The sequence below is a fragment of the Pseudomonas sp. LBUM1669 genome, assembly GCF_059695705.1.
Genome location: NZ_CP166784.1, coordinates 3744275 through 3857148, shown reverse-complemented (window position 1 = coordinate 3857148; position 112874 = coordinate 3744275). Strand labels below are relative to the sequence as shown.

The 112874-nt window shown below is 57.3% G+C and carries 110 protein-coding genes and 10 pseudogenes (2 of these 120 running past the window's edge); 60 read left to right on the top strand and 60 right to left on the bottom strand.

Features of this window, described 5'->3' with window-relative positions:
- The 3 genes from ACA051_RS17940 to ACA051_RS17930 all read left to right on the top strand — a co-directional run.
- Positions 1-824: the 3' portion of a fumarylacetoacetate hydrolase family protein gene (locus ACA051_RS17940; protein ID WP_497310622.1), read on the top strand. Its footprint begins 133 nt before the window's first position; 824 of the gene's 957 nt are visible here — the last part of the coding sequence; its start codon lies off the left edge, out of view; it ends in the stop codon at positions 822-824.
- Entirely contained in the window at positions 824-2725 is a 1902-nt protein-coding gene (locus ACA051_RS17935; RefSeq protein ID WP_497371198.1) for an acyl-CoA synthetase, read from the top strand. The genes ACA051_RS17940 and ACA051_RS17935 overlap by 1 nt, the downstream gene beginning before the upstream one ends.
- Before the next feature lie 162 nt (positions 2726-2887).
- The gene (locus ACA051_RS17930) at positions 2888-4207 is read left to right on the top strand and encodes an outer membrane protein transport protein (RefSeq protein WP_497303639.1); all 1320 of its coding nucleotides are present in this window, start codon (positions 2888-2890) and stop codon (positions 4205-4207) included.
- 10 nt (positions 4208-4217) lie between these two features.
- Here the strand turns inward: ACA051_RS17930 and ACA051_RS17925 are convergent, their stop codons facing one another.
- Positions 4218-5171 (bottom strand): DMT family transporter, encoded by a 954-nt coding sequence (locus tag ACA051_RS17925; protein WP_497303638.1) that lies wholly within the window; start codon positions 5169-5171, stop codon positions 4218-4220.
- A 74-nt stretch (positions 5172-5245) separates the two neighbouring features.
- Here ACA051_RS17925 and ACA051_RS17920 point away from each other — a divergent pair, with 74 nt between their 5' ends.
- Positions 5246-6100 carry a LysR family transcriptional regulator gene (locus tag ACA051_RS17920; protein WP_497303636.1) on the top strand — a complete coding sequence of 285 codons (855 nt, stop codon included), beginning with the start codon at positions 5246-5248 and terminating at the stop codon, positions 6098-6100.
- A gap of 204 nt (positions 6101-6304) precedes the next feature.
- Here the strand turns inward: ACA051_RS17920 and ACA051_RS17915 are convergent, their stop codons facing one another.
- From ACA051_RS17915 to ACA051_RS17895, 5 genes and pseudogenes are all read right to left on the bottom strand, one after another.
- A complete protein-coding gene (locus ACA051_RS17915; RefSeq protein ID WP_497303635.1) occupies positions 6305-6604 on the bottom strand; it encodes a hypothetical protein in 300 nt (99 codons plus the stop codon).
- Between the two features lie 115 nt (positions 6605-6719).
- Positions 6720-7337 carry an NADPH-dependent F420 reductase gene (locus ACA051_RS17910; RefSeq protein ID WP_497375591.1) on the bottom strand — a complete coding sequence of 206 codons (618 nt, stop codon included), beginning with the start codon at positions 7335-7337 and terminating at the stop codon, positions 6720-6722.
- 171 nt (positions 7338-7508) lie between these two features.
- Positions 7509-8066, bottom strand: a pseudogene (locus tag ACA051_RS17905) (hypothetical protein); the annotation flags it as partial.
- Positions 8067-8118: 52 nt separating this feature from the next.
- Entirely contained in the window at positions 8119-8613 is a 495-nt protein-coding gene (locus ACA051_RS17900; RefSeq protein WP_497371196.1) for a PaaI family thioesterase, read from the bottom strand.
- A gap of 80 nt (positions 8614-8693) precedes the next feature.
- On the bottom strand, positions 8694-9698 hold the full coding sequence (locus ACA051_RS17895) for a LacI family DNA-binding transcriptional regulator (protein WP_497375589.1): 1005 nt from the start codon (positions 9696-9698) through the stop codon (positions 8694-8696).
- Between the two features lie 227 nt (positions 9699-9925).
- Between ACA051_RS17895 and ACA051_RS17890 the strand changes: the two genes are divergently transcribed.
- From ACA051_RS17890 to ACA051_RS17880, 3 genes are read left to right on the top strand one after another with little or no spacing between them, the layout of a single operon-like run.
- A complete protein-coding gene (locus ACA051_RS17890; RefSeq protein WP_497310620.1) occupies positions 9926-11065 on the top strand; it encodes a Gfo/Idh/MocA family protein in 1140 nt (379 codons plus the stop codon).
- The gene (locus ACA051_RS17885; protein ID WP_497310619.1) at positions 11062-12159 is read left to right on the top strand and encodes a sugar phosphate isomerase/epimerase family protein; all 1098 of its coding nucleotides are present in this window, start codon (positions 11062-11064) and stop codon (positions 12157-12159) included. The genes ACA051_RS17890 and ACA051_RS17885 overlap by 4 nt, the downstream gene beginning before the upstream one ends.
- Positions 12160-12215: 56 nt before the next feature.
- Positions 12216-13448 carry a nucleoside permease gene (locus ACA051_RS17880; RefSeq protein WP_497371194.1) on the top strand — a complete coding sequence of 411 codons (1233 nt, stop codon included), beginning with the start codon at positions 12216-12218 and terminating at the stop codon, positions 13446-13448.
- On the opposite strand, the gene ACA051_RS17875 is transcribed toward ACA051_RS17880, so the two are convergent.
- The 5 genes and pseudogenes from ACA051_RS17875 to ACA051_RS17855 all read right to left on the bottom strand — a co-directional run bounded on the left by ACA051_RS17875 (position 13433) and on the right by ACA051_RS17855 (position 17794).
- Positions 13433-14125 (bottom strand): class I SAM-dependent methyltransferase, encoded by a 693-nt coding sequence (locus ACA051_RS17875; RefSeq protein ID WP_497371192.1) that lies wholly within the window; start codon positions 14123-14125, stop codon positions 13433-13435. The genes ACA051_RS17880 and ACA051_RS17875 overlap by 16 nt on opposite strands.
- Positions 14126-14237: 112 nt before the next feature.
- On the bottom strand, positions 14238-14768 hold the full coding sequence (locus ACA051_RS17870) for a glyoxalase superfamily protein (RefSeq protein WP_497303628.1): 531 nt from the start codon (positions 14766-14768) through the stop codon (positions 14238-14240).
- A gap of 301 nt (positions 14769-15069) precedes the next feature.
- Positions 15070-15942 (bottom strand): annotated as a pseudogene (locus ACA051_RS17865) (TonB-dependent siderophore receptor); the annotation flags it as partial.
- Between the two features lie 18 nt (positions 15943-15960).
- The gene (locus tag ACA051_RS17860) at positions 15961-17325 is read right to left on the bottom strand and encodes a TonB-dependent siderophore receptor (RefSeq protein ID WP_497371190.1); all 1365 of its coding nucleotides are present in this window, start codon (positions 17323-17325) and stop codon (positions 15961-15963) included.
- 270 nt (positions 17326-17595) lie between these two features.
- A pseudogene (locus ACA051_RS17855) lies at positions 17596-17794 on the bottom strand (hypothetical protein).
- A 210-nt stretch (positions 17795-18004) separates the two neighbouring features.
- Here ACA051_RS17855 and ACA051_RS17850 point away from each other — a divergent pair.
- Together ACA051_RS17850 and ACA051_RS17845 are read left to right on the top strand one after the other, a co-directional pair.
- Positions 18005-18682 (top strand): TetR/AcrR family transcriptional regulator, encoded by a 678-nt coding sequence (locus tag ACA051_RS17850; protein WP_497371188.1) that lies wholly within the window; start codon positions 18005-18007, stop codon positions 18680-18682.
- Positions 18683-18805: 123 nt separating this feature from the next.
- Positions 18806-19528, top strand: coding sequence for a DUF695 domain-containing protein (locus ACA051_RS17845; RefSeq protein ID WP_497371186.1), 723 nt, complete (start codon positions 18806-18808; stop codon positions 19526-19528).
- A gap of 59 nt (positions 19529-19587) precedes the next feature.
- Here the strand turns inward: ACA051_RS17845 and ACA051_RS17840 are convergent.
- Positions 19588-20256: pseudogene (locus ACA051_RS17840) on the bottom strand (alpha/beta fold hydrolase); the annotation flags it as partial.
- A gap of 56 nt (positions 20257-20312) precedes the next feature.
- On the opposite strand from ACA051_RS17840, the gene ACA051_RS17835 reads away from it, so the two are divergent.
- On the top strand, positions 20313-20516 hold the full coding sequence (locus ACA051_RS17835) for a hypothetical protein (RefSeq protein ID WP_497371184.1): 204 nt from the start codon (positions 20313-20315) through the stop codon (positions 20514-20516).
- Between the two features lie 50 nt (positions 20517-20566).
- On the opposite strand, the gene ACA051_RS17830 is transcribed toward ACA051_RS17835, so the two are convergent.
- The 7 genes from ACA051_RS17830 to ACA051_RS17800 form a co-directional block, all read right to left on the bottom strand.
- Entirely contained in the window at positions 20567-21022 is a 456-nt protein-coding gene (locus ACA051_RS17830) for a glycine zipper 2TM domain-containing protein (RefSeq protein ID WP_497371182.1), read from the bottom strand.
- A 181-nt stretch (positions 21023-21203) separates the two neighbouring features.
- Positions 21204-21527 carry a hypothetical protein gene (locus ACA051_RS17825; RefSeq protein WP_497371180.1) on the bottom strand — a complete coding sequence of 108 codons (324 nt, stop codon included), beginning with the start codon at positions 21525-21527 and terminating at the stop codon, positions 21204-21206.
- Between the two features lie 132 nt (positions 21528-21659).
- Positions 21660-22379, bottom strand: coding sequence for an RES family NAD+ phosphorylase (locus ACA051_RS17820; protein ID WP_497371178.1), 720 nt, complete (start codon positions 22377-22379; stop codon positions 21660-21662).
- Entirely contained in the window at positions 22373-22777 is a 405-nt protein-coding gene (locus ACA051_RS17815; RefSeq protein ID WP_497371176.1) for an antitoxin Xre-like helix-turn-helix domain-containing protein, read from the bottom strand. Before ACA051_RS17815 ends, ACA051_RS17820 begins: the two co-directional genes overlap by 7 nt.
- Positions 22778-22953: 176 nt before the next feature.
- Positions 22954-24249 (bottom strand): cardiolipin synthase, encoded by a 1296-nt coding sequence (gene cls / locus ACA051_RS17810; protein WP_497371174.1) that lies wholly within the window; start codon positions 24247-24249, stop codon positions 22954-22956.
- Positions 24250-24442: 193 nt separating this feature from the next.
- Positions 24443-25003: a lipid-binding SYLF domain-containing protein gene (locus tag ACA051_RS17805; RefSeq protein WP_497371172.1), complete on the bottom strand. Its 561-nt coding sequence runs from the start codon at positions 25001-25003 to the stop codon at positions 24443-24445.
- A gap of 232 nt (positions 25004-25235) precedes the next feature.
- Complete coding sequence (locus ACA051_RS17800; RefSeq protein ID WP_497371170.1) at positions 25236-25901, bottom strand: FMN-dependent NADH-azoreductase; 666 nt, start codon at positions 25899-25901, stop codon at positions 25236-25238.
- A 105-nt stretch (positions 25902-26006) separates the two neighbouring features.
- Between ACA051_RS17800 and ACA051_RS17795 the strand changes: the two genes are divergently transcribed.
- Positions 26007-26861, top strand: a complete 855-nt coding sequence (locus ACA051_RS17795) for a LysR substrate-binding domain-containing protein (protein ID WP_497303606.1) — start codon at positions 26007-26009, stop codon at positions 26859-26861.
- A 160-nt stretch (positions 26862-27021) separates the two neighbouring features.
- The gene (locus ACA051_RS17790) at positions 27022-27351 is read left to right on the top strand and encodes a DHCW motif cupin fold protein (protein WP_497303604.1); all 330 of its coding nucleotides are present in this window, start codon (positions 27022-27024) and stop codon (positions 27349-27351) included.
- Between the two features lie 171 nt (positions 27352-27522).
- Here ACA051_RS17790 and ACA051_RS17785 read toward each other — a convergent pair whose 3' ends face one another.
- Positions 27523-27885 (bottom strand): hypothetical protein, encoded by a 363-nt coding sequence (locus tag ACA051_RS17785; RefSeq protein ID WP_497371168.1) that lies wholly within the window; start codon positions 27883-27885, stop codon positions 27523-27525.
- A gap of 338 nt (positions 27886-28223) precedes the next feature.
- Positions 28224-28709, bottom strand: coding sequence for a DUF6130 family protein (locus ACA051_RS17780; RefSeq protein ID WP_497371166.1), 486 nt, complete (start codon positions 28707-28709; stop codon positions 28224-28226).
- Positions 28710-29041: 332 nt separating this feature from the next.
- Here ACA051_RS17780 and ACA051_RS17775 point away from each other — a divergent pair, with 332 nt between their 5' ends.
- On the top strand, positions 29042-29317 hold the full coding sequence (locus ACA051_RS17775; protein WP_497371164.1) for a hypothetical protein: 276 nt from the start codon (positions 29042-29044) through the stop codon (positions 29315-29317).
- Positions 29318-29379: 62 nt separating this feature from the next.
- Here the strand turns inward: ACA051_RS17775 and ACA051_RS17770 are convergent, their stop codons facing one another.
- The 4 genes from ACA051_RS17770 to ACA051_RS17755 form a co-directional block, all read right to left on the bottom strand.
- Positions 29380-29808 (bottom strand): hypothetical protein, encoded by a 429-nt coding sequence (locus tag ACA051_RS17770; RefSeq protein ID WP_497371162.1) that lies wholly within the window; start codon positions 29806-29808, stop codon positions 29380-29382.
- A 107-nt stretch (positions 29809-29915) separates the two neighbouring features.
- Positions 29916-30050, bottom strand: a complete 135-nt coding sequence (locus ACA051_RS17765; RefSeq protein WP_497303581.1) for a hypothetical protein — start codon at positions 30048-30050, stop codon at positions 29916-29918.
- A gap of 49 nt (positions 30051-30099) precedes the next feature.
- Positions 30100-30822, bottom strand: coding sequence for a nuclease-related domain-containing protein (locus ACA051_RS17760; RefSeq protein WP_497310616.1), 723 nt, complete (start codon positions 30820-30822; stop codon positions 30100-30102).
- A gap of 171 nt (positions 30823-30993) precedes the next feature.
- On the bottom strand, positions 30994-31266 hold the full coding sequence (locus tag ACA051_RS17755) for a hypothetical protein (protein WP_042932149.1): 273 nt from the start codon (positions 31264-31266) through the stop codon (positions 30994-30996).
- An 840-nt stretch (positions 31267-32106) separates the two neighbouring features.
- Between ACA051_RS17755 and ACA051_RS17750 the strand changes: the two genes are divergently transcribed.
- On the top strand, positions 32107-33537 hold the full coding sequence (locus tag ACA051_RS17750; RefSeq protein ID WP_497371115.1) for an IS1182 family transposase: 1431 nt from the start codon (positions 32107-32109) through the stop codon (positions 33535-33537).
- 1409 nt (positions 33538-34946) lie between these two features.
- Here the strand turns inward: ACA051_RS17750 and ACA051_RS17745 are convergent.
- Positions 34947-36569, bottom strand: coding sequence for a DUF1254 domain-containing protein (locus ACA051_RS17745; protein ID WP_497371160.1), 1623 nt, complete (start codon positions 36567-36569; stop codon positions 34947-34949).
- Between the two features lie 951 nt (positions 36570-37520).
- On the opposite strand from ACA051_RS17745, the gene ACA051_RS17740 reads away from it, so the two are divergent.
- A complete protein-coding gene (locus ACA051_RS17740) occupies positions 37521-38315 on the top strand; it encodes a nitrilase-related carbon-nitrogen hydrolase (RefSeq protein WP_497303575.1) in 795 nt (264 codons plus the stop codon).
- A gap of 334 nt (positions 38316-38649) precedes the next feature.
- Positions 38650-40008: an MATE family efflux transporter gene (locus tag ACA051_RS17735; RefSeq protein ID WP_497371158.1), complete on the top strand. Its 1359-nt coding sequence runs from the start codon at positions 38650-38652 to the stop codon at positions 40006-40008.
- A 70-nt stretch (positions 40009-40078) separates the two neighbouring features.
- Here the strand turns inward: ACA051_RS17735 and ACA051_RS17730 are convergent, their stop codons facing one another.
- Positions 40079-41005: a universal stress protein gene (locus ACA051_RS17730; RefSeq protein ID WP_497371156.1), complete on the bottom strand. Its 927-nt coding sequence runs from the start codon at positions 41003-41005 to the stop codon at positions 40079-40081.
- 275 nt (positions 41006-41280) lie between these two features.
- Between ACA051_RS17730 and ACA051_RS17725 the strand changes: the two genes are divergently transcribed.
- On the top strand, positions 41281-42546 hold the full coding sequence (locus tag ACA051_RS17725) for an MgtC/SapB family protein (protein WP_497371154.1): 1266 nt from the start codon (positions 41281-41283) through the stop codon (positions 42544-42546).
- 84 nt (positions 42547-42630) lie between these two features.
- On the top strand, positions 42631-43554 hold the full coding sequence (locus ACA051_RS17720) for a universal stress protein (protein ID WP_497371152.1): 924 nt from the start codon (positions 42631-42633) through the stop codon (positions 43552-43554).
- Between the two features lie 53 nt (positions 43555-43607).
- On the opposite strand, the gene ACA051_RS17715 is transcribed toward ACA051_RS17720, so the two are convergent.
- A complete protein-coding gene (locus ACA051_RS17715) occupies positions 43608-44171 on the bottom strand; it encodes a GNAT family N-acetyltransferase (RefSeq protein WP_497303565.1) in 564 nt (187 codons plus the stop codon).
- Positions 44172-44398: 227 nt separating this feature from the next.
- On the opposite strand from ACA051_RS17715, the pseudogene ACA051_RS17710 reads away from it, so the two are divergent.
- Positions 44399-45298, top strand: a pseudogene (locus ACA051_RS17710) (universal stress protein).
- Positions 45299-45358: 60 nt separating this feature from the next.
- On the opposite strand, the gene fnr reads toward ACA051_RS17710, so the two are convergent.
- Together fnr and ACA051_RS17700 are read right to left on the bottom strand one after the other, a co-directional pair.
- Positions 45359-46102 (bottom strand): fumarate/nitrate reduction transcriptional regulator Fnr, encoded by a 744-nt coding sequence (gene fnr, locus ACA051_RS17705; RefSeq protein WP_497303562.1) that lies wholly within the window; start codon positions 46100-46102, stop codon positions 45359-45361.
- Positions 46103-46167: 65 nt separating this feature from the next.
- Complete coding sequence (locus tag ACA051_RS17700) at positions 46168-46362, bottom strand: hypothetical protein (protein ID WP_497303560.1); 195 nt, start codon at positions 46360-46362, stop codon at positions 46168-46170.
- Positions 46363-46390: 28 nt separating this feature from the next.
- Here ACA051_RS17700 and ACA051_RS17695 point away from each other — a divergent pair.
- Together ACA051_RS17695 and ACA051_RS17690 are read left to right on the top strand one after the other, a co-directional pair.
- Positions 46391-46870, top strand: a pseudogene (locus ACA051_RS17695) (phosphoketolase family protein); the annotation flags it as partial.
- 52 nt (positions 46871-46922) lie between these two features.
- On the top strand, positions 46923-47810 hold the full coding sequence (locus ACA051_RS17690) for a universal stress protein (protein WP_497371149.1): 888 nt from the start codon (positions 46923-46925) through the stop codon (positions 47808-47810).
- 33 nt (positions 47811-47843) lie between these two features.
- Here the strand turns inward: ACA051_RS17690 and ACA051_RS17685 are convergent, their stop codons facing one another.
- On the bottom strand, positions 47844-48269 hold the full coding sequence (locus ACA051_RS17685; RefSeq protein WP_497303557.1) for a potassium channel family protein: 426 nt from the start codon (positions 48267-48269) through the stop codon (positions 47844-47846).
- Between the two features lie 377 nt (positions 48270-48646).
- Here ACA051_RS17685 and ACA051_RS17680 point away from each other — a divergent pair, with 377 nt between their 5' ends.
- From ACA051_RS17680 to ACA051_RS17665, 4 genes are all read left to right on the top strand, one after another.
- A complete protein-coding gene (locus ACA051_RS17680; protein WP_497303555.1) occupies positions 48647-49567 on the top strand; it encodes a universal stress protein in 921 nt (306 codons plus the stop codon).
- 856 nt (positions 49568-50423) lie between these two features.
- Entirely contained in the window at positions 50424-51071 is a 648-nt protein-coding gene (locus ACA051_RS17675) for a hypothetical protein (protein ID WP_497303553.1), read from the top strand.
- A 256-nt stretch (positions 51072-51327) separates the two neighbouring features.
- Positions 51328-52455, top strand: a complete 1128-nt coding sequence (locus ACA051_RS17670) for a saccharopine dehydrogenase NADP-binding domain-containing protein (RefSeq protein ID WP_497371147.1) — start codon at positions 51328-51330, stop codon at positions 52453-52455.
- A gap of 2 nt (positions 52456-52457) precedes the next feature.
- On the top strand, positions 52458-52949 hold the full coding sequence (locus tag ACA051_RS17665) for a DUF2269 family protein (RefSeq protein WP_497371145.1): 492 nt from the start codon (positions 52458-52460) through the stop codon (positions 52947-52949).
- A 41-nt stretch (positions 52950-52990) separates the two neighbouring features.
- Here the strand turns inward: ACA051_RS17665 and ACA051_RS17660 are convergent, their stop codons facing one another.
- Entirely contained in the window at positions 52991-53737 is a 747-nt protein-coding gene (locus tag ACA051_RS17660) for an SDR family oxidoreductase (protein ID WP_497303550.1), read from the bottom strand.
- Between the two features lie 179 nt (positions 53738-53916).
- Here ACA051_RS17660 and ACA051_RS17655 point away from each other — a divergent pair, with 179 nt between their 5' ends.
- The gene (locus ACA051_RS17655) at positions 53917-54486 is read left to right on the top strand and encodes a YceI family protein (RefSeq protein ID WP_497303548.1); all 570 of its coding nucleotides are present in this window, start codon (positions 53917-53919) and stop codon (positions 54484-54486) included.
- A gap of 56 nt (positions 54487-54542) precedes the next feature.
- Here the strand turns inward: ACA051_RS17655 and ACA051_RS17650 are convergent, their stop codons facing one another.
- Positions 54543-55001: a hypothetical protein gene (locus ACA051_RS17650; RefSeq protein ID WP_497371143.1), complete on the bottom strand. Its 459-nt coding sequence runs from the start codon at positions 54999-55001 to the stop codon at positions 54543-54545.
- 292 nt (positions 55002-55293) lie between these two features.
- Here ACA051_RS17650 and ACA051_RS17645 point away from each other — a divergent pair, with 292 nt between their 5' ends.
- Positions 55294-56421 (top strand): GGDEF domain-containing protein, encoded by a 1128-nt coding sequence (locus ACA051_RS17645; protein ID WP_497371141.1) that lies wholly within the window; start codon positions 55294-55296, stop codon positions 56419-56421.
- Positions 56422-56508: 87 nt separating this feature from the next.
- Here ACA051_RS17645 and ACA051_RS17640 read toward each other — a convergent pair whose 3' ends face one another.
- Both ACA051_RS17640 and ACA051_RS17635 read right to left on the bottom strand, forming a co-directional pair.
- Positions 56509-56994: a hypothetical protein gene (locus tag ACA051_RS17640; protein ID WP_497371139.1), complete on the bottom strand. Its 486-nt coding sequence runs from the start codon at positions 56992-56994 to the stop codon at positions 56509-56511.
- Between the two features lie 167 nt (positions 56995-57161).
- A complete protein-coding gene (locus tag ACA051_RS17635) occupies positions 57162-57602 on the bottom strand; it encodes a hotdog fold domain-containing protein (RefSeq protein ID WP_497371137.1) in 441 nt (146 codons plus the stop codon).
- Between the two features lie 163 nt (positions 57603-57765).
- Between ACA051_RS17635 and ACA051_RS17630 the strand changes: the two genes are divergently transcribed.
- The 3 genes from ACA051_RS17630 to mqo all read left to right on the top strand — a co-directional run bounded on the left by ACA051_RS17630 (position 57766) and on the right by mqo (position 61108).
- Positions 57766-58401, top strand: coding sequence for a TetR/AcrR family transcriptional regulator (locus tag ACA051_RS17630; protein ID WP_497303539.1), 636 nt, complete (start codon positions 57766-57768; stop codon positions 58399-58401).
- 24 nt (positions 58402-58425) lie between these two features.
- Positions 58426-59136: a GNAT family N-acetyltransferase gene (locus ACA051_RS17625; protein WP_497371135.1), complete on the top strand. Its 711-nt coding sequence runs from the start codon at positions 58426-58428 to the stop codon at positions 59134-59136.
- Positions 59137-59455: 319 nt separating this feature from the next.
- Positions 59456-61108: a malate dehydrogenase (quinone) gene (gene mqo / locus ACA051_RS17620; RefSeq protein WP_497371133.1), complete on the top strand. Its 1653-nt coding sequence runs from the start codon at positions 59456-59458 to the stop codon at positions 61106-61108.
- 168 nt (positions 61109-61276) lie between these two features.
- Here mqo and ACA051_RS17615 read toward each other — a convergent pair whose 3' ends face one another.
- The 4 genes and pseudogenes from ACA051_RS17615 to ACA051_RS17600 form a co-directional block, all read right to left on the bottom strand.
- On the bottom strand, positions 61277-61900 hold the full coding sequence (locus ACA051_RS17615) for a hypothetical protein (RefSeq protein ID WP_497371131.1): 624 nt from the start codon (positions 61898-61900) through the stop codon (positions 61277-61279).
- A gap of 9 nt (positions 61901-61909) precedes the next feature.
- The gene (locus ACA051_RS17610) at positions 61910-62278 is read right to left on the bottom strand and encodes a hypothetical protein (protein ID WP_497371129.1); all 369 of its coding nucleotides are present in this window, start codon (positions 62276-62278) and stop codon (positions 61910-61912) included.
- A gap of 151 nt (positions 62279-62429) precedes the next feature.
- Positions 62430-62804: a hypothetical protein gene (locus ACA051_RS17605; RefSeq protein ID WP_497371127.1), complete on the bottom strand. Its 375-nt coding sequence runs from the start codon at positions 62802-62804 to the stop codon at positions 62430-62432.
- Positions 62801-63312 (bottom strand): annotated as a pseudogene (locus ACA051_RS17600) (PAAR domain-containing protein). Before ACA051_RS17600 ends, ACA051_RS17605 begins: the two are co-directional and overlap by 4 nt.
- Before the next feature lie 67 nt (positions 63313-63379).
- Between ACA051_RS17600 and ACA051_RS17595 the strand changes: the two are divergent.
- From ACA051_RS17595 to ACA051_RS17550, 10 genes and pseudogenes are all read left to right on the top strand, one after another.
- A pseudogene (locus ACA051_RS17595) lies at positions 63380-64011 on the top strand (malate:quinone oxidoreductase); the annotation flags it as partial.
- Between the two features lie 365 nt (positions 64012-64376).
- A complete protein-coding gene (locus tag ACA051_RS17590; RefSeq protein WP_497371125.1) occupies positions 64377-64748 on the top strand; it encodes a VOC family protein in 372 nt (123 codons plus the stop codon).
- A gap of 140 nt (positions 64749-64888) precedes the next feature.
- The gene (locus ACA051_RS17585) at positions 64889-65395 is read left to right on the top strand and encodes a P-loop nucleotide/nucleoside kinase family protein (RefSeq protein WP_497371123.1); all 507 of its coding nucleotides are present in this window, start codon (positions 64889-64891) and stop codon (positions 65393-65395) included.
- Positions 65396-65736: 341 nt separating this feature from the next.
- Complete coding sequence (locus ACA051_RS17580; protein ID WP_497303525.1) at positions 65737-66183, top strand: GNAT family N-acetyltransferase; 447 nt, start codon at positions 65737-65739, stop codon at positions 66181-66183.
- 208 nt (positions 66184-66391) lie between these two features.
- Positions 66392-66874, top strand: coding sequence for a GNAT family N-acetyltransferase (locus ACA051_RS17575; protein ID WP_497303527.1), 483 nt, complete (start codon positions 66392-66394; stop codon positions 66872-66874).
- Positions 66875-67163: 289 nt separating this feature from the next.
- A complete protein-coding gene (locus ACA051_RS17570) occupies positions 67164-67601 on the top strand; it encodes a GNAT family N-acetyltransferase (RefSeq protein ID WP_497303529.1) in 438 nt (145 codons plus the stop codon).
- A 778-nt stretch (positions 67602-68379) separates the two neighbouring features.
- Positions 68380-69810, top strand: a complete 1431-nt coding sequence (locus ACA051_RS17565) for an IS1182 family transposase (protein ID WP_497371121.1) — start codon at positions 68380-68382, stop codon at positions 69808-69810.
- 356 nt (positions 69811-70166) lie between these two features.
- Positions 70167-70982 carry an alpha/beta fold hydrolase gene (locus ACA051_RS17560; RefSeq protein WP_497303519.1) on the top strand — a complete coding sequence of 272 codons (816 nt, stop codon included), beginning with the start codon at positions 70167-70169 and terminating at the stop codon, positions 70980-70982.
- Positions 70972-72147, top strand: coding sequence for a PAS domain-containing sensor histidine kinase (locus tag ACA051_RS17555; RefSeq protein WP_497303517.1), 1176 nt, complete (start codon positions 70972-70974; stop codon positions 72145-72147). Before ACA051_RS17560 ends, ACA051_RS17555 begins: the two co-directional genes overlap by 11 nt.
- Before the next feature lie 431 nt (positions 72148-72578).
- Positions 72579-73199, top strand: a complete 621-nt coding sequence (locus ACA051_RS17550; protein WP_497371119.1) for a tyrosine-type recombinase/integrase — start codon at positions 72579-72581, stop codon at positions 73197-73199.
- Between the two features lie 55 nt (positions 73200-73254).
- Here ACA051_RS17550 and ACA051_RS17545 read toward each other — a convergent pair whose 3' ends face one another.
- The 3 genes from ACA051_RS17545 to ACA051_RS17535 all read right to left on the bottom strand — a co-directional run bounded on the left by ACA051_RS17545 (position 73255) and on the right by ACA051_RS17535 (position 76307).
- On the bottom strand, positions 73255-73722 hold the full coding sequence (locus ACA051_RS17545) for a hypothetical protein (protein WP_497303515.1): 468 nt from the start codon (positions 73720-73722) through the stop codon (positions 73255-73257).
- Between the two features lie 131 nt (positions 73723-73853).
- Positions 73854-74642 (bottom strand): nucleotidyltransferase domain-containing protein, encoded by a 789-nt coding sequence (locus tag ACA051_RS17540; protein ID WP_497371117.1) that lies wholly within the window; start codon positions 74640-74642, stop codon positions 73854-73856.
- A 234-nt stretch (positions 74643-74876) separates the two neighbouring features.
- The gene (locus ACA051_RS17535) at positions 74877-76307 is read right to left on the bottom strand and encodes an IS1182 family transposase (RefSeq protein WP_497371115.1); all 1431 of its coding nucleotides are present in this window, start codon (positions 76305-76307) and stop codon (positions 74877-74879) included.
- A 681-nt stretch (positions 76308-76988) separates the two neighbouring features.
- On the opposite strand from ACA051_RS17535, the gene ACA051_RS17530 reads away from it, so the two are divergent.
- From ACA051_RS17530 to ACA051_RS17500, 7 genes and pseudogenes are all read left to right on the top strand, one after another.
- Positions 76989-77183: a hypothetical protein gene (locus ACA051_RS17530; protein WP_497303512.1), complete on the top strand. Its 195-nt coding sequence runs from the start codon at positions 76989-76991 to the stop codon at positions 77181-77183.
- Positions 77180-77506, top strand: a complete 327-nt coding sequence (locus ACA051_RS17525) for a low molecular weight protein tyrosine phosphatase family protein (protein WP_497303511.1) — start codon at positions 77180-77182, stop codon at positions 77504-77506. The genes ACA051_RS17530 and ACA051_RS17525 overlap by 4 nt, the downstream gene beginning before the upstream one ends.
- Before the next feature lie 17 nt (positions 77507-77523).
- Positions 77524-77934: pseudogene (locus tag ACA051_RS17520) on the top strand (malate:quinone oxidoreductase); the annotation flags it as partial.
- A gap of 357 nt (positions 77935-78291) precedes the next feature.
- The gene (locus tag ACA051_RS17515; RefSeq protein WP_497371113.1) at positions 78292-79224 is read left to right on the top strand and encodes a GGDEF domain-containing protein; all 933 of its coding nucleotides are present in this window, start codon (positions 78292-78294) and stop codon (positions 79222-79224) included.
- Between the two features lie 422 nt (positions 79225-79646).
- Positions 79647-80462 (top strand): diaminopimelate epimerase, encoded by an 816-nt coding sequence (gene dapF / locus ACA051_RS17510; RefSeq protein ID WP_497375587.1) that lies wholly within the window; start codon positions 79647-79649, stop codon positions 80460-80462.
- A gap of 55 nt (positions 80463-80517) precedes the next feature.
- Complete coding sequence (locus ACA051_RS17505) at positions 80518-80883, top strand: avidin-fold protein (RefSeq protein WP_497303507.1); 366 nt, start codon at positions 80518-80520, stop codon at positions 80881-80883.
- A 184-nt stretch (positions 80884-81067) separates the two neighbouring features.
- Positions 81068-81673: pseudogene (locus ACA051_RS17500) on the top strand (DJ-1/PfpI family protein).
- Positions 81674-81682: 9 nt separating this feature from the next.
- Here ACA051_RS17500 and ACA051_RS17495 read toward each other — a convergent pair.
- Entirely contained in the window at positions 81683-82264 is a 582-nt protein-coding gene (locus tag ACA051_RS17495) for a hypothetical protein (protein WP_497371111.1), read from the bottom strand.
- A gap of 141 nt (positions 82265-82405) precedes the next feature.
- Complete coding sequence (locus ACA051_RS17490) at positions 82406-83308, bottom strand: LysR substrate-binding domain-containing protein (protein ID WP_497375585.1); 903 nt, start codon at positions 83306-83308, stop codon at positions 82406-82408.
- A gap of 184 nt (positions 83309-83492) precedes the next feature.
- Here ACA051_RS17490 and ACA051_RS17485 point away from each other — a divergent pair, with 184 nt between their 5' ends.
- The 8 genes from ACA051_RS17485 to ACA051_RS17450 all read left to right on the top strand — a co-directional run bounded on the left by ACA051_RS17485 (position 83493) and on the right by ACA051_RS17450 (position 92385).
- On the top strand, positions 83493-84251 hold the full coding sequence (locus ACA051_RS17485; RefSeq protein ID WP_497371109.1) for an alpha/beta fold hydrolase: 759 nt from the start codon (positions 83493-83495) through the stop codon (positions 84249-84251).
- 26 nt (positions 84252-84277) lie between these two features.
- Positions 84278-85816 carry a GMC family oxidoreductase gene (locus ACA051_RS17480; protein WP_497371107.1) on the top strand — a complete coding sequence of 513 codons (1539 nt, stop codon included), beginning with the start codon at positions 84278-84280 and terminating at the stop codon, positions 85814-85816.
- Positions 85817-85889: 73 nt separating this feature from the next.
- Positions 85890-86858, top strand: a complete 969-nt coding sequence (locus ACA051_RS17475; RefSeq protein WP_497371105.1) for a LysR family transcriptional regulator — start codon at positions 85890-85892, stop codon at positions 86856-86858.
- 68 nt (positions 86859-86926) lie between these two features.
- A complete protein-coding gene (locus tag ACA051_RS17470; RefSeq protein ID WP_497371103.1) occupies positions 86927-88564 on the top strand; it encodes a GMC family oxidoreductase in 1638 nt (545 codons plus the stop codon).
- Positions 88565-88583: 19 nt separating this feature from the next.
- Complete coding sequence (locus ACA051_RS17465; protein WP_497371101.1) at positions 88584-90041, top strand: aldehyde dehydrogenase family protein; 1458 nt, start codon at positions 88584-88586, stop codon at positions 90039-90041.
- 113 nt (positions 90042-90154) lie between these two features.
- Complete coding sequence (locus ACA051_RS17460; protein WP_497371099.1) at positions 90155-91084, top strand: catalase family peroxidase; 930 nt, start codon at positions 90155-90157, stop codon at positions 91082-91084.
- Positions 91081-91629 carry a hypothetical protein gene (locus ACA051_RS17455; RefSeq protein ID WP_497371097.1) on the top strand — a complete coding sequence of 183 codons (549 nt, stop codon included), beginning with the start codon at positions 91081-91083 and terminating at the stop codon, positions 91627-91629. The genes ACA051_RS17460 and ACA051_RS17455 overlap by 4 nt, the downstream gene beginning before the upstream one ends.
- A 393-nt stretch (positions 91630-92022) precedes the next feature.
- Positions 92023-92385, top strand: a complete 363-nt coding sequence (locus tag ACA051_RS17450) for a DUF6124 family protein (RefSeq protein WP_497371095.1) — start codon at positions 92023-92025, stop codon at positions 92383-92385.
- A gap of 494 nt (positions 92386-92879) precedes the next feature.
- On the opposite strand, the gene ACA051_RS17445 is transcribed toward ACA051_RS17450, so the two are convergent.
- The 6 genes from ACA051_RS17445 to ACA051_RS17420 form a co-directional block, all read right to left on the bottom strand.
- Positions 92880-93896: an AbrB family transcriptional regulator gene (locus ACA051_RS17445; protein WP_497371093.1), complete on the bottom strand. Its 1017-nt coding sequence runs from the start codon at positions 93894-93896 to the stop codon at positions 92880-92882.
- A gap of 112 nt (positions 93897-94008) precedes the next feature.
- Positions 94009-94227 (bottom strand): PLD nuclease N-terminal domain-containing protein, encoded by a 219-nt coding sequence (locus ACA051_RS17440; RefSeq protein WP_497303485.1) that lies wholly within the window; start codon positions 94225-94227, stop codon positions 94009-94011.
- Between the two features lie 181 nt (positions 94228-94408).
- Positions 94409-95560, bottom strand: a complete 1152-nt coding sequence (gene argE / locus ACA051_RS17435) for an acetylornithine deacetylase (protein ID WP_497371091.1) — start codon at positions 95558-95560, stop codon at positions 94409-94411.
- Positions 95557-96234 carry a DUF1028 domain-containing protein gene (locus ACA051_RS17430; RefSeq protein WP_497371089.1) on the bottom strand — a complete coding sequence of 226 codons (678 nt, stop codon included), beginning with the start codon at positions 96232-96234 and terminating at the stop codon, positions 95557-95559. The genes argE and ACA051_RS17430 overlap by 4 nt, the downstream gene beginning before the upstream one ends.
- 166 nt (positions 96235-96400) lie before the next feature.
- A complete protein-coding gene (locus ACA051_RS17425; protein ID WP_017338215.1) occupies positions 96401-96817 on the bottom strand; it encodes a RidA family protein in 417 nt (138 codons plus the stop codon).
- Positions 96818-96840: 23 nt separating this feature from the next.
- Positions 96841-98151 carry a flavin-containing monooxygenase gene (locus ACA051_RS17420; protein WP_497371087.1) on the bottom strand — a complete coding sequence of 437 codons (1311 nt, stop codon included), beginning with the start codon at positions 98149-98151 and terminating at the stop codon, positions 96841-96843.
- 269 nt (positions 98152-98420) lie between these two features.
- On the opposite strand from ACA051_RS17420, the gene ACA051_RS17415 reads away from it, so the two are divergent.
- Entirely contained in the window at positions 98421-99404 is a 984-nt protein-coding gene (locus ACA051_RS17415) for a GlxA family transcriptional regulator (RefSeq protein WP_497310614.1), read from the top strand.
- Between the two features lie 116 nt (positions 99405-99520).
- On the opposite strand, the gene ACA051_RS17410 is transcribed toward ACA051_RS17415, so the two are convergent.
- Together ACA051_RS17410 and ACA051_RS17405 are read right to left on the bottom strand one after the other, a co-directional pair.
- Positions 99521-100009, bottom strand: a complete 489-nt coding sequence (locus tag ACA051_RS17410; protein ID WP_497371085.1) for a copper chaperone PCu(A)C — start codon at positions 100007-100009, stop codon at positions 99521-99523.
- Positions 100009-100614: an SCO family protein gene (locus ACA051_RS17405; protein WP_497303476.1), complete on the bottom strand. Its 606-nt coding sequence runs from the start codon at positions 100612-100614 to the stop codon at positions 100009-100011. The genes ACA051_RS17410 and ACA051_RS17405 overlap by 1 nt, the downstream gene beginning before the upstream one ends.
- Positions 100615-100942: 328 nt before the next feature.
- Between ACA051_RS17405 and ACA051_RS17400 the strand changes: the two genes are divergently transcribed.
- Positions 100943-101143 carry a YbdD/YjiX family protein gene (locus ACA051_RS17400; protein WP_497303474.1) on the top strand — a complete coding sequence of 67 codons (201 nt, stop codon included), beginning with the start codon at positions 100943-100945 and terminating at the stop codon, positions 101141-101143.
- 191 nt (positions 101144-101334) lie between these two features.
- Positions 101335-102141 (top strand): hypothetical protein, encoded by an 807-nt coding sequence (locus ACA051_RS17395; RefSeq protein ID WP_497371083.1) that lies wholly within the window; start codon positions 101335-101337, stop codon positions 102139-102141.
- Between the two features lie 40 nt (positions 102142-102181).
- On the opposite strand, the gene ACA051_RS17390 is transcribed toward ACA051_RS17395, so the two are convergent.
- The 4 genes from ACA051_RS17390 to ACA051_RS17375 form a co-directional block, all read right to left on the bottom strand.
- Entirely contained in the window at positions 102182-102925 is a 744-nt protein-coding gene (locus ACA051_RS17390; RefSeq protein ID WP_497303470.1) for a hypothetical protein, read from the bottom strand.
- A 253-nt stretch (positions 102926-103178) separates the two neighbouring features.
- Entirely contained in the window at positions 103179-103427 is a 249-nt protein-coding gene (locus ACA051_RS17385; protein ID WP_497303468.1) for a hypothetical protein, read from the bottom strand.
- 189 nt (positions 103428-103616) lie between these two features.
- Positions 103617-104042 carry a hypothetical protein gene (locus ACA051_RS17380; protein ID WP_497303467.1) on the bottom strand — a complete coding sequence of 142 codons (426 nt, stop codon included), beginning with the start codon at positions 104040-104042 and terminating at the stop codon, positions 103617-103619.
- 359 nt (positions 104043-104401) lie between these two features.
- Positions 104402-106078: an MFS transporter gene (locus ACA051_RS17375; RefSeq protein WP_497371081.1), complete on the bottom strand. Its 1677-nt coding sequence runs from the start codon at positions 106076-106078 to the stop codon at positions 104402-104404.
- 343 nt (positions 106079-106421) lie between these two features.
- Between ACA051_RS17375 and ACA051_RS17370 the strand changes: the two genes are divergently transcribed.
- Positions 106422-107090 (top strand): ATPase, encoded by a 669-nt coding sequence (locus tag ACA051_RS17370; RefSeq protein WP_497371079.1) that lies wholly within the window; start codon positions 106422-106424, stop codon positions 107088-107090.
- Between the two features lie 118 nt (positions 107091-107208).
- On the opposite strand, the gene ACA051_RS17365 is transcribed toward ACA051_RS17370, so the two are convergent.
- The gene (locus ACA051_RS17365; RefSeq protein WP_497375583.1) at positions 107209-108090 is read right to left on the bottom strand and encodes a serine hydrolase domain-containing protein; all 882 of its coding nucleotides are present in this window, start codon (positions 108088-108090) and stop codon (positions 107209-107211) included.
- Positions 108091-108205: 115 nt separating this feature from the next.
- On the opposite strand from ACA051_RS17365, the gene ACA051_RS17360 reads away from it, so the two are divergent.
- Complete coding sequence (locus ACA051_RS17360) at positions 108206-108994, top strand: DeoR/GlpR family DNA-binding transcription regulator (RefSeq protein WP_497303462.1); 789 nt, start codon at positions 108206-108208, stop codon at positions 108992-108994.
- 30 nt (positions 108995-109024) lie between these two features.
- Here ACA051_RS17360 and yghX read toward each other — a convergent pair whose 3' ends face one another.
- The 3 genes from yghX to ACA051_RS17345 all read right to left on the bottom strand — a co-directional run.
- A complete protein-coding gene (gene yghX, locus ACA051_RS17355) occupies positions 109025-109912 on the bottom strand; it encodes a YghX family hydrolase (RefSeq protein ID WP_497303461.1) in 888 nt (295 codons plus the stop codon).
- Between the two features lie 282 nt (positions 109913-110194).
- Positions 110195-111958, bottom strand: a complete 1764-nt coding sequence (locus tag ACA051_RS17350) for an L-lactate permease (protein WP_497371077.1) — start codon at positions 111956-111958, stop codon at positions 110195-110197.
- Positions 111959-112122: 164 nt separating this feature from the next.
- On the bottom strand, positions 112123-112874 hold the 3' portion of the coding sequence (locus ACA051_RS17345; RefSeq protein ID WP_497303457.1) for a LysR family transcriptional regulator. It continues 157 nt past the right edge of the window; 752 of the gene's 909 nt are visible here — the last part of the coding sequence; the start codon falls outside the window, past its right edge — the gene reads right to left on this strand; the stop codon is at positions 112123-112125.

Below are 112874 nucleotides of genomic sequence, written 5' to 3'. Positions count from 1 at the left end.
ATGACCTCGCTCAACTGAAAGGTTCGGAGTTGGAAGAGGGCGAAGTAAAACTACTGTCGCCGGTAACCCGTAACCAGCAGTTCGTCTGCCAGGGTGCCAATTACCGTCAGCACATGATCGAGTCAGGCATGGACCCGGATGCGAAGAAATTCAACATGATCTTCACCAAGGCGACGAGTTGCCTGGTGGCGGCTGACAGCGACCTGATCAAGCCGCGCCACGTGCGTTTTCTTGACTACGAGATTGAACTGGGCCTCGTGATGAAACGCTCGATCACCGGCGCTATTGCTGTCACCGACACCAATCTGCATCAGTTCATTGCAGGCGTCGTCATTGTCAACGACTACTCGGCGCGTGACATTCAGATTCCCCAGATGCAGTTCTACAAGGGCAAGAGCTACCGCACTTTCGGCCCGGTCGGCCCGTACCTGTGCCTTCTGGATGCCTCGAACATTCATTACCTGAAAGAACTGCAGCTGCGCCTGACGGTGAACGACCAGGTGCGACAGAACGACAATACGGCAAATCTGGTTTACGGCCCGGCTGAAACCCTGACCGAACTCTCCGCCTTGCAAGATCTCGCTGTTGGAGACTTGATCGCCACTGGTACGCCTGCCGGCTGCGCACTAACGATCCCTTCGCCCGGCAAAATGCGCATTGCAGCCCTGCTGCCCGAAGCCACCAAGTGGAAGCTTTTCCTCAAGGCACAAGAGGGCCGGACGCAGTACCTCAAGGCCGGTGACGTGGTCGAGGCGCGTATTCGCAGCGCCGATGGTGTGGTCGACCTCGGCGTACAACGCAACCGAGTCGTGGGGGAAGCCTGATGGTTGTGCAGACCCTGAATGACATCGAAAGTCTTGAACGAGTCCCCTTGTCGGAGCGTGGTCTGGCTTGCAGCACTTATGAAGCGCTGCGTCAGGCAGCCGAGCGCACCCCCCAGGCACCGGCGCTGAGCTTCTTCGCCGATGCCGCCGATTTCAAGGGTACCCACGAGTGGAACTACTCACAGCTTTTCGCGGATATCACCCGCGCGGCAAATGCCTTCCATGACCTGGGCATAACACCGGGTGAGGTGATTGCCTTTGTTTTGCCCAATCTGCCGGAAACCCATTTCACGGTATGGGGCGGGGAGGCGGCGGGGATCGTCATGGCGATCAACCCTCTGCTTGAGGCCAAGCAGATGGCTGGCTTGCTGAATGCCGCGAAGGCCACCGTGGTGGTGACACTCGCGCCGACTCCAGGCAGCGATCTGTGGCCCAAACTGGCTTCGCAGCTGGATCAGGTACCCGCGGTCAGGTCGGTCGTTTGGGTCAGTATGGAGCCCTATGTCGCCGAACCTGTGCGCGGGATCCTGAAAACAATGGCACTTAAGGAACGAGACCTACACAGCGGTATCGCGATCCATGATTGGCAATCGCTGATGAATACGCAGCCGCAAACCTGCCTGAAGAGCGGTCGGCGAATCCGTCAGGATGAGTGCTCCTCTTATATCTGTACTGGCGGCACCACCGGACTTCCCAAGATCGCCGCGCGAACCCATGGCTCTGAAGTATTCAATGCATGGGCCGTGGCCGCTCACTTGCAGCCACGCAGCGGTGGCCAGGTTATCTTTTGTGGCCTGCCGCTGTTTCATGTCAATGGCCAGCTTGTGACTGGACTGATGCCTTGGACTCAAGGCGACCATGTGATCCTCGGGACGCCTCAGGGGTATCGTGGCGAGGGGGTGATCCCGCGATTCTGGGAGATGGTCGAGCACTTCGGTATCAACCTCTTTTCCGGCGTGCCTACTGTCTATGCCGCACTTCTGCAAAATGAATGGCAGGGCCGCGATCTTTCGAGTCTTCGCTTTGCCATGTGTGGCGCCGCCCCCATGCCGGCTGAGCTTTTCCGAGAGTTCGAGAACCGTACCGGGGTGAAAATCCTTGAAGGTTACGGCCTGACTGAGGGCGCCTGCGTCTCGTCAATCAATCCGCCCCATGGCGAGCGCCATATCGGCTCCATCGGGATACGGATCGCCTACCAGAATATGCGCGCGGTCTTGCTCAACGATTCCGGAGAGTACCTGCGCGACGCCAACGTGGATGAGATCGGCCTCATCACGATCAGTGGTCCGAACCTCTTCGAGGGCTATCTGGAGGAGCGTCATAACCAGGGCCTCTGGATCGATATCGACGGTCAGCGCTGGCTGAATACGGGTGATTTGGGTCGCCAGGATGCGAAGGGTTACTTCTGGCTGACCGGACGCAAGAAGGAGTTGATCATCCGTGGCGGCCACAACATCGATCCCAAGCAAATTGAAGAGGCTCTGCAGGCGCATCCCGCTGTTGCCCTGGCCGCTGCCATCGGCAGCCCCGATGCCTACTCGGGCGAGGTGCCGGTCGCCTACGTTCAACTGCGCCCCGGGCAAGTGTGCAACGCCGAAGAACTTGAGGCATTCGCGCATCTGTACATCAGCGAGCGGGCAGCCGTGCCCAAACGCATCGAAATCCTTGACGCGTTGCCACTGACTGCCGTGGGCAAGATATTCAAGCCCGCTTTGCAACAGCGGGAGATCGCCAGAGTCGTCCAGCAGGAAGTGGAGCGCCTGGGGCTCTCGGATATTGCTGTTGAAGTCGTGCAGGATAACCGTCGTGGGCAGGTTGCCTGTGTCAGGGCCGGAACTGACCAGGAAGTCCTGGCTCCACTCTTGGGACGTTATAGCTTTCAAGTTGAGTGGGTTAATTGAGTTCCTGATTCGCAATCTGTAAGTCCGGCAGTCATGCCCTGGCGCTATTCAGCCAGGGTGTTTGACACAACATCGATCCACTCCAACTGGCACTGAAAAGTGCACGAAAAGGCGAAGCCTTGCCTGGTGCAATCAACAAAAACAATAAACATGAGGTGGAAAATGAAACTGAATAACCGTCTGATCCCGAGTGTTTCTACTCAGCGTAAGTGTGCAGTCTGGATTGAATTCAGCAGTGCCATCGCACTACTCAGCGCCTCTACCATTGCAAGCGCCAATGGCATTGCGTTAAACGAACAAAGTGCAAGCAGTGCGGGAACTGCTTATGCGGGAAGGTCGTCTTCTGCACTGGACGCCAGCACTATCTTTGGAAATCCCGCAGGCTTGACCAAATTGAAACGTACTGAGATTTCCGGCGGGGCCGCGGTCGTCTCGGTGAGCGACGACATCAGTGATGCGCAGAGCAGTGTCGCAGGCACGAATAAAGGGGACTCGGTACCTTTGGGAGTCGTGCCCTTCGCTTATATGTCGACGCCACTTGATGATCGTTTTTCGATTGGTCTTGGCCTCTATGCGCCGAGTGGTCTGATCAATGATTACGAGAGCTCTTTTCAGGGTCGCTACCATGGCTCCTATAGCACGACCAAGGAAGTAACCCTTCAGCCCACCATTGCCTGGCGGATCAATGATTACGTGTCCATTGGTGGCGGACCGACCATAAACCGTTTTAATGCAAAGCTTCAAAATTACCTGGCCACTGGCGCCCTGAACAACGGCGAGGACACACTGGTCACCATCAAAGGAGATGACACTGCACTTGGCTACAACGTAGGCATCTTGGTTGACTTTACTGAGGCTACCAGTTGGGGGATTAACTATCACTCGAAGGTGGACTACGAACTCGAAGGGCATACTGAGGTTTCCGGCTCCCCGAGCGTTATCCCGCTGGACGGAAATTATGACAACAAGATAGACCTCACGATGCCCGAATCCGTGGACACGTCTATCACCCATCATTTCAATGATCGCTGGACGGGATACCTGGGAACCACCTGGAAACGTTGGAGCCGGATCCAGAAAGTCGAGGCAGTCAACAGCGGTCTTTCCCCCGTGGGCCAGGCGGCTGGCATGAGCACGGTGATCGAAGAAATGAACTGGCGCGACACTTGGTCCACCGCAGTTGGCGCCTCCTATCAAGTGAACCAGCAATGGCTCCTGCGCGCGGGCTACGCCTATGATCCATCGCCTATCAGGAATGCCGATCGCAGCGTGCGCATTCCCGTTGGGAATCGCCAGGCCGTGACCTTGGGTGGTGCGTATTCGCCGAATTCCGATCTGACGATAGACTTTGCTTACGGTTACCTCTGGGATTCCAAAGTCTCAGTAAAGCAGTCGAACAACTCCGGTGTTCAACCGGAATACAGCGCCAATTACGACAATAGTGCGAATGGAGTTTCAGTGCAGGCCACCTTTCGGTACTAATCGGCCTGACTCAGAGCATATCCACTACGAATTGATTGGCTTGCCGGGCCTCCGACCGCACCACCATCCAGATTCCGACCCCGGACACCGCCATGCCTGACACCATTTGCCAAGACAACGGTTCGTTGAACATGGCCCAGGCCCAAAGCATCGTAACGGGCGGGCTCAGGTACAAGACGCTGGTGACTCGGGTGGCGCTCGCGCGGCGCAGGCATACCCAGTAAAGCCCATAGCCGCCTAGCGTAGACAATCCCACGGTCCACAGTATGCTCAGGGCAAACCCCGTACTGGGTATCGGCGCGAGGCTACCTTGCGTGCCCTCGATCAGGGCGAATGCAAAACTTGACACACAACATTGCAGCCACAGGTTGGGCAGCAGGTCCAGTGATTCAGCGGCGGGTAGGTGCTTCTGCCAGAGTGTCGCGACGGCGAGCGAAAGGGTGCCGAGCACCGGCAGGCCATACACCCAGAGTGGTGCATGGCCCCACGCCAGTGCGCCAAGCGTCACCACCACAACCCCGACCAGGCCGACGCCCAGTCCTGCCCAGACTTGCCAGTGCAGTTTTTGCCCAAGCACCCCAACGGCCAGGAGCGCGACAGCCATCGGCAGCAGGTTGGCGAACATCGCGGCAAGGCCCGCCGGTACGCCCAGGGCGATGCCTTGTATGACGCCGGCCAGATAGCCGGCCATGGCCAGAAGACCGATACCGGCATTTTTCAGTAACACGGCCGGTGAGGCTTGCCGCAATTGCCTGGCGACGAAAGGCAACAGGATCAGCGTGACCACGACGCAGCGCCAAAACACCACCAACAACGCGGGCGCGTAGTCGATCGAGAATCGCGCGCCGACAAACCCGGAACTCCAGGTCATAATCAATGCCGCCTCGAGCAGCGGCAGTGGCATCGTCCGGCGCCAGGCAGGGGTGGCTTGTTGGTGACAGGGCATCGGTGTGTGCTGGTTCATTGCCACAGGCTACGAAATCAGCCTAATCTAATAAATCAAAATAAAGTGCAGCAGTCATTCACGATGAGTAAACCATGACGGCGATACTCGATATCGAGCTGGTACGCACGTTTCATGCGGTGGCGCGGGTTGGGAAATTCAGCGCGGCGGCCGAGCAGCTCCATAAAAGCCCGGCGGCTGTGAGTGTGCACATCCAGCGGCTTGAGGCGGTAGCCGGGGGCCGTTTGCTGAATCGCGACAATCAGTCAGTGTCCCTGACCGCGCTGGGCAAGCGTTTGCTCTTGTCGACGACAGAACTGCTGAGCACCCATGACCGGGTGTTGGCCGACCTGCATGGCACCCATTTGGCGGGACGCATTACCCTTGGTGTCCCCGACGAATACGCCGCCCATGTGATCCGCGACATCCTGCCGACGTTCGCCGCAGCCTGGCCCAACGTGGTGCTGGAGTTGAAGACAGCGCCAAGCGACTCGCTGCGTGATCAAGTCCAACGTGGAAAGCTTCAGACCGCTGTGATTGCCCAACCCAAGGGGCAACTGACTGCGCAGGCGCAAATTCTTGTCGCTACCACCCCTGTCTGGGTGGGGCCGGCAAACAAAGCGCTGACCTCGACGGATCCGCTGCCACTGGCCGTGCATGCGGCACAATGTCCTTATCGGCAAGCCATGATGGCGTCACTCAAACAAAGCGGCCGCAGGCTGCGCGTGGTGTTGGAAAGTCCGTCCAACCAAGCCGTCAGCGCCTGCGTGGAGGCCGGTCTGGCGATCAGTCTGATAGACCGCGCCCGCGTGACAGAAAAAATGCAGATCCTCGACGGTTTGCCCGTCATCGCGGAGCATGCGGTCGTGTTTATCCGATCGCTGTCTTCAGAATCCGATGAAGCGGTGAATCTGCTCTCTCATGCCATGCAACAACACTTTCGGCTTTAGTCCGTGAGCAAGGGAAACTGTCTGGCCCAATCGCCTCTTGTTGAATGGCATTGCGGGCAAAGCTGCACTACCGTGTAGTTGTAAGCGCTCGTGCCGCAGTCCTGTTCTAGTTGAGAGGTAGGTTTTATGAACAACATCATCTACATCGTCGGGTTAGTGGTGGTCGTCGTGGTTGTCCTGTCGTTCCTCGGCTTTGCATAGGTTTCAATGCCTGCACTCCGCCAACACCACTTGGCAGGTGTTCGGCGTGCCACCGGATCGGCCGGCATAGCGGATGCAATTATCCAGGGATTTTTTGCGCGCCATGCTCAAGGTGGTGCCCCAGGCCAGACCACCCTCGCCGGCGGTGGGGAGCGCTTTGGCATAGCAGGCGGAGCCTACGCTTGAGGTTGCATAGCGAGCGGTGGAAGCTTTGTCAGAACATCCCGGGATCAGCGCCAGGCTGATGGCGAGCAGGGAGGGTATGACCCATGACGAGCATTGGCGCGCTGTTTCAACGGTCATCCCATTTCCCCTGTATCAAGAGGCTGCAGGCGTGATTGCGGTCGTGCTCTATTCAGATTAGACGGTGTTGGGCCTGGGCTTGTATCGGTTTCAAAATGCAGCGAGTTTCATAGCGTTAATTCCCCAGCTTTTGCTTGAGTTCGGCCTCACTCCACACGCCGCTGAGCGGGCCGCCCGGCAAACCTTCATTGGCACGCGACAGCGGGAACAGCACCGGTACAAATCCGGCGTCGCGGACCAGCCGCGCACCGACATCCCGGGCCTGGGCATCGTCGGCGAAAACAGGAATCGCCTTGTCTTTGCCCGACAGGTCTTTCATTGAGGCGAAGCCAATGGCGTTGAACGCCCGCGCCAGGTGCACTCCGGGCAGATATTGCCGGTCCGCCGAGGCGACACCCAGATCCAGCGCCTTGCGCCCGACGTCCCCGTCGCGGCCACTGAAGGGGTTGCTGGTGCTGAACAGTACTTTGCCGTCCAGCTTGCCCTTAAGCTGCTCGGACAGCACCGGCATTGCGCCGTAGGGAACACTCAATACGATCACATCGCCCCATGTAGCGGCATCGCCGACCGTGCCGGCCCGAGCGTTGGGGCCAGCCGTCTTGACCAGGTCCGCCAGCTCTTCGGGGTGGCGTGATGAAAACATCACCGAGTGCCCGGCCTTTACCCATAGCGTGCCAAGCGTACCGCCGACCTTGCCGGCGCCGATCACGCCGATATTGAGGGTGTCTGCCATCGCCTGGCTGGTGCACAGGACCAGGCCGGCGAGCATCAGAGAGAAGATTCTGGACATGCACTGGGCTCCTCGGTAGGAAAACGGGTTCGTTTTGCGTGGTTGACCTGAAACTCGCCACGTTCGCTGGCTGCCTGACCATCGATTGCTCGGAATAATCATGCGAAACGCCTCGTTGGTCAGTGAAACGGCTATATCAAGCGCGTTAATCGGCACGTAGATCAACGTTATTATCGAATACGCTTTTCGCGATTTGGCAATGAATGCGCAGACAGGAAGAATAATCATCAGGACATCCAGGGCTCCCCAAAGTGCTACCGGCGATACCTGAAAGAAAATGACATTCACGAAGAGCCCGAGGACAAGAAAAGTCGACAGGGATAGAAGTGCGTAGCGGCCATCCTGTTCGAAGTAAAGGCGAAGCCCGTTTTCCTCGTCCTCACTTCGACTGGGAAGCAATAACGCGGCAGATACGAAAAGCGATAGCGCCAACAGAACGAGCAGTAGAAATTCCGCAAACGAAAAGGTCACTTTTATCGAAGGCAGCGCGTTGACGGCCCACCAGAATTCCATCTGTGTCGTAAACAGCATGATGGCCCAGACCAGCGCGACCCAATCAGGTGCAGCGGCGCGGCGGATGCGGAACACCGTCAACACACCCAGAAGAAGGCGAGTGACGGAGAGCCCCAATATCATCGAGAGTACCGTGGCAACGATTGGGAAGTTGCTCATGACACCTCCTGGTAATTTACGGTACCAACAGACAGTCCTGGGAAGAGGGCAGCTACTGACTGTGCGCAACCGCCGCCAATTGTTCGGTATCCACGCGAACAAAAACGGAGTCTCCAACCGCCGTAAGCACGTCCCCGGCGTAGACCTCGCAGATGACGCGTGTTTTGCGCCCGACATCACCTTCCACTCGGGCACGCAGGGTCAGCGTTACGCCCATCGGGGTTGGTTTGATGAACTTGATGCCAAGGTTGCCGGTGACGCAATTGATGCGGGGGAGGCTGGCGACTTCGCGGTTTTCCGTCCGGTAGTGCCAGGCCATCGCCGTCCAGTTTGAATGACAGTCCACCAGCATCGCGATCAATCCGCCGTACACCAGATCCGGCCAGCCGCAATACATGGGATCAGGCATGTGTTCGGCCATGACATGCACGCCATCTTCATCCCAGAAACTCTTGATGTGAAGCCCGTGCGGATTGCTGCTGCCGCAGCCATAACAAACGCCTTCAGGCGCGGCGGTGTCTTGCAGGGAGGTGTCGAGACTGGACATAACGGGGGTTCCTCAAACAGATGGACCAAACCCCTTGGATTTTAACGCTGCAATCGGGGCGCGGTCACTTGGGTAATCCGTCAGTGCTCCCTGACAACCGCCGTGCTGTTACGCAAGGTCAACTTGAACGGCAACACCACATGCCGCTGTTCGATCGGTTTCTTCTCGATCAGCGCGATCAACATCTCGACGGCTTTCTGGCCAAAAGTTTCGGCCGGTTGCGAGATGGTTGTCAGGGGCGGATCGCAGTACGCCGCGAAGGGGATGTCGTCGAAGCCGACCAATGAAATGTCCTCCGGGACGCGCAAGCCCTGTTGCTTGATGCGTTTCAACGCACCGATAGCCATTTCATCGTTTTCGCAAAACAACGCGGTGGGACGGTCGGGCAGTTCCAGCATGGCGGCGGCGCCGTCATGACCGGCCTTCAGACTGAAATCGCCATGGCAGATCAGCGCGGCATCCGACGTGATACCGGCCTGTTGCAGGGCGTCCTGATAACCGGCCACGCGATCGCGGGTCAGCGGGCTGCTCTTCGGGCCTTTGATCAGGCCGATCCGGCGGTGGCCCAGGTCGATCAAGTGTCCGGTCATGGCCTTGGCGGCCGCGCGGTTGTCGAGACTGATGGTGGGATGACGGCCGCCCTGAATCACCTCGCAGGCATTGACGATCGGCGGTAATTCGGCGCTGGGGAAGGGCGCTTCGAAAGGGTCATAGGCGCGCAACTGGATCACGCCATCGGCCTGATGGGCATACACCAATTCGGCAAATTCCCGTTCGATTTCCTCGCGACCCTGGGTGTCGCACAGCAACAGCCGATACCCGGCGAGTTGGGCGGCTTGTTGCGCGCCGCTGATCACCTTGGCGAAAAAAGTGTTGGCGATGGTCGGTACCAGAATCACCAGGTTGCCGGTTCTGCGCGAGCGAAATTGCACTGCCATCTGGTTCGGTCGATAACCGGCTTTTTCCACGGCGGCGTTGACCTTGTCGCGCGTGTCGGGGAGCACGCGCTCAGGCGACTTCAGCGTTCGGGACACCGTGGCGACGGAGACGCCGGCCAGCCTGGCTACTTCGCGGATATTGGACAAGACCACCTCGTTATCGAACTGTGCAGCGGCGAGCTTAACGCAGGTCGGCCCACCCCTGAAATGTTCGTAGCGATTCATCCGGGGTTTGACACCTGGTCAAACAGGGCCTAAATTTCCGTCACGATGTAACCGGTTACATCGGCTTTCGGATGCATTCCTGAAAAGCCGCCGGAAGCCGCCTCAAACAGAGAAGCGTTGCGATGAGTGTTGCCGTGAAAAAAATAAGAATGGGCTTTGTCGGTGGTGGGGAGGGCGCTTTCATCGGTCAGGCCCACCGTCAGGCCGCCGGGCTCGATGGCCGTTTTGAATTGGTGTGTGGCGCGTTCAGTCGCGACGCCCGCAACAATCAGGACACCGGCGCAGCGCTGGGGTTGTGCGCTTCGCGTTGCTACAGCGACTGGCGGCAGATGCTGGAGGCCGAGCGCGCGCTGCCGGCCGATCAGCGCATGGAGATGCTGATCATTGTCACCCCCAATCACCTGCACGCCCCGATTGCCAGCCAGGCGCTGAGTGCGGGATTTCATGTGTTCAGTGAAAAACCGGCGGCGTTGAATCTGGCCGAGTTGCTGCCGCTCAAGGCTGTGCTTGAGCGCAGCGATCGCCTCTATGGTCTGGCTCACACATACCTGGGTTATCCGATGGTCTGGCAGGCGCGGCAGATGGTTCGCGATGGCGTAATCGGCACTGTGCGCAAGGTGATTGTCGAGTACCCCCAGGGTTGGCTGAGCGAGGATGTGGCGGGGCAGGGCAACAAGCAGGCCGGCTGGCGCGACCTCCCTGAACAGTCCGGGTTGGGCGGCTGCATCGGTGATATCGGCACCCATGCCTTTTCATTGGCCGAATTCGTGGCGGACCAACCCATCCAGCACCTGTGCGCGATGTTGAATACCCATATTGCCAGTCGGCAACTGGACGACGACGCCGCGATGCTGTTCAAGATGGCCGACGGCGCGAGCGGTGTGTTGATTGCCAGCCAGGTCTGCGCGGGTGAGGAGAACCCGTTGAAGATCCGCGTCTACGGCGAAAAGGGCGGCCTGGAATGGCGTCAGGAAGAACCGTCGAGCCTGATCCATCGTTCCCAGGATCAACCGATGCGCGTGCTGCGTTCCGGTGTCGGCCAACCCTGGTTGTGCGACGCCGCGACCCGGCGCATGCGTCTGCCTGCCGGGCATCCCGAGGGGTATCTGGAAGCCATGGCTAATCTCTACGGCGATTTCGCCAACGCGATTCGCAGCAACGTCGACGGCCACGCGGCCCCCGGCGTACCGGGTATCGACGTCGGGCTGCGCGGCATGGCCTTCATCGAAACCGTGATTGCCAACCATCGTGGTGACGCGAAATGGACCGAACTGGTCTGCCCTCAATGAGCCCGGAGCATTCACCCGTGAAACTTACTTCCCAAGCAGGCCTGCGCGGCCCGGGGATTTTCCTCGCGCAGTTCATGTCCGCCGAAGCACCCTTCGACACACTGGCCAATATTGCCCAGTGGGCGGCGTCGCAAGGCTACAAAGCCATCCAGTTGCCGACCCTGGGCACGCAATACATCGACCTGGCCCGCGCCGCCGAAAGTCAGGATTACTGCGACGAATTGAAGGCTGTCTGCGCCCAGGCGGGCGTCGAGATCAGCGAGTTGTCGACGCACCTGCAAGGCCAACTGGTGGCGGTGCATCCGGCGTTCGACGCCTTGTTCGACGACTTTGCCCCCGCGCACCTACGCGGCCAGCCGCAGGCGCGGACCGAATGGGCCATCGAGCAATTGAAGCTAGCGGCCCGTGCCAGTCAGCGCCTGGGTTTGAAGGCCCACGCAACCTTTTCCGGTGCGCTGCTGTGGCCGTATGTCTACCCCTGGCCGCAACGTCCCAGCGGCTTGGTCGATCAAGGCTTTGCTGAACTGGCGAAACGCTGGTTGCCGATTCTTGATTGCTTCGAGGAGGCCGGTGTCGACCTGTGCTACGAAATCCACCCCGGTGAAGACCTGCACGACGGCGCCTCGTTCGAGCGTTTTCTGGAAGCGGTGGATCACCATCCGCGCGCCGCGATTTTGTATGACCCCAGCCATCTGCTGCTCCAGCAAATGGACTACCTGGGTTTCATCGATCGCTACCACGCGCGCATTCGCATGTTTCACGTCAAAGACGCCGAGTTCCGGCCCGATGCGCGCTCGGGTGTCTACGGCGGTTACCAGGGCTGGGTCGAGCGGCCGGGGCGTTTCCGTTCCTTGGGCGATGGCCAGATCGACTTCAAATCGATCTTCAGCAAACTGACCCAATACGACTTCAGCGGTTGGGCCGTGCTTGAGTGGGAGTGTTGCCTGAAGGACTCCGCCCAGGGCGCCGCAGAAGGGGCGGCGTTCATCGCGCAGCACATGATCACCAAGACGCAGAAGGCCTTCGACGATTTCGCCAGCGTGCAGTCGGACGAAGGTTTCAATCGACGATTGCTGGGGTTGCCCGACGCCTGAATACGATGTTTTTCGCTCCTCTCTCCAACAAAAAAAACAATAAGACGGTGACTGTTATGTCGACGATGACCGCGCGCCTGAGCGCCATGATGTTCCTGCAATTTTTTATCTGGGGCGGATGGTTCGTCACCCTCGGTACGTTCCTCGCCAGTAACCTGGGTGCCAGCGGCGGGCAGATCGGCATGGCGTTCTCGACCCAGTCCTGGGGCGCGATCATCGCGCCCTTTGTGATCGGCTTGATCGCCGACCGTTTCTTCAACGCCGAACGCATCCTCGCGGTGCTGCACTTGGTGGGGGCCGTGTTGCTGTATCAGCTGTATCGAGCGCCGGACTTCAGTACGTTTTACCCGTTTGTGCTGGCGTACATGATGGTCTACATGCCGACCTTGGCATTGGTGAATTCAGTGGCGTTCCGGCAGATGAGCGACCCGGCCCTCGAGTTCTCCCGCATCCGCGTGTGGGGCACCATCGGCTGGATCGTGGCCGGTGTGGTGATCAGCTTTGTGTTTGCCTGGGATTCCCAGGCCCTGATTTCGTCAGGCGGGCTGCGCAACACCTTTCTGATGTCGGCAATTGCGTCTCTGGTGCTCGGCTTCTACAGCTTCACCTTGCCACGCACCGCGCCACTGAAGCCTGAGGTGGGCCGCCGCGGCCTCAAGCAAATGCTCGGGCTGGATGCATTGAGTTTGCTGAAGGACCGCAGTTACCTGGTGTTCTTCATCGCCTCCATTCTGATCTGCATTCCGCTGGCGTTTTATTACCAGAACGCCAATCCGTTTCTGGCGGAAATCGGCGTGACCAACCCGACGGCGAAGATGGCCATCGGACAGGTTTCCGAAGTGCTGTTCATGCTGCTTCTGCCGCTGTTCATTCACCGCTTCGGCATCAAGATTGCGCTCTTGGTGGGGATGTTGGCGTGGGCCTTACGGTATTTGCTGTTCGCCTACGGTAACAATGGCGACCTGGCGTTCATGCTGTTTACCGGTATCGCCTTGCACGGTATCTGCTACGACTTCTTCTTCGTGTCCGGCCAGATTTACACCGACGCCAAAGCACCGGAGCGTTTCAGAAGCTCGGCCCAAGGGCTCATTACTTTGGCGACCTACGGCCTGGGCATGCTGATCGGATTCTGGGTCGCAGGGCAGGTGACCGACCACTATGCGCTGACGGGCAGCCATGACTGGAAGCGCATCTGGTTGTTTCCGGCGGGGTTCGCTCTCGCGATATTTTTCTGCTTTGCGCTGGCGTTCAAGGGGCGGCAGGCCGCGGTTGTTCAATCGACCGTCTGAACAGCACCTTGCCCGCATTCGGCGATCAACAGCAACGACTGCGGCACCGGACTTTGCGGGTGCTGCGGTTCTTGCAGGACGGCCAGCCGAAAGCCGGCCATGTCCAGCGCGTTCAGCCAGCTGGACAATGTGCGGAAGTACCACGGCATGGGTTGCCACTGGCCCTTGAACCCGACGAAGGTCTCTTCCCGCCAGGCATCCTGATAGTCGCCCGCCGCGACAGCCCACGGGTGCAGTGTCTGAATCACCAGCGCACCACCAGGGCCGAGCAGGGCGTTCATGGCGGCGAGCAGCGGAATGATGTCCTGGTGCAACAAGGCGAAGTTGGCGTAGATCAGGTCGTAGTCGCGGCCGATGTCCACCTTCGCCTGCACCAACTCGTCATAGCTCGCCACATGCACCTGCGACGACCCCGACGCCCGCGCCGCCTCGACCAGCGTCGCATCGCCATCCACCCCGACTGCCGAGATGCCTCGTTGAGCCAGCGCGCGCAACAGCCAGCCTTCGCCGCAGCCCAGATCGAGCACGCGCTCGGGTTGGCGGCCCAGCACTGCCAGCAGGATGGCCTGGTCGGTGACCGTGCGGCGGCTTTCGATGGCGCCGCTGCGGATGGCTTCGATCCAGGCGTGGGCGTTGTGGTGCCAGCTGTCGAGGAGGGTGGATTCTGAGGCGGCCATGTCGGTGTCTGGCGTTGTGGGTTGGATAGAAGGATAGGACAAGTATCAAGGTTGACTGATTTCTCAGGGGGGCGCCAAACGGGCCGGGTCACCCCCAGCCCGCCAGTCAGGATCAGCTTTGGCAGAACCGAATGCGGTTGCCGAATGGGTCATACACTTCCAGCACTTGCCCCCAACCTTGCTGAACGATATCTGGCCGTCCGTATCCGTAGCGTTTGCCCTGTAATTCGTCGCGCAACAGTTCGATATTGTGCATCGGGACAAATATCGTCGATCCCGGGCTCGCATCGCCATGATGTTCGGAAAGATGGAGCTGCAGACCGTTTCGGCTGATGCCCAGGTACAGCGGCAGATCCGCTTCGAACCGGTGCTCGAATTCGACGCTGAAGCCTAGAAAATCAAGGTAGAACTCGCGCGCCTTGGTTTCGTCAAACATCCGCAATATCGGGATGGCTTTATCGAAGGTAATGGCGTGTTGGTCAGGTTCCTGGGAAAGCATCGCAGACGCGGTGTTCCAGTCCTTGTAGCCCAACTGATGCGCGACCAGTTCAAGCGCGGTTGAGTGAGACGCGGCTTGATTGCGCGCCTCAAGCGAGGCACGCAGCCTCTTGGCCATCTGCTTGGCTTGTTCGATTGAAAACATCGTTCCTCCTGTAGCCTAGGCACTCTGGTGCTCGCGTTGCCAAACCTCGGCTCTCAAGAGATGCGACAGGATTTGGGGGGAGAAGCAATGCTTTCACCTTTCCCTTCGGAAGCGAGCGGCGGGCAGCATCGGCCCGGGGCTGATGATACACAGCGGTCAATGAGTGCGGAAGTCAGGAGCAGGCGAAACGAGAGCATTGGCCTATTCATTAGAAAGCACAACACCGGCGCAAGGCCGGTGTTGTGCTTTCTTCGTGGTGTGCACCTTGGCTGGCGGACAGCCGCGTCACCCACCGGGTGCCTTAGAAGCGGTACTTCGCCGACGCCGTAATGCTGCGCGGTGCGCCGTATGTCAGGGCGCCGTAGGCATCGAAGATGTCGAAGTACTTCTCGTCGGTGACGTTGTTGGCATTCACCTGGCCCGAGAGGTTTTCGGTGAACTCGTAGCGAGCCATCAGGTTGACCAGGGCATAGGCATCCTGCTGGATTTTCTCGGAATTGCCGGCCGGATTGAGGGCGTAGGTGTAGATCGAATCCTGCCAGTTAACCCCGCCGCCGATGGTCAGCTTGTTGAAAGCACCTGGCAGGCGGTAAGTGGTAAAGGTGCGCAGCAACTTGGTCGGGTACAGCGTGTTGACGTCGTCGCCGTTGGCATCTTCGGCCGTGAACTGGGTGTAACCCACCGATGCATTCCAGTCCGTCGCGAGCTCGCCGGAAACTTCCAGCTCGAAACCCTTGCTGGTCGCGCCTTCACTTGCCTCGTAGGCGAAGCCGCCGACCGGGTTTGAAGGATCGATCAGCACGCCGGTGTTCTGGCCCAGATTGTCTTGTTTGATCTGGAAAACCGCCGCGGAGGCGTTCAAGCGGCCACCGAAGTACTCACCCTTGAGGCCCAATTCAGTGCTCTCACCAACGATCGGCTCCAGTTCCTGGCCACTGCGGTCGCGTACCGATTGCGGCAGGAAAATTTCTGTGTAGCTGGCATACGCCGAGAGGTTGTCGGTGAGGTCGTAGACAATACCTGCATAGGGCGTCAGCTCATGATCGACATCGGTCTTGCTCACTTCCGAGAAGATGTCATCACTGGTCTTCTCGTACCAGCTCTCACGCGCACCAAGGATCACTTTCAAATCGTCGGTCACGTTCAGGCGGGTTGCTGCGTACAGGCCCTTCTGGCGGGTCTCGCTGTAACCTTAGTCGGTCCTCGGGCCCCATACCGGTTCTGCGAAATTACCGTTGTAGGAATCGAAATCGGCGACACCGTCAAAGCCTGTTTGCGCGTCGAGTGAATCGGCGTCGAACTTCTGCTTGCTGTCCACATAGCCGAAGGCCAATTCGTGCTCACGACCCAGGAATGAGAACGGACCATTGAAGCGGATGCCGTAGTCATCCTGGGTGGTCTCGGTCTTGTAGGTCGCCGGGAACGAAAACATCCCGGAGCTGCCGTTCCTGCCTGGGTTGCCGGACAGGTACAGCAGGGAAGAGTCGCCGGTGCGCTCGCCACGGTTGTAGCTCAGATTGACTTGCCAGTCGTTGGCAAAGGTGTGATCAAGATTGACGAAGTAGGTCTCGTAGGTCGTGTCCCACTTGCTCCATTTGGCGGAGGTTGACTTCGAGCGGCTCCAGTTGGTGCGGCCGCCGTCTGCGTACCAGACTGGCAGGCCACCCCACATCGGCGAGTCGGCGTTGCTTTCTTGCCGGCTCAAGCCGAACCAGAGCGTGGTGTCGGGCGTCAGGTCGATATCCATCGTGCCGTAGAGGGTCTGGCGCTTGTTCGAGTTCATATCGATCCACGTGTCGCCCTCGTTGGTCTCCCCGACCAGCCGCGCGCGAACGGTGCCTTCCTCGTTCAGCGCCGTGGACACATCGGCCTCGACACCATAGGTGTCCCAGGTGCCGGCGCTCAGTTCTACAGAACCCTTCAGGTCTTTACTGTTGGCGCGCTTGCGCACCATGTTGATGGACGCGGATGGATCGCCGGCACCGGTCATCAGACCGTTGGCGCCGCGTACTACTTCAACGCGGTCATACATGGCCAGGCTGCTGAAAATTTCACCCGAACTCCATGGCTGCTCGTAGATGGTGGGCACGCCATCGATCATCAGCGAGTTGAGTTCAAAACCACGGGCGTTGAACTGCGCCCGGCTGGTCTCGTAGCGGTTGACCGACACACCGGTGGCATTGTTGACCACGTCGAGGATCGTATGCAGATCCTGGTCCTGTATGCGTTGCTGAGTGATGACGCTGACCGACTGCGGCGTCTCCCGCAGCGACATGCTCAACGGCGTGGCCGTGCGTGCCGCCTCAGTCGTGTAGGAGTTGGTGTCTTCGGTGACGGCGCTACGTTCGCGAATGGCCGTCTCAGTGATCGCGATAGGGGCCAAGGTCACAGAGCTTCCAGTCTCCGTCTGCTCAGTCTGCTCCGCCGCCTGCACGATGGGCGCAGTGATGGCGATACCGGCTGCCAGCATGTGCACTGCGAGCGCCAGGGGGCGCAGGGTCGAAGGCAAGCGCGGCGTCACGAAGGTTTGTGTACACGGGGAGATTGGGGCGGTCATGCGGACACTCATTTGGTTTTGCTGTTATTGAGAATCCGTATCATACGCAATAGAAATTGATTCCGTAATGGGATTTATAAGCATATGAGATTTATTATCAAGTGTGCCGCGTCCAGCGTAATGCCGTGCACGCTTGGAGCGGTGCGACGCCGATCGTAGACACTGGCTTGATCGGACCGCCGTCGGATAATGTCGGAGGCAGCAATCGATCCGAGGCCGAATCACCCCAGACCGATACGCTGCCCAAAAAGCGGCGACTTGTTTAGCGCGTCAAGACAGGCGCGATTCGCCTGTCGGGCTGCTCAAGTACACGGCCGTCGCACCGATGCGCGAGAACACCAGCCACACAAACAGCAGCACACTGCAACCGATGAGGAGGGAGGCAACGCCAATCATTGATATGGGCATGTACCGCGAAGAGCGAGTGGTCGCCGGAAGCGCCCATCACCACGCCCAGCGTCACGCCGATAGCAAAGCAGAGGGCTGCGAGCCGAAATCAGGTCCGCGAACGGGGTGTGTGATTCTGGCATTCACCTCATGCGCCCTGAGGCGCGTTCAGTTGCTAAAACAATTGAAGTGAAGTCGCCAAACGGTCCTGTGGGCGACCTCTTGTTGGTTGGATATCGAGTGTCCATTATGAGACTCGTGTCTCACGACAAGACAGGGTCTCATTTCTTCCATGATAAATTCGAAGTCAAGCCCGTCCAGCGGTAGCGGCGATCAGGGCCGCGACAACCAGAAGCGCCGAACGCGACAGGCGCTGATCGATGCCGCCGTCGCCTTGCGCGACGAGGGCCATAACCCGACGGTTGCGCAAGTGGCCGAGCGCGCGATGGTGTCGCGCGCCACGGCATATCGTTACTTTCCCTCGACAGAGGCGTTGATCAGCGAGACGGCGGCAGACCGTGACATGACGCCGCTGGAGCAGATCTGGCGGCCGGGGGACGATCCGGTAAAGGGCATCGGTCTGGCGGCAAACGCGCTGAACAAGCTCTTGATCGACGACGAGATCGGCCTGCACGTGATGGAGCGTTCGTTCATGACGGTGTGGCTCGAAAACGAATCCCGTGAGGCACCCCTGCGACCGGGCCGACGCATGAGCTACATCGAACCGATTGTCGACTCGCTGAAGGACGTGCTTTCACCCCGGGCGCGAAAGCGATTGAAGCAGGCGCTGTCGATCGTCATGGGCACCGAGGCGTTGATCGCCGTGCGCGATATCAGTCGCGCGAGCGTCGAAGAGTCACTCGGCGCCGCCGCCTGGGCGGCTCGGGCACTGGTGCGTCAGGCACTGGCGGAGGATGAAGAGGCACGACGAAAACGCAATACGATGAGCTCGCGGTCTTCTGCACCATGACACGGGCTATCCCTAAACTGCCTGTGATCCGGGCCGATACCTATCAAACGCAAAGACGGCCGCTTCTCGCTGTTCAATAGAAAACCCCCACCATTGTTCGTCACACCCTCCAAGGACGGTACTTTGAATCACGTCAACACCCTCGCGCCTCAAACATTCACCACCGTATCGCCCCTGGTTTGGTTATCGGTACTGGCAAGCGTGCTCCTGGCCGGGTGTTCCAGTTCGCCCCCATCGGTCAGTCCGGTCTATCGCGACCCCTGCCTGGATGACGGCCCGGTCAACAGCGTGGCCTACGATACGTGTGTGCAGGATCGGGAATTCGACAAAGCCTTGGCATACAAGGTGATTTTCGAAGATATCGGGCCTTCTTTCCAGCAACAAGAACTCGCCGAGCCGGCTGAAGATGACTTTCAGCTGTCCGATTTTCCAGACAGAGAAGGCCCCATGACCTTCGATGTGACTCCGTCGATATCCGCGACTGAAAAGCAGGCGTTGCCGTTCAAAATCAGGGTCACCTGGAAATACGTCTCCAAGACTGTCCGGCCAAGGTCCCGGGACCTGGTCCGGATGGATGAAATGCAAGCCCTGATACAGCCGGCTGTGGAGGAGAAGGGGTTAGCGAAGTTGGTGTGCACGGTCACCGGTGAGAAACGGCGCGTGTGGACCTTCTACACCCGAAACGCCGATGCTTTCATCGCTCGGGCACAGGCCGCCTTGGCACCGACCGGGCCATACCCTGTCGAGTTGAGTGCAGGCAAAGAACCCGCGTGGCGCGCCGACGAGCTCACCGGAGACAACCTGCATCGGGAGATCCGGATCACGCCAAAACGGTGCATGGAATGATGTAAAACGGGATGCGGCCTGCCCATCAAAACAATGGGCAGGCCCGTGCAGTGTAGCTTTCAGCGCAAGGAGCGAAAGGCTGCACGCAGTTCGTTGGCGAACAACTCAGGCTGTTCCCAGGCTGCGAAATGGCCGCCCTTATCGACTTCGTTGAAGTAGATCAGGTTGGGGTAGGCGCGCTCGGTCCAGGTTTTCGGCGCCTGATAGATTTCGCCGGGGAACACTGTCACGGCGACGGGGATCTTGATATCCCGGGTCTTCTGTTCCACGGCGTTGAAGTTGTTGGTGTTGTTTTCCCAGTACAGGCGAGCGGAAGAGATCGCGCTGTTGGTCAGCCAATACAGCGAAATACCGTCGAGGATCTCGTCCTTGGTCAGGGATTTTTCCGCGTCGCCGCCGCTGTAGGTCCACTGGTTGAATTTGTCGAACATCCACGCGGCCAAGCCTGCGGGTGAATCCGACAAGCCGTAGCCGACGGTTTGTGGCCGGGTGCTCATCATGGCGCCGTAGGCCGCGTTTTTGCCGAAGAAGGTTTTCAGCGACTCATAGGCCGCGGTCTCCTTGGCCGACAGACCAGAGGGAGGCGGGGTGCCGTCGTTGATCGCCTTGGCGACATCGGCTGGCACGGTGGCCGGCATGTTCACATGGATCCCCAGCAAGCCGGGCGGTGCCTGGCGTCCCATGGCGTCGGCGATCACCGAACCCCAGTCGCCACCTTGCGACACGTAGCGCTATCGGCCGCCAGGATCTGGCGATCAGCGCAAAGTTCTCCGAGGGTTACAGGGTGCTGGTGCGGGCGTTTGAGCGCAGGGTCGCCGTCAACAATCCGGATGTCGACGCGTTGGCCATCGCCATGGGCATCGTTGCGGCCATGGTCGGCGCGCTCTCGTTTGCACGGGCCACGACGAAGGCGCGGCCGGAAGTATCGGCTCAGGTGCTGCGGGGCGTGCGTCTGATGATCGATGCTGCGCTGGGTAAAACGGTGTAGCGGGAAGTCTGCCGCAAGGGCACCTTGCGGCTGGGGTCTGCGACACAGGACTAACTTTGTGGCACCACCCGCGCTTCGCTACCGGCACCCTCGACATAAACGTTCATGCCTTTGGTCAGCGCCGGGTTTATGGGTTGGGTCACTGAAACCAATACGCCGCTGTTGGTCCGCACGATGATCTGCTGTGCGTCCTTCGGTTGATCGTATTTTTTCTTCTCCGCGTAGTTTCCGCCTGCCGCACCAGCCAGCGCGCCGGCGACCATCGCAACGTCCCGACCGGTGCCACCGCCGACCAGGCTGCCAAGAGCTACACCGCCGATGCCGCCTAATATGGCGCCCACGCCGCTGTCGTGGTTGGTCTGCATCTGCGTCTGCGTAATCTGCTCGATTTTCCCCGAGCGAATTTCCATCTCGCCCGCGCCTCCGCTCCCGGCGTCGACCGCGACACAGGAGCACAGCGCCATACCCAACAGCGCAGTCGTCAACCAGCAAGCGATAGTTTTCATAGTCAAACTCCAGGATGTTCGAAGAAGTGATCTCGCAAACGCGTCAACTCACGTTAGACGAAAAAATGGAGCATGGGCCGGATCAGCTGCCGATGCGTGATCATTGAGTAAATGGAACGCGTAAAAAAGCCCGGCTGATCAGGCCGGGCTTTTCGTTGAGTGCATCGGTAAAGCCATTCATTTATGCAGCGCGGCTTTCGATCAGACGGTCGGATCCACCTTCCGCGACGCGGTTTTCGATCAGACGGTCGGAACCACCTTCGGCAACGCGGTTCTCAATCAGGCGATCGGAACCACCTTCAGCGACGCGGTTTTCGATCAAACGATCGGAACCACCTTCAGCGACGCGATTCTCGATCAGACGGTCGGAACCACCTTCAGCAACGCGGCTTTCAATCAAACGATCCGAGCCGCCTTCAGCGACAACCGGGTGAGCAGAAGAAGCGGCGAAAGCGTTAACTGCAAAAACCGAGAAAGCGATGCTGAGAAGGAGTTGGCGTTTCATGAGGGTGTGCTCCGGGGTGTAGTTGTTGGGTATGGAGCCGATGGTACGCCGCGGATTTTTTATGAGAACTTCATTGAGTTGATGGTGACTATCGACGCAGGCAATGAATGCGAAAGGCCCGGTCCAGAAGCTTCAGGCTTCGCTGATCTTGCTGATCTTGCTGATCTTGCTGATCTTGCTGATACTGGTGACCTGACCATTCCAGACCATCTCGTAATGCGCTGTTTGAATGATTGATAAAACCGGCTTGGGCGTCATCAGCGCCCAGCAATAACTGCCCTGCATCCGCACCGAGTGGTAACGAATGCCAGGACAGCGCGCCTCTTTAACGGACTTGCCCAAGCGCCGCGAGTGGGTGTAATCGTCAGGGTCATAAACCGGATCAGTCAGTGCAATGGCGGCCGCATCTTTCATCGCCACATCCACGAAAGCGCAGGACAACCCCCGAAACACAAACCGCTCATAGTTAAGTTTCGGGACATTTGACCAGTACAGGCTCTGGTGATGCCGCACCTCGGCTAACGCCGTGTCCATGGAGTCCGCCAGGTACAACACCCCAAAACGGCCATCGCTGAACCGCGAACCCGCCGGGTTGACATGGGTAAACGGCGCCGTCGCATAAGAGCAGCCAGGGATGCCGAACGGGATCTGATCCCGCGCAATCAACTCAAGATGACCCACTTCATTCTTCAGCCGGGGATTGGTCAGCGCCTGAATCTGATACAGCACCTCAAACTCGTCCGCATCCGCCACGTCATCAAACATCGCAATCGGTGGAAACTTCGAATTGACCAATCGATAAGCCTGCAACTGTTCGCCGGCCAGTTCTGCCAGTTCGTTCACCGTCACCATTGCGCACCACGCAGCACGTCAATGCGCTTGAAGGTTTCATACAAGGAAATCATGTCGCCCTGAGCCATGATCTCCAGCGGACTGCGCCCATTGAAAAACTCGTTGTGGTTGGCCATCGAAGGGAAGCCGTAAACGTTATCCGGGTTATCAAACACCAGGCGCAGTGCGGCGTGGATGTTAAGGACAAAACTGATGCGTTGCATCTGGTCTGAATCCAGCGCTACGGACCACGAAGGATCGCGCTGCCGGGCGCGGGTGTAGGTGCTTCGGGAGATGCGCAGGATGCGACAGGCCTGATCGCTGGAGGCGCTCCATTTTTCGAGGATGCCGACGGCGGCGCGCAGACCGGTGACGCATTGGGCCTTGGTAAAGGTTTGTTCCTGAAGGGGGACTGCCATGTTCTATGCCTTGCGTTGAATCCATAGACTCAAAACTATCTTGATTGAATCTACGGAGCAAGGCTGTCTCGACCAGTGGGATCTGAGGTTGCAGAGTGGGCAGCCGACGTCGTCGTTCGTAGGATTATCGTCGCTTGGCATAAGGCAAATGTCATCTCCCAGCGACGCCACTCGACTCAGAGCCAGTATTCCCAGAGTCGCGCCATCTGCTCCTTGGCTTTCACCGCGAGCGAGCGGCGCTGCCACTTTTCCAGCTTGATTTCGTTCGACTTGGCCAGATCCGCCATGAATGCCGCCTGCATCTTCTTTCCGAACTCGGTGCCCAGCACAACCACGTTGACTTCATCGTTGTGCAGAAAGCTGCGCCAGTCGAAGTTGGTGGAGCCGACACTCGACCACACACCATCGATGACTGCTGTTTTGACGTGGAGCAGCGCGTCGCGGCGTTCGTAAAGCTTGACGTTAGCCTTCAGCAATTCGCTGTAGTAGGCGCGTCCGGCATGAAACACCAGTGACGAATCGGTGCTGCTGGGCAGCACCAGCTTGACGTCGACGCCTCGGGCCGCCGCCTCCTTGAGTGCTGTTAGTAACTGCGGATCGGGCACAAAGTAGGCGTTCGTCAGCCATATCTCGGTCTGCGCGCTATGCAGCGCCGAAATCAGCGTCGCGTAGATCAGGCTGAACGGCTCATCTGGCGAGCTGCCGATGGCGCGAACCACCTCGGTGCCTTTGCGCTCCTGTGGCGGAAAGTAGTGGCGAGCGGCGAGCGGTTCACCTTTCTGGGCCGTCCATGTTCCGATGAACAGCTTCTGCAGTTCCGAAACCACCGGCCCCTCGACGCGCAAGTCGGTATCGCGCCAGGGCAAATCACCATTGGGGCGAGTCTTCGAGTGAGAGCTGAACGAGCCCCCCGAATAGACGCTGCTGATATTGATCCCGCCAAGAAAGGCAATACGGCCGTCCACTATCAGCAGCTTTCGGTGGTCGCGCTGGTTCACGTCCCAGCCCACTTTGGCCGTCGCCGGATTGACCGGGTTGTACTCCAGCACCTTGATGCCCGCTTCGGTCAAACGAGAGAAAAACGCTGAGGGTGTTCCGAGGGTTCCGACGCTGTCACGGATCAGATTGACCTGCACACCTTTGTGTTGCTGAGCGATCAGTGCGGCGGCGAAGCGCTGGCCGACTTCATCATCGTCGAGGATGTAGGTCTCCATGTTGATGTGGTCGCGCGCACCTTCCACGGCTTTGATCATCGACTGGTAGGTGGTGGGGCCGTCCTGCAGCAAGTCGACCTTGTTTCCTTCCGTTAGCGGGCTACCGACAACGGATTCTTCGATGGCGAGGTGCACATCGAAGATGTTGGTTTCTGCGCCGGTGGACTTGAGTCGGTCGAGAATGGCTTTGCTGCGCTCGGCCGACAGAGGTCCGTGTACCCCGTCGAGTTGCACAGGCGCAGAGGGCGCGCGAGCCATGTCGGGCACTATCCTCGGCAATGTACTGCAGGAAATCACCAATGTCAGGAACGCAGCCACGCACAGCACCAAAGGAATACAGGCACCCTTGCATCTGGTTAGAAGATTCATCAGGCCACCTCTTGGCGAGGACGGTGATAACGCTCTGTCCGGGCGTCTTGCGGACGACGCAAGGCGCCTTGATGGACGGGTTTCAGCGCTTGATCAGGGAGATCTTCGTGCCTTCGATGCTGACCCCGGCCATTAACCCTTGCTGGTCAAATATGAACGCGTAGGCATCGTCCTTCAGTGTCGAACTGGACAGGTTCTTCGAGATCCCTTCATCCACGACAACGACGGTGGGCCCTACGCCGATTTCCCAGCCCTTGGTTTCGCGAACATAGTTCACGGCTTTGTCGGTCATCAGGAAAACCACATAGCCATACGACTGGGCACCGGCCTGCAGCCCCCATGACCCCGTTACGGAGTTGTAATAACCCTCAACTGTCTTGCCTTTGAACAAAACGCCTTCGCCATAGCTGCCACCAAACACAAGGCCGGCCTTGATGATTTTCGGGAAGACCAGTATCGCTTTGGCGTTGTGCGACATGGTCTCGGCAAATGGATGAGTCTTGTAGAGCGTTTGCAACGCTTGCCGAGAGTCGGTATTCAGATCCTCGGCGGTTGCCGCAGCGGCAGAGTTCAGGAGGCTCGCTGATGCCAGTGAGATAATCGCGAGGACCATGGATAGGAAGAACCGCATTGACTGAGTCATTTTCGTACTCCGATAAGGGAGCATTGGATGTGAGCAGCAGTCAGCACCTGCCCTGGGCAGAATCGGAGCCTACTGAAATTTATCCGGCGCACCCTAAAGTGTGTGAACGACTGGCTTCGCCCATGAATGAAGCAGGCCAGAGGCCTTTGATCATTGGGCGATGCCATCACCTGCTTTGACCTCTGTAGATGAGCCGGGTTCGTCGGTAACCACCACAACACGGCGTGCGGCACTAACCCGGTAGTCTCGTTGGCTCGCTCAGCGACAAACTGTCTGCCAGGCGCATGGCCTGCTGAGTCGCGGCCTCACGCGCGCGCAGATCAACCTCTTCCCCCAGGATGGTTTTTTCCACAATCACCGAATGCACATCCGTGACGCCGATAAATCTCAGCCAGGCTTCCACGTAGGGCTTCTGGAAGTCGAAGCGCTCCGCTGGCGTGGTCGACTGCGCCGAAAAATCCAGGCCGCGGGCGTACATCACCACGGCGAGTTTGTTGTGCAGCATGCCTTCTAGACCGCGTTCCGGATCGACGCTGAACAGAATGTCCTTCTGCGATACCAGGTCGATGAAGTGCTTGAGTTTGTAGGGGATGCTGAAATTCCACAGCGGTACGGACATCACCAGTACATCCGCGCGGTGCAGGTGCGCAGCCAGTTCTTTCAACGTGTTCCAGGCCTCCTGTTGCGCCGTGTTCAACGGCGTGCCGCTGAGTCCGGCGTATTTGGCCTCCATCGCCAGATCATCAAATTCCGGCAGGGCCATGTTCCAGAGGTCGAGGGTAACGATTTCAGTGTCCGGGGTGTTTGCTTGATAACGCGCAATGAAGCTGCGGGCGACCTCAAGGGAAGCTGAACGGTGCTTGCGTGGAGAACATTGAATATGGAGAAGCGTCGTCATGGCACACCTTGAATGATGAGGGCAGGGCAGGTGAGGAGCATTGCAACATAGTTGTACTTGGAATATAAATCGTGAATACAAACGCGATTAATCACGAATAAAACTATGTTCGATACGTTGCTGCTCAAGACATTTGTCACGGTCGTCGATGAAGACGGCTTCAGCCGTGCCGCCCAGAAGCTGCACCTGACTCAGTCGGCGGTCAGTGGCCATGTGCGGCGGTTGGAAGAACAGATTGGTAAGCCTCTGTTGACGCGTACCACCCGTTCTCAGCAACTGACGGCCGATGGCGAGCGCCTGGTTGCTTATGCGCGCACGATCCTCGCGCTGAACCGTGATGCCTGGACAGACCTGACGCGCACCCCGTTTCATGGACGGCTGCGGATCGGAGTGTCCGAAGATTTTGTCGAGTCTCGATTGCTGCGCACTGTTCAGGATTTCGCGGCGCAGTACCCCGGGATGGAAATCGAGGTGCAGGTGAACATTCCCGGTTCGTTGCTGGCGCTGATGAAGCAAGGGCAACTGGACGTGGTCATCGGTTCGTTGTGCGAAACCAGCGAAGCGGGGTTGCTGCTGTGGCAAGAGCCGCTGGTGTGGGCGTGGTCGGCGCAACCCGTCACCCGCTTACCGACGCCGTTGCCGCTGGCCCTGTTCCCCGCGCCGTGCCCTTATCGCGAGGCCGCGCTGACGAGGCTGGCGCAGGCGGGCATCGCCCAGCGCACGGCAATGTTGTGCAGCAGCACGGCCGGGTTGCGGGCGGCGGCCCTGGCAGGCTTCGCGATAGCGCCTATGCCACTGAGTCAGTTGGGGCAGGGACTGGCGGTTCTTGGGGCTGAACAAGGGTTGCCGCAATTGCCGGATGCGCAATGTCGGCTGTTCGCCTCACCTGAAGCGGATCAGGCGATGGTGGCAGCGGTCACTCAGCTCATTGTGGCGTATTGCTCCACGCGCAGGGCTTGAGAGTCGTTGGCGTAGCGGCTTCCATTCGAGTCAGTGATTGCGAGCAGGCAATCTTGCTTGAATGGACGCCTGTATCTCATAAATGCGGGGCATCTGTGTCTATCGAGAATCCCACTGGAGCGGTACGGTCCACAGATCCTCTGTCATTGATGAGCCACCCATGGATCTAACGGATGTTCCCTTTGGTACGACCGACTGGTCGACTGTCGAACCTGTCCAGCACGCCGGACAGACGGGCACTGCCTATTGGCGAACCTGCCAGTTTGGTTCGACGCGTGTGCGGATGGTTGAATACAGTCCTGGCTATCTGGCCGATCACTGGTGCTGGAGAGGGCATATCCTGTTGTGCCTGGAAGGCGAGTTGCACACGGAACTGGAGGATGGTCGCCAGTTCACTCTTACGTCGGGGATGAGCTATCAGGTGGGCAGCAACGCTGAGGGGCATCGATCTTTCAGCACCACGGGTGCGAAGTTGTTTATCGTGGACTGACTCTGGGACTGGCCACTATCGACCTGAATCAGGTGCTCGCTGAAGGACGTTTGTGGCAGCGCTGTGCGGCCATACTGACCGTCCAGAGCTTGGCTGAGTAAACGGAACGCGTAAAAAAGCCCGGCTGATCAGGCCGGGCTTCTTGTTGGATGCCGCAGTAAAGCCATTCATTCAGGCAGCGCGGCTTTCTATCAGGCGGTCGGAACCACCTTCAGCGACGCGGTTTTCAATCAGGCGGTCGGAACCACCTTCAGCGACGCGGTTTTCGATCAGACGGTCGGAACCACCTTCAGCGACGCGGTTTTCAATCAGGCGGTCGGAACCACCTTCAGCGACGCGGTTTTCGATCAGACGGTCGGAGCCACCTTCGGCAACGCGGTTTTCGATCAAACGATCCGAACCACCCTCAGCCACACGATTTTCAATCAGACGATCCGAGCCGCCTTCAGCGACAACGGGGTGAGCAGAAGAAGCGGCGAAAGCGTTAACTGCAAAAACCGAGAAAGCGATGCTGAGAAGGAGTTGGCGTTGCATGATGGTGTGCTCCGGGGTGTAGTTGTTGGGTATGGAGGCGATGGTACGCCCCGGAGTTTTTAAGAGAACTTCATTGAGTTGATGGTGACTATCGATGGCGGCAATGGATGCGCCTCACGCCCGTGCCGCCGGCCGTCGAACAGTCCTCGTAGCTCGGTTTATCAAGAATAGCGAAGCGTGTACCGGTCTTCGGCCAGAGTTACTGGTGGTCATGAAGCCTCGCTTCAAGAGGTGAGAAAGTCCTGATGGTTGGCCTTGCTGCACTGCTCGGGAAACGAACTGATTCATTTTAGATAAGAGCGTGCGCCAAATGGTCAGTTCCCTGACTCCCACAACCGTTATGGTTTCACGGCGTGGCTATCGTCAACGCGAGGGGCGTCCGCTGGGTTCTTCTCCGGAACCACAAAACTCACCACCGTACTGGTCAGGATTTTATGACTCGGATCAGCCACTTCAAGAAGCACCTTGTGAGTGCCTGGCGTCAGCCCGACCAAAATAATCGGGTCTTCACTGGTGTGCGCCCATGTACCTTTCCAGTCGTCGACGGTCACGTGAAGGTGACCGAGCCGTGGTGATACTTCAACAGCCGTTTTGCCAAATACCGGCATGATCCGGGCGTGCTCAGTTCGATACTGAATAATGACAACTCCGCGGGCGAGCGGCGCGGCGAGCGGCGGGTAGGCAATGAGTGTTGGCCCTGTCTCAGACTCCAATGGGAGTATGGCCGGTGGGGAATTGGTGTCTGCTACACCTTGACCCCACGCGGCTACACAAAAGAAGGCGCTCAAAGCAAGGGCCGACAGATTTCCGAGAGCGAGGGGCATGGTGTTTTATCCCGCGTGATCTCATCCAAGGCTAGATCAAATCGAGCAGTTGTCTATGCCAAAGCTGCCACGCTCTGCACAAAACAGCCGAGTGGGGAGGGACAGAAAACGGGTGTTGAATACGAGCCTTTTAATGACTGTGATCGGCTAAAAATAGCCAGTGAATGGAGCGACGCAAAATGACAGCTAAGCTTCTTTCTACTGTCGGGCTTATTGAGCAGATTGGGCTTTGCGGCCATGGCGTATAACCGCCTTCAGCGGTCACCACGCCGTTACAACATCCTGCCCGATCTTGAGCGTTAGCCCTTCACAACAGCCTCGGAGGGGAGCCAATGAAACGTTTCGTCATGCTCATCGTGATCTCTTTGCTGACCACTGCTTGTCAGAGCACAAATGATAATGGCGTCACCCGACTAGACAATTGTGTCTGCTATAAATCGACCGAGGCACAACATTTGCCAGCATCGCAAATTGCATGGACAGACCCCGAAACGTTGCAAAAACAATTCTCACATTGCATTTGCCGAGCCTTGGTTGACCTGAAGAAGGTCGATGATCCCGCTAAATTTTTCGTGCCCGGAACCGAAATAAGAACGGAACTGAAATAAAACGAGATCGGAAAAGGCGATCACTAGAGGTGGCGTGCGAAGCAGTCCGCAACCGTCTGGGCTCAACGTCCATATTCAACGTAAGGCCCCAAGTAGAAACCTTGCGTATCCCAGTTGATTCGATAAATCACTTCTCTCCCTGGCTTGATCCTGGCCGCGACCGTTTTGATCGCGGCACCCGCACATAATCCAGACTCGGCGAGCCCGGCACCGAGATTCACTTCACCGGCAGGCAAAACGAACGATGCCTTTTGGCCGGGGCCTATCTTGGCTGCGCGCTGCCCATCAATGTAAAGCAGGGCGTCACATCCCGCACCGACAAACCCGTCATCACGGAGAATGGTCAGGCGTCCAGGATCTTTCGTGCCCTGGCTTTTAAACGCGTACATCTTGTCGGCCGGCACTGGCCGCGCTTCAGAAACCGGCATGGGTGAGGTTGCGCACCCGCCCAAGGCCAGCAAGAGAGCCCCCGTTGCGATAATCCTTCGCATAATTTTTCCCCTCCTGAAAAAGGGCGAATGTATCAGCGCGTCATGCTGCTTTGCTTCATGACGCCATTCGCCAAAAACGCTTTAAATAGATCTGTCACCTTTCATCTTCAAGGCTTCTTCGGCGGATAGTTACCGCGCAAACCCCCGGACTTGTTGCCGGTTATGCTGGGCAGGTTAGGCACGACCGGCCGGGACTTGGGCTGAGGGTTGGAGCGGCTACGGGGTTGAGGTTGCTTGCTCATTTTGCGCCTCCTGAATGCAGCCATTCGCGAAAGGGCCTACTCATTCAGCTTAGCTGCTTGGCGAAATGGGCTGCACCGTTCGGCACTTGGGGAAAGTGCTGCAGCCCCAAAACTGTTGACCGCTCCTCGGGCCACCGTTGTATGTCCGCACCACCAGCGCACTGCCGCAACGCGGGCATTGGCGCGAGGCTGATGGATCGTCGCGCTGCTTCAGGCGTTGCACATGCTCACGCCGGGTAGCGAGCGTCGGCGCCAGGCGATCTGCTTGCAAGGTCTGCAACATGGCTGCCACCTGCGCCTCGCTGAACACCGTTTGCTGGAAAGACTTGATGTAACCAACCCAGCCACTGCCTCGGGTGACATTAGCCGGCATCCTGGTCTTGAAAGTGCTTGGGCCGACAAACACGATGACCGAATGCACAAAGTCCGGGCCGATACCCAACGCCGCTTGCAGAGCCTTCAAGTGCTTGTAGTTCTGGCGGTTAGGGTTCTGGAAGGTGTTGCGCTTCTTGTAGATCTGCTGCGTCCACTGAGCCTGCTTCTCACCACCGAAGATCCAGCCTTTCATGTACTTGGTTTCCAGCACGAAAATGCCGAAGGGTGACACAAACACATGGTCGATCTGCGTGGTGCCGTCCGGGGTGATCAGCGTCACGTCATGCAGGCGATGGTAAACCTGACGATCCAATCTAAAGTGCGCATGCAAACGCACCAGACGTTCACCGAACCAGCCTTTGAACAGGCGCGTGTGCAGCAGCGTCCATACCAGCATCAGCGGTAGTAGCCATATCAGGATGTTGAGTAAAGGTTGCAGGATAACGGAGGCGTTCACTTGGCAGTCCTTTGCAGTGAGAGGAGGGGTGTTAAGTTGTCTGGTGCTACGTCCCAGTAAAACATTCCGGACCGCAAACAAAACGGGCGCCAGATAGGCGCCCTTTTTCATTTACTCCGCTGCCTGCGCCCGCAAGCGTCGGCCGATCACATCCATCAAGTCACAGCCATCGCGCAATGGGATGGCCAGCAATTTGGAGAAGTCCGTCAACACCACCGTGTCACAACCGAGCTCGGCGCGGAAGGCGATGTTTTCCAGCACCTGAGTGACGGTGCGGATGCGGTAGTCGGCCATGGCTTGAAGGACGTCGAGTGGAGCTTGGGTGTCGATGAGCAGGGAGGCCGGGATCAGGTCGATTCCGGTGAGAGGCATGTATCTTTCCATAGATGAAATCTCGTTTAGATTGTTGAGACTGCCAACAGATCGTCGCCAAACGAAGAGGGTGGCAGTTGTGCGCAGGTTGGCGAACCGGAAACGAGTAACCGGCAGACCCGAAGGTCTCCCGCGCACAACCGCCATAAAACTGCGGTTTTGCAGATGCGATGACGCCTGCAAATAAGCAGAACGCCCTCGCACTCGTATCTCGGGTCGCCAAACCCGATCGCCATTTTGGGCGACGGGCGGACTATAAGCTTGAACGGGGCGACGGGCAAGGTTAGGGATTCTGAGGTTTTCGTAGGAGATTTATAGCAGTCCTAGGACCGTTACATCCCTTCCGTGAGCGACTGCTATCGGCCCAGAGTGTGTCAAAACCCTTGTTAGTGGCTTCCACTCTAGTGTTTTTTCCTACTCAGCCCAGGTCAGACATCAGTTGCTCAGATTCAGTATAAGATTCCGGAAATCAGCAGGTACGCCGACAACGTGGGCTAGAGGCTAGAAATCTGGGGGTTGGATGATTGCAAGCAACGTTTCATATCTTTGTCCGGTTTGTGGATACCCCGGGCTTGAAGAGCCTCCATACGATGAGGTTGACTGCTCTTCGTTTGGCATGTGCCCGTCCTGCGGTACGCAGTTTGGCTATGATGACGCAACATCTGCTCATGCTGATTTGCGGAAATTATGGATCTCTAAAGGAATGCTTTGGTGGAGCAAAGCTCAAGCGTCGCCGAGTGGTTGGGACCCGGTAAGGCAACTACAGGCGGTTGAAAAACGCATCAATATCTGAACAGAGCACCGCTCTTAGCCCTGCTATGATTTCTGAGGATTTCATCGCAGGGATCGCCCATGAAGCGCTTTATCCAAGGTGAACATCGAGGCCAAGAAACCTTCCTTCCCGCGAGCCTCGACGATTACGTCACGGATGCCAATCCGGTGCGCGTAGTCGACATCTTTGTCGACGAACTGGACCTGGTCAAACTAGGTTTCGAGGGCGCCTTACCTGCTGATACAGGCCGGCCGGCTTACCATCCCTCGGTCCTGCTAAAGATCTACATCTACGGCTATCTGAACCGCATTCCATCGAGCCGGCGTCTTGAACGAGAAGCCCAACGCAACGTCGAGCTGATGTGGCTGACCGGGCGTTTGATGCCCGATTTCAAGACCATCGCCAACTTCCGAAAAGACAACAGCAAGGCCATCCGAGGTGTCTGCCGCCAGTTCGTGGTGCTCTGTCAGCAGCTAGGACTGTTCGAAGAAAATCTGGTCGCCATCGACGGCAGTAAATTCAAGGCCGTCAATAACCGCGACCGCAATTTCACCAGCGCCAAGCTGAAACGGCGGATGGAAGAAATTGAATCAAGTATCAGTCGGTACCTGACTACGCTCGACGAAACCGATCGGCAAGAACCCTCGGTCGCTCAGCCCAAGGCTGCTCGTCTGCAAGAGAAAATCGACAAGCTCAAAGCTCAGATGAAAGAGTTGCAGGTCATTGAAACTCAGCTCAACGAATCACCGGATAAACAGCTCTCACTGACCGATCCAGACGCCCGTTCCATGATGACGCGCGGCACTGGAATCGTCGGTTACAACGTGCAGACAGCAGTCGATACCCAGCACCATTTGATCGTTGCGCATGAGGTGACCAACGTCGGTTCCGACCGCGATCTACTCAGCTCGATGGCCAAGCAGGCCCGCGAGGCGATGGCGTCAGATACGTTGTCGGTAGTGGCTGACCGAGGTTACTTCAAAAGCGAACAAATCCTAGCTTGTCACGATGCAGGCATCACCGCCTATGTGCCCAAGCCGATGACCTCTGGAGCCAAGGCTGACGGGCGTTTCAATAACGATGCCTTCATCTATGACGCGGCAAAAAACGAATACATTTGTCCCGCTGGAGAGGCGTTGATCTGGCGCTTTTCCAGCGTTGAAAAAGGCCTGAAGTTGCACCGTTACTGGAGTTCTAATTGCCAGGGATGCGCGCTGAAATCGAAGTGCACACCGAGCAAGCATCGGCGAGTTCGGCGATGGGAGCATGAAGCCGTATTGGAGGAAATGCAGAACAGGCTGAGCAACGCGCCGGACATGATGCGAGTCCGCAAGCGTACGGTCGAGCATCCCTTCGGGACACTCAAACAATGGATGGGCGCCACACATTTCCTGACACGAAAGCTGAACGGAGTAAGTGCGGAGATGAGCTTGAACGTCCTCGCCTACAACTTGAAACGAGTCATGAAAATTCTCGGTACCAGCGGTTTAATGAAGGCGCTGTCGGCCTGAAGAGGTCTGTATTTTGGCCACCCAGCAAGGTAGAAGCGGCGCTAGGGGCTCCCAGACCCTCGTGATGATCCGCAGGACTTGTTGTGAGCAATTACTCAGCTAACAACCGTCAGCGCTGCGCGCCGACAGTGCATCGGCGCGTTTTTACACACTCTGGGCCAGAAGCGGACGCTCGTTCAGTTAATTCCAAACACCCATCGATAGTGCGCCGCAGTACATAGCGGTGGTGCACACGATAACTTGGGCAATCATGAAACCGAAGCCGGCTCCCAGAAACGCAAAGCCCGCGACAATCCATGGCAAGCTCGTATTTACACGGAACCTCAACAACCAAGCCGAAACACTTGTGCCGACGACCATCCCCGGGACAGAAAATAAATGACCCAACCCAACGAGACCGCCATCACGACCCGAGCTGGATACGATCGCCATGTAGACTAGAAGAGTGACAACCGCTGCGGCTGTCGTTCCAGTTAGAAACAGGGCCCGAGAACGTAGAATCAATCCTGGTAGCAACATTACCACTGGCACTCCAATGAGATACCAGAAGCCTAAGTAAAGCGTGTTGCCACCACTGGATGCGTAAACGAGAACGAGAGTGATCAAAACCATTGAACAGACTAGATCATCCCTAAATCCCATTTTCATTCCCTTGCCTCGCTTTCAGCGTCGTTATTGTTGAAATAGATTAGCTGACGTCGAGGTCTTCGTTCCGTTGCCCGCTATGGGTCTATGACGCCTGTCGCCACCGGCAGCAATGGGTGGAGAGCTGCCAGGCTTTTGCCTTCTTGGGTCACTCAGTCAGAATCGAACCTACTGAAAGCAGATATTTCCATGCCTTGTCGCTGGTAATTTTATTTGGCTCAAGCACACACAACGAGCTCCACAATGGAGGTAACCCTGCCGCCTCCATGTAAGTAGAAAAATCAATGAAGGCGTCCCTGCCTACGGCATCAACACTGAACCAAGTCGCATCGCACTCGGGGCAAAGGTGCAAAATTTCGTCTGTTGCCCGCACTTGAACTTTGATAATCTCGTCTTGCTCACATCTTGGACAAGTCATTGTTTTATCTCATGAAATATGTGGAACATATCATTACGTCCCCGTTTGGTTTTTCACATTATTCTGCTTTGGGGCGAGCATCTGCTTTTAGCCGTTTTCCGCCTGTCGTGACGGGCCGAAATCGACCCAATGCAGCCGTTCGTATGAAACTGAAGTCACTCAAATGGCCTGTCAGTTTCAACTAACAAGATTGCAAGCTTATCTACCCATCAGCATGGATACGGACAACAGGGGCCGACAGTAGTGTTAGCGTTGTTTGGATTCGCAGCATTTTCCTACCCGTTCGGCAAGAACCAAAATCGCGGTCAGCACCGTCCCGAGCGAATGTGCTGACCGTGACTCCGTCTTATCGAACCAGTTCGATCTCACTCGGCCGCCACGCTTTCGTGAAGAACGATTCAAGTGGGCTGTAGAGGCGCAGAATCGTAAACCAGCCCTTGTCTGGCGTGGTCTGAATCCAGTTACCCGCCTTGGCATCAGCGGGTTTTGAGGGGCCGAAGTAGATGGTCGTGGACCCGTCCGCATTCTCGACGGCGGCCGGTGAAGGGTAGGTCTGACTACCGGCGCGCGGGTAGCGCTGCGGCGTCTGGAGCATCGACCGCGACTGGTTGTCGTAGACGGTGAACGACCAGAATTTGGCCGCTGGAATTTTCGGCGGCAAGGTCACTTTGTAGGTCTTGCCGCCATCGAAGGGATTCTTTTGCGCATCGGTGAAGCCCATGAGGTACTGCGAGCCTACATTGGGCAGGCGCATGATCATACCCGGCGAATCCATGGTGTAGCCGTAATAAAAGGCCGTGCGCGAATCGAGCGTTCGCGCACCGGTAGGGGGTAATGGCTTGAACAAGCCTTCCTTGGTGATCATGGGCGGCGGTGTCTCAAAGTTGAAACCTCCCTGCCATAGCATGCTGGCCCACATCGAATTCGGGTAGTAAGCCCAGCCGGGGTATTCGGCGCCACGAAAGTTCAGTGATCGTCCCGCTGCATTGCCCACGGCCGCCGCGTCGGTGAGGATCTTCTTCATCCGCTCGTCCGGAGCAAAGGGCTTGCCCTTGACGATCCCGATGGCCGCCAGTTGGCCAAGGAGTTCCGGGTCGAACGAGGTGGCGGGTTCCAGCTGCACAAGTTTGTCGAGCATCTCGTAATAGGCAAAGTCATTAGGGGGAATGGTGTTGAAAGACTTGCCGCTGCCCTCCACGAATTTTGTCGGCGGTATCGGCGGATTGGGCTCCAGCCTGATCTGGCCGGCGAGCGCCGTGGCGATGCTGGTGCCGTAGCCGCCGGGTGTGTAAGGATAAATCTTCAGCTTGTCTTTGATCAGGTCGACAGCGGGTTTCGGATCATTGTTCTCCATGAAGGCGCGAACGGCATAGAGCACATGATTGGTTTTCGCTCGGCCTACGAAGAAGCCACTGTCTGGCAGCGGACCATCATAGTCAGGCGGCACGACCAGGTACTTTCCTCCTTCGCCCCGATCCGGGCCGGGCGCGCCGATGTCGATGATCCAGCCGAACCACATGTCATTGAGCGTGCCGAGTGATTTGGGTGGCACCTCAACCACCAACGGTCCTTTCGTCAAGTCGAGAACCGAGAGCGTATAGATGGTGTCGGCGTTGGCGGTGAGAAAGAGTGAGTTCGAGTCCATCAGGTCGGAGAAGATGATCACCGTATTGTCTTCAGCCCCAATGCTGTGGAAGCCCTCGCGAATCGCATAGGCTGAGGCGCCTGAAAAACTGTTCATGAACGCGTCGATGCCGCGAGTGAACGCCAAGGTGTCGTAGACGTCTTGTGTGGTTTCCACGCTCGGCGCGCCGTCCTTGAACTCCAACGAGCCGATACGGGTTTCGATGCGATCTGGCGTAGTGATCCCCGGGGGGATTACGGTTGCCGTCTGCGCCGCGCTTATCACAGGCAAAGCTAGCGCCACAAAAGCCGTCAGTACGGCGATTGGTTTGAGAATGTGCTCCATGGCGTTCTCCTGGGGGGCTGCCTAATGCATTGGCTACTCAAACTGAGAGCGTGAATGGTGCAAGGGGATTCTCAAGAGTTCGGGAAACTACATACCCACCTCCCTGCTCATCTCCAAGGTGTGGTGACACTGGTACACCCGGATGCCCCTTTACAGATAATGCGCACAGTTGATGTAGTAGCTCGAAATGCTCGATCAGTTCTTCCTGCAGAACCAAGCATAGGTGCACATTTGCCATCGCTCCAACCGTCGACTGCTTTTGGCCCAGAGTGTGTAAAAACGCTTCGCCAAATTTGAAGTGTGCGCGTCTACGTTAAATCTGAAATTTATCGGCACGTCAGCAGATGTGGATTTCGCGTAGAAGCGCGATTTTCAGTCCGGTTTTGAGTACCTGTCGCGCTCAAAAACGTTTTTACACAGCCTCGGCCGAAAGCGGAATGTCAGCAAACATTAGAATTCCCATCGTTAGGGTTGCTGGCGCCCAGCTTGAATCTCCACTGCTGGATGGCCGTTTTTGACCCAAAGCTACCAATCATTTGTATCTACAGAGTCCGCCGCAATTCACTGTCAATGAAGCACCTCCTCGTCCAAGTAGTTGCTGAGGCACTCGATAAAAGCCTGGTGCTTGCGTGTATGGCGCTGTGGACTGGATAGATTACATGGACTTTCGATCCGAATTGGTCCGGCTCCGGGATTAGGTCGGGTAGCACTTGCATCAGTTCACCGCGCCTGAGGTAGGGAGCTACGCTCCACTGCGGACAGAACTGCAAACCCTTGCCGGCCAAGAGCGCGAAGAGCAGGAAGTCGTAATTGACGCTCGCCAACCGAGGTGTTGGCTGCGATATGCGCTGGCGCTCTGCCTGACATCCGGTAAGGGTATAGTTCAACTTGACGCCGCCCAAGGGAAGATAAGCCCGGGCCCATAAAATCTCCATAATGATTGGACACTTCATGCTGACCGCTTTTTTGCAGTATCCCGTTTCATTTGGCGACCCAGCAGCAAATTTCAATAAAATTCGCGATGCCGTTGACTCGGCACAATTTGATCTCTTGGTAATGCCCGAACTTTGCACCATCGGTTATTTTCACGACTCGCGTGAGGCATTGTTTCTTCATGCTGAATCGGCGCTCGATGGGCCAACGGCGCAGTTCTTACTGCAACTGTCGGCAGACAAGAATGCAACGCTAATTGCGGGCATCGCCGAGCGTGACGGCGATCAAATCTACAACACGGCGATTGTCGTATCGCGAGGGCGCTGGCTGGGAAAGCAACGCAAGTGCCACCTGTCACGAATAGAAAAGCTCCTCTTCACCTCTGGCGATTCATTAGCGTGTTTCGATGACGGAATCTGCCGTTTCGGCGTTCTTACCTGTTTCGACCTCTGGATGCCAGAAGCCGCGCGGTTGCTGGTGCGCCAAGGTGCGCAGTTACTGTGTTGTCCAGCCAACTATGGTGGGCCTTGGACAACCCAGCTTGCGCGCATTCGCGCAATGGAAAACGCCACTCCGCTTATCTGTGCCAATCGTACTGGTGTGGAAATGTATGCAGGCGCAGAGGCGACATTCAGAGGTGAAAGCCAAATTGTCGGGCCTATGGGAGAGGTTTGGACATCCGCCACAGAAGAGACCTCGCTTGGCTTGTCGATAATCGACCCAGCAGCGCACGTTCTCAAGGCGAATCCTATGTGCGATGACTTGATGGAAGAGGCAAGTCGCTATGCTTTATCAGGCCCACACCAAAAATGAACAAGCCACGTCTGGCGGCAAAGCCAGCAACCTGAAAAAGACGACTTAAACGGCGGATCGGAAGATGCCGTTGAAGCGGATGAGGGTATGAGGGTATGAGGGTATGAGAGTATGAAGCTGCACCTGAGCGCGAGACAAGGCTACCAATCGATCCAACCGTGCAGTCGTCGGTGTCGTAGGCAGTTGCTGTGTTGAAAGCCGTTCGTGAACGGCCCCTTCTGGCCGAGCGCGGACATTTACTCACGCTGTCCAAATCCGCGAAATCGAACAGGTGACGCCCAGTCCCCTAGCGTAGAATTTCCAAACGCGAGCCCACACCCGAGACGGATCCTCAATGCAAACCCCCACCACCCAACACCCCCTCTGGAAAACCTACCTCCTTTTCCTAGCCCCCATGGTCCTCTCCAATTTCCTCCAATCCATGTCGGGCACCATCAACAGCATCTACATCGGCCAAATGCTCGGCACCCAAGCCCTGGCTGCCGTCTCCGGCATGTTCCCCATCGTTTTCTTCTTCATCGCCCTGGTCATCGGCCTCGGCGCGGGTGCGGGCGTACTCATCGGCCAAGCGTGGGGCGCACGCGAGCCGCATTTGGTGAAAACCATCGCCGGCACCACGCTGCTGTTAGGCGCAATGATCGGTCTTACAGCGGCGGTGCTAGGCAGTGTCTTCGCACGGCCAGCCCTCCAAGGCCTCGGCACACCGGCCGACGTTATTGACGATGCGGTGTCTTACGCCCACGTGATGATGTGGATCATGCCGTCGCTGCTGGTCTACGTGCTGTTCACTCAACTGCTGCGCGGGGTCAGCGATACGGTGTCGCCGTTGATTGCGTTGGTGGTGTCGACGTGTATCGGCTTGGCGCTGACGCCGGCGTTGATTCGGGGGTGGTTAGGGTTGCCGATGATGGGGATTCAGAGTGCGGCGTATGCGGGGTTGGCGGGTAATTTGTCGGCGATGGGGTGGTTGGCGTGGCGGTTGATTCGCAAGGGGCATCCGTTGGCGCCGGACCGGGAGATGTTTGCGGCGATGCGTCTGGACCTGGTGATTCTCGGCAAGGTGTTGCGCATCGGTTTGCCGACCGGGTTGCAGATGGTGGTGTTGTCGGTGTCGGAGTTGGTGATTCTGGCGCTGGTGAATCAGCACGGTTCGCAAGCGACGGCGGCGTATGGGGCGGTGACGCAGATCGTCAATTACGTGCAGTTTCCGGCGTTGTCGATTGCGATCACCGCATCGATCCTTGGCGCTCAGGCGATCGGGGCAGGGCGGCTTGAGCGCATGGGGCCGATTTTGCGCACGGGGCTGTTGATCAATGTGTGCCTGACCGGTGGCCTGGTGGTGTTGGGTTATCTGCTGTCGCACTGGTTGCTGGGGTTGTTCCTCACCGAGGATTCCACCCGGGCGATGGCGGAGCATTTGTTGCACATCATGCTCTGGAGTCTGTTGGTGTTTGGCTTCCAGGCGATTGTCGGCGGCATCATGCGCGCCAGTGGTTCGGTGCTGGTGCCGATGACGATTTCGATTTTCTGCGTGGTCGGCGTGCAGTTGCCGGTGGCGTATGTGCTGGACGGGCAGTTTGGGTTGCAGGGTGTGTGGATGGCCTTTCCGGTGGCGTACCTTGGGATGCTGGTGTTGCAGACGGCGTATTACAAAAAGGTCTGGAAGCATCAGGCGATTGAGCGGTTGGTGTAGCGCCGCGACGTAAAAAAAGGGCTGCCGTGCGAACGGCGGCCCATTTTTTTGCAGGGTGCGCGGTCGTTGCTTATTCCTCGATGACTTCCGGCGACACCACCCACACGCTGCAGGGCATTTTGTACAGCAGGTGTTCCACCGTGCTGCCGATCAGCCGGCCGAGGCCGTGGTGGCCAACCCGGCCCATGACGATCACGTCGACGTTGTAGGCATCGGCGTAACTGGCCAGGACTTTGGCCGGGTTGCCCATCACCATGTGCCGTTGTTCCGGCGGAATGCCGTTGCGATCGGCCAGCGCGTTGAAGGCTTCGCCCTGCGCGTCGTACAGGGTTTTGGCGTTGGTCGAGGAGAAGAATTTGGAGGCGTCGCCGAAGCCGAATTCATCGGCGCCGATGGACGACAGGTCATAGGCGTACACCACGTCGACCTGGGCGTTGCAGGCCGTGCCCAGCTTCACCGCTTCATGCAGGATGCGGTCATTGAAGCCTTCGTATTGGCCATCGCGATGGAACGGGTCGACCGCCGCGACGATCCGGCGCGGCAAGGCGTGTTGCACGTTGCTGACAAAATGCAGCGGCACCGGGCATTCGCGTAGCAGGTGGATGTCCAGCGGCGTGAACAACATCCGCGACAGCAGCGATTCGTGTTCAAGCGCCTTGATCACCAGGGTCATCGGCTGCTCTTTGAGGTGGATCAGGATTTCCTGCAACGGCCGTTCGACCCAGACCACTTCGGTAGTGACGGTCACGCCGATCTTGCGCAAAGGGCGGGCCTGTTCTTCCAGCCACTGGCGATGGCGCTCGACGTACCCGAGGCGCATCTGCTCCAGGGCGTCCCGGTTGACCAGGCTGGCGGTGGCCAGGCCTTCCAGGAAGTCGAACGCGACGATGTGCAGCGCCGCGTCTTCTGCCTTGGCCAGCGCGGCGGCCCGGTCGAAGGCGGGGCTGTTTTCCATCAGGGGCGAGGCGATGAGCATGAAGCGTGATTGTTCGGTCATGACAATTCTCCCTTGGGTCTTCACTCAGACGCTGGCCTGAAGTGGCCGCGAGGGTTGGCTGGAGCGTTTACCTGAGGCCCATATTGACGGTGGCCGGGAATGGGCCGCTTGATCTTTGTCAAACCTGCGCGTGTCAGCGCGAGGGCGCCCGACGTTTAGTTGCCTGGGCCATACTCAAAGAGGTTGATCATGATCAACCTGGGCATGAACGATTTGGCGCATGCTGGCGTGAACTGCACGCAGGCGTCCCCCGGCTTATCCGGATTGAGAGTCCAATGAATGAAACCCTTGGCGGCATGGCCGGCGCGGCGGCTGCGCTGGGGATCGGCATGCTCATCGGTCTTGAACGCGAACGGCACAAGGGGCGAGGGGACAGCCGTGCCTGTGCCGGTTTGCGCACGTTCGCGATTACCGCGTTGCTGGGGTATGGCGCGATGCAAGTGGGCGGTGGCCTGCTGTTGGGGATCATGGCGACCTGTGTGGCGCTGCTGGTCACCGTGGCGTACTGGCGCAGCCTGAGCGATGACCCGGGTGTGACCAGCGAAGTGGCCTTGCTCACGGTGTTGGTACTGGGCGCGTTGTGCGTCACTGCGCCGGAGCTGGCCATTGCCATCGGCGTGGTGATGGCGGGGTTGCTGGCGTATCGGCAGAAGTTGCACCACTTTGCGCGCAGTCAATTGACCGAAGCGGAATTGCGCGACGGGCTGGTGCTGCTGGTGGCTGCGCTGGTGGTATTGCCGTTGGCGCCGGACCGCTTCATCGGTCCCTATTCGGCGATCAATCTGCGGACCATTTGCACCTTGACCGTGCTGCTGATGGCGATCGGCGCGGTAGGGCATATTGCCGTGCGTACGTTGGGCAGCCGTTACGGCTATGCGATCAGTGCCATCGCCTCCGGTTTTGCGTCCAGTACCGTGACCATCGCTACGATGGGGCACCTGGTCAGCAAGGAGCCCGGCAACATCAAGACCCTCAGCGCGGCGGCGATATTGTCCAATCTGGCCACCTTCACGCAGGTCGGCCTGATCCTGGGGGCGGTTGACCCCGATCTGCTGCGTCACCTGTGGGGGCCGCTGTTGTGCGGGCTCGCCGCCACCGCGCTCTATGGCCTGAGCCTGATGTTTCACAAGCCGGCGACCGGCGCCAGTCAGCCGATCAAGGTCGGTGGGGCCTTCAACCTCAAGTTGGCCGTGGTCGTCACGTTGACCTTGACCGGTATTACGTTCCTGTCGTCGATGATGCTCAGCTACTTCGGCGAAGTGGGGGTGATGCTGACGGCCGCCTTCACCGGTTTCGCCGATGCGCATGCCTCGACGGCCTCGATTGCGGCCCTAGCCAAGTCCGGGTTGTTGCCGTTTGATGCCATTTCCGCGCCTGTGCTGCTCGCGGTCAGCAGCAATTCCCTGAGCAAATGCGTGGTGGCCTGGGTCAGCGGCGGGCGCCGGTTCGCCGCGTATGTGGTGCCCGGCCAAGTGTTGCTGACGCTGGCGATGTGGGCGGGCCTCTTGGTGCACTTAGTGCGCGTCTCGCCCGGTAGCTGACAAAGATCAAGTCGCCGGAACCCGGAACGCTCACTCTGAACGTCTGTTCACTCCCATCCCGATGGCCACGTGCCGAGGTGCCCCATGTCGCAGATTCAGCGTTTATTGTTAATCGCTCCCCAAGCCATGACCCGCACGCCGGCCTTCGACCGTGCCGCCGCGTTGGCGCTGGCCATGCAAATGCCGTTGCACATCGTCGCCTTTGATTATTTGCAGGCCCTGGCGGTGGCGGGGTTGTTTGCTCCAGAACAGATCAGCCTGGCTCGGGACGGGTATTTGCAAACCCATCGGCAATGGCTCGCCGAGCAAGCCGCGCTGATGAGCAAGCACGGCGTCGAGGTCACCAGCGAGGTGGTCTGGGTGCAGCATCCGTATGAGGAGATCCTGCATTTCGTCAACGAGATGCCCTTGGCGCTGATCATCAAGGATGCGCAGGAAGAGTCAGCCTTGAAGCGCGTGTTTTTCACGCCGCTGGACTGGCAGTTATTGCGCGATTGCCCGGTGCCGGTGCACCTGGTGACCAGCGCCCTCAACCCCAAGCCGCGCAACGTGCTGGGCATCATCGATGTGTTGCGCAGCGAAGACCAGGACCACGTGTTCAACGACCAGATTATCGACGCCGCGGCGAAGCTGGCCACCGTGTGTGGTGCAACGCTTGAGCTGGTGCATGCGTATGACTGGACGGCCGTGTATGCCCAGGACATTGGCTTCGGCGCGCTGCCATTGGCCGTCGGGATTTATGAAACCCTGGGCACGGTCCAGCACGAAGCGTTTGCGGCAATGGCTGAGCGCCACGGCGTACCACCGCAAAATCGCCACTTCATCGAGGGCGCGCCGCTGACGAGCATTTGTGATTTTGCCGCCGAGCACCACACCGATGTCATCGTGATGGGGACGGTGCAGCACAAGGGGCTGAACAAGCTGTTGGGCACCACGGCCGAGCAACTGCTGCATCGGGCGCCTTGCAGTGTATTGGCGATCAAACCGGGCCGGGTTTTACAATCCTGAAGGCTGGATCGCCCCGCGATGAGCCGTTGGCCGGCACATCGCGGGGCGATTTTTTACAGGTAGAGACGGTGAATGACCTGACGAGTGTCATCGGGATCATTGTGCGTCTCGAAACCGAGCACTTTGGCCAGGTCGCGCATCGGCGCATTGCTGGAGGCATCCACCGAATACATCTGGCGGAAACCGTTCTTGCGTGCGGCCTTGATCAAATGCTCCATCAACAAGGAGCCCAGGCCCAGGTGCGTCCATTCATCGGCGACTGTCACGGCGCATTCACATACATGTTCGCCCGTGGCGGCGTAGCGGCTGACACCGATCTCGATCAGTTGGCCGTTTTCGTGGACCAGCGCAATGTAGGCCGTGCGCTGTTTGTTGTCGGTGTCCATCAGTTGGTCGAGCAAGGCGGTGCCGGGCTCGTTGATCTGGGCGAGGAAGCGCATGTGCCGGGACTCGGGGGATAAGCGCTTGATAAAGGCGAGTTCACGCTCGCGGTCTTTTTCCGCCAGCGGCCGGATCAGCACATGACGCCCGTCCTTGAGTGCTTCGATCCAGTATTTGCCGGTGACAGCGGCGTAGGCGGCAGCGGCTCGGTCATTGTGGTCTTTGACAGTCAGCATGGTGTGTTCCTCCATCCGGTTTGAAAGGTGGGCGCACGGTGACGAGCCGTTCGGTTACTTCCTTTCTACGCCGTTGGCGGCGCTGGAATCTGATCTGGATCAGAGAGTCGCGACGGCAAGCGTTCATTGGCTCATGTTTGATGTAAATCAAGCGGGAGGAGGGGGCGACGAGCGCAGTCTTGGTTACCTGCCGGCGTTTGACGACCGGTGTCGAGCCGAGGTGTGTGATGGGTCAATATCAACGTTTGTTGCTGATCGCCGACCAAACCCTGCATCAGTCCCCCGCCCTGCTGCGGGCCGTCGCGCTGGCCAGGGCGAGCGGTGCCGAACTGGCGGTGCGGGCCTTTGTCGAGCCGGCGCCGGTGGTGCATGTGTGGGAAGACAAGATTGACGACGCACGCTATCAGGGCTACTTGCGCCGCTACCGTCGCTGGGCGGCCGATGAGGTCGAACGGTTCAATGAGATGGGCCTGGACGTGACCGTCGAAGTGGTTTTTACCACCCATCCGCTGCTGGATATTCTGAAAACGGTCGAAGACTTCAAGCCGGATCTGCTGATCAAGGACGTCACCCTTGAACCGCTGCTCAAGCGGGTGTTCATCACACCGCTCGATTGCCACTTGTTACGCGAGTGCCCGGTTCCCGTGCACCTGGTCAATTAGACGCGTTACGGCTTGCCGCACCGGGTCGTGGCAGCGGTGGACCCGTTCGATCCTTCAACGCAAATCAACGGCTTGAATGACACCATCATCCAGACCGCCAACGCCCTGGCGCTGCAATGCGACGCTCCGTTGCACCTGCTTTACGCCTACGACTTGTCACGGGCGTTCAATGGCGAAGCGCCGTTGGCTGGCGGTGGCTGGGGCGTGGACGTCATCGAGGAACTGCGCCAATCCTTGCACCAGGCCTTTGTCACCCTGGCGGATCGCCACGGTGTGCCGCCGGAGCGGCGGCATTTCGTCATGGGCCTGCCCGTGCCGGTGATCAGTGAATTCGTCGAGCAATACCTGGCGGATGTGGTAGTGATGGGCACCGTACACCGGGCGGGCATCGACCGGTTGATCGGCAGTAATACGGAGCGGGCGCTGTACTCGGTGCCGGGCAGCATTCTGGCGGTCAGGGGGTGAGCATGATCGCGCCCTTGGACAGAACCATGGCGCGCATGACGAAGCTCCGGGCGGACGAGATCAGCGAGGCTGGCGATGACAGCCGGCGATCATTTGCTTGAGTCCTTCCATGTCCTGGATCTTGACGTCGCGGCCGGCGATTTCCACCAGCCCCTGATCCCGCAGGTGCGCAATGCCCCGGCAAATGGTTTCCAGGCGTAGCCCAAGATAGGAGCCGATTTCTTCGCGACGCATTTTCAGCACGAACTCCTTGGATGAATAGCCACGGATGCTGAACCGTTGGGACAGGTTCAGCAGAAAAGCCGCCAGGCGCTCATCGGAGTTCATGTTGCCCATCAACATCAGCATGCTGTGATCGCGCACGATTTCGCGGCTCAACAGCCGGTTGAGGTTGTGCTGCAACGACGGCAGGTTTTGCGCCAGTTTTTCCAGCTGCGCAAAGTGAATGGGGCAGACTTCGCTGTCCTCCAGGGCAAACGCCGTGCAAGCGTGCTCATCGGCACTGATAGCGTCCAGACCGAGCATTTCGCCGGGTATGTGAAAACCGGTGACTTGTTCACGGCCATCGACGGACACCACACAGGTCTTGAATGAACCGATACGCACCGCGTAAAGCGAACGCAGAGGGTCGCCGGTGCGGTACAGCGCGGCGCCCTTTTTGACCTTGAAGCGTTGCACGATCAGCGTATCCAGCCGTTCGACCTCCGCTCCTGACAGGCCAATGGGAAGACACAACTCCAACACACTGCAGCTGGAACACGCGGCCTTGAGGTAATGAACTGGCAGGGGACGAGTTTCAGGCATGGGGGATGACGCCTTCTGGGTGCCTGCTAAGCATAGGCGGGAGGGCCTTCGGGCGTGTTTTTCATTCAGTCGATTGCTGGAGTAATAGACGAACGGGAAAACCCGCTTTCGGCCGTTTTAGTCAACGTAGCGTAGCCCTTGATTTCATTGCGCTTGAGCGGTGGCTTGGAGACTTGATGTAAATCAAGTCCTGAGCGTTCCAGACTCCCAGAATTGATCAAGGGTTGCCGGCCGGTCGGATCTTTTACGGAGAACTTCATGAGCGATTTTCTGAGTGATGAGCAATCGGAAACCCTGGCCGCCGTGACCCTGTTGCGCGAGTACGTGCCGGACTTGCGGGTGAGGGTGGTCAACGTGGTCGACCTGATGGTGTTGCAGCCGTCCTTCCAGCACCCCCATGGGTTGTCGGACTCGGCGTTTGATGCGCTGTTCACCGTCGACAAACCGGTGATTTTCGCCTTCCACGGTTACCCGGCGCTGATCCACCGACTGCTCTACAAACGCACCAATCATGACAATTTCCACGTTCGTGGCTTCAACGAGGAGGGCGCGACCACCACCCCGCTCGACATGGCGGTGATCAACAATCTGGATCGGTATCAATTGGCGCTGGACGTCGTCGAGCGGGTACCACGGCTGCACGATCAGTTGCAAACCGCGCGGTCGCGCTACTGGTCTACGATGGAGCGGCACAAGCTCTACCTCATCGAGCACGGGCAAGACATGCCCGAGGTGCTGTACTGGCAATGGACGCCGGCAGGTCGCTGAGTCTTGCCGCACTGCAGTGCGTGTCGAATGTTCATCTGACGGGAGTCACATCATGAGCCAGTATCAACGCTTGTTACTCATCATCAACCCGGCCCTGCGCCATTCCCCGGCGATCAAGCATGCGGCGGCATTGGCCAAGGCCAGCGGTGCGAGCCTGCATATCGCCGCCTTCATTCCTTCGTTCAAATTGTTGTCGCTGCTGGAGGAAGGTGATCGGGAAATGGCCCGTCAGCGCTACCTCCAGGACCATCTCGACTGGCTCCGGGCGCAGGCCGACACGCTGCGCGACGAGGGCATCGACGTGACCACGCAAGTGGCCTGGGCCGAGGATATGGAGCAAGACATCCTCGATCACGTCACGGAAATGCAGCCCGACCTGTTGATCAAGCAGGTGCAGCACGAATCAGCGCTCAAGCGCGCCTTTTTCACGCCGCTGGATTGGTACTTGCTGCGCCACTGCCCGATGCCGGTCTATCTGGTGGGCGAAGGGCATGGCGACGGCTGGCCGCGTAAAATCGTGGCGGCGGTGGAAGTGTTCGATACCGAGTCCCCCGACAACACGCTGAACGACCGGATCATCAGTCAGGCCACAAGCCTCGCCATCCAGTGCGATGGCGAATTGCATTTGCTGTACGCCTGTGACATTTCGGCGGCTTTTCTGGCGGACATGGATGGATTGACCCTGGCGGACCTGACCAAAACGCTGCGCAAGGACCTGCAGAAAGCCTTCGTGAAACTGGCCGGCCAATACGGTGTGCCTGCGGATCGTCGCCACATGGTGTCCGGCCACCCGGTCAAGGCGCTGAGTGAATTTGCCCACGAGCACGAGGTGGATGTGATCGTGATGGGCAAGGTCCAGTCCTCCGGCGTCGACAAGCTCCTGGGCAGCACCACCGAGCATATTTTGTATCAGGTGCCGTGCAACGTGCTGGCGGTTTAGAGGACTCGGGTTTGCTGTGTGCCTTTGGGCAGGCTATTTACGCTTCCAGTACTTCTGCATTTCGAGAAACAGGAAGGACGCCGTCCAGGTGATGAGTACCAGACCGGTCAAGGCTTGCAGGCCGGTCAGGTACTTGAGGTGGCCGACCGGTGAAATATCGCCGAAGCCGATGGTCGTGTAGGTGGTGAAGGAAAAGTACACGCAGTCCATGAACGAACCATCGAAGTGACCCGTCAAAGTGCCCCATTCGCCGGAGCGCACCATCAGGTAATAGACCAGCGCGAAGCACCAGACTTCTATCGCGTGGGCCAGCAGCGCACCGAATACCCCGACGACAATCCTGAAACGGCTCCAGAGTCTGAGGCGGGGCAGCCAGTCGTTCAGGCGTAACAGGCATTCGTAGTGGATGACCACGACGATGATCACCACCAGTGTATTGATCAGTGTGACGGTCAACATGGCGCACCTTCGGCGTTAGCGTGTCAGTGATGGTCTGAGCCTGGGGACGACACAAACCGTAGAGTCCCCGCAGCGTCCGACGGTGCTCTCTGACTGATTCGGCATTGATGACGGATCATCAGTCCAGTCAGTGTTTTCTACCCCTGAACGACAAAAAATCATTGAGCTAAATCAACAATGCTTCTGTGAGCCCGAAGTCGATGGGGACGCCCGCCGAAAGCCTTCCATTAGTTGACAAAGATCAGAGCCTTCACCGGCTAACGCCTGATACTCAAACAACAGCTTTCCAGCCGTCATCAGTCTGAAGAACGGCACAAACGCCGACAGGAGCCGGGTTTGCGGTAAGGCAACAAGTCGCTCCCAGGACGAGGTAGGTGATGCTGAAACTTAAACGTATCTTATTGATTGCCCCCTCCGAGATGGTCCGGACCCCGGCGTTCGACCGCGCACATGCGTTGGCCAGTGCAACCGGTGCATTGTTGCACATCGTCGCCTTCGACTATTTGCCGGCGCTGGCGGTGGCCGGGCTGTTTGATCACGAGGCGATGGCCCAGGCACCGGAGGGCTACTTGCAGGTGCATCGGCACTGGCTGGAGCAGCAAGCCCGGTTTCATCGAGGCTGCGGGTTTCAGGTCACCACTGAAGTAGTCTGGGCCAAATCCAGCCGGGCGCACGTGCTTGAATACGTCAACGATTTCCATGCGGATCTGGTGATCAAGGACACCCACCATGTCCCGGCACTCGACCGAGCGTTCCATCGGCCACTGGACTGGCTGTTGCTGCGCGACTGTCCGGCCCATCTGCATCTGGTCACCGAAGCCAGAAATCCCAAGCCGTTGAACATCCTGGCGGTCATCGATCTGTCCCATCTGGAGGAACTGACGCAGGGGCTCAACGACCGGATTCTCGACCTGGCCTCGACGCTGGCGGCCTCCTGTGGCGGGGTCTTGCACCTGCTCAACGTCAGTAGCTGGTCGGTGGTGGGCGATGCAACGATGAGTGTGCCGACACGGAGTCTGGATGACAGCCTGAGAGACGCGGTCAACGATGCCCAGGAAGAGGCCTTTGAAGCGCTTGCCGAACACTTTGGCATTGAGCAAGACCGCCGGCACCTGCTGGCCGGTATTCCCCACAAAGTCATCGGACTGTTTGCCAAACGGCACGCATTCGACATGGTGGTGCTGGGTACGACCTATAGCCATGGGATTGACCGGTTCATCGGCAGTACCGCCGAGAGCGTATTGAACCGAGCACCGTGCAGTTTGATGTTCGTCAAACCACGCCCCTGGCTCGACTGAACGGCCACACGTTGCGCCACAGTTAATAAAAATCAACTGCCCTTGAACCGAAAGGAGCGCCCAATAGCGCTTCCATGGATGTTCAAGGAGACGGCCATGGCAATGACATTTCTCGGTGTCGCGGGCACGGTCACTGCCGGGAGGGTTGATACCGGGTGATGCCTCGCTGGTGCACGCACGCACGGCCGCTTTACCGTCCTGGTATTGGCGCAGCTGTTTAACGCGTTGAGCGCGCGCTCTGAGTCAACCAGTGCATTTATCGGACTGTTCGCCAATCGTCGGTGATCGGAGACTGACGACGGCCTGGTCATTGTCGTGAATCCGCTTGCGTGAAAAAGTCCGACTGTTTCAGCAATGAGTGGCGTAAATCAGAGCGGGTCTCTCTTGCACTTTTCGTAAGTATCGCAACAACTAATGGATCCAATAGAATAATCTGCCCCTCATCTAATTTAAGCGGGCCAGTTATCATGCGGCTTGCGGGGAAGTTGCAGGCTTATCATCGTGATGAGTTGCTTTCATTGAAGTAACCGTTTGTCGGTAGTCTGCTCAAAAAATGAACATTCTAGCCTTTGCGCCCTCTGATACTTCAGCATGTCATCATGACCTGCTGCAGTCGCAGAAAAGAAGTGGAAATACAACCTCATGTGCAGTGAATGCAAATGGGGATTTTTTTATCTGAAATTCAGGAGGTAATAACTAAGCCGGTCATTGATTTGCCAGGCAATTCAATGGGCTAAGCAGTGTCGGATCTATGATTTGGCATATCTTATAAAAAGTAAGATCGAACAGGGTTTGAATAGCGGAATACCCTGTTGAAGAATTGATCTGTACTATCGAATAAGGTGGAGAACTTACCGTGGCGATAAATACAATTATGAGCCTGTTAGAAAACAAAGAGTGTATGGAATTTTTGCGGCTGGGCGTTATTTACGTTCATTTGGTGTCGTGTTGTGTGGCTATTGGTCTGGTGTTGACCAGTGATATTGCGATGGTTAAAGATTTGTTGAAACGAAAAACGTCCACTGGGCATGATCATGCTCACATGGAAAGTCTGCAGAAGTCGGTGGTGGTTGCGTTGATCGCGTTGTGGGTGACCGGTATCGCCGTCATTGGTATTGATTACCTGGATAAAGGTATGAATTACTTCATGAACCCAAAACTTCAAGCCAAAGTTATTATTGTCATCTTGCTGACCTACAACGGCATGTTGTTGCATCGCCTGGTATTGCCCGCTTTGCAAAAGGCCGGCTCCTTGCTCGATCTCGGATTCAGCGCACGGATGCTGGCGCTGTTTTGCGGCTCCCTGTCGGCGGTGTCGTGGATGTACGCAGCCATGCTGGGCGTCGGTCGCCCGCTGGCCTGGAAATACTCGCTTTCCGAATTGTTGATGGCGTATCCGGTGCTGATTGCATTGGGTTTCCTGACCATGCTGGTGTTGACTCAGCGAGTCAGACAACAGGACTACGCCGTTATCTCTGCGCGGACCGTTGCGAGCCAATGCTAGGTCCGTTCAGCGCGTAAGTCTTTAAGACTGACAGGGGCGATCTTCTGAGTACCGGGGCCATACAGGCCTGTAATTGGGAGGTCGCCTTTTTTGTCGTCACCTTAGTGCGTAACTTTAAGCGGGCACGGTGTATTGATGTTCGCTAATGAGCTGCAGTGCTTCGCTGCTTGCCTGTCCGTTCGATATCAGTAAAGCTTTGCCGCGCCCGGTCTCGGGCGGGTTGGCTAGATGATCCAATGGTTAAGGAAAGCGTTGAATGGCACTCAGGGTGATGGTGATCGGTGGCTACGGAAACTTCGGCAGCATCGTTTGCAGGCATTTAGTCGCGATGCCAGACGTAGAACTGGTGATCTCCGGGCGCGATTCACGCAAGTTGCAGCGCAAGGTCGATGAACTCAACGTTCAGTCTGGCCGTGTCTGTGAAAGTTGGTGCGGTGATGCCATGGGCAGCGCGTTCGGGTCCACGTTGAGCGCGATGGGTATTCAATGGGTGGTCCATACCGGCGGCCCGTTTCAGGGGCAATCCTATGCGGTCGCGCAAAGCTGCATCGACGCGGGCGTGAACTACTGCGATCTGGCTGACTGCCGCACCTTCGTCAATGGCATTGATGTACTCGACGCGAGCGCAAAGCGGGCCGGCGTGGCCATTCTCAGTGGGTGCAGTTCGGTGCCGACGCTGTCGTCGGCGCTCATCGACCACTATCGTTATCGCTTCAAACGCATCGACTCGATCGAGCATGGCATTTCTTCCTCGGCGAAGATGCCCGGCCTCTCGACCGTCGAAGGCGTGCTGGCCTACGCGGGCAAACCCATCAAGCAGCTCAAGAATGGCCAGGTAAACGAGGTGCTGGGCTGGCAGGACCTGACCCTGCGCAAGATGCCTCAATTGGGGACCCGTGTTCTGTCCAATGTCGATGTGCCGGACATGGATATTTTCGCCGGCCGCTACGGCGCCCAAACCTTGAGTTTCAAGGCAGGCTCGGGCCTGAAGCTCGGTGGCGTGGCCAACTACGTGCTCGCCGAGGCGCGGAGGGTCGGGCTGGTGCGAGACTCTGCGGCGTGGGCGGCAAGGCTGCACCGCTGGGGGACGTGGTTCGAGCGATTCGGTGATGGCTTGAGTGCGATGTACATCGACGTCGAAGGGCAGGGCGTTGATGGAAAACCGCTGTCCATGACCGTGCAATTGACGGCGCACAACGACAAGGGCCCTGAAATCCCGAGCTGCGCGGCCGTGGCGTTGGTGGCAAAACAGCTCGCGGGTTACGAGCCGGCCCCCGGCGCCCGTCCTTGCGTGGGCGAGATCAGCGTCGACGAGTACATGGCCGCGATCAACGATCCGGCTAATCTGCAGCTGTCCGTGCGCTTTTCTGACGAGCAGGGCTGAGCATGCTCTATCTGTGCTTGAAATACCTGCACGTCATTGCTGCGATTTTCCTGTTCGGGTTCGGCATGGGCTCCTACCTCTATCTGATAGCCGCCAGTCGCACGGCCAACCCGCAAGTGATCGCACACGTGGCCAGAATGGTGGTGCGTTTCGACACCTGGATTACCACCCCGGCAGGCTTCATTCAGATCGTCACCGGTTACCTGCTGATGAAAGTGACCGGGCTGCCCATGAGCACTGAATGGATTCTGACCTCGTTGATCATTTTCCTGTGCGTGGGGTCGCTGTGGCTGCCGGTGTTGGTGCTGCAGAAGCGCCTGCACGGGATGGCGTTGAGCGCGGTCGAGACCGGCGAGGGGCTGGACGGGGAATTTCGTTCGGTCTACACCAAATGGTTCTGGATGGGCGTGGCGGGTTTTGCGGGGATGTTTGTGATCGTGATGATGATGGTCACGAAGATGACGCCGATGCAGCTGGTCGAGGCGCTGGTCTAGCGCAATGAGCACCGCCTCACCCTACGACCAGGCTTGGTCGTCTAGTGGGTCTCGAGCCAGTCCTGAAACCGGGTTGCGCCGACGATGGGATTGGCGCCCGGGGTCAGCGACTGGTCATTGATCGGCGCACCAAAGTAAGGAACCGTGTCGTCCGCGACGGCCTGGCGCGGGTCTTGGGTGTGCTTCAAGTAGTCGCTCGCGAACTCGATGAGGGGACGGTTTTCAGGGCCGGCCACCTCGACGGTCTGATTGATTGGCGCTTTCAGCGCGATGTCCGTCAGGGCCGCCGCTACATCCGCCGAGGCCACCGGTTGCAGCGCGGCGGACGTCAAGTGGAGGGTGTCGCCTTCCTCGCGCCCGGAGTGAGCAATGGCATGGATAAACTCGAAGAACTGCGTGGCCCGCACAATGGTGTAGGGAATACCGGATTTCTTGATGAGTTTTTCCTGGGCCATTTTCGCCCGGAAGTAACCACTGTCGAGCATCCGCTCGGTGCCGACCACCGACAGCGCAACATGGTGTTTGACGCCGTCGACCTTCTCCGCCGCGATCAGGTTGTGCCCGGCGGTTTCGAAGAAGTGCAACGCCGCGTGGTCTTCGAACGAAGGCGAGTTCGACACGTCGACCACCACGTCCGCACCTTTCAACGCCACCGTCAGCCCCTCGCCGCTGATGACATTCACGCCTGTGCTCGGCGACGCCGCCAGGGCTTCATGCCCCAGATCCTGCAGGTTCTGGCAGAGCTTGCTGCCGATCAGCCCGGTGCCACCGATGACGACGATTTTCATGCTCTGTCTCCCGAAGCGGTGAGTGCTTCAGTTATTAAAGACCTGCGCGGGTGGCGGTATCGGGCGCTGGTACGCGTTACCGACAGGTGGTCGGAAGTCTCAAGGCCAAGTGGTATAAACGGTAGTTCTTTGCTTTAGTCCAACTGTCTGGCCAGCGAGTGCCACGACCGGAGCGTCCCATGAACTCTCGATTCCCGTCGCTTTGCATACTGGCTGCAGCGTTTGCTTTCGGCTTTTTTCCCTGTGCCGAAGCGGCCAAATACACGCAAGTGAATCAAGCCGCCAGTACGCTCTCTTTTACCTATAACCAGTTCAGCTCGCGGGTGTATGGCACGTTTGGCCAGTACACAGCCACGCTCCACTTCGACACGACGAACCCAACCGCAGGCCGTGCCGCGCTGATCATCCAGCTCGACAGCATTAATGCGGGCAGCGATGACGCCAACACCGAACTGAAAAAACCTGCCTGGTTCGACACGCAGAAGTATCCCGAGGCGAGGTTTGAATCGACCGGCGTGAAAGCACTGGGTGACAACCGCTATTCGATCACCGGCAAACTCACGCTCAGGGGCATTACCCGCGAGGTGGCCGTTCCGGTCCTCCTGAAAGAGGAGAGCGCCATCGGGATCTTCGATGGCCAGTTAACGCTCAAACGTAGCGATTTTAAGGTCGGTGAAGGTGAATGGGGCGACACGGTTGTTTCCGACGACATCAATATCCGATTTCGGATGGTTGCGCCGCAACGGTAACCCAGCGAGTCCAAGGGGACAGAGCCGATCATCGAACCTGTTGCACGCGACAGGCTTTAACTACAGGCATCCGCTACCGCCTTCTCGGCGCGTTCAATTTCCTGCTTGATGTCCGTGGTGATCCGCTGTTCCTTGAACTTCTGTTCGAGGAATTGCTGGCTCCCCTGGTTTTTCAGCTCTGCGTCGGTGGCGGCGTCCTGTGCCTGCAACTCGGCTGCATGTGCGTCTATGACGGCTTCAACCTCGGCATCATTCTTCGCGGTATCCAGAGAACTGACCAATTTGCCGACTTCCGCCTTTTCGGCCTCGGCGTATGCATCGACAGACAGTCCGGCAGCCATCGCGCGCGCTCGAATTTCCACCGTTTCCTTGTGCTGTTGAGCTGCCTTGCACACCGCATCCCGGCGCGCGCGCTCGCCAGCGTTCCATTCGATAAACCCATACGTCGTCACTCCGATCATGGTCAGGGTAATGACGGCGCTGATAAATTGGGCTCTCACATTACGCAACCTCAACAGCCAAGTGGATCCGTATGGGTGATTAATTGCCTGATTTCATTGGAGGCTTCAAAAGCGTAGCAGGACGAACGCGTTGCACGATGACGGCGCAATATCATTTGGCTTAATGACCACAGGGCGTGGCGGTGGCTCACGTTGTGCTATTACTTTTCTGACCATTGTCACTGAGGCCTTAAGGGGCGCATTACCGTGATGTGCAGGTACCCACGAGTCGTAATTGTTTGTTTGCCTGAGTGGCAGGGTGCCACAATCGCTTTTTTTGTCGCAGCATCATGATCAGGCGGATCAAATGGGTGGCTCAGGATTTCGGCACGACCAGGATTCTTTCATCGCAGCGCAGGTGCGCAGTGATCGATTGCATCAGCTATTCCACCAGTCATTCCCTGCGATTTTCGGTAGTTTTCTGGCCGCGATCATGCTGTGCGGGCTGTGCTGGGAGCGTTTTGATCACTCCGTCATTTTTACCTGGATAGGACTGCTGACCGCGTCGTCGTTGCTGCGCATCCTGATGTTCGTTGCCTGGTTTCGCTGCCCGGACAGCGAGCGCACCCCGCAACGCTGGGAGAAGAAATACGGGTTCACGCTGATGTTGTCCGCCGGTATCTGGGGGGCGGGCGCATTGGCGGTCATGCCGGCAAACGACCTGCTGGCCCAGGCGTTGGTCATGCTCTTTGCCGTCGGCATGTCGGTCAGTGCGGTGTCGTGTTATTCGGCTTATCGATACATGACGCTGGCGTCCATTGGCCTTGTGTTGTTGCCGTGTACGCTTTGGCTGCTGTTTCAACCGTCAGCGATCCAGGTCGGCATTGCGCTGGCCGTGATTGTGTTCGCCTCATTCGTGGCCAGCGCGACACGCAAACTGTCCGAAGCCCTGGAAACCGCCTTCCAGCTAACCCGCGAAATGGAACGCGCCCATCGCATTGCCACTTACGCCGCACAGACCGATGAACTCACCGGCCTGAAAAATCGCCGCGCTTTTTTCGAGCATGCCCAGCAATTGTTCCATGACTGCAAACACAACCGGTTACCGTTGTGCGCGGTGATGCTGGATATGGATCACTTCAAGCACATCAATGACACCTACGGACATCAGGTCGGGGATCAGGTGTTGCGGCAAATGGGCGTGATCATCAACCGGTCCTTCCGCGACACCGATGTCTTCGGCAGGCTCGGTGGCGAGGAGTTCGCGATCCTGCTTCCGGACACGTCCATTGAAGTCGCCCTTAACATCGCCGAGCAACTGATCCAGTCTATGGGCGGATTGATGACCGGGCCGGTTCACCGTATATCGGCGAGTCTCGGTGTGGCAGCGATGGATATCGGCGACAACGATTTTCAAAGTTTGCTGAATAACGCGGATAAAGCGCTGTATCGAGCCAAGGCGCGTGGGCGTAATCAGGTGGCTGTTTCGGAGTAAACCGGGGGAGGTTGCAGATTCTCCCTCGGCAGGAAGTGGCGGCATGTCAGCGCCCACGTCATCACTTGAATAGCCATCAGGCACATCTCAATAAAACCGGTCTTCTTCCTTCATCGCATAAATCCGTCCCAGCGTCCTGGCCGATATCCCCAGGAACAACAACGCCAGCAACACCCCACCCATCATGATGTAAAACCCCGGACGATTGCCGTTCAATTCGCGGGCAATGCTGTTCTGTCCCGGTAACCAGCGCGAGTAAAGCAGGTCAATGCTGCCGCCGGTTTCATACGCGGTTTTCTGTGCGTAGCGCTCGTCAACGTATTGATCGTCGTGCGCCTGGCCGTTGTGATCGGTGTAGCGGTAATGGATCACTTTGCCGTCGCTGTTCATGAGGATGTTGTCCAGCTGCGTCACCGTGCCGGTTGTCTCCACGGGGCTCAAGCGGATGGCGGCGTAGGCAATGCCCTCGTGCCGGGCCATGCCGGCGAGGATCAACACCACGCAGCAGGCCACGGTGAGCAGGATCACCCGGTTGAACAGGTGATCTTTTTCGGCTTCGCGGGGGTAGTACATTTTACGGTCCTTCGTGGGATGGGCTCACAGGAAGGAGTCGGCGGTCGAGGGCACAACTTTAGTCGCTGCGGGATTATCAGCGGTTGCCTGGCGCCCGTTGAAAGAACGACTGCGGGTTGCGCAATTGTGTAGCAGCCGGACGCAGGCTGCTACAGGTAGGCGGGCGTTTAAGCGAGCTTAACGTTCATGGTGATCCGCGCCGTGAACACCTTCTTGCCTTCGGCGTCATGAATATCCACCGGCACGATTTTGTCGCCTTCCGTCTGCCAATCCACCGCCTCACCATCGGCCACCGCCGTCACGTTGGTTTTGGCCTTGGCCAAATACTCAACCGTCATCCCTTTCGGAATCCAGCGCGCACCCGCGGGAATGGACACGTCGGTCATAGTCCCGGCTGCCAGTTCGGCGGCGTTGCACATCGCAATCGCATGAACCGAGCCCAAGTGGTTGGTGATCTCCTTGCTAAACGGCACCTGCACCGTGGCATGACCGGGGTGCAACGCCGAGATCAGCGGCTTGATGGTGCTGAAATAGGGCGCCACCTGGCAGGCCATTTTGCTGAACGCTTCCGGGCCGGCGCTGTTGAACATGCTGAGAAACTGACTCATTTTGAAGCCTCGCTGAGGGGTGGTTTTACAGAATGATGCTCCGTAACAGAATATTGTTCTGTTGCGGAACAGTATTCTGTCGCGAGGAAATCTGTCAACCTAGCGCAGCTTTCTCGCTGGCAGCCGTCTGCCTTGTCATGGATTTTTTTGGCCTGTATCCCGCATGCAAACGTCAGACTTACTCGAGCGCAGCTACCCCGGCAGAAGAGCCGAACTCAAGCGCGACATCTTCAGAAAAGCCCTGGCCCTGTTCAACGAACAAGGTCTGGAAGCCACGACCATCGAAATGATCCGCGCCGAATGCGATACCAGCGTCGGCGCGATCTACCATCACTTCGGCAACAAGGAAGGCCTGGTGGCCGCGCTGTTCTTTACGGCGCTGGACGATCAGGCACAGCTTCGCGACAGCTACCTCGCCGAAGCACAGACGACCGAAGAGGGCGTGCACGCGCTGGTGCACAGCTACGTCGATTGGGTCGACAGCCAGCCCGAGTGGGCACGTTTCCAGTACCACGCGCGATTTGCCGTCACCAAAGGGCCGCTCAAGGAAGAGCTGGCCACGCGAAACAAAACCCGTAACCAAAAACTCGGCCAATGGCTGGCGGAGCCCGGCCGACGCGATGTGCTGCGAGCGTTTCCTGCCGAATTGCTGCCGTCGCTGATCATCGGCCAGGCAGACAGTTATTGCAGGGCATGGTTGTCGGGGAGGGTGGTCGCCAGTCCGAAGGCCTACAGGAAATTGCTGGCAGAAGCGGCGTGGCGATCAATCTGTGACAATAGCCTCGCCGATACCCAGTAAAGCGATCCCGGAGTCAGAATTTCAATGCCACAACTCACCCACTTCAACGCCCCATGCCCGGAGCAAATCAACAGCCAGATCCTGCAGATGGTCATCGATAACCTGACCGACATCAGCATGGTCGGCATCGCGCCGAGCAACCCGCTGTACAACGTGTATCAGTACGCGGTGGGCTACGAAGTGCATCTGTATCTGGAAGCGCTTGGCGGGACCAAGGGCATTGCGGTCGAGTTGATCGTCGCCACCGACGATGAAGACCCTGAAAAGGTCATCGGTTTTCTGCTGTACCTGCCGGTCAAGGACGATTCCCAAGCGTGCGGCGTCGCCTACATGGCCGTCGACGCGGGTCATCGTCGCCGCGGCGTCGCGCGGTCCATGTTGCAAGACATGATCAACCGCTATCCCCACGCCGAACTGACCTGCACCGTGGCCAAGGTGCCGTGGTTCGAGTCGATGGGTTTTCAGGTGCTGGGCGTGCGCGGCACGCAGGTGCTGATGAACACCCGCAACTACAGCAGCGAAGGCTTGATGGGACTGTTGGACGTCACATTTATCTACAGTTCTTTAGAGGTCCGGCAGATACATACCTACTTGCTGCAAAAACACGGAAAGCGCGCGATGGTCGATGCCGAAAGGCAACGCGACCGGCATCTGGACCAAATGACCCACAACGCCAAGGTGTTTGTGCTGAATCGTTTGGGCCAGGACGCGGCGAACGAGCCCCGTCTGGACTAGACTCATAAGTCCTTTCGGGAGCGCACAGTCGTCGAGCCATGATATTCTGCGCGCCAACTTGGTTTGACCTATTCAGTTTGCCCGTCCAGGAGACGTGCCAACAGGATCAATGTCGCTCAAGTAGCTGAAGCCAATAATGATAAAAAGTCAGTTCAGTAGGGACATATAAACTGAGGTCGATGGAGACACGTCGGCCTTGTGTGCCCACCCTTCAATTCTTGTGTACGAGCACCCACGACGTCCTGCCTGAAGGACGTGAACCAGGCGCTCCGTGAATGAGGATGGAAGGGCGGATGGCGTTTTATCATAGGTGCTACAGATGTTTAAGAAAATGCACACGGCCCTGCTGGGGCTGGCTTTGTCGATGGGGATCACGTCCGTTCACGCGGAAGAGGCAAAGAAAGTCGATGTACTGCTGATCGGCGGCGGCATCATGAGCGCGACCCTGGGTGTCTGGCTCAACGAGCTGGAACCCGGCACTTCGATGGAAATGATCGAGCGCCTCGACGGCGTCGCCCAGGAAAGCTCCAACGGCTGGAACAACGCCGGTACCGGTCACTCCGCCCTGGCCGAGTTGAACTACACCCCGGAAGACGACAAGGGCAACGTACAGATCCCGAAGGCCGTTGAAATCAACGAAGCGTTCCAGATCTCCCGTCAGTTCTGGGCCTGGCAGGTTCAGCAAGGCGTGCTGAAAAACCCGCGTTCGTTCATCAACTCCACGCCACACATGAGCTTTGTGTGGGGCGATGACAACATCAAGTTCCTGAAGAAGCGCTACGAAGCCCTGCAAGCGAGCCCGCTGTTCGCCGGCATGCAGTACTCCGAAGACCCGGCTGTGATCAAGAAGTGGGTCCCGCTGATGATGGAAGGGCGCGACCCGAACCAGAAAATCGCGGCCACCTGGAGCCCGATCGGCACCGACGTCAACTTCGGCGAAATCACCCGCCAGTTTGTTGCTCACCTGCAAACCACACCGAAGTTCGACTTGAAACTGTCTAGCGAAGTGCAAGACATCACCAAGAACGACGACGGCACCTGGCGCGTCAGCTACAAAAACCTGAAAGACGGCACCAAGTCCGAAACCGACGCCAAGTTCGTCTTCATTGGCGCGGGCGGCGGTGCACTGCACCTGCTGCAGAAGTCCGGCATTCCTGAAGCCAAGGAATACGCAGGCTTCCCGGTAGGCGGCTCGTTCCTCGTCACCGAGAACCCGACCCTCGCCGAACAACACCTGGCCAAGGCCTACGGCAAAGCCTCCGTTGGCGCACCGCCAATGTCGGTTCCGCACCTGGACACCCGTGTCCTGGACGGCAAGCGCGTCATCCTGTTTGGCCCATTCGCGACCTTCAGCACCAAGTTCCTGAAGGAAGGCTCGTACCTGGACCTGCTGACCACCACCACCACGCACAACGTTTGGCCAATGACCAAAGTCGGCATCAAGGAATACCCGCTGGTCGAGTACCTCGCCGGCCAACTGATGCTGTCTGACGAAGACCGCCTCAACGCCCTGAAAGAATACTTCCCGAACGCCAAAGCCGAAGACTGGCGCCTGTGGCAAGCCGGCCAACGCGTGCAGATCATCAAGCGTGATGAAGCAGCGGGTGGCGTGCTGAAGCTGGGCACTGAAATCGTTGCTTCCGCTGACGGCTCGATCGCCGGCCTGCTGGGCGCATCGCCGGGCGCCTCGACCGCTGCACCGATCATGCTGACCGTGCTGCAGAAAGTGTTCAAGGACAAGGTGGCTTCGCCAGCCTGGCAGGAAAAGCTGCATCAGATCGTGCCGAGCTATGGCACCCAGCTGAATGGCAGTCCAGAGAAGGTTGCGCAGGAGTGGGCTTACACCGCCAAGGTGCTGCAACTGACTCCGCCGCCGGCGATTGGTCAGGTGGTGGCTCCGGCTGCTGCTCCGGCTGATGCTGATAAGGCGAAGGCGCCGAAGGCTAATGCTGCTAGTGATATGGCTTTGTAAGTAGAAGCGTAATCAGGAAAAGCCCACTGATCGGAGACGGTCAGTGGGCTTTTTTGTGCTTCAAACTCAGCACATTCTGGACGCGCAATACCCAAGACTGACACCGCCCCTGTGGCGAGGGAGCTTGCTCCCGCTGAGCTGCGGAGCAGCCCCCCGTTCAGGCAATGCTCATTCAGAGCGATACATCAATTCCAAGCGTTCTATCCACTCGTTTGTAGCGCCAAATCTTGCGTAATACTCCATTCTTTCCAGGCCACTCAATTGAGTGAAGAAGGGAATGAAGTAATTGTCGTTGTAGTACCCTTGAGCACCTTGCATCTCTCCACCCCACCAAGAAGGGTTGTACCCTTCAAACGTTATCCATGGGGGAGGAGGGGCAAAATTCTCGCGCAAAATAACATTCATGAAATCGATGCTGTTCGTAACCATTCGAACAGTTGTTGAGTTGAACTCTCTTGTGGAAGTAAAAAATACTAATTGCTCATTTTTTTCATCGTTAACATAGTGCTTTACAGGTAGCTCATTGAATGTTTTTTCAGATGTGTATTTAAAATTTGCTTCGACGAACGCCAGAAATTTATGAGTGTCTGCGTGCTCAATTAAAAATGAAGAATAAAAGGCTGGAATACCCAGCGCTTCTAAAGATGCTGTTTTGGGATTGTAGGGCAGCCGACTGATTTCGCTTGTTGAAGGATCAGAGAAAATGGTTTTGAGCTCTGAAATGGAGTATCCAGCAATTTGCTCTTCTGGTTCTTGCTTCATGAAGGATTTGAAACGACTAAAAAAACTCATCACCAGACCTCAGTCTTGTACGTAATCAGTAAGCCAGGTGGCACCTAAATAACCCGCCGTACCGAAGATAATTCCACCGACAGCAGCACTGACAATTGCTCCTGGGCCCGTTTCTATACCAACAGCGGCACCTGCCGCCAGACCAATCCGTCCTCCCGCGATTGCGGCGCCCCAACCTCCAGCCTGCTTGACTACTTCAACCGAAATCGGTTTGACGCTATTTTGCTTGATTGACTCATCTGTAGCCAACTTCAAGTCATAGGCGGTAAAACCGATGGCAAAAACCCTTACAACTCTCGCTCCCTTAATCAACATGTTTGTTGCTTTGTAGGAGTCTGGGGTAAAGACTGCTTTGGCCGGTACGTTTTCAGCGTGCACCAGTACTTCTTTGTCTATGTTCTTAACCCAATCTGCGATTTGGTCGATCTGGGCGACTTTCTTTGGGGCGACTTTTTTGTATTCGTCGAGTGACTTTAATATCTCTTCGGTGGATACAAGCTTTGCACCTGCAGCTTTTGCTTTTTCTATATCAATGTAAACGGTCTTGCCCTCGAATCGCGGCGATCCCGTTTGGAAATTCAGAGCTGGTAGATAGATAGCTGGACGGATATTTTCTGCTGCTAAATACGTGCTCCGCTACTGTGGCGTTGGATTTGGGATCTATAGGTAACATGCCAAATTTTTCCGGCCATACCTCGTGCTTGATTTGAAACGCGGGGAGGTTCTTTGCGACAAGGTGAGGATTATCTGGTGAGGAGTAGATTTTGCGAACTAGAAAGCCATCTTTACCTATTTCATCGACGACAACGAACAAGTGAATGTTGGCAGGCATTGAGTAGCCAGGCACATTGCTAACCGACCCGGCCTGTTGATTTGTAGGGACCTTACAAGAGAACTCAGTCATGCATCGCCCCACTTTTCGAGCGCGGCAACACCTGTGGTGATTTCCAGCGTTTCCTGTTTTTTGGTTGTGATTCGTGGCGTATGTCCTGACTCGTCAGAAAAGCCGGTGTAAACCCGGCCTGCTTCATCTTTGATGTGATAGGGCACATAGGCAAGAGGCTGGCCGTCGGCTCATTGAACGGCTGCAACCACAGCGGCATAGATAAGGGCGGGACGAAGTCCGCAGGCGTGTGGGCGTTGCCAATGATCACCGTTCCGGAGCCACTCACCACGTTATTGCCGTGGGCGCCAACACTACCGACCGTTGCGGCGGGTTTACCGTTTATAAGAACGGTAGAGGCGACCTCTCCGACAATGGGGCTGCCGCACGCACTTTTGTCGTCTTGGCGAGCAGCAGCCAACCCGTCAAAGAATACGTCGGGAGAGCCAGCGGCGATGGGGTTTACTCCGTGGCCGGGTAGCGGACAGCTTGTAGGATCCGTGACTCGGGCAGCAGGTTTGCCAGCCATTTTGAACATCCTTGTAAAATGTGAAGTGGAGGATTGTTACACAAAGAATCCGCTGACAACCACGGCAATCCTTTTTAGCCCATTCGCGACCTTCAGCACCAAGTTCCTGAAGGAAGGCTCGTACCTGGACCTGCTGACCACCACCACGCACAACGTGTGGCCAATGACCAAAGTCGGCATCAAGGAATACCCTCTGGTCGAGTACCTCGCCGGCCAACTGATGCTGTCTGACGAAGACCGCCTCAACGCCCTGAAAGAATACTTCCCGAACGCCAAAGCCGAAGACTGGCGCCTGTGGCAAGCCGGCCAACGCGTGCAGATCATCAAGCGTGATGAAGCAGCGGTGGCGTGCTGAAGCTGGGTACTGAAATCGTTGCTTCCGCGGACGGCTCGATTACCGGTCTGCTGGGCGCATCGACTGTGGCACCGATCATGCTGACCGTGCTGCAGAAAGTGTTCAAAGACAAGGTGGCTTCGCCAGCCTGGAAGGAAAAGCTGCATCAGATCGTGCCGAGCTATGGCACGCAGTTGAATGGCAGTCCTGAGAAGGTTGCGCAGGAGTGGGCTTACACCGCCAAGGTGCTGCAACTGACTCCGCCGCCGGCGATTGGTCAGGTGGTAGCTCCGGCTGCTGCTCCGGCTGATGCTGATAAGGCGAAGGCGCCGAAGGCTAATGCTGCTAGTGATATGGCTTTGTAAGTAGAAGCGTAATAAGAAAAAGCCCACTGGATCGGAGACGGTCAGTGGGCTTTTTTGTGGGGAATGGTTTTCGAGGAGTTAGATTTATTTGGGCTCACATATCTGCTTTCGGCCAAGGCTGTGTAAAAACGTTTTTGAGCGCGACAGGTACTCAAAACCGGACTGAAAATCGCGCTTCTACGCGAAATCCACATCTGCTGACGTGCCGATAAATTTCAGATTTAACGTATACGCGCACACTTCAAATTTGGCGAAGCGTTTTTACACACTCTGGGCCAGAAGCAGCCACTCGACAATCGAACGGCAAGCACCGAAGATGCACTGGTTCTCAAATCTCATCGTCAGCAGAAATCAGGGAAGAAAATATGGAACCGTTACTTAATCGGATAATGCTGTATGTGAGAGACGTCCAAGCTACCTGCGATTTTTATGAGCGTCATTTCGGCTTTGCCAGTGAAAGACATACCGATGATCGCGTCGTCGAATTGAAATCTGCAAACGGCGGGGCAATTCTGATGGCTCATCAGGCAGCGAAAAGCGTTAAAACAGGACAAGTTACAGTCAAGCTTGTTTTTGATATCAAGGACGTCGAGAGTTTCAAAGAACGGTGTATGGCACAAGGCCTGAAATTTGGAGCTACGCACAGGGCGGACGGCTATTCCTTTGCCAATGCTAAAGACCCTGACGGCAATTCTATTTCTATCTCCAGTAGAGCGTTTGCTGCACCTGGCGCCTAAATGCACCGTGCTTTTGAACGGTGAGCCTACTTTGCGCCGATTGCATCCCAACACCACGGGCAGCAGACGGCCAATACCTGCCATTAGCTTCGGCAGCTATTGGCCTAGATTGGGTTAACTCACTAACCGAAGGACATAGAATGCTCATTGTCTTCAGCGGCCTTCCAGGTACCGGAAAAACGACTATCGCAAGTGACCTTGCCACCAGAACAAGTGCCGTGTATCTGCGGATCGATACGATTGAGCAGGCCATCCGAAATTCCGGCGCTCTGGCGCAAGACGTGGGGCGGAGCGGTTATATGGTCGCTAATGAGCTTGCTCTGAGCAATCTTCGTTTTGGCAGCACTGTCATAGTCGACTGTGTTAACCCAGTAATCGAAAGCCGAAAGGCGTGGAGCGAAATCGCTACACGCTCTGGTGCTCCATTAGTGAATATCCAGGTGGTTTGCTCTGATAAATATGAACACCAGCGCCGGGTAGAAACCATGAAGATTGATATTCCTGGGCTGACGCCACCAACCTGGCAGTCTGTATTGGATCATGAATATGAGCCGTGGGATAACGCTCCGTTTGATATAGATACAGCCCTGACGTCTCCGGCGGAGGCAGTGGCAATGATCACTAAACGATTTTTATCCGAGGAGTAGCGCCAGCTAAAAGCCCAACGTAGCAAGGGGTGATCAGCAGACGCTTACCGCTTTTAGCCGAACGCTGGCGGTCGTGAACGGCGGCTTTCGGGCCGAGGCTGTGTAAAAACGTTCTCAACCAGTAACGGCGATCTGAATCGGGTCAAATAACGCGATCCCACGCAAATTTCAGGTCTTGATTTGACCAGAACTCCGGCAGATTTCACGTAGCAACGCAGACCTAAAAATGATGCAGGCGTTTTTACACAGCCTGGGCCAAAAGCGGTCACTCGCAGACCCTTTGGGGTAGTGTGTCGAATTGAACCATTGAAGCTTCACCCCCCTTCACTTGAGGATCTCTAATGACAAACCAATCCGCTATTGTCGAGGTGGTTCAAGAAACCGATCCTATGCTGCTCAGATCTTTGAATGACCTTCTCCCACAGCTTTCCAGAAACGCTCAAGCGATGACAATGGAAGATTTGGAGCAGATTGTGGATTCAGAGTGCTCCGATTTATTGGTAGTGAGAGCGGCAGGTGGAGGAAGCATTTTGGGGGCGCTAACCCTAATTCATTTTCGCATTCCGACAGGCATTCGTGCCTGGATCGAAGACGTCGTAGTAGATGCCAGTGCTCGAGGTCAAGGGGTCGGCAAAGCACTCATACAAGCAGCAATAGAAAAAAGCCAGGACCTCGGCGCGAGAACTCTGGATTTAACCTCCACTCCAGATCGTGAATCTGCCCATCGTTTATATGAGGGGGCAGGATTTTCGGTCCGTACAACAAAGGTCTACCGACATATCAAATGACTAATGGATAGTCCTTCAACGCATGGCGATCACTCTTGCGTGCAGGAGCGTCCGGAATGGCTGCTTTCGGCCTGCGGATTTAGCCAATCTGTTGCATCGACCGGTTGAATCCACAGCCCAAAAGCAGCCATTGGAATATCATCCCTGCCATGAGACAAAGACCGGGAGCCCTGCGAACCACCCATACAATCAAGGAGAGCTGCACATCATGGACGAAGCCATTACTTACCGAGCAGCAACGGTAGAAGACGCATTGAGCATTTGTGAGTTAGGACAATTGCTTAACGCGGTGCACCACGCTGCCCGCCCCGATATTTACGCGGCTGCCACCCAAGACTTTTCGCGCGATCTTCCTCACTGGTCAGGTCTTTTCGAGAAACCGGGTCAGGTTGTATTCATCGCGAATGTCGGTCACCAGGCCGCAGCCTTCATTACCGCCAGCCTGTCGGCAAGCTCTGGGCCGCTGATGCAACCGCTGAATGTTGTTCGCATTGGATCGGTATGTGTTGCCGAGCAATTTTGGGGGAAAGGTATTGGACGTATGCTTATTCAGCTCATTAAAAACTGGGCTATCGAAAATGACGCCCAGGACTTGAGGTTGTCCGTCTGGCCGTTCAATGCACGCGCTGCTCGCATGTACACAGAGTTCGGGTTTGAGACTCGTGCTTTCGAGATGGGAATGCGTCTGTAAAGGCGATCCCCCTAAAGGTCAAAAGAGGCTCGAGGGACTTCTGCTGGGTCATTTATAACTGACAGCTCTCGGCCAAAAGCAGACCATGGACACGCAGCTAATACGTCAGTATTGTGCAAAAAAATATGCCGCTTCCCCCCTCTTGATGTCGCGTTTACAGACTCGATTTTTTGATTGTTCAAGGGATTACGCATGAACATGGAATGTTATGCGACATCGCATGTCGCAAAATTATTTGGTATGCCAAAAGCCGCACGGCACCTCAAAGTTGAATGATTGGAGCAATAAAGTGGAAATCAAGTTTGATATATTGGATTCTCCAACAGAAAAGGATCAAGGAGTTCTGAATAATAGGTTTTCAGAATATCTTCGAATTCAATATCCAAATCTACCGCCAGAATCGGAAGATAAAATATTTATGGTGGTTGCACACGATGAAGTAGGCGACTACATCGGTGCAATAAGCTGTAATTGTTACTGGGATGGCTTAGAAATTGATACCTTTTGGGTTAAGGAATCTCATCGCGGTAGAAAAGTCGGTTCTATATTATTGGAAAAAGCAGAAACGATTGGCGCCAACAATGGGGCAGTAGTTGCATTCTTAAAAACCGTTGATGCTAAACAGTTCTATGAGCAGCATGGGTATGAGATTTATGGTGTTCTCGAGGATCGACCAATCGGGACTAACCTGTATCATTTAAAGAAACGGCTAGTAAAACATGCATAACAACTGGTTCAAACCGTTCGCTTCGCTCACTGGGACGGGCTAAAGCCCGCCCCTTAACCAAATGCTGGTCAGCGTCCGCATTGGGTCAGAATGGGTCTTTAGGCATGACCCTGGGGTGTGGATAGGGATTCGAACCCCTTCGCGTGTCCGCATGGTCCGCTCTGGACCACTGAATACGCCTTTTTCGTGCTTTCAAGGAAGCGTGCTGCGGTCTACGGCGGCCGTGAATCTGCCCTAATTTTGCCCTAAACCCAGCGACCGCAATGGGTCTCGATAGACTGCTATCGGCCCAGAGTGTGTCAAAACCGCTTGTTAGCGGCTTCCACTCTAGTGTTTTTTCCTACTCAGCCCAGGTCAGACATCAGTTGCTCAGATTCAGTATAAGATTCCGGAAATCAGCAGGTACGCCGACAACGTGGGCTAGAGGCTAGAAATCTGGGGGTTGGATGATTGCAAGCAACGTTTCATATCTTTGTCCGGTTTGTGGATACCCCGGGCTTGAAGAGCCTCCATACGATGAGGTTGGCTGCTCTTCTTTTGGCATGTGCCCGTCCTGCGGTACGCAGTTTGGCTATGATGACGCAACATCTGCTCATGCTGATTTGCGGAAATTATGGGTCTCTAAAGGAATGCTTTGGTGGAGCAAAGCTCAAGCGTCGCCGAGTGGTTGGGACCCGGTAAGGCAACTACAGGCGGTTGAAAAACGCATCAATATCTGAACAGAACACCGCTCTTAGCCCTGCTATGATTTCTGAGGATTTCATCGCAGGGATCGCCCATGAAGCGCTTTATCCAAGGTGAACATCGAGGCCAAGAAACCTTCCTTCCCGCGAGCCTCGACGATTACGTCACGGATGCCAATCCGGTGCGCGTAGTCGACGTCTTTGTCGACGAACTGGACCTGGTCAAACTAGGTTTCGAGGGCGCCTTACCTGCTGATACAGGCCGGCCGGCTTACCATCCCTCGGTCCTGCTGAAGATCTACATCTACGGCTATCTGAACCGCATTCCATCGAGCCGGCGTCTTGAACGAGAAGCCCAACGCAACGTCGAGCTGATGTGGCTGACCGGGCGTTTGATGCCCGATTTCAAGACCATCGCCAACTTCCGAAAAGACAACAGCAAGGCCATCCGAGGTGTCTGCCGCCAGTTCGTGGTGCTGTGCCAGCAGCTAGGACTGTTCGAAGAAAATCTGGTCGCCATCGACGGAAGTAAATTCAAGGCCGTCAATAACCGTGACCGCAATTTCACCAGCGCCAAGCTGAAACGGCGGATGGAAGAAATTGAATCAAGTATCAATCGGTACCTGACTACGCTCGACGAAACCGATCGGCAAGAACCCTCGGTCGCTCAGCCCAAGGCTGCTCGTCTGCAAGAGAAAATCGACAAGCTCAAAGCTCAGATGAAAGAGTTGCAGGTCATTGAAACTCAGCTCAACGAATCACCGGATAAACAGGTCTCACTGACCGATCCAGACGCCCGTTCCATGATGACGCGCGGCACTGGAATCGTCGGTTACAACGTGCAGACAGCAGTCGATACCCAGCACCATTTGATCGTTGCGCATGAGGTGACCAACGTCGGTTCCGACCGCGATCTACTCAGCTCGATGGCCAAGCAGGCCCGCGAGGCGATGGCGTCAGATACGTTGTCGGTAGTGGCTGACCGAGGTTACTTCAAAAGCGAACAAATCCTAGCTTGTCACGATGCAGGCATCACCGCCTATGTGCCCAAGCCGATGACCTCTGGAGCCAAGGCTGACGGGCGTTTCAATAACGATGCCTTCATCTATGACGCGGCAAAAAACGAATACATTTGTCCCGCTGGAGAGGCGTTGATCTGGCGCTTTTCCAGCGTTGAAAAAGGCCTGAAGTTGCACCGTTACTGGAATTCTAATTGCCAGGGATGCGTGCTGAAATCGAAGTGCACACCGAGCAAGCAACGGCGAGTTCGGCGATGGGAGCATGAAGCCGTATTGGAGGAAATGCAGAACAGGCTGAGCAACGCGCCGGACATGATGCGAGTCCGCAAGCGTACGGTCGAGCATCCCTTCGGGACACTCAAACAATGGATGGGCGCCACACATTTCCTGACACGAAAGCTGAACGGAGTAAGTGCGGAGATGAGCTTGAACGTCCTCGCCTACAACTTGAAACGAGTCATGAAAATTCTCGGTACCAGCGGTTTAATGAAGGCGCTGTCGGCCTGAAGAGGTCTGTATTTTGGCCACCCAGCAAGGTAGAAGCGGCGCTAGGGGCTCCCAGACCCTCGTGATGATCCGCAGGACTTGTTGTGAGCAATTACTCAGCTAACAACCGTCAGCGCTGCGCGCCGACAGTGCATCAGCGCGTTTTTACACACTCTGGGCCGTTTTCTGCCCCTCGTGACGGGCAGAAATCGGCCAGAAGCTGACCTTCACCTCCCGCACGTTAAAAGAACCCTCTTTTAGTGTCTGAGTCCACTCCTATAAATGCTCTGAGGGTGATACCGCGTGACCGAATAGCTCTGACTATCTACACTGCCGAAATAGCCGAAAACACCTTTGACGCACCCGAGATAGCACCTATGGATCTTCAGCATCGCAACAACATAAAAGTGATGGGTGATGGTCCCTCAACACTAATTTTCTCCCATGGCTTCGGCTGCGATCAGACCATGTGGCGTTATCTCGTCAGTCACTTCACCAATCGCTTTAAGGTTGTACTGTATGACCTGGTCGGTGCGGGCGAGTCGGACCTGAGCGCGTACGACCGAGAAAAATACAGCTCACTCACCGGTTACGCCCAAGACTTGAACGACATCGTCGACCAGTACGCCAGCGGCCCGGTCATTTTGGTTGGACACTCGGTCAGCGGCATGATCGGCGCGTTGTCGGACCGCCAGATACCCGGAAGAATTGCGGCCCACGTAATGGTCGGGCCTTCGCCTTGTTACATCGATTCCGATGACTACGTTGGCGGGTTCCAACGTGAAGACATTAATTCACTGCTCGACACCCTCGACAGCAACTATCTCGGCTGGTCCAGCACTATGGCGCCGGTAATCATGGGTGCACCTGGGCAACCGGCGCTGGGCGAAGAGTTGACCAATAGCTTCTGCCGTACCGAGCCCGAGATCGCCAAGCAGTTTGCGCGTGTCACCTTCCTATCGGACAACCGCCAGGATATCGTCGGCCTCCCCACCCCAACCTTGATTTTGCAATCCACAGACGACCTCATCGCCCCGATTGCCGTCGGCGAATACCTGCTCTCAGTCCTTCCCAACAGCACGCTCAGCCTTGTGGCCAACGTTGGCCATTGTCCGCACATGAGCGCGCCAAGCGCATGTTCAGAAGCAATGGACACCTTTCTGTCGACGTGGGTAGGCGAGCATGTCGACTGATCAACCGTCTCTGCCTGACGCGCAGACGCTGTTCGAACATGCCCCCTGCGGCTTGGTGGTCACCAAAGAAGACGGCACGATCCTACTCAGCAATCAGACGTTCAGCAGCTGGATCGGCATCGATACCAAAGCATTGATGGGCCGGCGTTTTCAGGATCTGCTGACAATGGGCGGACGCATTTTTCATCAAACCCACTGGTCGCCGCTGATACAAATGCAAGGGTCCGTCGCCGAGGTAAAACTCGATTTGGTCCATCAGGACAAACGTGTCGTGACCATGCTGCTGAACGGCGTAAGGCGCGAGCACACCAGTGGTGTGTTTTATGAACTGGCGCTGTTTGGCACCACCGACCGTGACAAGTACGAGCGCGAATTGCTTAACGCCAGGAAAATCGCTGAAAACCTCCTACGGGAAAAAACCGTCGCTGAAACGGCTCTCCAACAAGCCCAGTCCGATCTGAATAAAGCCTACGAAAAGTCCCAACGCCGCGCTTCCTTTGCTGAACAAATGGTCGCTATCGTCAGCCACGATCTGAAAAACCCGCTGACCGCTATCAAAATGGCCTCAGATATCCTCGCCCTAGGCGATAACACCGCCAAAGAAGTCAAAATGCTCGGCCATATAAGTCAGTCGGCTGATCGTGCCGAACGCATGATTGCCGACTTGCTGGACTTCGCTATGGCCAGAGTCGGGCGCGGGATTGCTATTTCGCCTGCGCCAGTGGACCTGCACGCGTTCGTTAGTATGAGCGTAGATGAGCTGCGAGTTGCCTTTCCAGAGGCCACGTTGCTGCATCAGTCCGTAGGGACGGGGAGTGCTTATTTGGATAAAGACCGAGTGCAACAAATTATTGGCAACCTCGTCGCCAACAGCGTGGCTTATGGTGATTTGAAACAACCAATCATGATCACTTCGCTGCTTGAGGCCGATCAGGCCGTTGTATCGGTACATAATCAGGGACCGGCTATTTCAGAGTCATTGAAGGCTATTTTGTTTGAGCCCATGACCCGTGGCACTGAGTCTGATGTCGATACACGTAGTGTTGGACTTGGGTTGTTTATCGTGAGGGAAATTGCCAGGTCTCATGGTGGGGACGTTTCGGTCAGTTCAAGTGCGGCGGCAGGTACGACATTCAATACCCACTTTCCAAAGATCCCTATCTGATTATGGAGAGTCACGACACCTCTGCGTCCTAGCTCTTTAGTCGTCTCACTCGAACTGTTTAGATCTCCTCGTCAACAATTGAGAGGGTGTCACTAATGTTGAAAGATCCAATGCCAAAATTAAAAAGCCGTTCGTCCAAACTGAAAGTCGACTATTTGATCGAGTCCCACACGGCCACAATCATTCTTTTCGATCAACACCACCAATCGATAGATCAGCTCGTCCTTTCACACCCTCAATTCAGGAGGTACCTCGTCGCGAGCCACCAACAAATCAGGGAGCTGAGTTAAAAAAACACCGAGAAATGCTGAAAAGAACCAAACCAAGACCACTGATGTTGACCTTTTTGAATGGCCGCAAAGGGTCGGTTAGCGACCTCCGCTCATTGTGACTGATCCACCCTTGTCCTCCCTTAACGTTGAGGACGAGCCATGAACATTATTTCTAAAAACAGACATCAGCCTTGGAACAAGGGAAAGCTTGTCGGGCAGAAAGCCCCGCTTCGAGTCAGAGATATCTGGGCCATTCGGGTGAGACTCCAGCTTGCGGAGAAGACACGGGATCTGGCGCTCTTCAACTTGGCTATCGACAGCAAACTGCGTGCCTGTGATTTAACCAAGCTGCAAGTGCGGGATATAGCACATGGAGAACATGTGTCGTCACGGGCCATCGTGATGCAGCAGAAGACCCAGCACCCAGTGCAATTTGAAATCACTGAGCAAACCCGAGCGGTTCTGGAGGCGTGGATGCGACAGGCCCGCCTCCGCAGCGAGGATTTTTTGTTTCCGACCCGGCTGCACAGCTCAGATCATCTCTCCACCAGGCAATATGCTCGAATAGTAAAAGCATGGGTGACCGCCATTGGCCTTGACCCAAGCATGTACGGTACTCATACGCTACGGCGAACCAAGGCCTCGCTGATTTATCGCAGGACGAAGAACCTAAGAGCGGTCCAACTCCTGCTTGGTCAGACGAAGCTTGAAAGCACCGTCAGATACCTGGGAATCGAAGTCGATGATGCCCTGGAAATGGCGGAACAGACGGAGGTCTAACCGTCCCTAGTGACGGTCAATGCTAGACCGTCGCTATTCGACCCTTAGCTGCCGCTCATGAAGTCGTGTCCCAACGGAAATGGATGTACTCATCTTCATACTCCGCGAACAGCGAAACGATGAATTCCGTTTTCATTGAGTACATCAATAGCGCTCCTACGAAACCGGTCGACTCATGCAGAGGTTGTTTGAGTGGAGCGACCAATTCAATCGCCTGATCCGCAACCATCTGATTGAAAACAGCTTCAGAGATTTCCTCAAACTGAGCGTCGGAAACGTATCCGGGGAAATAACTTTCACCTCCGGGTCGCCAATCGATCCATTCCGCGTGAAGCCAGAAGTTTAATCCATTCTCTTCTTGCCGCTTGAAGGAGCGGGTTACCCTGATGGTCTCTTGAGATGCCGGGCACTGAAAGGCGCTTGATGGATAGGTGACGTAATAGAGCACGGGACAATCATTGTGCGATCTCCAAAAAAGCAGTTGCTCACTGGAGAGCTGATCAAAGTCGTTTCTGTTGAACATGGAAGAACCTAATGTTTACACCGTACCAATGGGAAGAGCGACCAGTAGTAGCAAAATGATAGCAAATGTTTCGGGAACCGTCAGCTACTGGTCGTCATTGGTCTTTCAACTGCTTTATTTCATTGGGCACCTCATCCCCAAGTTTCTTTGAGTACAGTGCGAAACAGTTCCGAAAGTAATGGCTCAACGTCTTTGCGCTCGGTACGTATCGGCTTGATAGACTCAAGTCGATTCAGTTCACGCTCAATGAATTGTTGGATGGGAATGATCTGGGGTGATAACCCCATCTCCGGAGACGTGCGCTTGATCGCAAGCAAGTCATCAATGGCCTGCTTGAGCCCGGGCTCTCGTTCGATGACACCGCACAGCTTGTCAAACTCTATGGGAGCAGGTGTACCAAACTGCTCCAGCCACCGCACCGATAACAGCGGGCGCAGAACGTAGAAGTATTTTTTCAGCGGTACCTGAGGGGCCTGCAAGTATCCCCTATAGTTGGTTTTGGCCATGCTGCGATAATGGTAGATGCCACTCTCCACCGAATACACCTGCGGCAATAACTCCTTTGCCCGCTCGTGGAAACAGCCAGCATGCTCGTATATGATGGTCGACTGTATCCACTCCACAAAGCCTGGATTGGACTTCCAAAATAGCCTGAGTGCCTTTCGTAGATCCCAGCCATTGATATCCATGTCGTCAATGATCGGATACTCGATGACGTCGCGTTGCTCCTCGAGGCCGACAGAGAGATACCACTCGGGTTTATTAACGTAGATGAAGCGTGCGTCGTAGTCGCTGTTGGGAGAAGCGAATCCCCAGGCACGACTACCAGACTCAATAGCTAATAGAACTTTCACGTCATGCTCGTTCTCAGCACGGCGTAGCCGGTCTCGAACCTCTTCTTGAACAACGATAGAAACCATGAGCCAACTCTAACTAGACGATATTTCGATTGCACGCTACTCATCCCGAGGTGGACTGTCCACTGTCCGCACCTGGCCCAGAGTGTGTAAAAACGCGCCGATGCACTGTCGGCGCGCAGCGCTGACGGTTGTTAGCTGAGTAATTGCTCACAACAAGTCCTGCGGATCATCACGAGGGTCTGGGAGCCCCTAGCGCCGCTTCTACCTTGCTGGGTGGCCAAAATACAGACCTCTTCAGGCCGACAGCGCCTTCATTAAACCGCTGGTACCGAGAATTTTCATGACTCGTTTCAAGTTGTAGGCGAGGACGTTCAAGCTCATCTCCGCACTTACTCCGTTCAGCTTTCGTGTCAGGAAATGTGTGGCGCCCATCCATTGTTTGAGTGTCCCGAAGGGATGCTCGACCGTACGCTTGCGGACTCGCATCATGTCCGGCGCGTTGCTCAGCCTGTTCTGCATTTCCTCCAATACGGCTTCATGCTCCCATCGCCGAACTCGCCGATGCTTGCTCGGTGTGCACTTCGATTTCAGCGCGCATCCCTGGCAATTAGAACTCCAGTAACGGTGCAACTTCAGGCCTTTTTCAACGCTGGAAAAGCGCCAGATCAACGCCTCTCCAGCGGGACAAATGTATTCGTTTTTTGCCGCGTCATAGATGAAGGCATCGTTATTGAAACGCCCGTCAGCCTTGGCTCCAGAGGTCATCGGCTTGGGCACATAGGCGGTGATGCCTGCATCGTGACAAGCTAGGATTTGTTCGCTTTTGAAGTAACCTCGGTCAGCCACTACCGACAACGTATCTGACGCCATCGCCTCGCGGGCCTGCTTGGCCATCGAGCTGAGTAGATCGCGGTCGGAACCGACGTTGGTCACCTCATGCGCAACGATCAAATGGTGCTGGGTATCGACTGCTGTCTGCACGTTGTAACCGACGATTCCAGTGCCGCGCGTCATCATGGAACGGGCGTCTGGATCGGTCAGTGAGAGCTGTTTATCCGGTGATTCGTTGAGCTGAGTTTCAATGACCTGCAACTCTTTCATCTGAGCTTTGAGCTTGTCGATTTTCTCTTGCAGACGAGCAGCCTTGGGCTGAGCGACCGAGGGTTCTTGCCGATCGGTTTCGTCGAGCGTAGTCAGGTACCGACTGATACTTGATTCAATTTCTTCCATCCGCCGTTTCAGCTTGGCGCTGGTGAAATTGCGGTCGCGGTTATTGACGGCCTTGAATTTACTGCCGTCGATGGCGACCAGATTTTCTTCGAACAGTCCTAGCTGCTGACAGAGCACCACGAACTGGCGGCAGACACCTCGGATGGCCTTGCTGTTGTCTTTTCGGAAGTTGGCGATGGTCTTGAAATCGGGCATCAAACGCCCGGTCAGCCACATCAGCTCGACGTTGCGTTGGGCTTCTCGTTCAAGACGCCGGCTCGATGGAATGCGGTTCAGATAGCCGTAGATGTAGATCTTTAGCAGGACCGAGGGATGGTAAGCCGGCCGGCCTGTATCAGCAGGTAAGGCGCCCTCGAAACCTAGTTTGACCAGGTCCAGTTCGTCGACAAAGATGTCGACTACGCGCACCGGATTGGCATCCGTGACGTAATCGTCGAGGCTCGCGGGAAGGAAGGTTTCTTGGCCTCGATGTTCACCTTGGATAAAGCGCTTCATGGGCGATCCCTGCGATGAAATCCTCAGAAATCATAGCAGGGCTAAGAGCGGTGCTCTGTTCAGATATTGATGCGTTTTTCAACCGCCTGTAGTTGCCTTACCGGGTCCCAACCACTCGGCGACGCTTGAGCTTTGCTCCACCAAAGCATTCCTTTAGAGATCCATAATTTCCGCAAATCAGCATGAGCAGATGTTGCGTCATCATAGCCAAACTGCGTACCGCAGGACGGGCACATGCCAAACGAAGAGCAGTCAACCTCATCGTATGGAGGCTCTTCAAGCCCGGGGTATCCACAAACCGGACAAAGATATGAAACGTTGCTTGCAATCATCCAACCCCCAGATTTCTAGCCTCTAGCCCACGTTGTCGGCGTACCTGCTGATTTCCGGAATCTTATACTGAATCTGAGCAACTGATGTCTGACCTGGGCTGAGTAGGAAAAAACACTAGAGTGGAAGCCACTAACAAGGGTTTTGACACACTCTGGGCCGATTGCAGCCTGTCGCGAAGGACTGCAATCGACCCAAAGCTGACCCGTCTACGTCTGCTCTCGGCCCAGAAATTGCCGCCGTTGGAATTCGATAACTGCACCAGACTAGCCACTCCCCCGATTCACGCTTACCATACTCGCAACTCGTATTACCGCGGCTGCTGAACCCGGTACTCACGAGGACATGACCATGGCAAGAACCCGCGCCTGGAGACGCACACAGGCCCGTAAATGCGACAATGACAAAGCGGTCCGTCCGCTGAAGTTCAAGCCGGAAAAGAACTGGAAGCTGATGTACACCCGTGCCGACAAGTTGGTCAGGGCACGCCAACTCGGCATGAGCTATCCCATCCGCAACACCCGCCAATTGTTGGATCTAGAGTGACTAACCTCCTGTTCGTCTGCAGCCGTAACCAATGGCGTAGCCCTACTGCGGAAGCAATCTGGCGCCGTCGACCTGGCTTCAGTGCCCGTTCAGCGGGCACTAGCCCGAATGCACGAAAACCCATCGACGCAGCGGATATTCGTTGGGCCGATGTCATTTTTGTCATGGAACGCAAACACCTGAATCGCCTGCAGGCTGAGTACGCTCGCCTGCTTGAACACAAGCGGATTCACTCTCTGGATATTCCCGACGACTTTCGCTACATGGACCCTGAACTGGTGGACATGCTCGAAGTTAATGTGAAGCCGCACCTTTCTACCTAGGCTCGCGCTTCGGAATCCGCATTGGGCAAGCCGGCCGACGCGTGCACATCATCAAGCGTGATGAAGCGGCGGGTGGCGTGCTGAAGTTGGGTACTGAAATCGTTGCTTCCGCGGACGGCTCGATTACCGGTCTGCTGGGCGCATCGACTGTGGCACCGATCATGCTGACCGTGCTGCAGAAAGTGTTCAAAGACAAGGTGGCTTCGCCAGCCTGGAAGGAAAAGCTGCATCAGATCGTGCCGAGCTATTGCACTCAGTTGAATGGCAGTCCTGAGAAGGTTGCGCAGGAGTGGGCTTACACCGCCAAGGTGCTGCAACTGACTCCACCGCCAGCGATTGGTCAGGTGGCGGCTCCGGCTGCTGCTCCGGCTGATGCTGGCAAGGCGAAGGCGCCGAAGGCTAATGCTGCGACGGATATGGCTCTGTAACTAGAGGCCTGTCAAAAGCCCACTGAACCGGTGACGGTCAGTGGGCTTTTTTGTGGGGGGGGCTGCAAGGGTCGATTCATCTCGTTCGACGTGTCAGCTTTCGGCTGTGGATTCAACCGGTTGCGCGAAAAAGAAGTGACCAGTTAAGCCTTTAATACTGATGCCCTGATGCAGGTCATTTCTGCGGAGTTTTTGACTGAAATCAATCGCAAAGGTTATCGAAAACACAAAAAAACAGACATTGTGTTTTTTCAGTGACTACACTTATATATTAAGCAATTAAGATAATTGTGCTATCCAGATGCTATGCGCTTTTAAAACAGCGCTCCTCCATTTAATCCTACTTACGGAATTTGCATGAAGATTGAAATTCTTAAACAGGCAGTTATGGATTCGCGAGATGGCATTACCATCTCCGATAATTGTATTGACGACAATCCGCTGATTTTTGTAAATCCTGCTTTTGAACGCATGACCGGTTACTCGTTTGAAGAAATCACTAACATTAACTGCCGATACCTACAAAAAAACGATCAAGAACAGCCTGAACTTGAAATTATTCACAAAGCCGTTAAGGACGGTGAGTACTGCCTCGTAACCTTGCGGAACTACCGCAAGGATGGAACGATGTTTTGGAATGAGCTAAGCATATCTCCAATTCATGATGAAAATGGAGTTGTAACCAATTTTTTAGGTATACAAAAAGATGTAACGTCCCGCATGCTGATACAACAGCAACTTCGCGACGAACATCAGTCCCTCGAAGAAATGAAAGCACACTTCGAGCAGCTATCAATAAAAGACGGACTGACAGGCATTTACAATCGTCGTTTTTTTGATGCGCAGTTCGAAATTCAATGTAAAATTGCATGCCGCAACAGCGATTCATTGACTCTTGCCATGATTGATGTTGATAACTTCAAGTCATTCAACGATATTTATGGGCATCAAACTGGCGATGAAGCATTAATGCGTGTCGCTGATAGTTTGAATAAGTCGTTTCAGCGAGGCTCTGATTTTGCAGCCAGGTATGGCGGTGAAGAATTTGTAGTTCTTTTCAACGGCATGACGAAAGACCAATCAGCTCGGCACGTCGAAACGCTATGTCAAGTAGTGCGAGACTTGAGAATACCGCACTCCGCGTCCAGCACAGGATACTTAACTGTAAGCGTTGGTTTTTCAGTGCATACATTTGGTCCGCTGCACCCGTATAACATACTACTGGCCCAAGCCGATAAAGCGCTCTACATAGCTAAAGAACGGGGTAGAAACCAATTTTTTAATTTTTAGGTTCTGTACGAAACCCTGGGGGAAATGGCTTTTGTTCAACATCATGGCGCGCCTTAAAGGCCTGTTTTAGAGGCGCTCAGGTCCGTTTGCGGCCGGGAGCAATTGGCCGGTAGCTGACTTTCGCGAAATACAGTTTCCCTGGCAGAGTTGTCGGTGAATCGGGTGTGGGATTAGGTCGGTCCGCAGGAGTAAGTGAGGGCGTTGTTTCAACGTGTCACGCAGTAAAAAACCACTGAGGCGGTACGATAAGTGGGCTTTTTTGTGTCTGGGATTCTGGTCTTGCAGGTTGCGAAATACTCAAAGCCGACGAGTGTTTTGTGGTGAAGGGGCTTGCTCTCACGCAGCTGGAAAAATTTATGCTGATGGGGCTAGATCGCCTTCAAGCATCAACTCACCACTTGTCTCCTATCCAGGATCTATTTATGCCACTGAGTTTTCACAAGATGCACGCAAATGGCGACGATTTCGTTGTGGTGGACTCACGAAACTCGGCCAATCCAGTGACAGGCACCTTGGCTCGGCGAATGGGTGATCGGAACCGAGGCGTCGGATTTAATCAACTCGCGGTGGTGCTCGATTGCGATGATGCAGATGCGCGCTTGATGTTTTGGAATGCAGATGGCTCCACGCTGGATGTTTGTGGCAGCGCAACGCGCGGTGCCGCTGATATGCTGATGCGCGAATCAAATTCTACGTCGATAGCGCTCCGAACCAACCGGGGTCTAATCTCTTGCGAGCGGACCTCCACCGGTGCCATTTCGGTCAACATGGGGCCGCCGCTGTTCGGCTGGTCGGATGTTCCCCTGGCTCAGGAAATGGATACCGCTGTTTTGCCCCTTGATGGTGGTCCAACTGCGTGCAGCATGGGAAATCCGCACTGCACCTATTTTGTGGATGATCTTACGGCGATTTATATCGCGACAATCGGACCTAGCCTTGAAACAAACCCTCTATTTCCACTCAGGACGAACGTGCATTTCGTCCAGATCATTGACCGAAAGCACATCCGGTTGCGGATTTGGGAACGCTGGGGCGGTATTCCGCTCGGCTCAGGTTCCTGCTCGTGTGGCGCCGTTGTTAACGGAATTCGTCGTGGCTTGTTAGACGATTCCGTTGAGGTTGAATGTGATGGTGGCGCCGTAAACGTTCAATGGGATGGCGAGGGATCGGTTTTTCTCAGTGGGCCGGTAGATACAATTTTCTCGGGAGCACTCACGGGTAGCTGGTCAGATGGATAAGTGTCACGATAATCGAAGGATGGAATGGAACATCTCGACTAAGGACGCGACATTTATGGAAACTCCCTTTTCTCAGGTCAGCGAGCGTTTGAACAATCGCCGATTTACGGTAGCGGAGAACGCCCACGGGCTATCCGGTACAGGCACAGTATTTCTTTACCATGTCAAGGAAGATGCCATTTCGGGCACTTACCAAGGCGGCCGGATACGCATCGGTAATCAAGTCGGGCGCGTGACTGGCCCCGATACTATTGAGCTTCTTTATCAATGCTTGACCACGGATGGCGAGATTCTTGCCGGCTGGTCTCGTGGCACGGTCGGCGTGGATCACGCAGGACGTACCACTCTGATGTTTGTATGGGGTTGGTTGTCGGGTGCGACTGGAGGAGGGGAGTCGAGTTACGTCGAGCTTGCCGCCTAGTGAATAAGGATTTTTTTAATAATTGCACGTCCATCTGAGCAACCCAAAGTGGATGTTGCAGAGAGGCACCGCATGGCTGCGAATCCGCCGCAGTTAGCCGAATTGTATCTATGACAATTTTTTGAATGTATTGACTGTTTGATTTTACGATGGGCCGCAGAATTTCTCTCGTATGAGGCTCATCATGCACATCGCCATCCTTACCTTTGATGGGTTCAACGAACTCGACTCTCTCATCGCGTTCGGCATCTTCAACCGAGTTCAACAGCCGGGCTGGCGAGTGTCTATCGCCAGCCCCACGGATAAGGTGCTGTCGATGAACGGCCTGAAGATCGAGGCGCAGGCGTCGTTAGAGGACGCCTGCAGCGCGGATGCAGTGCTGGTGGGCAGTGGGAGATTGACCCGGGACGTCGTCGCGGACGACGCACTGATGTCTCGACTGAAATTCGACCCGGCCCGCTAACTCCTGGGCGCCCAGTGCTCGGGCACGCTGATACTTGCAAAGCTCGGCCTGCTGAACGAGGTTCCGGCCTGCACGGATCTGATCACCAAGCCATGGGTTGAAGAGGCTGGCGTGGCAGTACTCAATCAGCCGTTCGTGGCCAAGGGCAATGTCGCAACTGCTGGCGGCTGTCTGTCGTCGCAGTATCTGGCCGCATGGTTCATCGCCCGTCTGGCGGGTATAGAGGCTGCACGCAGTGCGCTTCATTATGTTGCCCCAGTGGGGGAGAAAGACATTTACATAACGCGTGCGATGGCGAACATTTCGCGGTTTCTTTCGCCGCCTTAGACATCACTGCTACGTAAGGTCAAATCGCTCTAACGCATAATCCTTACCTGCCAAGGTCAGTTCAAAAATGGTGGCGCCAAACGTACCTCGGGTCACTTTTTGCGTCACGAGACGTTTGGCCTGGAGTTGCTTTAGACCGGCTTCGACTTCTGACGTGCTGAGTGAGACAAGTTTGCAAACCGAGTTCAAGTTTGCAACTTTTCTGAAGTTCGCATGATAGGCTAAAACTTCCATCAGTAGCGTTTGGTTATCTGTCAATCTTGGAAACTGAGGGTTGTTATTTTTGTAAACCTTTCGCTCTATCTCGTGTAACTCGCCGTCAGTTCCATCAGGGATGCGGACGTAGTAAATCGCTACAGACAGAGTGCTGATTAAAATCGCGATAATCATCAGCAGCGACCAATTCGGTATTGGCGTTTCCAGCAAAAGCCAACCCCCCAAACGTAGCAGCCAGCTCGTGGTATCTGCCATCAATGTCAGGTCGAAATAAGTTTCGAGCGACTTTATGGCAACCCAAGCGACAAGGAAAACTCCAGCCAAGTAGGCCATACCCTTGGGCGTGAACGAGGAATGCTTGCCTTGTGCTGTCATGCTACTCGTCTCTACCGGAGAAACAGATGCTATCAGCATAGCAGTGGAATAGCGGCCGTCTGGCAACTCACCTGCAAGGTCCAGCTTTTGACCGTTAGCTGCCCGAACACAAAAAATCTGACGCCCTCCTTGAGGGCCTTATCAAACCAACTGACTCCCGCGCATCCCCCGCGCCGGATCATCCAGCAACCTGAACTGCTCCACCATAAAATCGATCAACATCCGCATCGACGGCAGCATCCCATGCCGGCTCGCAAACACCGCATAAATCATCTCAGTCCGCGGCGCCCAATCAGGCAACACCACCACCAGTTGTCCGCGCTCGATAAAGTCATGCACCAGCGACATCGGCATTTGCGCAATGCCAACGCTGTCTATCGCCGCGCACCGCAGCATCGGCAGTCCCTTGGTGATCAGTTGCGGACGGTGCTGGATCGTGAATTCCGCGCCATCTTGATGGAACAACGTCCAACTGTAATCACGTTGCGGGCTGCCGTGATGGACGCTGGGGAAACGTGCCAGCTCTTCCGGCTCGTGGGGTACACCCAGGCGGTTCAGTAGCGCGGGACTGGCGACCAGGCATTGTGGCCGCTGGGACATGACGCGGTTGACCAGGTCCGAATCCTGAAGGGGAGGCGGGCGGACTCGCAGTGCCAGGTCAACGCCCTCGGCAACCACATCGACTTGACGGTCGCTGGCTTCCAGATGCACTTCGACTCGCGGGTACATGGCCATGAAGCGGGTGATGATGCCGCCGACGCATTCTTCCAGTAACACCGTCGGGCAGGTGACGCGCAGCAAGCCGCCGGGTTCTGTGTGGGTCATGGCGACGGCGGCTTCAGCGGCTTCCGCCCCTTTGAGCATGGCTCGGCAATGGGCGTAATACGTCTGACCTAATTCCGTCACCTTGAAATTGCGGGTGTTGCGGATGATCAAGCGCACACCCAGGCGTTCTTCGAGCAGTGCAATGCGGCGGCTGAGGTTGGATTTTGGAATGCCCAGCGCCCGAGCGGTCGGCGCGAAGCCGCCGTGGTCCACCACCATCACAAAGTACTGAAGGTCATTGAGGTCGAGCACTGGGCGGCATCCCTTCGGCCAAAAGAGGCCAACTATACAAGAACGATCGTCCAATGGATGGGAAAGACAAACCCGTTTTTCGGGACTGGTTCACAAGACAGCAAAGCGCCTAGATTGCCGCCGTTCGGTGGGTTCATTAAAGGAGCTTCAGATGTTACGCAGGACGATTCTCGCGATGTCTTTGGGTTTGGCCACACTGGGTTCGGTGGGTTATGCCAACGCTGGCAACGATCCGTGCGTGGTGCTGGTGCATGGGGCGTTTGCCGATGGCTCTGACTGGGCCAAGGTGATCACGTTGCTGCAGGCCAAAGGGGTGAAAGTAAGGGCGGTGCAGAACGGTTTGAATTCGCTGTCGGAGGATGTGGCCATGACCCGCCGCGCGATTGAAGCGGCGCCGGGCAAGGTGGTGCTGGTCGGGCATTCGTGGGGCGGGAGCGTGATCACCGAGGCCGGTGCAAGCGACAAAGTGGCGGCGCTGGTCTACGTGGCTGCCTTCGTCCCTGACGTTGGGCAGACCACGGCCGAGGTCGGCAAGGACTATCCGCCGTCGCCGGGCATGGGCGAATTTGTGGCTGACAAGGCCGGGTATTTGTCGCTCACGCAACAAGGTATCGAGCAGGACTTTGCTCCGGACGTGCCCGCTGCGCAGGGTCGGGTGATGGCCGCTACGCAAGGCGCCATCAATTCCAAAGCGTTCGACGAGCGCATCAGCGTGGCCGCCTGGAAGCAGAAGCCCTCGTGGTACATCGTCAGTGAGCGCGATCGCATGATTGCGCCTGACTTGCAGCGAGCACTCGCCCGGAAAATCAATGCCACAACGACGGCGCTGCCGACCAGCCACGTACCGCATCAGTCTCGACCTGCCGACGTGGCCAGGGTCATTACTGAAGCGCTCAACACCACGCGCTGAACGTCGCTATCGATAGGGAAATAAAGATGACTGTGTACAGCAACGTATTCGACTTCGTCATTCTGGGTGGCGGTTCTGCCGGTGCCGTATTGGCGGCGCGTTTGTCGCAAGACCCACAACTGAGTGTGCTGTTGGTTGAGGCGGGCCGAGCCTTTGACCCCGATGAATACCCAGAAGAGATCTACAGCAGCACTATCATCGCAGCCAACGGTGATAAACGTTACGAGTGGGGCTATTTCGCAACCCCGGTCGAGCAACCGCAGGCGGTCTACGCCCCGCGTGGAAAAGTACTGGGCGGAAGTTCTGCCATCAATGGCGCCGTCGCCTGCCGAGCGTTGCCCTTTGACTTTGCGCGCTTCACCGCCAAAGGCCTGAAAGGCTGGAGCTTTGAAGAGGTGCTGCCCTATTACAAAAAAATGGAGCGCACCGCCCATGGCGAAGATAAATGGCACGGCCGAAACGGGCCGCTGCCGATTCATCAAATGTCTTTGGATTACATCACCCCGGTACAGCGCGCAATGGTCGAGGCGGCATGGGCTTGTGGCGCCAACAAAGTCGACGATTTCAATGACCCCGAGGCCAATAATGGCGCCGGTCCAAATCCAATGAACGTGATCAACGGCGTCCGCGTTAATACCGGGATGGCGTACCTCACGCGTGAAGTGCGCGCTCGCCACAACCTGTCGATTCTCGATCAAAGCCTCGTAGACAAGGTGCTGTTTGAAGACGGCAAGGTGCAGTCGGTGCTGTTGGCGGGCGGTGAAAAAGTCCACGGCCAAGAAGTCATCCTGAGCGCGGGTGCCTATGGGTCTGCCGCGATTCTTTTGCGTTCAGGCATCGGCCCCAGGGCAGACCTTGAAGCGTTGGATATTCCTTTGGTAAAAGACGCGCCGGTTGGTGTTCGGCTGCTCGATCATGCGTTCTTCTGGATGAACTTCAGTGCGACAGAAGCGTTGAAGGGGCAGGATCGGCCAGTGGTGGGGGCGCAGTTGTGGACCCACTCGTCCTACGCCAGTTCGGATAAAGAACTGGATATCGGTATTTCCCCCTCGCATCTGCTCGATCCCGCCATCAGTCCAACCGGTGTCGCTTTTTCGCTGGGGCTGGAATTGATGCATTGCACATCACACGGTCGCTTGCGTTTGAACAGTCGCGATCCCCAAGACGCACCTGTCATCGAACTCAATCACCTGACCACTGAAGATGACATGAACCGGATGATCGAGTGCTTCCGTCTGGCCCGCAAACTGGCCAACACGGAACCGCTCAAGAGCCTGATCGTGGAAGAGCTCTATCCAGGCTCAGCGACTGACGACAGTGACGAGCAGATTCGTGCGGCGCTGGCAAAAGGTGTGGGCACCTTGCAGCACCCTTGCTCGACGGCGCCGATGGGCTTGCCGGATGACCCGAACGCCGTGGTGGATGAGGAAGGGCGCGTGTACGGCGTGGAAGGACTACGCGTTATTGATGCCTCTATCTTCCCCGAGATCCCGCTGATCAACTTGAACCCGACCGTCATCATGACGGCGGAAAAGTTGACCGATACCATTAAAAAATCACGTTAATTCGCCTAATAAAAACATTGAGGGGGCATGCCATCTGGAAGGGCATGCCCCCCGCTATTTGGATTACTAAAACTTGAACAAGCTGTCCGAGATGCATTCTTTCGTCATGGTGGTGGACACCGGCAGTATTTCCGAAGCCGCTCGGCGTTTGGGTATCGCAAAATCAATGGTCAGCCTGCGGATCCAGCAACTGGAAAAGCGCTTGGGCAGCATCTTGCTGGAGCGGGGGCGTCAGGCCCGGCTGACGGAGTCGGGCGATGTGTTTTACCGTTATTGCGTGCGTATTCTGACGGATGTCGAAGACGCCGAAGACGCGGTGCAAGCGTTTCAATCGAGCTTGCGAGGCGTGCTGCGGCTTGCCGCGCCGATGGCTTTCAGCATTCGTTACCTGACGCCGATCCTGTCGTCCTTCGCGGTGCGTTATCCGGAGTTGCAGCTGGACATCGAGTTCGATGACCGCCACGTCAATCTGCACGAAGAACGCTATGACGCGGCCATCCGCATCGGCGAGTTGCCGGACTCCTCACTGGTCGCCAAGACCATCACGCCCAACCGTCACATCATCTGCGCGAGCCCGGAGTACCTGGCCGCTCACGGCACACCGCAAACCCCGCAAGAGCTGTCCCAGCATTTCGCCATGCTCTATGTGAATCGCGAACCCCACGGCATGTGGACGCTGCCGGTGAACAACACCCTGGAATCGTTCCGTGTGCGCTGCCGGATGCGCACCAACAATGGCCATCAACTCATGGAAGGCGCCAAGGCCGGCATGGGCCTGGCGATTCTGCCGACCTTCCTGGCGGCGCAGGCGATTGTGGCCGGTGAACTCATAGAAGTGCTGGAGCCTTATGCCCCGCGTGGCGGCAATATTTCGGCGGTTTACCGGCAATCCCAGCGAGCGTCGCCCAAGCTTCATGCGCTGACCAGCTTCCTCATCGAACAGATCGGCAACCCGCCGGTGTGGGAGAAAATGCTCGCGGCTGGCCCGCGTTCAATCGTTCTGAAAAAACGAAACGTGGAATCGTCTTTTGCCGGCTTATGAGCCTGCGCACCGTCCCATATGCTTTTCCCCAACAGACGCATTCTGACGTCTGACAGGGAAGAAAACGGATGAAGAGTACCCTTGACAATCCTGCTCGCCGGGCGGTTCTGGCCGGCGGAGTTGTGGCCGCTGCGACGTTGGCGGCGGGCAGTGGTTTGGCGCAGGCGTTGGAGTCCAGCGGTATGGCTGGCAAGCGTGGCGCTGATCGCGCGCCAGTAGATGTGATCATCGTTGGCGGTGGTTCGGCGGGCGCGGTGCTGGCCCGTCGTTTGAGTGAGAACACCACGCGTCAGGTGTTATTGCTCGAAGCCGGCCATAGCTACAGTCCGCACAATTACCCCGAAATCGTGGCCAGCAGCGACATCGTCGGCGCTAACGCCAATCCTGAATTCGAATGGGGTTACAAGACCCGACCGGGCTACATCGACCACCCCATCGGCGCCTTGCGCGGCAAGGTGCTGGGAGGGAGTTCGGCGATCAACGGCGCGGTGGCCATCCGTGCCCGTGCCACCGATTTCAAGCGCTGGGATCTGCCAGGCTGGAGCTATGAAGAGCTGCTGCCGTCGTTCAAAAAACTGGAAACCCACAGCGGCGGTGCCAGCGCGTTGCATGGCCATGAAGGGCCGCTGCCGGTGCATCAACTCGGCAAGGCCGATGTCACCCCCATGCAGCGTGCGTTCATCTACGCGACCTTCGCCAATGGCTACCGCGTAATCGACGACTTCGACGGCGCTGACGCCCATGGTGTGGGCCCGTACCCGATGAACATCGTCAACGGCGTGCGGGTCAACACGGGCATGGCGTACCTCACCGACGAGGTGCGCGCCCGCGACAACCTGCAGATCCAGACCGACAGCCTGGTGGACAAAGTGCTGTTCGACGGCAAACGTGCGATCGGCGTGCAATTGGCCAACGGTGAAAAATTGTTGGCCGCTGAAGTGATCCTTTCCGCCGGCAGCTACGGCAGCGCCGCGATCCTCTTGCGTTCGGGGGTTGGCCCTGGCGAAGACTTGCGTGCCTTGCAGATTCCACCCGTCGCCGAGCTACCGGTCGGGCAGAACCTGGTGGATCACCCGTTCTATTACAACGCCTATGCCGCCAGGCCTGACGCAATCGGCAGCCAGTCGCCCGCCATCGGCGCCAAGCTCTGGACCCACAGCCGCTCCGCCGAGAATGGCGAGCTGGACCTGCACATCACCGCCACCCACTTGTTTCCCCATGATCAGAGCCCGACCGGCGTCGGCTTCGTGCTCGCCGTCGCCCTGACGCGGCCACTGTCCCGGGGCAAGGTGACCCTGGCCAGCCGTGATCCGTTCGTGGCGCCGATCATCGACCTGAATTTTCTCGCCGAGCCCAAGGACCGCCAGCGCCTGCTGGATGGCATCCGCCTTGCCCGCAAAATCGGCAGCACGGGGCCGCTGAATGCCTTGATCCATTCCGAGCTCAACCCCGGTCAAGGCAACGACTCGGACGAGGCGTTGCTGGCCAGCGTCAAAGCCAGCCTCGACACCTATCACCACCCGACCTCGACGGCGCCGATGGGCAAGCCGGGGGATGCGCGGGCGGTGGTCGACCTGCAAGCGCGGGTCATTGGTGTGCAGGGGCTGCGCGTGGTGGACGCGTCGATCTTCCCCGACGTGCCCTCGGTCGCCACCAACATCACCGTGATTGCCACTGCCGAGCACATTGCCCGTCTCTACGCTTAATCCTCAGGAACCTGCCTCTATGAACAGCACCCCGGTATTGAACTGGATCGACGGCCAATGGCTGGACTCCGGTGTTTACAAAGACTCCATCGACCCTGCGACTTACGAGCTGATCGGCCGATACGCCGAAGGCGGTTTGAACGAAGCGCAAGCCGGCATCGAGGCCGCGCAACGGGCATTTGCCGAATCACCCTGGAAAGATGATCGCCACTTGCGCGCTCAGGTCTTGCTGGAGCTGGCGGATGCCTTCGAGCGCAACGCCGATGAGCTGATCGACACCCTGGCACTGGAGAACGGCAAGATTCGGCCCGAAGCCGAGTTCGAGGTCGGCATGGTGCCCTCCAAGTTGCGCTATTACGCGGCCTTGACGCGTGCCGAATACGGGCGTGCGGCCGAGCCTAAACCCGGCAAGATTTCCCTGGTGATTCGTCAGGCAGTGGGCGTGGCGGGCATCATCGTGCCGTGGAACTCGCCGGTGGTGCTGATGATTCGCTCGCTGGCCCCGGCGCTGGCAGCCGGTTGCACCACGGTCATCAAGATGCCCGGGCAAACCGCCCAGACCAACTGCCTGGTCGCCCGAATCATGAGTGAGGCGCTGTCGCTGCCACGCGGCGTGATCAATCTGTTCAGCGAGCAGGGCGCAGCGGGCTCCATCCATTTGGTGGAATCACCCCGGGTTCCGGTGATCAGCTTCACCGGCAGCACCAGCACCGGTCGGGCGATTTCCGCCGTGGGGGCACAACACCTCAAGCGTTTTGGCCTGGAGCTGGGTGGGAAAACGCCGATGCTGGTGTTCAACGACGCCGACCTCGACGCCGCCGTGCCGACCCTGGTGAAAGCCCTGACGGTATTCGCCGGCCAGTTCTGCATGACCGGTTCGCGGCTGTTGGTGCAACGGGATATCGCCACGGCGTTGACCGAGCGCCTGGCCGCACGGCTGGAAGCGGTGCGCGTCGGGCCCGCCGCCGATGCGGCCAGCGAGATGGGGCCGTTGATCGATAAGCCCAACGTGCAACGGGTCAATCAAATCGTCAAAGAGGCGATCACCGCTGGTGCCCAAGTCATCGTTCGCGGCGGCCCGGTGACCGAGGGGCCGTTGGCCAAAGGCGCGTTCTATCGTCCGACGCTGCTGCGGGTCAGTGACCCCGAGATGGCCATCGTCCAGCGCGAGACCTTCGGCCCGGTGCTGACATTGCAGGTGTTCGACAGCGAAGCCGAAGGCATCGAACTGGCCAACAACAGTGAGTTCGGCCTGGCCGCCAGTGTCTGGACCCGCGATGTCGACCGCGCGCTGCGGGTGGCTCGCGAACTGGAGGCGGGCACGGTGTGGGTCAATGACTGGGCCGTGGTCTACGACGAGTTTGAAGAGGGTGGTTTCAAACAGTCGGGGCAGGGGCGCCTGAACGGCGTGGCGGCCATGGATGATTTTGTCGAGTACAAACACATCGCCCTCAATCCCGGTATGCGCCAAGGCTGAATGTAATGCGGCCCACCCGATTATTGATCGGCGCGCTGCTGGCGGGGACGCTGACCGCGTCCTCTGCCTTTGCCGCCCACGAGAATGATGTGTCACCCATGAGAAGTGCCCCCATGTCCAAGGACAGACTTTACGACGCGTTACTTGACGCGCTGACCGCAACGTTCGGCCATCACCCGGGTTTTCGCGCGACCCATGCCAAGGGTGTGTTGCTCAGCGGAACCTTTATGGCGTCGCCGCCCGCGCCGGTATTGAGTCGGGCTGCGCATTTGCAGGGGCAACCGGTGCCGGTGTTGCTACGGTTCTCCAACTTCAGCGGCGTACCCGCCACCGAGGACGGCGATCCGACGGCCAGTCCTCATGGCCTGGCCGTTCGTTTTACCCTGCCGGACGGCGAGTCCTCCGATATCGTGACCCACTCGTTCGACGGATTTCCGGTGGCCACGCCCGAAGACTTTCTGAGTTTTCTGCAAGGCATCGCCGCCAATGTCGCCACACCGCCGGACCCGCTGCCGCTGCAAACCTTTCTGGCCAACCATCCGCGAGCCGAGCATTTTCTTCAGACACCCAAGCCCGCGCCGAGCAGTTACGCCGGTATCGAGTACTTCGGCATCAACGCCCTGGTGTTCACCAACCGTCAGGGCGAAGAACACGTCGGCCGCTACCGGATTGAACCCTTGCGAGCGGAGCCTGCCTTGAGCGAGCAGCAAGCCGCCGGGATGCCGGCCGATTATTTGCAGGACGAAATCAGCGCTCGGTTGGGCAGGGACGCTGTGAAGTTGCGTCTGGTGGTGCAACTGGCGGCGCCAGGGGATGCCATCGAGGACGGTTCGATCCCTTGGTCGCGCAGCCACGATGAAGTTGAATTGGGGATTCTGACCCTCGATACGCTTGTCCCGGCCGAGGAACAACAGTCCGCCCAACAGCGCCTCGACTTCAACCCCGGGCGCTTGACCGACGGCATTGCACCGAGTCATGACCCGATGATTCTGGCGCGCGAACGCCTCTATCAGCGGGCCCTGCTCAGGCGGCAACAACCATGAGCATCGACGCCGAAATTGGCGTCAGCGTGATTGTGCATGAGGTCAATCCGCAGCATCAGGCGCTGTATGAGCAATGGATGAACAAGGCCATCGACGCCCACCGGCAGTTTCCGGGTTACCTGGCGACGGACGTGGTCAAGCCTGTTGGCTCGCACCTGCGTTACGCGATCATTTTGCGCTTTGTCAGCAAGGGGCACGTTGTGGCGTGGCTGGAATCCCAGGTTCGGCATGCGTTGTTGCGCGAGTCCTTGCCTTGGTTGCGGCAGGACTTCCATCGCACTGATGATGATTCGACATTCTGGTTTGAGCCGATGCAGGGGCGGGTGGCTGTTGCGCGATGGAAGCAATGGATTCTGTCGTGGATGATCGTTTTGCCGTTGACCGTTTTCCTGCCTTGGGGGTTGGCGGTGCTGCTTGAGTTGGCTGATCTGCGATGGCCGGTCTGGGTATTCAAGGTAACGGTAGCGGGGTTGGTGTCGTTCAATATGGTGTATTGGTTGATGCCGTTGACGACGCGGTTGATGTCGCGGTGGTTGTTGAAGTGATGATCGAAAGTGGATTGCCCGCAGCCTGTTTAAACAAAAAAAATCAGACACGTTTAAATGAAGCTTGCTGTTACCGCATCGAGGCTACAACGCCTTGCGCCACCCCCTACACGTAAGACAGAATCCGCCGGCTTGTGCGTCTAGGGCACGGGTTTTATCGTTCCTGGGTCACTGAAAAACAGTGATCGGGTTTGGTAGCCCGGTATGTCCAGGCGCATGGCGCCACCTTTTGCAGAGGTCGTTTTCATCTCTGTATTTCATGGTGGCCATGCGCAGGGCTCCTTCGGGGGCGCCGGGTTCCTGGACCGGTCTACCAACCTGTGTATGGCCACCACCCTACGTTTGGTAGCGAAGGGTGATGGCTCCTCATTAGTTCTTCCAGGAGTTCCATCGATGATCAAACCAACGCCAAACCCACCGGACACTGATCCGGCATCCCCCTACGAATCCGTCGATTCGAAAAAGCTCCACGAAGCCGCCGAGCGCGCCCTCGACCACTACCTCAACCCGGGCGCCCACATCATGGCCAGCAACCACGAACCGGAACCCATGTTCCTCGCCAACCCCAAGTACGGCACCGAATCCCTGCTGGCCAACGCCAGCGAATCCCTGAGCTCGGCCACCACCATGCTCAGCAACTTCGCAGCGCTGTTGGACAACTCACACCGCAAGACCCTGCTGGGGATCACGCAAGTGGTGATGTTGGGAGAATTGGCCGTGAACCAGGCGCTGGATAACGTCGAGCCGAAAGCGTAAATCACCAATCCCTGTAGGAGTGAGCCTGCTCGCGATGGCGGTGGATCAGCCAACACATTCTGTTGAATGTAAATCCGCTATCGCGAGCAGGCTCGCTCCCACATTGGATGGGGTCGTCCCACAGGTTTTGTTATCTCCGCTGCTCTCACAGGCCTCGCGCTGCTCGGCAGCGGCTACACCTCCAGCATCTGATCCGTATTTTCCTTCGCCATCTGCCTCTGTCATGCACCCACCCGCACGCTCACAATGACAGCACGGTCCGCAGTCGCGCAGTCACTGCACCGTAAACTCATAATGTAGGAGGCCCTATGGGCAAGATGGCAATTTTCCTCGGTGGATTTCTGGTGTTAACCATTTTGATTGGTGCGCTGGCCACGATCTCTCCCGTTTAGTCCCTTCCTCCCGTCAGCACACAGCACAACGCCTCCAGACCGGGAGGCGTTGCGGGTTGCGCGCAAGCAATTTGTTTAGCGTCGATCTGCCGTTCTCGGCAATCACTCTGCCCGCCAGCGCCGCGCCTGCACGATCAGCGCCGGTGCAAAGTGCAGCACGACCATCCGCACCAAATGATGCGTCAGGATGAACACCACATTGAGCCCGCCACTGAACGCGACGATGGCGATGGTTTCGATGGCGCCCGGCATGTACGCCAGCCACAACGACAGCGGATCGCTGCCCAGCACCCGCCCGGCCACGCCGGCAAACGCTGCGGCGATCAGCAACATGAGGCCGACGGCGAGCAGCCCGGCGCGGCCATGGCGGATGAGCTCGGCGAAGGAGATGTCCTTGAATTTCGAGCCAATCAGCACGCCGATCAGAACGGAGGCGGAGTCGACACTCCACTGCGGCAGGTGGAACGCCTGGAGGTAGCCCAGCTTGATGCAGGCGGCGGTGAGCACGATGGCGGTGAGCATGAAGGGCGCCGGCACGCCGACGCTCAACAGCACGCGGCCGAGCAACAGGCACAAGGCGATCAGCGACAGCAGAGTCAGCGCCGTGCTCACGTCCAGCGGGCTGCTCTGGGCAAGCGCCACGTCGACATGCCCGGGAATGCAAAAACTGACCAGCAAGGTGATCGACAACAGTCGGACCAGGTGCACGACGATCACTTTGCTGGACGCGCGTTCAGACTCGATCAAGTCGAAGACGGCGGCGAGTGCCCCCGGGTACACGGATAACAGCGAGTCTTTGAGGTTCCAGCCCGAGACCCTGAACAACCAGAAACCGGCCACGGCGCTCTGGACCATCAGGCACAGGAGCATGAATCCGAGGCTGGGCAACATGGTCGCCACGGTGTGGTTGTCCCACGCGGTGAACATCAGGCCGGTCGCGATCCCCAGCACGATTTGCACGTAGCCAAGGCCGAAGGGCAGGGTGGGGGAGAAGCGCAGGTTGCTGGCGAACAGAGCGCTAGCGAGTATCGAACCCAGCAACAGACCGTGGGGGATACCGGCGTATTGCAGCACAGTGCCGACGCCGGTGGCGATCAGCAAACACACCAGGGTTTTCATGAGTCTTCCTTGATTCGTGAAGTACGCCAACGCTTCCATTTGGGTCGTGCACGTTTTCCCACTTAATGGTGTGAGGCGTCAAGTACGCGCGTATCCGCGAACCCTCCCAACATCATTGCCTGGCCTGGGGTGAATGCGGGTTGTGTTCGGTGTGTTTCGGCCCCGCCAATGCCCACGCCACCACCCCAATCAGCGGCACAAATACGATCACTACGATCCACAAGAGTTTGTTGCTCGATTTGCCTTCGGCTTTGCGCACTCGGTTGATTGCCCATAGCTCGACCAGCAACAGAAAGACTGTCAGCACGATCCAGATTGTTTCGATTTGCATGAGTCACCCTCCAGATAGTCTTTCTGTTAGGTGAGTCGTGGTGGGCAGGGTTCATTAAATTTGGTGGAGACTTGAGCCGGGTTGCTCGCGAGGGTGGTCTGTCAGGCAATTCAGCACCGACTGTCAGGGCCTCATCGCTAGCAGGCTAGCTCCCACAGGGGGGGGATGTTCGGAATCTTTGCTATTCGCTGATCGATAGCCGCATCCGTTGCAGCATGGCGTCGCAGGCATGGAGTTGTTCGAGGCTGACAAACTCGTCGGGTTTATGGCCCTGATCCATGCTGCCGGGGCCGCAGACGACGGTGGGAATGCCGGCGGCGTCGAACAGGCCGCCCTCGGTGCCAAAGGCCACGGTGCCGAATGCTCGGGAGCCGCAGAACATGGCGATCAACTCAGCCGCTTCGCTGTGCGCATCAGTCGCCAATCCGGGATACGCCGACAACTGGCTGAACCGTATTTCGCTCTGTTCACTCACGGCCCGCATGCGCGGCAACACCTGTTGCTCGGCATAGGTCTTCAACGCCTGCGCAACTTCACTCGGATCATGCGAGGGCAACGCGCGGATTTCGAAGTCGAAGCGGCAATCGGCGGGAACGATATTCAATGCTTTGCCACCGGAAATCACCCCGGTTTGCACGGTGCTGAACGGCGGGTCGAACCGCGCGTCCTGATGCTCGGGTTCTTTGAGTCGGTTGCCGATCCGCCCCAGTTCACCGATCAGTTCGGCGGCGTATTCAATCGCATTGACCCCCAGCGGCGCGTAGGCGGAGTGGCACGCTTCACCGTGAACATCGCAGCGCATCGCCAGTTTGCTTTTATGCCCGAGCACCGGTTTGAGTTCGGTCGGCTCTCCGATAATGCACAGCATCGGTTTGACCGGGCGCTGCTCCAACTCCGTCAGCAACGAGCGCACGCCAAGGCAGCCGACTTCCTCATCGTAAGACAGCGCAATGTGCACGGGCAGGCGTAGCCTGGCCTTCACCAGCGACGGAACGAGGGCGAGAACACAAGCGATGTAGCCTTTCATGTCCGCCGTACCGCGACCGAACAATTTGCCTTCGCGCTCGGTGAGTTCAAATGGCGCAACAGTCCACGGTTGCCCATCGACGGGCACCACGTCGGTGTGCCCCGACAGCACGATGCCCGGCCGATCCGCCGGGCCAATGGTCGCGAACAGATTGGCCTTGCTGCGCTGCTCGTTGTAGATCAGTTCGCAAGGCACATCAAAACCCGCAAGGTAGTCGCGGACGAACTCGATCAGGTGCAGGTTGGATTCGCGACTGGTGGTGTCGAACGCCACCAGCGTCTGCAGCAAATCGCGACTGGCGCTCATCGGTCGTCTCCGGCGACGCCGTAGCCGGGGGACTTGTCGGGGGCGAGGGCGCGGTCGATGTAGTCCTGAACTTGCGGGCGATAAGCGTCCCAGAGTTTTTCCAGCTGACCGATCGGGTTCTCGTCCGCCCAATCGACCCGCAGGTTGATGATTGGCCAGGTCAGTTCGCCGACCACCACCAGCGCCGCCGAATGCACCGGCCCCGCTTCGCCACCGGCAGCGATGGCGGCTTTCATAGCGGTGAGCAAGCGGTCGGCGAGTTGGCCTTCGCCGTGTTCGAACGCTTCGACCATGGACTTGATTACCGAACGGTCGGCAAGCATGTTGCCAGCGGCGACGCATTGTTCACCGCAGACGGCGTTGTGGTTACCCAGGGTTTGCGCACCGCTGAAATGCGCGGTCTGGCCGAGGTGGTCGATGGCAGTGATCTGGCGGTATTGGCTGTAGCCGTTGCGGGTCAACACCTTGTCCAGCGCTTCGGCCGGCGCCAGGCCTTGTTCCATCAGGGCTAGCACTTCCGGGCCTAATGAGGGCAGGGTGATGTTTTGTGTGGAGACGGCGCCGACACCCGGCAACAGCCAGGGACAACGGGCGCCGACGGCGATGCTGGAGGAACTGATCGCAATGCCGAACTGACCGGTTTCGGGGCAACGGGCGGCGATGGAGAACGTCATGGGTTTTGCTCCTTGGTTGGCCTTGGAGAAGGTGGTGTCTGTTCTGGCGCCTTCGCGAGCAAGCCCGCTCCCACATTTGGATCGGATCGCTCACAAATTATGTGTTCGCTGAAGATCCCCTGTGGGAGCGGGCTTGCTCGCGAAGGCCGCGACTCGGTCTGCTGTCTTACTCAGGAATCACCGCAATCACATCAATCTCCATCAACCACTGCGGCTGCCCCAGCGCCGACACCACCAACCCGGTCGAAATCGGAAACACGCCTTTGAGCCACTTGCCCACTTCCTGATAAACCGGCTCGCGATACCGCGGGTCAATCAGATAAGTCGTGGTTTTCACAATGTGGCTGAGATCGCTGCCAGCCTCTTCCAGCAATTGCTTGACGTTGCGCATGGCTTGCTCGGCCTGAGCACGCGGGTCACCCAGCCCCACCAGTCGGCCCTCGAAATCCGTCCCGACCTGGCCACGAACATAAACGGTGTTGCCGGCCCGGACCGCCTGGCACAGGTCGTTGTCCAGACTCTGGTTCGGGTAGGTTTCCTTGGTGTTGAACATGCGAATACGGGTATGGGTTGGCGTGGACATTTTTAGCTCCTGACAGAAAAGACTTAAGCGCTGACCGTGGTTTTGAGGGCTGTCGGGGCCTGCTCAGCCTCGCGATGCGCCGCATCGTGGTAGTCAAGATAAGAGCGCTGAATGGCGATGTGATCTGCCACGTACTTGGCGTCATGCCAGACACCCCAGATGAACGAAGAGCCTCGACGTGACTGCCACGGCAGGCCGAGGAAATACACGCCAGCCTCGCTCGACACGCCGCGCTGATGCTGCGGCTTGCCCTTGCCGTCGAAGGCATCGACCTTGAGCCAGCTGTAATCCGTGGCAAAACCGGTGGCCCAGATGATCGAGGTCACGCCGGCCTTGGTCAGGTCGAGCTCAAGAATCGGGTTCGTCACGCACTCCGGATCCGGGAACACGTGGCGCGCTTCTGGTTCTTCCGGTAAGTCCAGGCCATTGCGTTCGATATAGGCATCGGCGGCATTGAGCAGCGTCAGATAGTTCTCATCGCCACGCGCCAGGTTGTCGGCCAGGTTCGGCTGGAATGTCGCCACGCCACCGTTGAACGATTGAGTCAAACCCACCAGCGTCATGCCGCGATGGGCGAGTCCACGGAAGTCCACGGTGCGCCCGCCATGGGCACCGCTGACCGCGATGGTCACGTGCTCGCGTCTAGGTTTCATCGCCGCCTGATCCCACTCGCCCAGCACACCCAGCCACCAGCAGAAATCACGGTTTCGATAAGCGCGAGGAGGGCGGTCGTGGGCGCCGACGGAGAGGTAAACCTTCTTCCCGGCACGCTGCAATTCGTCGGCAATCTGCACGCCGGACGATCCCGCACCGACCACCAGCGCCGCGCCTTCAGGCAGTTGCGCCGGGTTGCGGTAGTCGGCCGAGTGGATCTGCATGAAAGGCTGATCTTTCGGCGCAATCGGCGGGATGACCGGACGCTGGAAAGGCCCGGTGGCGGCCACGACGCGGTTGGCTTCAATCACACCTTCCGAGGTTTCAATGGTGAAACCCGGGCGACCGACATTGCGCTCGACTTTCAGAACGTCGACGCCAGTGCGGATCGGGGCGTTGAACTTCTTGGCGTAGGCTTCGAAGTAATCGGCGACGCGTTCTTTCGGGGCAAATTCGTCGGGACTCAGATCGTCGAACTCAAGACCTGGGAACCGGTCGTGCCACGCCGGACCATTCGCCACCAGCGAATCCCAGCGCCCGGTGCGCCAGCGCTCGGCAATACGGTTGCGCTCCAGCACCAGGTGCGGCACGCCGAGTTTGCTCAAGTGTTCACTCATGGCCACGCCAGCCTGACCGGCGCCAACAATCAGCGTATCTGTTCTTATTTTTTCAGCGGTCATCTCAATACCCTTCGAAGTTGGAGTGAGGTCGCGAACGGCCTGCCATTTCTTGGGCTCAAGACTAGGGATGACCCTGGTATCGGTAAAATATTATTAAGCTGGCATTTGAGTATAAATAACTGAGGCAGAGCGCTGTCTGGCGCTCGAGTGGATACGCTGCAGTGGCGCTGCGGGTTAACATGGCGCTTTATCAACGCACCAGACAACCGGTTCGGTAACGTAATGGAGTGGATCGAGCATTGATCGAACGACGCCAATTCAGCGGAGGCATGAAGGGCAAGAACCTTCGCTATCTGAATGAACACTCCGATGGGACCCGGCAAACGGTCCGCGCAGGCTTTCTGCTGCTCGAACATTTCTCGCTGCCGGCGTTCACCCAGGCGCTGGATACGGTGGTCACGGCCAATCTGCTACGACCTGATTCGTTCTCTTCCCGCACGTTTGGATTGAATGACGGCGAAGTCGTCAGCGATTTGGGCCTGGTCATTCGGCCCGATGCCCGTATCGATTGTGCAGCGGTCAAAGCGCTGGACCTGCTGGTGATTTGCGGCGGTTACCGGACAGAACTCAAGGCCAGCGAAGGCTTGATCAGCCTGTTGCGCACAGCGTCAGACCAGGGTGTCGGTCTGGCCGGGCTCTGGAATGGTGCGTGGTTCCTGGGCAAGGCTGGTCTGCTTGACGGTTACCGTTGCGCGATTCACCCGGAACATCGTCCGGCGCTCGCGGATTTCTGCAAGGCGACGCAGGTCAGCAGCGAGCCCTACATCATCGATCGAGACCGGCTGACGGCGTCCAGTCCTTCCGGGGCCTTTCACATGGCGCTGGACTGGATCAAAGGCCTTTACGGCAAAGCGCTTGTCGAGGGGATTGAGGACATCCTGGCGTTCGAGGAGTCCCGTTACCGACGTATCAAACCGACGGAAAATGTCTGTGTGAGCGCGCCATTGCGCGAGGTGGTGAAGCTGATGGACGCCAACCTCGAAGAGCCTTTGGAACTGGAGCAACTGGCGGTCTACGCGGGTCGTTCTCGCCGGCAGCTCGAGCGCTTGTTCAAGGAGCAACTGGGCACCACACCGCAACGGTATTACATGGAGCTGCGGATTACCGAAGCGCGGCGGCTGCTCCAGCATACGGAGCTGTCCCAGGTGGACGTGCTGGTGGCGTGTGGCTTTGTGTCGCCGAGCCATTTCAGCAAGTGCTACAGCTCGTATTTCGGCTACCGACCTTCCAAGGAAAAGCGACTCGTTAAATAAGATCAGCCGAACATAAACCTGTGGCGAGGGGGCAAGCCCCCTCGCCACAGGTAAACCTCATTGTCACAAAAGCCGCGTCGCCACACATGTGGATGCCCGCACTTGGGTGAACAGCGTTAATGCATCTTGCTGTGGTCAGCCATGCCGAGTGCCCGGGCTTCGGCTTCCACCTTAATCGTCTCTTTCTCGCCCTTGGCATTTTCCACGGTCAGGATCAGCGGGACTTTATCGCCTTCCTTAACCTGCGCCGTCAGGTCCATCAGCATCACGTGGTAGCCGTGAGGATCAAAACTCACCGACTTGCCGGCCGGCAGTGCGACGGACTCGACCTGACGCATGCTCATCACGTCGTCTTTCATGGTTGATTGGTGGATTTGCACGGTTTTGGCGACAGGCGATTGCACGCTGAGCAGTTTGCTGTCGCTGTCGGCTTGCAGGGTCATGAAGGCGCCGGTCGATGGCTGACCGGCAACGGTCGCGCGGACCCAGGCGTCGTCCACTCTGGTTTGCGCCGATACCTGCCAGGCCATGCCGATCAGGGCGCATCCCAGGACCAGTTGTTTTACACGTCGCGAGAAAACGGTGTTTGCGTGGGTCGAATTCATTAGCAGACTTCCATGACAGTGAGCAGGTCTTCTGCGCACTCTTGAGCCGTAAGGGACGCGGACAGCCCCAGGCGCAAGTTGCCCCGGGAGTCGAAGACGTAGCTGGTCGCGGTGTGGGAAAGGGTGTAGGTCGAACCGCTCGGGATCTTTTCGAAGAACACGCCGAATTCCTTGGCGGTGGCGGCGGTTTCTTCCAGCGTGCCGTGCAGCGCCTCGAAACTCGGGTCGAAAGACTTGACGTAGGCGTCGAGCATTTGCGGCGTGTCGCGTTCGGGGTCGAGGGTGATGAAGATCACCTGCAGCTTCTCGCCGTCACGGCCCATCAGTTTCTTGGCTTGCGCCGCACGGGCCAGGGTCGTGGGGCAGACTGCCGGGCATTGGGTGAAACCGAAGAACACCATCGGCATCAGGCCGCGATAGCTGGTGAGCATCTTCGTTTCGCCTTCGGCGTCTTTGAGCTTGAAGGTGCGTCCCATGATCTTGTCGCTGAGGTCTTTGCCGTACTTGAACGAGAGCTTGGGGCTGTCATCGCAGCCGGCGAGCAGGCCGAGCCCCAACAAGCCCATACCGCGCACGACCGTGCGACGGGAAAACAACGTACTCATGGAAAAGCATTCCTGTGTTGCGACGGGAAATCTGTAGCGCCTGATGAGTCAGACGAAAAAAGCGGGTGGATATTAACAAACTGTGGCCGTGTTTCGCTCATTGTTGGACGAGGGGTGGTTTTGGTACAGCATCAGAAGCTGCAGAAAACTACGGATCAGAGTTGGACCTGTAGGAGCCAGGCTTGCCGGCGAAGGCGCTCTCAAGTACGCCTTCGCCGGCAAGCCTGGCTCCTACAGGTTCCGATACATATCTCGGCCGAACGGACACATTCCAGATACATAAGTGCGCTTTCATGGCCCTCTCCCTACTCACAATGAGAGCGTTGCCATGTTCCGTAAACTGCAGCAAGCCGCCCGCTTCCTCAGCCAGAGTGCGCGTTTGATGGTCGGCGTCCCCGATTACGACAACTACGTCGCCCAGATGGCAGTCAAAAACCCGCAAGAACCGGTGATGAGCCATTCGGCGTTTCTTCGCGAGCGGCAGGAAGCCCGCTACGGCGGCAAGCAATGCACGACGCGTTGCTGCTGATTACCTGGGCGAACGCCGCGATCAGCACAATATCTTCGCCATTGCGTAACGACTGCTAAGCTTCGACGTTGCAGCGTCCGAGCCTTTGCGGGATCGGGCGTTGAGCGTGGCCATGGAGTACGACTTCAGTATCAATATCCACTTCAACAGGGGTGGTGAGCGATTGTCGGTAACCTGCACGGAGGCAGGCAATGGTAATCAAGCATGTAGGCCATTCAAGTGCCGAGGGCGTTCCCGAGCCACTCGATCGCGAAGAGATAGAGCGGGGGCTGGGGCTGTTGCTGGCCAGCCCGGTGTTTTCCAAGTCCAGGCGCATGGGCAGTTTGCTGCGTTTCCTGGTCGATCACGATCTTCAATTTTCCAATATCCCGCTCACCGAGCATGCCATCGGCATCGCGGTGTTTCGCCGTGACCCGGCGGTTTACTGTACCGGCGACGATCCGGTAGTGCGCGTGCAGGTGGGTCGGTTGCGGCGCAAACTCGCGATCCATTACGCCACCCTGGGGCAGCAAGACCCGGTCCGTCTGAGCATTCCGGCCGGTTGTTATCGGTTGGCTTACCAGCGACTCAGGCCCAAAACCATCGCGCCCCGCCATCCTGTTTTGCAGATTCAGCCGTTTACCTGCATCACCCGCGACGGCGATGACTTCACCAAAGGCTTGTGTGAAGAGTTGAGCTGCCGGCTGTTCGAGTCGTTCGAGCAGGCGCAAAGCCATGGCAACCACGTATTGATGAAGGTGCCACGTAGCAGCGTCACCGCATCGGACGTCATGCGCGCCGGGCGCGGTAATTATTCGCTGGAGGGCAGCGTGCGGGTGGAACCGAGCCGTGTCCGGGCCTCGGTGCGACTGATTGATGTCGCTCAGGGCCGGATTCGCTGGTCAGAGCAGTACGATCGCAATCGACCCTATGGCATCGCGACCCAGGAAGATCTGGCGGAGTCCATCTGTCGGTCGTTGACGGGCTATTTCGCCCGGGGAAACGGTGATGTTCCTTGAGTGGAAGGGGCAACCGCGAGGTTGCCCCCGGGTGCGACGATTACACGGTTTTCCATGCCCCGCCTTCGTAGAGGCGGGTTGCATCGTTAACGACAGTCAGGTCGATTTCGATGGCCTTGGACCGCGACGTGCTGAACATGGTGCTGGTCTGCACGTTCTGTTCGAACCACACGAGAATGGTCTCGACAGGGGTCAAAACGGTATTGCCGGTGACCACCTGGTTCGTGGCAACGTAGATCGGCGTGCTGACCTGCTTGCCGTCGATGCCGACGGACAACTGGTTGATGCCAGGATGGATCGGGCCGTATTCGTTATCCAGGGTGATGGAAATGGCAGGGCCACCGGTTACCGCCGGGCCCAGCAAACCTTCCGGGCTGAGTTCCGATTGTTGTCCCAGACCGATCGTGACGATGTTGGTCGAGACCTTCACCGTCACGTCAGCCTGAAAAGTATTGGACCCGAACAGTTGGTATTGCGGGGTCCAGCTGAAGCCGTTGTTGCTCAGGTACTTGTCATAGGACTGCCAGACAACGTTGTAGGCTTCGTTGCCGACTTTCTTGGCAAAGCACAGCTTGTAGCCTGACTGCTTGAGCAGGGTCAGGTCATCGGGTGCGATTTCTATCGTGACCGATTTTTGAGTGGCTGCCAGGGTCGACGTCAACACCTTGCTGTAGTCCGACGTTTTCAGGCTCGCTGGGGCGACACTTTGGAATGACTTGAAGGCCTCTTGCACATCATTGTGAAGTTGCAGAGCTTGATTGCTTACAGCGCTCGACTTACTCATGGCTTTCCTCTTCCTTGGTTGTGTTAGGCAATCAATGGCCAGCGGGCAGCGAATCCGACAAGTGATCGGGCGGCACCTTCTAAACACATTGACGGCTTTACAGTAGGCGCAGGGTTCAGGGCGGCGAAGTGTCTTGGCGTTACAGCGGGGAGGGGTGTTAAACCAGCAAGGTAACAGCCTGCGTAACCGGGTTGTATCAAGGGATCCGCGAGTTGAAACAGCGGGGCGGCCGTGCGCCCGCCCCGCCGTAGCCTTAATGCGCCGGTGTACTCACCTTCGCGTCGGCCCAGACAAAGTTCCAACTGGTTCGTTTGCCCTTGGCAATCTCGATCAGCTTGTTCTCATACACGGTGTGATTGACCGTGCCGGTGTACGTCAGCTTCCGGGCCGCGTTGGTCCCGGTGACCTCCCCGGGTTTGCCGCCAGATTCAGTCATGGCCTTTTTCATATCGGCTTCCGACGGGGCGCTGCTCTGGTTTTTTTCAACGGTTACGAAACTCATGGTGTCACCTCTTCCGTGATGGGGGGATCGGCGGACAGCCGGGGCGAGAGGTTCTCGACCCGGCCAACACACCGAAGCCAATACTCTATTGGCCCGCCGGGCACCGCAGAAGTGACAACACGGTCGGTAAGGTAACACCGCGGATACAGCGAATCGCGCGATGTAACGGCGACGTATCAGCCAGCGACATCACTTCGCTTTCCAGTGACCACCGCCCGATTCGCAATCAATCTTCGATTGGGCCAAGTGTTCCGCGCCGTAGTAATACGTGGTGACCTGAGCATTGTCGGGGATGTTCAGCGACTTGCTGTTCTTGTCCTTACTGGTGGAGTGAGGGTTGGCCAGGGATTCCTGGGTGAGGGTCGCGATGCAGGAGGCCTGATAATGATCGTCGCATTGTTCGACTTTTTTCTTGGTGCTGGTGAGCATGTCCTTGCTCTCGTTGCTGCATGACCAATCGATGGCATTCACCGGCATGCCTTCGTACTCATAGCAACTATGGGACTCGACCACCGGAACGGAAGGGCTTTGGGATCGGGTCAGGACGTCACAGCCTTCAGCGAACACCAGCGTGGGGCTCAGGCTGGCGAGCAGAAACAGCAGTCTACGGTTCATCGGGAATTCCTCTCCAATGGCGCTGCTCGTGATCAAAGATCGGCGCTTACAGGGTTTCGAAAACACGATGAGGCGCGGGGTTCAATTCGTTTTACAAAGCGCTGGGGAATGTAGCAGCTGGCGAAGCCTGCGTTCGGCTGCGCAGCAGTCGTAAAACCTGAGCACGCGGTTCTCCTGAAACCCCGCATTTACCGATTTCACGACTGCTGCGCAGCCGAACGCAGGCTTCGCCAGCTGCTACACGGTGCATGTGGTAAACAAATAGATCCGTCCCCATTTTCACCATTTTCACCATTTGATCCATCACCGCGCGGTAAAAAGGATTGCCCTCTCGCTCACGAGAGGGCAAGTGTCCGGCTTTATGTGTGATGAATCTCCCGATCCTTGGTTTCCGGCATGAAGAATATGCCCAGGACGGCGGTCATCACGGCGATGACAATCGGGTACCAGAGGCCGTAGTAGATATCACCCGTGGCCGCGACCATGGCGAATGCCACCGTCGGCAGGAAGCCACCGAACCAGCCGTTGCCAATGTGGTAGGGCAGCGACATCGAGGTGTAGCGGATGCGCGCCGGGAACAGTTCCACCAGCCAGGCGGCGATCGGGCCGTAGACCATCGTTACGTAGATCACGAGGATGGTCAGGAGCAGCAGCACCATTGGGTAGTTGGTTTTGGCCGGATCGGCTTTCTCGGGGTAACCGGCCTCTTTGAGCGCGGTGCCGAGGGAGGCGGTGAAGGCATCGTTTTTGGCTTTGAAGTCGGCGGCCGGCATGCCGGTTCCCTCGAAGCTCGGGATTACTTTGTCGCCGATGCGTACTTGAGCGACAGTGCCTGGTTCAGCCTTCTCGTTCTTGTAGGGGATGGCCCGCTTCGCCAGTACGGTCTTGGCGAGGTCGCAGGAACTGGTGAATTTGGCCTTGCCCACCGGGTCGAACTGGAACGAGCAATGGTCAGGATCGGCGATCACCGTGACCGGGTTCTTCGCCTGCGCTACGAACACGTCGGGGTTACCGTATTGGGTCAACGCATGGAAGATCGGGAAGTAAGTCAGCGCCGCGATAATGCAGCCGGCCATGATGATGCCCTTGCGGCCAATGCGATCGGACAAGCTGCCGAAAATGACGAAGAACGGCGTGCCGATAAGCAACGATCCGGCGATCAACAAGTTGGCGGTCTGCGGGTCAATTTTCAGTGTTTGCAGCAGGAAGAACAGCGCATAGAACTGCCCGGTGTACCAGACGACCGCCTGGCCGGCGGTGCCGCCGAGCAGGGCCATGATCACGATTTTCAGGTTGTCCCAGCGGGCGAAGGATTCGGTCAGCGGCGCCTTGGAGGACTTGCCCTCGGCCTTCATTTTCAGGAACACCGGCGACTCGCTGAGCTGCAAGCGGATGTACACCGAGACAATCAGCAGCAGGATCGACAGCAGGAACGGAATCCGCCAGCCCCAGGCCTCGAAGGCTTCGGTGCCGAGGATCGTCCGGCAGGCGAGAATCACCAGCAGTGAAAGGAACAGGCCAAGGGTCGCGGTGGTTTGAATCCACGAAGTGAAATAACCACGCTTGCCTTTCGGCGCATGCTCCGCGACGTAGGTCGCCGCGCCGCCATACTCGCCGCCTAGCGCCAGGCCTTGCAACAGGCGCAAGGTGATCAGGATGATCGGTGCCGCCACGCCGATGGTCGCGTAGCCGGGTAGAAAACCGACGATGGCGGTGGAAATACCCATGATCACAATGGTAATGAGGAAGGTGTGCTTGCGCCCGATCATGTCGCCCAATCGACCGAACACGATGGCGCCGAAGGGACGCACCGCGAAGCCGGCGGCGAACGCGAGCAGCGCGAAGATGAAGGACGTTGTTTCATTGACGCCGGCGAAGAAGTGCTTGGCGATGATCGCGGCCAGGGAGCCATACAGGTAAAAGTCGTACCACTCGAACACGGTGCCCAGGGACGAGGCAAAAATGACCTTGCGCTCCTCCTTGGTGATGCCGTGGTGGGGCGTGCTGCCCGAGGATGTGTTGTCGATTGCGGCCATGAGTCTTCTCCGTCGTTCTTGTTATAGGCCGGAGTACCTAATTACCTTTCTTGCCGCACCCAGGCCCTTGGGCTTATGTCGTCGGATTACGGATTGCGCGAAGCATGCACACAGGTTGACGGCCTCGCATCGCTGCAAGGTTTTCTGAAGCATAATCGGCTTCGCGCAGATATCCACTCGCCCTCACGTTCAATCGCTGGATCAGGCGCTGAGTCAGGCCGCATGGCTCACTACGCAACCATTCGTTTAATCAATAATCACCATCAAGGAATGCAAGTTCTGTTTTTTTGTCATGAGCGGAGGATAGCGTCATACCAAAGTCGCCTCTGAAGGAACCTGCGCGATGAGAATCTCTACCTTGCTGGCCCTTGTCGCCGTATTGACCGGCAGTGTTGCCGCCACTGTGCCGGCCTACGCGGCCGACCCGTCCTGCCATTTCCTGCCGATGGCCGACAGCGCCGCCAGCTTGCAGTCGACTCAATCGGTGGGCGTGCTTTACAGCGAAAACACCCTCAACACGATCGAATACCTTGAGCAGTACCATTCAGTAGCGCTGAACGGTGCGAAGAACCCTGCTCTGGATTCGCGCATCAGTAACGCCTTCGTCAACAGTTCCGATCCTGCACTTGCGATCAACTGGCTGATGGGCTCGCTGCAAAAACAATTCGCTTCGGTGACCGTCTACGACAATCTCGACGCCTTGGTGCAAGCCCATCCCGATGTGGTGGTGATGCTCGACACCTACAGCCGTCTGGTGTCCAAACGCAACAACCAGGTTGAAGCGCGATTCCTGGCCAAGTTCTACGACTCGAACCTGCAATACATTGGTAAGGCTGAAGGCTCACGTGAACAGCAGATGCCTTCGGTCTGGGTTCATGGCAAAGCCGCCCCGGAAATTGCTGCGCAGATTGACCAGCAAAATGCGGTGCAGCTGAATGCGTTGAAACAGTTTGATGCGTCGTTGAAGGCGCTGGTGACTTCCGGTAGTGGGGCGCGAGTAGCGAGCAACTGACGTACAGTCAAAGTGATCCATGTATCCGCCATCCCTTGCCACAATGTATTGGTGAACTCCACACATCGAGGTCTGGCGGCCCCCTTTGTAAGGCAGGCTGGTCAGATGATTTTCAGATTTATTCAAGTACCGCGCTTATCAAGTGGCGCACGACCTCGGCCTCTACGGCGCCTTCGTTGCCACTTTCATCAAAAACCGCACAACTCGCCGAACGGCCGCCATCAACGCAGTGGTAGACGGCAATGATGCTGCCCGGTCCGGCTCCCGTATGACCGCTCAAGGTCAGGCCACCCTCCACGGTGCCCTGCATCAATCCAAGGCCGTAACCCGGAACAACCCAGGGCCGGCCAGCCATCGGTCCGCCCAGCGTACGTGCCGTTTGCATCTCACGCAGCAGTGATTGCGGCAGCAAATGCCCATCCAGTAAACGGTCCAGACACAGGGCCGCCTCAGCAAGCGGACCAACCAGCAAACCGTGATAGACCCAGCCCGGGTCGTAAGTGGCGGCGGCTCCCATGTTCACGCCATCCAGATCGGATTGCTTCGTTGCGAGACGTACGCGCGATAAATCGAGAGGGGCGAACACGCGTTGGGTCAGTGCTTCTTCAAGCGTGAGGCCGGTCACGCGCTCAATGAGTCTGGCAACGAACAGATAGCCCACGTTCGAGTATCGCCAGCCGTTTCCAGGTGAATAACGCAACCTGGTCGCATCAAGCCGTTGCAGCATTTCAGCGGCTGACCAAGGTGCGTCATGGCGGGCCACGGCGGCGTGGTAGTCCGCGAGCTCACTGTAATCCGCCAATCCGGCTTCATGCCGCAGTAACTGGCACAACGTGAACGGGCCTTCAGGCGCAACATCATCCAGACCGATCAAACCATCACGCACCAGCGACATCCCTGCGGCGGCGAGTACCGTCTTGGTGAAACTCCACCACGGCACAGTTGCGTCGGGCTGCTCAGGCGTGAGGAGTGAACCGTTTGAGACAAGGGCGAAATGCATGGAGTGACTGCTCTGGATGGAGGCTTCGGGGGAGTTTGCCAGAAAACAAAACCGCGATTGTGTTTGAGCAACGGTTTGGCTAATCTCGCACAAACACGCAAATTCAGGCATAAACATGCAAGATCAGCATTCGGTAACCGAACTGCCTTCTGTCCGCCGGCAAAAAATCCTCCTGATCCTCGAACGCGACGGCAAGGTCATGGCCTCGGAGTTGAGCCAGCATTTCGCCGTTTCGGAAGACACCATTCGCCGCGACCTGTCGGAGCTGCACAGCGCCGGCCTGGTGCAGCGGGTCCACGGCGGCGCGCTGCCTCGTCCCAAGGACACCGGCAAGGATTTCTTCACTCGAGTCGGCGAAACCGATGAAGTGAAAACCCACTTGGCGCAACTCGCTTCACGCCGAGTGCAAAACGGCCAGATTGTGATTTTCGATTCCGGCAGCACCACGCTGCAGATCGCGCGATCACTGCCTGCGGACATTTCCATCACAGCCATTACGGCCTCGCCGATGATCGCGATCACGTTGGCTGAGTACAGAGGCATCAAGGTGATTCTGGCCGGTGGCCAACTCAATCCAGCGACGATGTCTGCCAGTGGGCATGAAACCTTGCGGCTGATCCAGGGCATCAAGGCGGACCTGCTGTTCACCGGGGTTTGCGCGATTCACCCGGACGTCGGCATCAGCTCGTTGCATTTTGATGAGGTGCCGGTGAAGCAGGCGATGCTCGACAGCGCGTCCCACGTCGTTGCCGTGACCACGGCCGACAAACTCGGGGCGGTGGAGCCTTTCGTGGTCGCGCCGTGCAACCGCGTGCATACGCTGATTACCGAGCAGCACGTGGCGTCGGGCGATGTCGGGGATTACCGGAAACTGGGAATTGAAGTGGTGCAGGCCGACGCGTGATGCGAAGCCTGCACGCCAAGGCACTCAACCCTAAACCAGGTATTTGTTGAACCAGGCCACGGTCCTGTCCCACGCGAGTTTAGCCGCGGCTTCATCGTAGCGAGGCGTAGAGTCGTTATGAAAACCGTGATTGCAGCCTGCGTAAATATAGGCCTCGTAGGTTTTGCCCGAGGCTTTCAGCGCTTTTTCATACGCCGGCCATCCTTCGTTGATGCCCTTGTCCAGTTCGCCGTAATGCAGCAGCAGCGGCGCCTTGATTTTCGGCACATCCTCAGCCTTTGGCTGACGGCCATAAAAGGGCACGGCTGCCGCCAGTTCCGGGTAAGCCACAGCGGCCGCATTTGAGACGCCGCCGCCATAGCAGAACCCGGTAATGCCGACTTTCCCCGTGGTCTTGTCGTTTTTCATCAGCCACTCGATGGCGGCGAAAAAGTCATTCATCAGCTTTTCCGGATCGACAGCCGCTTGTAACTCCTTGCCTTTTTCATCGTTGCCGGGATAGCCGCCCACCGAACTCAGGCCATCGGGGGCGAGCGCAATAAACCCCGCCTTGGCGACGCGTCGGGCGACGTCTTCGATGTAAGGGTTTAGCCCACGGTTTTCATGCACGACGAGCACCGCCGGCACCTTGCCGGTGGCTTTGGCCGGGCGCACCAGATAGCCGCGAACATTGCCGTGGCCCTTGGGCGATGGATAGGCAATGTACTCGGCGAGGATGTCCGGGTCGGTGAATTCAACCTGCTCGGCGAGCGCGTAGTTCGGGCTCAGGGAGGCGAGGAGGGCGCTGGCCGTCAGACCGCCGAGGGTGAACAGCGCCGCTCGATCAAGAAACTCGCGCCGGTTGATCTTGCCGTGGGCGTAGTAGTCGTAGAGCTCCAGCAGTTCCGGAGCGAAGTCTTTGGCGGTGAGACGTTCCATGGGGGGCGCTTCCCGTTGGTTCAGGATCTGAATCAGTAAAGCAGTGTTTGGCGCACTGACTCAGTTTTCGAAACAGGACACCAGGAAACGCATCACCGCCTGCACCGACGGGGTGGGCCGAATGTCGCTGTGGACCACCAGCCACACTTCACGCGCCAGCCCCGCGCCCACAGTCGCCTGGATGTTCAAATCATTGCTGCGCAGCAGGATCGGCCGATCCCCCCTTGTTGCTTGAGCCAGACGGGATTATCGGCCTCGCGCCGCGACAGCGAAGCGTTGTGTCTAATGCCCGCCCACCACCATGCTGCTGAACGGCGCCACATAAGCCTGCAACGTCACCAACCCACCGACCAGAATCGCCAGCACAATCGAGTGGAAGAACACATACCGCAGAATCTCCCCTTCATGCCCGTACCAGCGAGTTGCCGTGGACGCGACCACGATCGACTGGGCGTCGACCATTTTGCCCATGACCCCACCGGAACTGTTGGCCGCGGCCATCAGCACCGGGCTGATGCCCAATTGCTCGGCGGTCACTCGCTGCAAGCCGCCGAACAGCACGTTGGAGGCGGTGTCGGAGCCGGTCAGCGCCACGCCGAGCCAGCCGAGGAGGGTGCCGAACATGGGGTAGAAGATGCCGGTCGCGGCGAAGGCCAGGCCCATGGTGGCGTCCAGGCCTGAGTAGCGGGTGAGGAAGCCGAGGGCGAGCATGGCCACGATCGTGATGAGTGAGTAACGCACCACCCACAGCGTTCGCAGGTATTGGCGTGCCAGTTGTGGGATGGAATAGCCCATCAGCAGGCCGCCGACGATGGCCGCCAGGAGGATGCCGCTGCCGGTGCTGGTGAACCAGGTGAACTTGTAGACCGCTTCCTCGGTTTTAGCTGCGGGCACCACGGGTGGCACTTTCTCTATCTGCTGGTGAATGGTGGTGAAGGTCACGGCCGGGGCGAAGATCGGGTTGGCTTCGCGCATCGGTTTGCCCTGTGGATCGAGCTTGGCCGAATTAGTGGCCGGATCGATTGCCGGGCGGGTATCGAACATGTTTTTGAAGCCCTGGGTGCCCCAGGCGAACACGAACACGGTGAGGATGATCCACGGCATCCACGCGCGCATCACCGCCGGTTTCGCGTCGCTGGCGAAGGTCCCGCTGGCTTCGGGTTTTTGCTGATGCTCCTCGTCGATTTTCGAGTTGTCGACGCGCCCGCTCAGGGCGGCAGAGGTGTGAATCGTGGCCGGTTTCCAGACCTTGAGGAAACCGGTCAGGCACGCCATGGAGATCAGCGCGGCGATCACGTCCACCAGCATCGGCCCATGGTAGTTGGACACCAGGAACTGCGGCACGGCGAAACTGACCCCGGCCACCAGAATGGCCGGCCAGATCTCCAGCATCTTGCGCCAGCCGGCAAAGGCCCAGATCAACCAGAACGGCACGAGCACCGAGAAAAACGGCAGCTGCCGGCCGACCATCATCGACAGCTCCATCTCATCCAGGCCGGTGACCTTGGCCAGGGTGATGATGGGCGTGCCCAGCGCACCGAACGCCACGGGCGCGGTGTTGGCGATCAACGCGAGACCGGAGGCGGCCAGCGGCGAGAAGCCCAAGCCGATCAGAATCGCCCCGGTCACCGCCACCGGCGTGCCGAACCCGGCAGCCCCTTCAAAGAAGGCGCCGAAACAGAAGGCGATCAGCAGCAGTTGCAGGCGTCGGTCGTCGGTGATGCGCGCAAGGGAATCCTGCAGCACTTTGAACGAGCCGTTTTCGGTGGTCAGCCGATGCAGGAAGATGATGTTGAGGACAATCCAGCCAATTGGCAGCAGGCCGTTGGCGGCGCCGTAGAGTGCCGCCGAGCCGGCCATGTTTGCGGGCATGCCGAAGGCAAAAATGGCGATCAACAAAGCCGAGCCAAGGGCCAGCAAGGCCGCCAGATGCGCCTTGATATGGAAAAACGCCAGGGATGCCAGCATTACCACCACCGGCACCGCCGCCATAATGGTTGAAAGCACCGGGTTACCGAAGGGATCGTAGATTTGTTGCCAGACCATGTTCCACCTCTGCTTTTTATTGTTGGTAGTGCAGGCCCCGGGCGGGGTTGGTGGGATGGAGTATAGGTGGCATTACGCCGCTGTCCCGGCAGGTTCGTCGCGACCGTTCGACACCCATCCCGGCACTGCGAACCCTCGGCAGCTGCTACAGGGGATGTGTGGAGTCAGAAAGGCCCGCAGTCGATTTCAATCGGGTGGGTCGCCATCCATTCCTTGAGATGAGCGACAAAGCTGCGGACAGTAGGGGCGATGTTTTCCCTGGATGGGTAGACCGCATAGATTCCGCTCGAGGGCTCGACGGTCCAGTCGGCGAATGCTTCCGCCAGTTTCCCGGAGCGCAAGTCATCACCGACATGCCAGTCCGCGAGCAGCGCGATGCCATGCCCGTCAAGCGCCATTTGACGCACGACTTCGCCCAGGCCGGATTCGAAACGGCTGCGCATTTTCACGGTTTTCTCAACGCCGTCTCGTGTGAGTGTCCAGCGATTTTCCTTGCCGATTATCAGCCCGTCATGCTGTGGCAACTCTTTTGGCGAGGAGGGCATACCGTGCTTTTCCCAATACGCCGGGGCGGCACACACCAGGCGCCGGGAGGGTGAAATCTTCTGTGCGATCAGGGTTGAGTCGGCCATGACGCCGTGGCGAATCGCGAGATCAACGCCTTCGGCCACCAAATCGACCATCCGGTCCGTCGGGTCCAGATCCACGATGACCTTCGGGTAGTACGTCAAATAGCTGCTGACGACGCCCGACAAGTAAACCAGGGCAAACGTGGCGGAGGTGGTGATTCTCAGGCGACCGCTGATCTCGGTGTCATCGAACAAACCTCGTTCGGCGTCCTGGACGCTGGCGAGGATGGCTTGAGCATGCAGATAGAGTTTTTGCCCATCCGTCGTCGGGCTCAATTTTCGCGTGG

Coding starts and splice junctions, on each gene's coding strand:
- ACA051_RS17935 (WP_497371198.1), top strand. CDS start 824: ATGGTTGTGCAGACCCTGAATGACATCGAAAGTCTTGAACGAGTCCCC.
- ACA051_RS17930 (WP_497303639.1), top strand. CDS start 2,888: ATGAAACTGAATAACCGTCTGATCCCGAGTGTTTCTACTCAGCGTAAG.
- ACA051_RS17925 (WP_497303638.1), bottom strand. CDS start 5,171: ATGAACCAGCACACACCGATGCCCTGTCACCAACAAGCCACCCCTGCC.
- ACA051_RS17920 (WP_497303636.1), top strand. CDS start 5,246: ATGACGGCGATACTCGATATCGAGCTGGTACGCACGTTTCATGCGGTG.
- ACA051_RS17915 (WP_497303635.1), bottom strand. CDS start 6,604: ATGACCGTTGAAACAGCGCGCCAATGCTCGTCATGGGTCATACCCTCC.
- ACA051_RS17910 (WP_497375591.1), bottom strand. CDS start 7,337: ATGGCAGACACCCTCAATATCGGCGTGATCGGCGCCGGCAAGGTCGGC.
- ACA051_RS17900 (WP_497371196.1), bottom strand. CDS start 8,613: ATGTCCAGTCTCGACACCTCCCTGCAAGACACCGCCGCGCCTGAAGGC.
- ACA051_RS17890 (WP_497310620.1), top strand. CDS start 9,926: ATGGGCTTTGTCGGTGGTGGGGAGGGCGCTTTCATCGGTCAGGCCCAC.
- ACA051_RS17885 (WP_497310619.1), top strand. CDS start 11,062: ATGAGCCCGGAGCATTCACCCGTGAAACTTACTTCCCAAGCAGGCCTG.
- ACA051_RS17880 (WP_497371194.1), top strand. CDS start 12,216: ATGTCGACGATGACCGCGCGCCTGAGCGCCATGATGTTCCTGCAATTT.
- ACA051_RS17875 (WP_497371192.1), bottom strand. CDS start 14,125: ATGGCCGCCTCAGAATCCACCCTCCTCGACAGCTGGCACCACAACGCC.
- ACA051_RS17870 (WP_497303628.1), bottom strand. CDS start 14,768: ATGTTTTCAATCGAACAAGCCAAGCAGATGGCCAAGAGGCTGCGTGCC.
- ACA051_RS17860 (WP_497371190.1), bottom strand. CDS start 17,325: ATGACCGCCCCAATCTCCCCGTGTACACAAACCTTCGTGACGCCGCGC.
- ACA051_RS17850 (WP_497371188.1), top strand. CDS start 18,005: ATGATAAATTCGAAGTCAAGCCCGTCCAGCGGTAGCGGCGATCAGGGC.
- ACA051_RS17830 (WP_497371182.1), bottom strand. CDS start 21,022: ATGAAAACTATCGCTTGCTGGTTGACGACTGCGCTGTTGGGTATGGCG.
- ACA051_RS17825 (WP_497371180.1), bottom strand. CDS start 21,527: ATGAAACGCCAACTCCTTCTCAGCATCGCTTTCTCGGTTTTTGCAGTT.
- ACA051_RS17820 (WP_497371178.1), bottom strand. CDS start 22,379: ATGGTGACGGTGAACGAACTGGCAGAACTGGCCGGCGAACAGTTGCAG.
- ACA051_RS17815 (WP_497371176.1), bottom strand. CDS start 22,777: ATGGCAGTCCCCCTTCAGGAACAAACCTTTACCAAGGCCCAATGCGTC.
- cls (WP_497371174.1), bottom strand. CDS start 24,249: ATGGCTCGCGCGCCCTCTGCGCCTGTGCAACTCGACGGGGTACACGGA.
- ACA051_RS17805 (WP_497371172.1), bottom strand. CDS start 25,003: ATGACTCAGTCAATGCGGTTCTTCCTATCCATGGTCCTCGCGATTATC.
- ACA051_RS17800 (WP_497371170.1), bottom strand. CDS start 25,901: ATGACGACGCTTCTCCATATTCAATGTTCTCCACGCAAGCACCGTTCA.
- ACA051_RS17795 (WP_497303606.1), top strand. CDS start 26,007: ATGTTCGATACGTTGCTGCTCAAGACATTTGTCACGGTCGTCGATGAA.
- ACA051_RS17790 (WP_497303604.1), top strand. CDS start 27,022: ATGGATCTAACGGATGTTCCCTTTGGTACGACCGACTGGTCGACTGTC.
- ACA051_RS17785 (WP_497371168.1), bottom strand. CDS start 27,885: ATGCAACGCCAACTCCTTCTCAGCATCGCTTTCTCGGTTTTTGCAGTT.
- ACA051_RS17780 (WP_497371166.1), bottom strand. CDS start 28,709: ATGCCCCTCGCTCTCGGAAATCTGTCGGCCCTTGCTTTGAGCGCCTTC.
- ACA051_RS17775 (WP_497371164.1), top strand. CDS start 29,042: ATGAAACGTTTCGTCATGCTCATCGTGATCTCTTTGCTGACCACTGCT.
- ACA051_RS17770 (WP_497371162.1), bottom strand. CDS start 29,808: ATGCGAAGGATTATCGCAACGGGGGCTCTCTTGCTGGCCTTGGGCGGG.
- ACA051_RS17765 (WP_497303581.1), bottom strand. CDS start 30,050: ATGAGCAAGCAACCTCAACCCCGTAGCCGCTCCAACCCTCAGCCCAAG.
- ACA051_RS17760 (WP_497310616.1), bottom strand. CDS start 30,822: ATGCTGGTATGGACGCTGCTGCACACGCGCCTGTTCAAAGGCTGGTTC.
- ACA051_RS17755 (WP_042932149.1), bottom strand. CDS start 31,266: ATGGAAAGATACATGCCTCTCACCGGAATCGACCTGATCCCGGCCTCC.
- ACA051_RS17750 (WP_497371115.1), top strand. CDS start 32,107: ATGAAGCGCTTTATCCAAGGTGAACATCGAGGCCAAGAAACCTTCCTT.
- ACA051_RS17745 (WP_497371160.1), bottom strand. CDS start 36,569: ATGGAGCACATTCTCAAACCAATCGCCGTACTGACGGCTTTTGTGGCG.
- ACA051_RS17740 (WP_497303575.1), top strand. CDS start 37,521: ATGCTGACCGCTTTTTTGCAGTATCCCGTTTCATTTGGCGACCCAGCA.
- ACA051_RS17735 (WP_497371158.1), top strand. CDS start 38,650: ATGCAAACCCCCACCACCCAACACCCCCTCTGGAAAACCTACCTCCTT.
- ACA051_RS17730 (WP_497371156.1), bottom strand. CDS start 41,005: ATGACCGAACAATCACGCTTCATGCTCATCGCCTCGCCCCTGATGGAA.
- ACA051_RS17725 (WP_497371154.1), top strand. CDS start 41,281: ATGAATGAAACCCTTGGCGGCATGGCCGGCGCGGCGGCTGCGCTGGGG.
- ACA051_RS17720 (WP_497371152.1), top strand. CDS start 42,631: ATGTCGCAGATTCAGCGTTTATTGTTAATCGCTCCCCAAGCCATGACC.
- ACA051_RS17715 (WP_497303565.1), bottom strand. CDS start 44,171: ATGCTGACTGTCAAAGACCACAATGACCGAGCCGCTGCCGCCTACGCC.
- fnr (WP_497303562.1), bottom strand. CDS start 46,102: ATGCCTGAAACTCGTCCCCTGCCAGTTCATTACCTCAAGGCCGCGTGT.
- ACA051_RS17700 (WP_497303560.1), bottom strand. CDS start 46,362: ATGAAGTTCTCCGTAAAAGATCCGACCGGCCGGCAACCCTTGATCAAT.
- ACA051_RS17690 (WP_497371149.1), top strand. CDS start 46,923: ATGAGCCAGTATCAACGCTTGTTACTCATCATCAACCCGGCCCTGCGC.
- ACA051_RS17685 (WP_497303557.1), bottom strand. CDS start 48,269: ATGTTGACCGTCACACTGATCAATACACTGGTGGTGATCATCGTCGTG.
- ACA051_RS17680 (WP_497303555.1), top strand. CDS start 48,647: ATGCTGAAACTTAAACGTATCTTATTGATTGCCCCCTCCGAGATGGTC.
- ACA051_RS17670 (WP_497371147.1), top strand. CDS start 51,328: ATGGCACTCAGGGTGATGGTGATCGGTGGCTACGGAAACTTCGGCAGC.
- ACA051_RS17665 (WP_497371145.1), top strand. CDS start 52,458: ATGCTCTATCTGTGCTTGAAATACCTGCACGTCATTGCTGCGATTTTC.
- ACA051_RS17660 (WP_497303550.1), bottom strand. CDS start 53,737: ATGAAAATCGTCGTCATCGGTGGCACCGGGCTGATCGGCAGCAAGCTC.
- ACA051_RS17655 (WP_497303548.1), top strand. CDS start 53,917: ATGAACTCTCGATTCCCGTCGCTTTGCATACTGGCTGCAGCGTTTGCT.
- ACA051_RS17645 (WP_497371141.1), top strand. CDS start 55,294: ATGGGTGGCTCAGGATTTCGGCACGACCAGGATTCTTTCATCGCAGCG.
- ACA051_RS17640 (WP_497371139.1), bottom strand. CDS start 56,994: ATGTACTACCCCCGCGAAGCCGAAAAAGATCACCTGTTCAACCGGGTG.
- ACA051_RS17635 (WP_497371137.1), bottom strand. CDS start 57,602: ATGAGTCAGTTTCTCAGCATGTTCAACAGCGCCGGCCCGGAAGCGTTC.
- ACA051_RS17630 (WP_497303539.1), top strand. CDS start 57,766: ATGCAAACGTCAGACTTACTCGAGCGCAGCTACCCCGGCAGAAGAGCC.
- ACA051_RS17625 (WP_497371135.1), top strand. CDS start 58,426: ATGCCACAACTCACCCACTTCAACGCCCCATGCCCGGAGCAAATCAAC.
- mqo (WP_497371133.1), top strand. CDS start 59,456: ATGTTTAAGAAAATGCACACGGCCCTGCTGGGGCTGGCTTTGTCGATG.
- ACA051_RS17615 (WP_497371131.1), bottom strand. CDS start 61,900: ATGAGTTTTTTTAGTCGTTTCAAATCCTTCATGAAGCAAGAACCAGAA.
- ACA051_RS17605 (WP_497371127.1), bottom strand. CDS start 62,804: ATGACTGAGTTCTCTTGTAAGGTCCCTACAAATCAACAGGCCGGGTCG.
- ACA051_RS17590 (WP_497371125.1), top strand. CDS start 64,377: ATGGAACCGTTACTTAATCGGATAATGCTGTATGTGAGAGACGTCCAA.
- ACA051_RS17585 (WP_497371123.1), top strand. CDS start 64,889: ATGCTCATTGTCTTCAGCGGCCTTCCAGGTACCGGAAAAACGACTATC.
- ACA051_RS17580 (WP_497303525.1), top strand. CDS start 65,737: ATGACAAACCAATCCGCTATTGTCGAGGTGGTTCAAGAAACCGATCCT.
- ACA051_RS17575 (WP_497303527.1), top strand. CDS start 66,392: ATGGACGAAGCCATTACTTACCGAGCAGCAACGGTAGAAGACGCATTG.
- ACA051_RS17565 (WP_497371121.1), top strand. CDS start 68,380: ATGAAGCGCTTTATCCAAGGTGAACATCGAGGCCAAGAAACCTTCCTT.
- ACA051_RS17560 (WP_497303519.1), top strand. CDS start 70,167: ATGGATCTTCAGCATCGCAACAACATAAAAGTGATGGGTGATGGTCCC.
- ACA051_RS17555 (WP_497303517.1), top strand. CDS start 70,972: ATGTCGACTGATCAACCGTCTCTGCCTGACGCGCAGACGCTGTTCGAA.
- ACA051_RS17550 (WP_497371119.1), top strand. CDS start 72,579: ATGAACATTATTTCTAAAAACAGACATCAGCCTTGGAACAAGGGAAAG.
- ACA051_RS17545 (WP_497303515.1), bottom strand. CDS start 73,722: ATGTTCAACAGAAACGACTTTGATCAGCTCTCCAGTGAGCAACTGCTT.
- ACA051_RS17540 (WP_497371117.1), bottom strand. CDS start 74,642: ATGGTTTCTATCGTTGTTCAAGAAGAGGTTCGAGACCGGCTACGCCGT.
- ACA051_RS17535 (WP_497371115.1), bottom strand. CDS start 76,307: ATGAAGCGCTTTATCCAAGGTGAACATCGAGGCCAAGAAACCTTCCTT.
- ACA051_RS17530 (WP_497303512.1), top strand. CDS start 76,989: ATGGCAAGAACCCGCGCCTGGAGACGCACACAGGCCCGTAAATGCGAC.
- ACA051_RS17515 (WP_497371113.1), top strand. CDS start 78,292: ATGAAGATTGAAATTCTTAAACAGGCAGTTATGGATTCGCGAGATGGC.
- dapF (WP_497375587.1), top strand. CDS start 79,647: ATGCCACTGAGTTTTCACAAGATGCACGCAAATGGCGACGATTTCGTT.
- ACA051_RS17505 (WP_497303507.1), top strand. CDS start 80,518: ATGGAAACTCCCTTTTCTCAGGTCAGCGAGCGTTTGAACAATCGCCGA.
- ACA051_RS17495 (WP_497371111.1), bottom strand. CDS start 82,264: ATGACAGCACAAGGCAAGCATTCCTCGTTCACGCCCAAGGGTATGGCC.
- ACA051_RS17490 (WP_497375585.1), bottom strand. CDS start 83,308: ATGGTGGTGGACCACGGCGGCTTCGCGCCGACCGCTCGGGCGCTGGGC.
- ACA051_RS17485 (WP_497371109.1), top strand. CDS start 83,493: ATGTTACGCAGGACGATTCTCGCGATGTCTTTGGGTTTGGCCACACTG.
- ACA051_RS17480 (WP_497371107.1), top strand. CDS start 84,278: ATGACTGTGTACAGCAACGTATTCGACTTCGTCATTCTGGGTGGCGGT.
- ACA051_RS17470 (WP_497371103.1), top strand. CDS start 86,927: ATGAAGAGTACCCTTGACAATCCTGCTCGCCGGGCGGTTCTGGCCGGC.
- ACA051_RS17465 (WP_497371101.1), top strand. CDS start 88,584: ATGAACAGCACCCCGGTATTGAACTGGATCGACGGCCAATGGCTGGAC.
- ACA051_RS17460 (WP_497371099.1), top strand. CDS start 90,155: ATGTCCAAGGACAGACTTTACGACGCGTTACTTGACGCGCTGACCGCA.
- ACA051_RS17455 (WP_497371097.1), top strand. CDS start 91,081: ATGAGCATCGACGCCGAAATTGGCGTCAGCGTGATTGTGCATGAGGTC.
- ACA051_RS17450 (WP_497371095.1), top strand. CDS start 92,023: ATGATCAAACCAACGCCAAACCCACCGGACACTGATCCGGCATCCCCC.
- ACA051_RS17445 (WP_497371093.1), bottom strand. CDS start 93,896: ATGAAAACCCTGGTGTGTTTGCTGATCGCCACCGGCGTCGGCACTGTG.
- ACA051_RS17440 (WP_497303485.1), bottom strand. CDS start 94,227: ATGCAAATCGAAACAATCTGGATCGTGCTGACAGTCTTTCTGTTGCTG.
- argE (WP_497371091.1), bottom strand. CDS start 95,560: ATGAGCGCCAGTCGCGATTTGCTGCAGACGCTGGTGGCGTTCGACACC.
- ACA051_RS17430 (WP_497371089.1), bottom strand. CDS start 96,234: ATGACGTTCTCCATCGCCGCCCGTTGCCCCGAAACCGGTCAGTTCGGC.
- ACA051_RS17425 (WP_017338215.1), bottom strand. CDS start 96,817: ATGTCCACGCCAACCCATACCCGTATTCGCATGTTCAACACCAAGGAA.
- ACA051_RS17420 (WP_497371087.1), bottom strand. CDS start 98,151: ATGACCGCTGAAAAAATAAGAACAGATACGCTGATTGTTGGCGCCGGT.
- ACA051_RS17415 (WP_497310614.1), top strand. CDS start 98,421: ATGAAGGGCAAGAACCTTCGCTATCTGAATGAACACTCCGATGGGACC.
- ACA051_RS17410 (WP_497371085.1), bottom strand. CDS start 100,009: ATGAATTCGACCCACGCAAACACCGTTTTCTCGCGACGTGTAAAACAA.
- ACA051_RS17405 (WP_497303476.1), bottom strand. CDS start 100,614: ATGAGTACGTTGTTTTCCCGTCGCACGGTCGTGCGCGGTATGGGCTTG.
- ACA051_RS17400 (WP_497303474.1), top strand. CDS start 100,943: ATGTTCCGTAAACTGCAGCAAGCCGCCCGCTTCCTCAGCCAGAGTGCG.
- ACA051_RS17395 (WP_497371083.1), top strand. CDS start 101,335: ATGGTAATCAAGCATGTAGGCCATTCAAGTGCCGAGGGCGTTCCCGAG.
- ACA051_RS17390 (WP_497303470.1), bottom strand. CDS start 102,925: ATGAGTAAGTCGAGCGCTGTAAGCAATCAAGCTCTGCAACTTCACAAT.
- ACA051_RS17385 (WP_497303468.1), bottom strand. CDS start 103,427: ATGAGTTTCGTAACCGTTGAAAAAAACCAGAGCAGCGCCCCGTCGGAA.
- ACA051_RS17380 (WP_497303467.1), bottom strand. CDS start 104,042: ATGAACCGTAGACTGCTGTTTCTGCTCGCCAGCCTGAGCCCCACGCTG.
- ACA051_RS17375 (WP_497371081.1), bottom strand. CDS start 106,078: ATGGCCGCAATCGACAACACATCCTCGGGCAGCACGCCCCACCACGGC.
- ACA051_RS17370 (WP_497371079.1), top strand. CDS start 106,422: ATGAGAATCTCTACCTTGCTGGCCCTTGTCGCCGTATTGACCGGCAGT.
- ACA051_RS17365 (WP_497375583.1), bottom strand. CDS start 108,090: ATGCATTTCGCCCTTGTCTCAAACGGTTCACTCCTCACGCCTGAGCAG.
- ACA051_RS17360 (WP_497303462.1), top strand. CDS start 108,206: ATGCAAGATCAGCATTCGGTAACCGAACTGCCTTCTGTCCGCCGGCAA.
- yghX (WP_497303461.1), bottom strand. CDS start 109,912: ATGGAACGTCTCACCGCCAAAGACTTCGCTCCGGAACTGCTGGAGCTC.
- ACA051_RS17350 (WP_497371077.1), bottom strand. CDS start 111,958: ATGGTCTGGCAACAAATCTACGATCCCTTCGGTAACCCGGTGCTTTCA.